This window comes from Streptomyces sp. NPDC020801 (assembly GCF_044334385.1).
Classification (GTDB): domain Bacteria; phylum Actinomycetota; class Actinomycetes; order Streptomycetales; family Streptomycetaceae; genus Streptomyces.
Window position 1 is genome coordinate 111,880 of sequence record NZ_JBIRST010000017.1, and the last position, 96,024, is coordinate 207,903.

The following is a 96,024-nucleotide window of genomic DNA, read 5'->3' on the forward strand; positions in this document are numbered from 1 at the left end:
CATCCCCCAAAACCACCGACGTCAGGGCGCGATAGCGCCCGTCGACGCCCAGCAGGCCGCGCTGAGCGCCGGTCGTGAGATCCCACACGCGGCAACTGCCGTCGTCCCCACCGGAGATCAGCACAGGGCGTCCGTCCAGCCGTGTGCTGCCGACGGCGTTCACCGCGCCCACGTGACCGGTGAGGTCGAACCGTTTCTCACCGGCCACGAGGTCCCATACGCTCAGCGACCCGTCGCTGCCCCCGGCCACGCCCAGGCAGAGATCCGTTCCCTCTTCCCGGCCGGTGAGCCGGACGCATTCGATGGCCAGGACGGAGTCCGTGCGGCAGTCGAACGACATGCGCTGCGACTGTGCCGCCAGGTCGAAGACCCGCACCACGCCGTCGCTCCCCCCGGTCAGCAGCCACGATCCCCCGCACGCCGGGGCCAGGTGAGCCACCGCCAGGACACCGCTTTCGTGGCGCGGGAGCTGCGCGCGCTCCGCTCCCCGAGCCAGGTCCCAGACCCGGACCGAGCCGTCGTATCCGCCGGTCGCGACGAGGGCGTCGGGTCCCGCGATTCCCGCTGCCGCCCAGGCGGGTCCCTGATGCCCCGGCAGCGAGGCCTTCTCGGTCGCCGTGGCGATGTCCCAGGCCCGCACCAGCCCCTCCCGGCCCGAGGCCACCGCCACCGGACGGCCGTCGACGCTCACGCAGGCAAGTGACGTCACCGCTCCCGCGTCGACGGTGAGGGTGGAGACGTGCTCGCCCGTGGCCAGGTCCCACAGACGCAGGCTCCGGTCGCTTCCCGCCGTCACCACTGCCGCCCTGCCGTCCACCTCGCAGCACGCTGCGGCATTCACCGGTCCCCGGTGGCCCACGAGCCGTGCCCGCTCCCGGCCCGTTGCCAGGTCCCGTACGAGGACCTCCTCCCTGGTCCCCGCCGACACCACGACGGGGCGTCCGTCGACGGTGCCGCAGGTCAGGGACCGCACCTGCTCCGTGCATCCCATGAGGGCCTCGCACGGCAGGAGCTCCCAGGGGGCTCCCGTCGCCCACCGCGGCTCCCAGGCCAGTGCCTGCTGCCGTGGCGGACGGCTGAACCGCCGCGCGAGCTGCGGCATCTGGTACCGGCAGGCGTCGATGGCGAGTACGGACCGCCGGGCCCGGGCGTCGAGATGCTGATGACAGCCGAGGGAGGCCCGGTACACCGCGGCGACGGACCGCCCTTCGGACGGTTCGCCCGCCAGGCGTGCGCCGAGCGTGGCCGGATCGGAGTGAACGAGGAACTCGGTGTCCTGGGCCAGGGTGTTCAGAAGTCCGCATGCGGAGGCGTGCTCGCTCATGTGCCGGAGCAGGTAGGGGGACGCCTCCTCCCAGTACAGACCGCCGTCGTCCGCCCTGCCCACCAGATCCAGCAGACGGTCGAAGACCAGGCGCTCCTTCTGCCGCGACACCTCTTCGCGACGGCCGGGGAGCGTGCTCGCCGACCGGAGGTGGTCGACGAGCGCCTGGTGGAACAGCCGGTACACGGTGCTGCCGTCGACGTCCATGTCACGCCGCAGATAGAACCGCGCCTCCTCCAGGGCGTCACGGACGTCACCCTCCGTGGGCGGGCCCAGCGACGGGTCCGCGAAAAGGGGCGCGACGGCCCGGATCGCGGTGCGCGGCATTCCCTGGCCCCGTGCGAAGGCCAGCGCACTGAGAACGGGGCGGACCCAGGGCGAAGTCTGCCGCCGGCGCAGGTCCAGGTCGAGCACCTCGGGCAGGGTGCCGGGCACCCGCACGGCGCCCGCCGCCGGCGTCCCTTCGTCCAGCGCTCCGGCCGTGATGCCGCCCTGCTGGGCGAGGCTGTTGGCGTAGAGGCCGGCGACCAGGAACTCTCCCCACTGCGGACGCTCCTCGGCATGCCTGGCGGCCAGTCGGCCGGCCACCGAACCGGCGATGGAGTCCCTGAGCCGCCGGTGCGGCAGCTGGCGGTACTCGGTGTTGCCGTTGAGCAGGTCGATCACATAGCTGCGCAGGGCGCTCTCGAGCTCGTCACGGTGTACGTCGTCCAGATCGATCAGACCGTCCGCGCGACGGGCACGGGAGAGCAGGGAGTCGAAACGGTCCCAGGGCCTGGTGGCGACCAGCAGCCGGCAGCAGGGCCTGCCGTCCGGCCTTGTCCGGCCCAGGAGCGGTTCCAGCAGGTCGGACACGACCCGGTCCGGATCCTCGGCCTCGTCGAGGGCGTCCACCACCACGGCCGCGGGCCCGGGAAAGCGCGTCAGCGCATCGGCGATGGCCTGCCCCGACCAGTCCTCGGCGGCGCCCGACAGACCCGCCTGCCGCGCCAGCGAGTCGAGAATCGCCCCGATGCCCTGGTCGCGGAGATGCAGGGCGGCCAGATGCGGATTGACGGAAGGGAGCTCGTCCCGCCGGTGAAACCAGACGTGCTGTGTCGCTTCGTGGAGTTCGGGGTGCGCGGAACACACGAGCATGCCGAGCAGTGCGGATTTCCCGCTGCCGGGACTTCCGGTGACCACGCGGAGCGCTCCGCAGGATTCGGGTTCACCGTCCAGCCACGCGGTGAGTGCGGCCAGTTCCCGCTGGCGTCCGCGGAAACATCCCACCGCAGCACGCCGGTCCGGGCCACGGCCCAGCGCGCGCTCATAGAAGTGCCAGGGATCGACGAGTTCGTCGACGGAACCACAGAAGTTCGCCAGTCCGGGATTCAACATGCCCAGTGTGTGGTGCTGTTTCGCCGCGTCATGTGAGTAGCCAGGGTTGGGGAAGAAGGGGAGGTCGACCTCGGCAGCGAGATCCACCGGCGTTCCGACCACGAGTTGCAGGTATCCGTCTCTGCACAGACGCTTGGTCTCCTTTCTTATGTTCTGGGCGATCAGCGGAAGCGGGATGAAACGCTGCGAGGGGTGAATGTCGAATTCTTGGGCGTGCGCCCGCTCCACAACGGTGGTCATGGCCTGGGTGAACCATCCGTTGAAAGCGGGCCGGTCGGGCTGGCAGCCGGCCAGGACCCAGGCCTGCCGCCGTTCGTCGTCCATGTCGCTCAGCCAGGCGAGTCGGGCGGCCCGGCCCGCCCCGCACACATCGATGAGGAACAACGTCACCGCGCGTCCGGACGTGCGGTCACTGTCGTCACCCGCCGCGTCACGGTCCATGGCGTCGGACAGCCAGCTGTTCACATCCGTGCGTGATCCGAAATTCCCGTCGGAACCCACGATTTGGACTGATCTGTTCCGGCTCACTCCGTGACTGAGCACATGGACGATCAGCGCGTCACCGGGAGAGGTCTCTGCAAGGGCGTCCTCCACCAGATCGCCGATTCGCCGGGCTGTCAGTGACGACGAGGAAGGGCAGGGCATGGGCGTGTAACCATGCGGGACGAGAGCGTCAACCAACTCTCTGCTCCTGCGTTCGGCGAAAAGCAAGGGCGGAAACTCGCCATCTGCGAACTTGCCGACCGCGATGCTGAGAACACGCCGCCTCACGCCCTGCCCCACCCCCCATGCCCAGGAGAAGCTTTTCCATCGGCATGCCGGGGCAAACGGGGCGGCACCACACCTTCAGGTGAGTTTGGGCAAGGCACCGGAATCCGAAATTCGGTCCCTGGCCACCGCGATGCCGCAGGGCGGTCAGGTATGCAGGACGTATGACACGCACAGATGACGACGTCGCCGGGCTGGTGCTGGCCGCCGGTGGCGGGCGGCGGCTCGGGGGGCGGCCCAAGGCGCTGCTGACGCACCGGGGGCGGCCACTGGTGGAGCACGCGGTGGGAGTCCTGCGCGCCGCCGGGTGCACGCGCGTGCACGTGGTGCTCGGCGCGCGGGCCGACGACGTCCGGCAGTGGGCACGCCTGAACGGCTGCGTGCTCGTGGACAACCCGGACTGGGAGCAGGGCATGGGGTCGTCACTGCGCGCCGGACTGGACTCGCTGGCCGCTACGGGCGCCCGGGCGGCCCTGGTCTGCCTGGTCGACCAGCCCGGCATCGGCGCCGAGGCGGTGGCCCGGGTGCGCGCCGCCTACCGGGACGAGACGTCGCTGGTCTCGGCGGCGTACGACGGCGTGCGCGGCCACCCGGTCCTGTTCGGTGCGGCCCACTGGGCGGGCATCTCGGAGAGCGCGACCGGCGACCGCGGGGCACGCGCCTATCTCCAGGCGCACCGGGCGGCGCTCACCCTCGTCGAGTGCGGGGACGTGGCACAGGCGTACGACATCGACACCGAGGCCGATCTGGGACACCTTGAGTGAACGGGGTGGCACCGAGCGCCACCTTGCCTCGACCCGGAGAATCTCGACATCAACAAACCATTGAACTTCCACCATGAGGAAACTAGTATCCACTGATCAGAAGCACCCGGCCGCCCCCTGGGCGCCATTTGCCCCATTCATGCCCCTTGGCATTCAGTGCCACGGCAGGGTGGCGATGAACGTGGTTCGCTGAAGAAGCTCCCGAAGGAAGTGACAGCTCATGTCCGCACCAGCGCCGTCCCCGCTGGCCATCGTCGACGCCGAGCCCCTGCCCCGGCAGGAGGAGGTCCTCTCCGACGCGGCGCTCGCCTTCGTGGCAGAGCTGCACCGGCGGTTCACGCCGCGCCGTGACGAGCTCCTCGCCCGCCGTGCGGAGCGCCGTGCCGAGATCGCCCGCACCTCCACCCTCGACTTCCTGACCGAGACGGCCGCGATCCGCGCGGACGACTCCTGGAAGGTGGCCCCGGCACCCGCGGCCCTCAACGACCGCCGGGTCGAGATCACCGGGCCCACCGACCGCAAGATGACCATCAACGCGCTCAACTCCGGGGCCAGGGTCTGGCTCGCCGACTTCGAGGACGCCTCCGCCCCCACCTGGGAGAACGTCGTCCTCGGCCAGCTCAACCTGATCGACGCCTACACCCGCCGCATCGACTTCACCGACGCCGCCTCCGGCAAGTCCTACGTCCTGCGCCCCAGCGAGGAACTGGCCACCGTGGTCATGCGCCCGCGCGGCTGGCATCTGAACGAGCGTCACCTCGTCGACGGCGACGCCACCCCGGTCCCCGGCGCGTTCGTCGACTTCGGCCTGTACTTCTTCCACAACGCCCGGCGCCTGCTCGACCTCGGCAAGGGCCCTTACTTCTACCTGCCGAAGACCGAGTCGCACCTGGAGGCCCGCCTCTGGAACGACGTGTTCGTCTTCGCGCAGGACTACGTCGGCATCCCGCAGGGCACCATCCGGGCGACCGTCCTGATCGAGACGATCACGGCCGCGTACGAGATGGAGGAGATCCTCTACGAACTGCGCGACCACGCCTCCGGGCTGAACGCCGGCCGCTGGGACTACCTGTTCTCCATCGTCAAGAACTTCCGTGACGGCGGGCCCAGGTTCGTCCTGCCGGACCGCAACGCGGTCACGATGACCGCGCCGTTCATGCGGGCGTACACCGAACTGCTCGTGCGCACCTGCCACAAGCGCGGCGCGCACGCGATCGGAGGCATGGCCGCCTTCATCCCCTCCCGGCGGGACGCCGAGGTCAACAAGGTGGCCTTCGAGAAGGTCCGCGCGGACAAGGACCGTGAGGCGGGCGACGGCTTCGACGGCTCCTGGGTGGCCCATCCCGACCTGGTGCCGATCGCCATGGAGTGCTTCGACAAGGTCCTGGGCGACCGGCCGAACCAGAAGGACCGGCTGCGCGAGGACGTCGACGTCAGGGCGGCCGACCTGATCGCGATCGACTCCCTGGACGCCAGGCCGACGTACGCGGGCCTGGTCAACGCCGTCCAGGTCGGCATCCGTTACATCGAGGCCTGGCTGCGCGGCCTCGGCGCGGTCGCCATCTTCAACCTCATGGAGGACGCTGCCACCGCGGAGATCTCCCGCTCGCAGATCTGGCAGTGGATCAACGCGGGCGTCGAGTTCGAGAACGGCGAGAAGGCCACACCGGAGCTCGCCCGCAAGGTCGCCGCCGGGGAACTGGCGAACATCCGCGAGGAGATCGGCGCCGGGGCCTTCGCGGCCGGCCACTGGCAGCAGGCCCACGACCTGCTCCTGCAGGTCGCCCTCGACGAGGACTACGCCGAATTCCTGACGCTGCCGGCGTACGAGCAGCTCGAGGGCTGAGGCCCGTCCGAGCACCCGCCCTTGTGGCCCCGGGACCTCCCGGGGCCACAAGGGCGCAGACGGTGGGTCAGATCCGGTGGGTCAGATCCGGTGGGTCAGATCCGGTGGGTCAGATCCGGCGGGTCAGATCCGGCGGGTCATTCCAGGTGCACCGACCAGTCCTGTTCGGCGGCCGGTTTGCCGTGCAGGTCGGGGACCCGCTTGAGCCAGTCCGGCCGGCCCCGCTGGGTCCGCGCCGCACGAGCCGCCTCCTCCGTCGCGAGTTGCGCACGGCTCGGGAAGTCGGTGGGCAGCCACTGCTTCGATGCCCGCACGCGCGCGGCGAGGTAGTCGACGTAGGCGCCGCGGGCCTCCTCGGGCGTCGCGAATCCCGGTTCCCCGGCGAGCCAGGCGTCGGGCACCTCCGCCAGGACCTCGCGCAGCAGCTGACGGGTCACCCTGGGCGCCAGTTCGGCGTCGGCGGCGCGGACGTCCGGGGCGTAGTGGCCGAGGGCGTGGTGGCGGAAGTCGTAGGCCTTCTGGGGGGCCGAGGTGTCCCAGCGGTGGTGGAAGACCAGGGCCGCGCCGTGGTCGATCAGCCACAGGTGCGGGGGCGCGGTGCCGAGGGTCGGCCAGACCATCAGGTTGGAGCTGTGGACGGTGCGGTCGACGTTCACCGTCAGCGCGTCCAGCCAGACGATCCGGCCCGCCTCCAGCGGATCGACCGGGAAGGTCCGGGCCACCTCCGGGGTGAAGTCCCGCGCGCCCGGCAGGTAGTCCATGCCGAGGTTCATACCGGGACTGGCGTTGAGCAGGTCCCGCACCTCCTGGTGGGGTTCGTGTGCGGCGAGCTCGGGGTCGAAGTGGACGAGGACCAGTTCGGGGAACCGCAGCCCGAGGGCGCGCGCCAGTTCGCCGACGATCACCTCGGCGACCAGCGCCTTGCGGCCCTGCGCGGAACCGGTGAACTTCACGACGTACGTGCCGAGGTCGTCGGCCTCGACGACTCCGGGGACGGAACCGCCGGAGCGCAGGGGTGCGATGTAGCGGGTTGCAGTGACTTCCCTCAACATCTTCCAAGGCCCCATAGCTCGATTGCCTTACATCCCACGGCCAGCTCCAGCGCGGTGCAAGCCAGGGGAACCTCCCCGGTCAACCCTGGGGAGAATCTGGGGAGTCTGGACCGGCATGCTCGTCTCCCTGTCTCCCCAGCAGTCCGTCAATGGCGGTGCGCGCCCCTTGCTTCCGGCCTCCGGCAGGAGATGAGCATAGTAACCCAGCGTGACAGCCGGAGAGGAGTGCCCGAGCCATCGTGCCGGCGCCACCACGGACTCCCCTGCTTCCAGCATGATCGAGGAAACGTAGGTGTGCCACAGCACGTGGAAGCCGTCCTTCGGCGCCGCCCCCCACTGCCAGTCTTCGCGCCCTTGGCCCGCGGCGGAATGACGTCATGTCCCGCCCACGGGCGCGGCGGCGCCGCATCCGGGAGAGCCCCCAGGTCTACGCGTGGGGCGCTGCCGACGCGGCGACGCCCCCTGCGGTCTCGGTGGCCCGCAGGGCGGTGGCTCGGCGTATGTCGGCGTGGATCCGGCGGGCGAGCGGGCCGGGATCGCTCTGGAAGTAGAAGTGGTCACCGTCGAAGCGGTGCAGGCCCAGGAAATGGCGGGTCAGTGCGCTCCATTCGGTGAGCGACTCGACGGGTATGACGGGATCGTCCGTCCCGGCGAAGGCGGAGATCGGCACCCCGAACGGGACCGGGACGGGAGGGCGCCACGACTCGGCCAGGTGCAGGTCCCCGCGGATGGTGGGCTCGAACCGGGCCCACAGGTCGGGGTCGTCCAGAATGCTCTGCGGGGTGCCGGCGATGGCGGCGACCCGACGCCGCAGGGTTTCGTCGGACGGGCCGTCGGGGAGCGGGATCTGCACTGCGCGCGGCTCCTCGCCGACGGTGGCGGGCAGGGGCGCGATGCGCGCCGACACACCCAGCCAGACCGGCGGGGTACGGCCTTCGTCGATCAGGCGACGGGTCAGCGCGTATCCCAGCGCGGCGCCCATGCTGTGGCCGAACAGCGCGAACCTGCCACTGAGTCCGGTACCCAGCTCGGTGAGGAAGTGGTCCACGAGGTCGTCCATGCGCTCGAGCGGGACCCGGCCGTCCATCAACCGGCCCGGGGCGTCGGGAACATGGATCTCCCAGTCCCCCGGGAAGTGAGCGGACCAGTCGCGGTACATGAGGTGCGAACCACCGGCGTGGTGGAACACGAACAGGCGCATGGTGACTCCATGGACGTCGGTGACGTGCGCGGCCGGACTTCGGCCTGGGGGGTGTGGGCGGTGCCCCGCGAACCACGCCTCGGGGGTGGGCGTGTTCGCGGGGCACCTGTGTGCCGCAGGGCGGTGACCGATCGGTTCACCGTCGCCCGGCCGCACGGTCCGGTGTCATCCTTGGGTGCCGGGGGCGCGCCGTCCCACGAATCCGGCGACCACCAGCGCGCCCACCAGCAGCAGCACCCCTGCGATGCCCATCGCCCGACCGTAGTGCTGCGGCCCGTCGCCCGAACCGATGACGACGCCGAGGATGGCGACGCCGAGGACGGCACCGCTCTGCCGGGCGGCGTTGAGCGCTCCGCCGCCGATTCCGGCGTGGTGCTTGGGAACCGAGCCGATGACGGCGCTGATGAGCGACGGCATCGCGAAGGAGATGCCGAATCCCAGCAGCAGAAGACCGGCCATGCTGCCGATCTTCGACGCGGAGGCGTGCATGAACGGCACCTGAAGCAGCGTGCCGGCGCCCATGAGGACGAACCCGAGTGTGGCGGGGATCCTCGGCCCGATCTTCGCGACCAGCTTGCCGGCGTAGCTGCCGTTGAACGCGGTCGGCAGGGTCAACGGCAGGAACAGCAGGCCGGTCTTCATCGCGCTGGCGTGGTCGATCGTCTGGAAGAACAGGGACAGCACGAACATGGCACCCGACAGGCCGAAGTTGACCAGCAACCCGGCGAGCAGGCCCGCCGAGAAGGTGGACGAGCCGAACAGGCTCATCGGGAGCATGACGTCGCTGCGCCGGTTGCGTTCGACGACGACAAAGGCGACACCCGTGACCACCGCGGCGGCCAGGGTCGACAGGACCACCGGGTCGCCGAACCCGCTCTCACCGCCGGCGATCAGCCCGTAAGTGAGCAGACCGAGGCAGGCGATACCGGTGAGCTGGCCTGGGAGGTCCAGGCCGCGGTCCCGCTTCGGTGCCGTGGCTGGTGCCTTCTTCACGGTGATCGCGATGCTGAGCGCGGCCACCGGGACGTTGACGGCGAAGATCGCGCGCCAGCCGAGGGTGTCGGTCAGCAGACCTCCGATCAGAGGCCCGGCCGCCAGCGCGACGCCGGTGATGGCGGCCCATACGCCCATCGCCTTGGCACGTTTGCCCGGGTCCGGGTAGGAGTTGACGAACAGTGCCATGGACGTGGGCAGCAGGCCGGCGCCGAACAGGCCCAGCAGTCCCCGCAGGATGACCAGGGACAGGGTGTTGGGTGCCGCGATCGAGACGGCGGACACCAGGGCGAAGGCGCCGGAGCTGTAGAGGAACAGTTGCTTGGCTCCCAGCCGGTCCGACAGCGCGCCCGCGGTGAGCAGGAGCGCGGCGAACGTGAGGGTGTAGCCGTTCGAGATCCACTGGAGGGAGTCGACGGAGGCGTGGAACTCCTCCGCGATGGCCGGGAGCGCGACTACGACGACGGTGGTGTCGAGCAGCACCATGAAGTAGCCCAGAGAGATGCCCAGCAGGAGCCAGTCGCGCGATTTCCTGGTCTCGGCCGGGGCGGCGATGTTGTCAAGGGGTTGCTCGGGTAACGTCGTCACTCGTACTCGGTTTCCTTGTTCGGGGACGCGGGGGGATGAGGGGCGCACTGGTCGGACAGTGGCGATGAAGCAGGTGAGTGAGCGGCCCGCGGCGGCTGTCGGATGGGGCCGTCCGCCTACGTCTCGGGGTGTGCGACGGGGCTGCGGGCCGGCCTATCACCCACCGATTACTAAACTATCACCCGGCGGGACTGTTGGGCAACAATGGGGGGCCGGTGCCGACGGGCTGTCAGCCGCCTTGGTGCCGTGGACGCGAGAAGCGGCGCGTCAGCGGCCTCTCCACGAGGGAGTACAGGGCCCACGAAGCCAGAAGGGTGGCCACCGCCTCGCCGGCGATGACGACAACACCGGTCGCAGTCCCGTACAACTCGGTGCCGAGCAGCTTCCGGACCCCGGCGAGCACGATGAAGTGCAGCAGGTAGAAGGCGAAGGACACATTGCCGAGCCAGGTCATCGCGCGGCTCCGGAACAGGGTGAACCGGCCTTCCTGGTCCGCCATGGCGGCGGCGGCGATGAGCGTGACCGCCGGGATGAGACACATCGCCCGCTGGGCGTACAGGTACGGCACGTTGTAGCAGGCGATGTATCCGGCGGCGAGCAGGACACCGGACCAGACCATGCCGATATTGCGCCAGCGGTTCAGCATCACGGCCCGGGCGACGAGGATTCCGAGCGCGAAGTCCAGGACGCGCGGCAGCGGCATGATGTAGGCGAACCAGTAGTGGACCGGGGACGTGCCGTCCGTGCCGGGCATCACGTGCGGGCCGGCCGGCACGAGGTGGTAGGTGACCAGCGGAGTGGCGAAGACCGCCGCCACCGTGCCGGCGATCCAGTACTTCAGCCGGTCGGCGCGGATCCGTTTGATCCCGGCCAGCAGCAACGGGAAGGCCAGATAGAAGACGGCCTCCACGGCGAGCGACCAGCTCGGCGGATTCACCGGGAGGTGCTCGGAGAAGTACGGCGTCCAGACCTGGAGCATGAACAGCGCGCCGAGCGCGGGCAGGAGGGGCGTCGCGGCCGCGTACAACACCATCGCGAGGACCCAGGCGACGACATAGTTGGGCAGGATCTTGACGAAGCGCCGGCGCCAGAAGGACGGTGCGGTGTCGTCGTCGGGAGCCGACCATGTCAGCACGAATCCGCTGAGCACGAAGAAGAACGTCACACCGAGTGCGCCGCTCGGGCCGACGGCCCAGGCGAAGCGGCGTTCCACCTTGTCGTCGGCGAGCAGGCGCACCACGGGAAGCGGCAGCGAGGCGTGGAAGACGAACACCATGAACGCCGCGGGGAAGCGCAGGCCGGTCAGTGAGGGAAGCCGGCTCGGGCGGGACCGCCGTGAGCCGTCCGGCGGCGCGGCTGTCTGTGCTTCCTTCGGTGCGGTCGTCACGGCGTGTATGCGGTCGGTGGACATGTGAACTCGCTCCTCCTTGAGCCGGTCCGATGGGCGCGATGGGACGGGGTGTCTGCGATGCGAACGCAGGGCCCTCGGGGGTGGCAGGGAGCGCGTCCGAGCGCGAGGCGGTCGGGGCAGCTGGAGTCGAACCAGCAACTGACTGCCGGGGAACGGCAGGAGGTACACCACCTACGTGCCCCGTGGTCCGGCAGCGGCCGGCGCGCATCTGCGACGCGCCGCGCCACCGGGGCGACCGGTTGTCAGGCGGGCCGGAGCCGCACCCTCACCAGGAGGTCAGGGAGAAGCGCTCACTCAAAGCGCGGGCCTCGACGGCGAAGTCCCTGATCTGCTCGGCCTTCTCGACCATCTTGTCGTCGCCACTCTGCTTCGAGATCTCGATCAGCCAGTCATAGGTCTCGCTGGGGTGCACGTCGTACTTGTAGTGCACCTTGGACAGCAGGAACAGGATGTCCCGGAAGTTCTCCCGCTCGATCACCTGGCCCAGGGTGAGGATCCGCCGGTGGTGCTCCGCCGTGAAGGGACGGCGCTCGGGCAGGTCGGGGGTGGAGCCGGGGGCGTAGACGGTCGCGTCGGCGAAGATCTCCTTCTCGTCGAAGTCCCCGTCGAAGGCGAAGTCGACGCACAGCGACTGCCGGCTGATCTCCGAGAAGTTGACCGCGGAGTGCACCGTCGCGGCGTCCAGGAACCAGATTTCACCCGGGCGCATGTGGATGACAGTGTCCTCGTTGGAGTGGAAGGCGAGCGGGCTGTCTTCCAGCACCATGAACGTGCGGAAGTAGCGGTCGACTTCGCGGTCCAGCTCCACGAAGTCGCGGTGCGGGATGACGATGGCGTTCTTCAGGTTCCGCATCCGCGCCATCTGCAGGTGCGCGCCGTCGAAGACCGTGGTCACGATCTCCTTGAGGTAGGGGACGTGCTCCACGTGCGCCGTCGGCCGGGCGGCGGTGTCCTTGAGGTCGCGGTAGAGCCGGTCCTCGCTGTCCCCGGAGGCGTTCCACAGGGGGACGTGCTTCCAGAACCCGTTGCTGAATTCGTCGTACTCCTCCTCCACGGTCGGGACCGCGGCGAGGTATGCGAGATCCGGCGCCAACCGGGTCTGATCGAGTTCGATCTTGCCAAGGATGTGCGAGCGCATCCGACCCTCCAGGTCGCGAGACAGGTGCGGGAGACGCGGAGGCATGAGCACAGGCCGTGCCGGGTGTGGGCCGTCCGCGGTGCGACCTACCGTAACAACACAACAGGTGATAGTCTAGGTTTCATGAACAAGGGCAGGCAGATTGACGGCGTGACCGGCGCGAGCGTGATCGTCACGGGCGCTGCCGGAGGAATCGGACGGGCGGTCGCCGAGGCGTTCGCGGACGCGGACGCACGGGTCGTGCTGTGGGACGCCGACGAGCGGATCCACGCTGCTGCCGCGGAGATCCGGGCGCACCGTGCCTCGAAGGTGTACGCGGTGCGCGCCGACATCACCGAACGCGCCGCCGTGCGTGAGGCGTTCGACTCCTCCGAATCCGCCGCCGGGGACGTATCCGTCGTGGTCCATGCCGCCGGCACGCTGTCGACCGGGCCGGCACTGGAGGCCGCCGAAGGGGCGTGGGAACGGTGTCTGTCGACGAACGCGACCGGCACCATGCTCGTCGCCTCCGAGGCGGCGCGGCGCATGGTCCCCCGTGGACACGGGGCGATCACCGTCATCACCTCCAACGCGGCGTCGACGCCCCGGGTGGGCATGAGTTCCTACGGCGCGTCCAAGGCGGCGGCCGCCGCGTTCGTGCGCAGCCTCGGGCTCGAGGTTGCCGGTCGGGGCGTGCGGTGCAACCTCGTCTCGCCCGGCTCGACCGATACCGCGATGCTGCGCCAGAGCTGGACCGGTACCGCAGACATGGACTCCACGATCAGCGGTGACCCCACGGCCTACCGGCTGGGGATCCCGCTCCGCCGTGTCGCCCAGCCGCAGGACATCGCCGACGCGGCGCTCTTCCTGTCCTCCTCCGCCGCACGCCACATCACGCTGCACGACCTGCGCGTCGACGGCGGTGCCACTTTGGACATGTGACGACCGACCTACCGGAAAGGACGCCCGATGGCGATTCCCCCCATTCCCGCGTACGACCTGCCCGCTCTTGGCGAGCTGGTCACCAACCGTGTGCCGTGGCAGCTGGACACGGCCCGGTGTGCGCTGCTCGTCCACGACATGCAGAAGTACTTCATCGACGCCTTCGGCTCCCAGGCCGAGCCGATATCCACGGCGATCAGGAACATGGCCGCCATCCGGCGGGCCTGCCGGGAGGCCGGCGTCCCGGTGGTGTACACCGCCCAGCCCGGGAACCAGCACCCGTCGCGGCGCGGCCTGCTCTCGGACTTCTGGGGCAGTGGGCTCAGGGCCGGCCGTGATGCGGAGATCATCGACGAGCTGACCCCCGGCGACGACGACATCTTCGTCACCAAGTGGCGCTACTCCGCGTTCCAGCGGACCGATCTGGCGCAACTGCTCAAGCATCACGGGCGGGACCAGCTGATCGTCGTCGGCGTGTACGCCCACATGGGCTGCATGCTCAGCGCCGCCGAGGCATTCATGAGTGACATCCAGCCGTTCATGGTGGCCGACGCCACGGCCGACTTCAGCCGGGACGAGCACCTCCTGGCGTTGAACTACACGGCCAAGAGGTGCGGTTCGGTGGTGACCGCCGACCAGGTGGTCGGCTCGCTGTCCCGGCGCGCCGCGGCGTGACGCCGTCTGCCGCGGCACGCCGCCGGTGTGCGGGCTCGCCGCGGCCCCCCGCAGGCCCGCTGCCGCTCGCCCTCGTGGGCGCGGCGACAGCGGGCCACGGTCTGCTATGCGGGGGCGTACTCCGTCGCCCCCAGCGCGGTCAGCATCGGGGTGAACTTGGCGGAGGTCTCGGCGAGTTCGGCCTCCGGTTCGGACTGTGCGACGATGCCGCCGCCCGCGAAGACCCGGATGCTGCGCCGGTCCGCCGCGACCTCTCCGCAGCGTATGGACACCATCCACTCGCCATCCCCTTGCGCGTCGCACCACCCCACCGCGCCGGCGTAGAAGCCGCGGTCCCCTTCGATCTGCACGATGGCGTCACGGGCGTCCTCGCGGGGATGGCCGCAGACCGCCGCGGTCGGATGGAGGGCCAGGGCCAGATCGAGCGCGGAGGTCCGTTCACTCCTGAGGGTGCCGGTCACGGGCGTTCCCAGGTGCCACAGGGCCGGCGCCGCCACCAGCGACGGTGAGCCCGGGGCCTGGACGTCCTCGCAGAGTACGTCGAGCGACTTGCGCAATCCCTCGACCACGATGGCGTGTTCGCCGAGGTCCTTGACGGATCGGGTGAGAGACTGTGCGATGGCGGCATCCTCGTCCGGGTCCGCCGCGCGTGCGGCCGTTCCGGCCAGCGGGAAACAGGAGACCTCCCGTCCCGAACGGCGTACCAGGAGCTCCGGGCTCGAGCCGACCAGGGTGCGGCCGGTGTAGGGCGCCCCCGCCGGAGTCAGGTCCACGCAAAAGCCGTTGCCCGCGGCGTCGTTGGCCACGAGCCTGTGCACCAGGGCCTTCGGCGGGATGGGCCGGTCGGCGACGAGGACGAGCGAGCGTGCCAGTACCACCTTGGTCAGCGGATCGTCGGACGCGCGCAGACGGCGCAGCGCCGACCCGACGGCCTGGAGGTGGCCGTCGGGGGAAGGGAGGCGGTCGAGGACGACACACTCGGGCACGGAGCCGGAAGGGGAGGCGGCGGACCACGGCCCCGGGAGACGGTGGAGCGCGGCGGGAACGGTGAGAGCGGCGGGAGACCTCAGGTCGAACGGAAGTGCACCAACGACGGCCGGGATGCGTCCTTCCCTCAGCCGTGCGGCGGCCTCGTGCGCGTCGTCGAACGCGTCGAGGGAGCCGGGTGCGTGGATCGACAGATGCCGCTTCGAGAGAACGAAGGGAGTGGCCTTCCTGCGTGCCGTGCCTTCCCCCGTCGTCCCAGTCACTGGGATCGTCATGAAACTAGACTATCACATCAAAGGCCGTCTGCGGTATGGTGAGGTCGTCGACGGACGCAGCCGTCGGCCCCCGACCCACCCACCCCCCGCGGAAGGGCAGGCATGTCGCACAGTGCGTGGACCAGCGGTGATTTCGTCCCGTGGCCGGCGGAAGAAGCCGCCTCGTACCGGAGTTCCGGCTACTGGGCGGGCCTGACCTTCGGTGAGCTGCTCGCGCGCCGGGCGGCCGAGTCGGGTGAGCGGTGCGCGGTCCGCGACCGGCACCGGTCACTGACCTACCGTCAGCTCAACGACTCCGCCGCTTCGTTCGCGACCGGCCTGCGGGACCTGGGCATCCGGCCCGGCGACCGGGTTGTGCTCCAGATGCCCAACCGGGCCGAGTTCCTCGAGGTGCTGTTCGCCCTGTTCCGGCTCGGCGCCGTACCCGTCATGTGCCTTCCCGCCCACCGGCACGCCGAACTGGCCGCGATCGCACGGGCGAGCTCCGCGGTGGCGATCATCGTCGCGCAGGACGGGGATGGCTTCTCCTACGTCGACCTGGCGCAGCAGATACGGCGAGAGGTGCCGTCGCTGCGCCACGTGATCGCGGCCGGACCCGCAACGGCGCGGGCCGTCTCGGCGGCCGGCGCGGACTACGGCGACCTCTACCCGCCCGCGGCCGGGCACCCCGCGCCGCCCGCCGGCGCGGTGGCCCTGCTCCAGCTGTCCGGAGGCAGCACCGGACTTCCCAAGCTCATCCCGCGCACGCACGACGACTACCTCTACAGCGTCCGGCGCAGCGTCGAGGTGTGCGGTCTGAGTGCGTCGTCGGTCTACCTGGCGGTGCTGCCGGCCTCCCACAACTTCACCCTCAGCTCAGCCGGCATCCTCGGCGCGCTGTGGGCGGGCGGCACGGTGGCGCTGACGGAGGACCCGAGCCCGTCCTCGGCCTTCGCGTTCATCAAGGAGACCGGCACCACCATCACCGCGCTCGTACCGCCGCTCGCCCGTGTGTGGGTCAACACGGCCGAGCAGTCGGGCGCTCCCGGCCTCGGCACGCTGGAGGTCGTGCAGATCGGAGGCGCGCGCTGCCCAGCCGAACTGGCCGCCCGGATCAGGCCCGCTCTCGGCGCGTCCGTGCAACAGGTGTTCGGGATGGCCGAGGGGCTGGTCTGCTACACCCGCCTGGACGATCCCGAGGACATCGCCGTCACCACACAGGGCAGACCGATGTCCGACCGGGACGAGTTGCTCGTGGTCGACGACCACGACCGTCCGGTCGGGGCCGGCGCATCCGGCCATCTGCTCACCCGGGGCCCGTACACGATCCGCGGCTACTTCCGCAATTCCGCCGCCAACCGCCGCTCCTTCACCGCCGACGGCTGGTACCGGACCGGCGACATCGTCAGCATCCGGCCCGACGGCAACCTCGTCGTCGTCGGGCGCTCGGGCGACTTCATCAACCGCAGCGGCGAGAAGCTCTCGCCGGAGGAGCTCGAACAGCATCTGCTGCAGCATCCACTGGTCGACGATGTGATCGCGGTCGGCATGGCCGACGAGATGCTCGGCGAACGCACCTGCGTCTTCGTCGTCCCGAGCGCGGCGGACACCGCACCCTCCCTGACGGACCTGCGAACCTTCGCACGGCAGAACGGCCTGGCCGACTGGAAGCTGCCCGACGAGGTCAGGGTCGTACGGGAATTTCCCAAGACGAAAGTCGGGAAGGCGAGCCGGGCGGACCTCCGCGCCATCCTGCGCGGCTGAACCTCGCCCTCCCCCACACCACCACCATGACCAGAGAGGAACCCACGCATGTCCACGATGAGCCGCGAGCAGATGAGGGCCGACATCGCCGAGGCGACCGGCCTCGAGCCCGAGCAGATCGGCGACGACACCAACCTGCGTGACGCGGGGCTCGACTCCATCCGGCTGATGTCCCTCGTCGAGAAGTGGAGGGCCGCCGGAGTCCAGGGGGCGGACTTCGTGGCCCTGGCCTCGTCGCCGACGCTCGGCGCATGGCTCGCCGAGTTCTCGCCCGCGGACCTGGCCGCCGACGCCCAGACCGCCCACTGACCCGACCCAGGATTGGAACCAGGCACATGGAAAACCGTAACGAGCAGGTCGATGTCGTCGTCGTCGGCGGAGGGCCCGGCGGATCGACCGTCGCGACGCTGCTGGCACGCCGGGGCCACTCGGTCGTCCTGCTGGAGAAGGAGAAGTTTCCCCGGTACCAGATCGGGGAGTCCCTGCTGCCCGCCACGGTGCACGGCGTCTGCAAACTGCTCGGTGTGACCGAGGAGATGGAGGCGGCCGGCTTCATGTACAAGCGCGGCGGCAGCTTCCGCTGGGGGACCAACCCGGTCCCGTGGAACTTCCTCTTCTCCATATCTCCCGAGTTCTCCGGCCCCACCTCCAACGCCTACCAGGTGGAGAGGGCCCGCTTCGACGAGATACTGCTGCGCAACGCGGCCCGCTGCGGCGTGGACGTGCGCGAGGAGTGCGACGTCACCGGTGCCCTGCAGGCCGACGGACGGGTGACCGGGGTGTCCTACCGTGACGCGGACGGCGGTGAGCACGAGATCTCGGCGGCCTATGTGGTGGACGCCTCCGGCAACCGGAGCAGCCTGTGGCGTGCGACCGGCGGCGAGCGCAAGTACTCCGAGCACTTCCAGAACGTCGCCGTCTTCGGCTACTTCAACGGCGGCGGCCGACTGCCCGCGCCCAACAGCGGCAACATCCTCTGCGAGGCGTTCGACGAGGGCTGGCTTTGGTACATCCCGCTCACCGACGACCTGACCAGCGTCGGCGCCGTCATCAGCCGTGAAAACGCGTCGCAGATCCAGGGGGACAAAGAAGCCGCGCTGATGAAGTTCATCGGCCGCAGCTCCTACGTCAACGACATGCTGGCCAACGCCAACCGGGTCGACGACGACAGCATGTACGGCACGGTACGCATCCGTAAGGACTACTCCTACGCCAACACCCGCTTCCACGCCCCCGGCATCGTGCTGATCGGGGACGCGGCATGCTTCATCGACCCGGTGTTCTCCACGGGGGTCCACCTCGCGACGTACGCCGGGGTGCTGGCGGCGCGCTCCCTGAACAGCGTGCTCGACAAGAGCGTCCCCGAGGAGCGGGCGTTCGCCGAATTCGAGGGCCGCTACCGGCGCGAGTACTCGGTCTTCTACGAGTTCCTCTCGTCCTTCTACCACATGGACCAGGCCGAGGACTCCTACTTCTGGCGGGCCAGGAAGGTCACCAACCTGTCCCAGTCGTCCTTCGAGGCGTTCGTCTCGCTGGTGGCCGGCGGGTACTCCCAGGAGCGCGTCCTGACCGACGGCGCGCAGGTGGCCGAGCGGTTCGCGCGCTCGGCCGAGGACATCGCCCAGGCCGCGGAGCGGACCGGCGGTATGGAGACGGACTCCGGTCAGCGCATGAACCACCTCTTCTCGACCCCGGTGGTGCGGGAAGTCATGGAGGAGATGAACGCCCTGCAGGCCAACAGCGGCGAGGCCGGGGAAGTGGTCGAACCGCCGCTGCTCGAGGGCGGGCTGGTGCCGACCAGCGACGGCCTCGGGTGGGCGGAGCCGGTCCCGGTGGCCGGCTGACCTGACCGGTGACGCGCGGCGCCGGCGGCCGGCCTCTTCGGCCGCCGCCCCGCCGGCCGCGGCCGAAGGGCACGCGGTCTGCCCGCTTGTGATGCCCGACCCGTTCCACTGGGGGGAACCGACCATGAACAACCCGTTCGACGACCCTGAAGGTACGTTCCACGTCCTCGTGAACGACGAGAACCAGTACTCCCTGTGGCCTGCGTTCGCGCCGGTCCCGGCGGGCTGGGCCGCCACGTTGACGGGCGCCACGCGCCAGGAGGCCCTGGCGCACATCCAGGAGAGCTGGACCGACATGCGGCCGAAGAGCCTCGTCGAGGCGTCCCGGACCGCATGACCTGGACAGCCCCCGCTGGGCCGTGAGTTGCGCGTGTCGTGCGACGGACAGGACGGCTCCTGTCCGGCCGCCGAGGCGTGCTGCCCGGGCGGCGGACAACGGTCCGCCGCCGGGGAACGGCCGGGTGCGCATGCGGGCACCATCGGCCGACGACCGGGCACGGTCGAATCCCGGACCCGCAAGGAAATGGCCACCGCCCACCGCACCTCGCCGGCCCGCTCGCAGGCGCTCTCGATGAGGGTGGGGATCTGGGCCTCGTCGTTGATCACCTTCGTCGAGAACCGCGTCGCACCATCGGCGTCGGGGGCCGCCGCCCAGTGGTGCCCCTTTCCGGCGTCTGTGCCGACCCACGCCCGCGCCCGCCGCGTGCTCAAGCCCGTCGCTCCGTTCCACCGTGACCGGCATCTTCGTGGCTCGCAGAACACTCCGCCGGCAGGTCCCTGACCAGCGATGACCGCAGTTCTCAAGCAGTGGCCGGAGTATCCCGGAGGGCCGGGCGGCCATTCCTTCCGAGCCCTCAACGGCAACCACCCATCAGCCACACCCGGTCCTCCCGGACCGCCTCACATCCCTAGGGACGGTACCCATGGGCGTCACCGACGGCGTCTCCTTCACCGCGCGGCTGGCGGCAACCCTGCTGGCCATCCTCCTGCTCGCCGTGCTCGGGCGCGCGGCGGCACGGCTGCTGCGTCAGCCGGAGGTCGTCGGCGAGATCATGGCCGGCCTGTTCGCCGGACCGCTCGTCGTGGCGTTCTTCGGAGGCGACGCGCTCCACAGCCTGTTGCCCGCCAGGATGCTCGACACGCTCAAACTCGTCTCCGAAGGGGGTCTCGCGCTGTTCCTGGTCGGGACCACCCACAAGCTCCGCCTGGGCGTGCAGCGGACGGTGCGCCATGCCGCCGGCCCGGTCGCCCTGGGCGCGTTCGTCCTTCCCCTGGTGACCGGAGCGCTGCTCGCCGGATGGCTGGTGTGGCGGGGAGACCCGGACGTGCGCGGGCACGCCCCCGCTTCGGCGTTCGTGCTCATGGTCGCCGTATCGCTGTCCATCACGGCCGTACCCGTGCTCGCCAGAATCCTCGAGGAACGGGGCATGCTGGGGTCGGTCACCGGACGGGTGGCCATGTTCGCGGCCATCCTCATCGACATCGCCGGGTGGATCCTGCTCTCCATCGCGGTGGGCCTGGCCTCCGGCAGCCCGGCGGGTTTCCTGCGCTCGATGGAGGTACTCGCCGCCGGGGTGCTGCTCGCCCTGGGAGCGCGGCGCGCACTCGGTTCCCGGCTGGGCACCAGCATGGTCACGCGGGCCCGCAGGCGCACCGCGCTGATGATCGGTGCCCTGGCGATCACACTGGCCTTCGCCTCCGAACGGCTGGGCCTGACGGCGGTCTTCGGCGCCGTACTGCTGGGGCTCGCCGTTCCGGCCACCGACTCCGCGCCCTGGGAGTCCGCAGTGGCCTCGGTGACGCGTGCGGGGCGCGGCCTCGTCCCGGTGTTCTTCGTGGTCACCGGCGTCACGGTGCTGACAGCCGGGTTCGGCGACACCCCATGGGGACTCATCGTCGTCACCGTGATCCTGGGCGCGGTCAGCAAGGTCGGCGGCACCTACCTCGGCGCGCGGCTGGGCCGGCAGGAGCGCCGGGAGTCCCTGAGGGCCGGGGTGCTCATGAACACCCGGGGGCTCACCGAACTGGTCGTCCTGAAGGTCGGATACAGCGCGGGAGTCCTTTCCCCGCCCCTCTTCCTCGCCATGGTCCTCATGGCGCTCGTCACCACGGCCATGACCGGTCCCTGCCTGTTGCTGCTCCGCGCGCGCGATGCCCAGGCCGACCGGGTCGCCGCCGGGGCGGTGACCTGAGCCGGGGTCACCCGACCTCTGACATTCCATACTGAGCACTGAAAGTGATAGTCTAGTTTAACGGGGACGAGCCTTCGCCGCCGGACCGCCGACGCGGCGACCAGGGCGGCCAGGTCCCTTCGACAACGGGGAGGACGCCGATGACCGGCGGCAAGATCGAGTCGCTCGCACTTCTGGGCGCGCAGCAGGGCATCCTGTACGCGCAGCAACTGGTGCCGGACAGTCCCATCTTCAACATCGGTCAGGCCGTTTGGTTCGCCCGGCGTGTCGACCCCGCACTGCTGGGCGAGGCCGTCCGGACGGCCGTCGCCGAATCGGACGTCCTGTGCAACCCGCTCCCGCGGCAGGACGACGGCGCGCACCCCGTCCCCGCCGGACCCGCCGAGCGGCTCACCACCGAGGTGCACGACCTAAGCGACCGTCCCGCACCGAAGACGGCAGCGCTGGACGCCATGCACGCCGACCTCGCCGTGCCGCGCGAGCTGACTGGGGACGACCTCGTCCACAGCGCCTTCTATCACCTCGGCGAGAACGAAGGCGTCTGGTATTTCCGGTCGCACCACATCCTCCTCGACGCCTACGGGCTGATGCTCGTCTCCCGCCGGGTCGCGGAGCTCTATACCGCCCTCGCCGACGGCCGCCCGCCCCGCCCCCGCTGGTTCGGTCGGATCGCGGACCTGCTGGACGAGGAGATCCAGACCGAGGCGGACCCCGCCTGCGAGGAGGACCGCGCGTTCTGGGCCCGGAAGGTCGACGGCCGCTCCGCCCAGCGGGTGCCCGGCGTGCTCACGTCCTCGGGCTTCGACGACTACGCCAAGCCGCCCCACCGTGTCACGGTGGACCTCGGCGACGCGGCTCAGCGGCGCCTGCGCGAGGTCGCCGACGCCCACGGGGTCACCTGGGGCGACATCGTCATCGCCGGCTGGGGAACCTACCTCTCCAAGATCATGGATGCCGAGCACATAGCGCCGGGCCTCCCCATGATGTGCCGCCCCTCACCCACCGCGCTCAGCACGCCCGCGGTCACCGTCAACATCCTGCCGCTGCACGTCGACATCGATCCCCGCGCGACCGTGGCCGAGACCATTCGGCACTTCGCCGACGAGGTCGGCCAGGTCCGCGCCCACCAGCGCTACCGCCGGGAGAGCATTGCCCGCGAAGCAGGCCTCGTCGGCTCCGACGGCCGGCTCTCGGGATCGCAGATCAACATCAAGGCGTTCGACTACCACCTGGACTTCGGCGGGATCACCGGCGTCCAGCAAGGACTCTCCACGGGGCCGGTCGACGACCTGTCGCTGTCCGCGTACCTCGACTCCAGCCACGGCCTGCGCTTCGACCTCGACGCCAACGCCTCGCTCTTCGACGTCCCCTCCGTGCAGCGCCACCTCCACCGCTTCGTCGCCTACCTCGACAACTTCATCGGCGCCGACGACGACCAGCGGATCGGCGCCCTGGCCGTCGCCGACGAGGCCGACCTCCGCCAGGTCGTCGCCGACTGGAACCTCGGCCCGCGCCCGGACGACGACGCGACGCTGCTGTCCCTCCTCGACGCCCAGTTCCGCCGTGCGGGCGCCGATCCCGCCGTCGTCTTCCGCGGCGAGAGCCGGACCTTCGCCGAGCTGGACGCGTCCGCGAACCGCCTGTGCCGCCACCTGCTCGCGGCGGGCCTCGGCACGGGCGACCGCGTCGCCGTCGCCCTGCCCCGCTCGTACGACCTCGTGGTCGCCCTCGTCGCCGTCCTGCGCTGCGGCGCGGCCTACGTCCCCGTCGACACGGCCTACCCGGACGACCGCATCGAGTACATGCTTCAGGACACCCAGGCACCGGTCGTGATCACCTCGACCGAGTTCCTGAAGAAGCTGGAACCCATCCTGACGGCCATGGCCGGGACCGCACTGCTGACCGTCGACGAGCTGCCGACCTCCACCGCGATCGCGGCCCGGCCGGCGGACCCGGTCACCGACGCGGACCGCGGCGGTCGCCTCCACCCCCAGGCGCCGGCCTACGTGATCTACACCTCCGGCACGACGGGACGGCCCAAGGGCGTCGTACTGTCCCACCGTTCGATCGTCAACCGGATCCGCTGGGGCCAGTCCCAGCTGTTCGCCCTGTCCCACCGCGACCGGGTGCTGCAGAAGGCCCCCATCAGCTTCGACGTGTCGGTCACCGAGATCTTCTGGACGCTCGCCTCGGGCGCCGTCGTCGTGCTGGCCGAGCCGGGACGGCACGGAGACCCGGTCCACCTGACCCAGCTGATGCGCGACGAGTCCATCACGCTGGCGAACTTCGTACCGTCGATGCTGCAGGCGTTCCTCGAGTCGGAGCCGGACCCAGCCGATCTGGCACTGCGGCACGTCGTCTGCTCGGGAGAGGCCCTTCCCCGGAGCCTGGCGCAGGAACTCGGCGACCGGCTCGGCATCACCGCATGGAACACCTACGGCCCCACCGAGACCGGAGAACTCACCTTCCACCGGGTCGACCTGCGCTCCGACTCCGCCGTCCACGGCGGCATCGAACCCCTCGGCCGGCCGGCCGCCAGCTGCGACGGCTACATCCTCGACCGGTTCCTCCAGCCCGTCCCGGCCGGTGTCCCGGGAGAGCTGTACCTGGCCGGCGCGCAGCTGGCCAACGGCTACCACAACCAGCCGGCCCTGACCGCCTCCCGGTTCGTCGCGAACCCCTACGGAGAGCCGGGGGAGCGCCTCTACCGCACCGGTGACCTCGCCATGTGGTCCGACTACGGCACCATCGTCTACCTCGGCCGCAACGACGACCAGATAAAGATCCGCGGCTTCCGGGTGGAACTCGCCGAGATCGCGGCAGCCGCCGGGAAGACCCCCGGCGTCGGCCTCTGCGCGGTCGTCCCGAAGACCGCGCCGAGCGGCGCTCTCGTCCTCGTGGCCTACGTCGTGCCGGACGTCGGCGCGGACTTGGACGGCCTCGCGGAAAGGGTTGTCCAGATGACCCGGGAGAACCTGCCCGACCACATGGTCCCCTCGTTCGTGGTCACCCTCGACCGCATCCCGATGACCCCGAACGGCAAGCTCGACCGGCGCGCCCTGCCCGAGCCCGACTACGAGGCCGTCGAGTCCAGCCGCCCGCCGGCCGGTGACGTCGAGACGAGGATCGCCCGCATCTTCGAAGACGTCCTCGGCCTGTCGCGCGTGGGCGCCGACGACCATTTCTTCCATCTCGGGGGCCACTCGCTGCTGGCGACCAGGATCGTCCTGCGCGTGAACCAGGAGTTCGGTACGGACATCTCGCTCCGGATGCTCTTCGAAAACCCCACAGTCGCCTCTCTCGCCGGCCGGCTGGACACACCCCGCACGGCCTCATGACCCGCACCGGCGCGGCCGCCGGCAACAAGGAGGACGTCGTGTATGACGTGATCGTGGTCGGCGCCCGGGTCGCCGGAGCCTCCACCGCGATGCTCTTGGCCCGGGCCGGTTACCGGGTCCTCATGGTCGACCGGGACAGGGTCGTCAGGGACGCCCTGTCCACCCTCTACATCCACCAGCCCGGCGTCGCCGCACTCCATCGCTGGAACGTGCTGCCCGAGGTCGTGGCCACCGGCTGTCCCCCCTTGGAACGGATCCGTCACACGGCCGGCCACACGGTGCTAGAAGGCACCCCGTGCCGCACCGACGGTGTCCGCGCCGCGTACGCGCCCCGCCGTCGGCTCCTCGACCCCATCCTCATACGCGCCGCTGTCGACGCGGGGGTCGAGTACCGCCCCAACACCTCCGTCAACGACCTGCTCTTCGAGGACGGCCGGGTCGTGGGCGTCAGGACCGGCTCCGTCCGGGGCGACGCGGAGCACATCGAACGCGCCCGTCTCGTCGTAGGCGCGGACGGCATGCACTCCACGGTGGCGGCCCGGGTACGGGCCCCTGTCCTGCTGCAGGACCCGCACCATACCTGCGTGTATTACACCTACTGGTCCGGCCTTCCCCCGCGCCTGCGCACCTTCGAGGCTCCGGGCCGCTGGGTCGCCACCATTCCCACGAACGACGGGGCGACCCTGGTCGCCGCGTACTTCCGGCAGGAGCTGTTCACCGCCGTACGGGGCGACGCCCCCAACGCGCTTCTCGGGCAGGTCGAGAAGACCGCGCCCGAGGTACGCGAGGAGATGGCGGCGGGCCACCGGCTGGAGCATGTGCATGGCACCGGGGACCAGCGCAACTTCTTCCGTGAGGCCCAGGGACCAGGCTGGGTCCTGGTCGGTGACGCAGGGCACCACAAGGACTCCATCACCGCTCAAGGCATCACCGACGCCTTCTGCCAGGCACAGCTTCTGGCCGACTGCGTGGGTGACGGCCTGCAGGATCCCGAGTCGCTGAGCACCGCTCTCAAACGGTTCGCCGAGCAGCGCCTGGACGCCCTCCTGCCCGCGTACCGCGGCACGTTGAAGGAAGCCCGCATGGAGAGCCGGGTGCCGAGGGCCGACGTGCCGCTGGGGATGGAAATTGACCAAGAACTGGCCATTCCTTGAGCGGAGACGATACAGTCGGGCAAGGTACCTAACTGCCATGGCACTTGTGGCAGGTCACCAAGCGTTGCGTCGGCTTCAGACACAGCTCACTCCACACCCAACTCCCGCTCACCACAGTGAACCCTCCTGCCTTCACCCCACACCGCGGTTCCGCCCGCGAGCGAAATGCCGCCGTCGACGTCGGGGGCAAGCTGGTTTCGGTCAGCTGTCCGTCCGGATCATCGACTGAGCGATGCCCGCTCATCGACTGAGAGATGATGGTGCCGGAGGAACATCTCCGAGCTGGGCTGGACCACGCTGTCGCGCGGGGTTCGTCGTAGGGGTGAGGGAAGTGACTGTGTCTGAGCCGATGCGCTGCTCCGGGGTGGCCGAGGCCCTGGATGACATCTTCCAGGCGCTGAGTCCCCGGGAACTCGTGCTATGCCGTGAACGGATCTTCTCCTTCCGGCCGGCCTCCCTGGCCCGCCTCGGACAGACGATCGGTATCTCACGGGAGCGCACGGGACAGATCGATCACCAGGTGCGCAAAAACCTCAAGATGGCCTTCTTCGCCTCCGAGGCCGTCGCCGAGACGGCCCGCTGGGTCGTCGACAGCGTTCCCTACGTCGCCGAAGTCAGCCGCCTGGCCGCACGGCGGCCGGAGGTGAACGCTCCGGTCGAGAGTCTCGGCGTCTCGGTCATCGAGGTTCTCGCCGCGGTAGGGACCAAGTTCGAGGTGCGGGAAGGATGGGTCCTCGCCCCCGACGCGGACGACGTCGTCGCATCCACCGCGGACGTCCTCGACGCCCATGCCTCACCCGAGGGCGTCGTACCGCTCGGCGTCGTCGCCCAAGAGCTCTCACTGTCGCGGGAAGAAGCGGCGCGCTGGCTCACCCGCTGTGGCTACACCACGCTCGCCGACCATGTCCTCATCCGTACCTTCACCCTCGAGGACCATGTCGCCGGGGTCCTGGGTGTCGCCGGCGAGCCGAGGACACTCGACGAGATCCATGCGCAACTGCATCCGAAGCGGACGAGCGCGGCCGTGCGCAACGCACTCGTGGCGGACCAGCGGTTCATGAAGTCGGACCGGACCAAATGGGCACTCACCCGCTGGGGGCTGCCCGAGTACATGCCGATCCGTCAGCAGATCGCCCACCTCATCACCGAGAACGGCGGCCAGATCCAGCTCGACAAGCTGATCGCCTCCATTCGCTCGCGGTACGACGTGAGCGAGGCCAGTATCCGGACCTACGCCTCCGCCGGAGAGTTCCGCCAGGCCAACAACGTCGTCTCCTTTCGGAGCACGGTGCGCAAACCGGGCAGGAGCCCCCAGGGAACGCCGCGGCTCTACCGCGAGGGTGACATCCTGCGCTTCCGCATGACGATCAACAATCAGCACAAGCGCGGATCGTCGTTCAGCCTTCCGTCCGGCCTGGCCGGCCTGCTCGGTGTGGGACCCAACTCGTCCAAGTCCTTCGCGAGCCGACTGGGCCCGCAGGAGATCGTCTGGTCCTCTGTCCAGGCCCGGACCGGGACGATCAAACGCTTCCTCGAGGACCTGCGGGCAGAGGTCGGGGACGTCGTCTTCCTGCAGTTCCGCCCTGGTGACGAGTTCGGCGTGGAGCCACTGCGCAAGTCGGGCTCCGGCCTGCGCGCCGCGCTGGCGATGACGGGTCATTCCCACGCCGACGATCCAGCGCTGACGGACACCGACCTTGTCGCCGCTCTCGCCCACGCCGTGTGGCTGGAGAAGGACGCCTCGCTCGATGACGTCCGCGCCACGCTGAACCGCCGTCGCGAACCGGAGATCGTGGACGCGCTGGCCTCTGTGGCCGAGTGACCTCCCCGCCTCTGGTCAGTCGGCATCCGATGCTGCCACGACGCTGTGTGCATGCAGGTGGAGGCCGGGGGCATACGTCTCGTCGAGTTCGTCGAACACGGCGCCCGTGTGGCGGTCGACCCCCACTCTGCCGAGCCTGAGGTCGATGGTGCGGAGCTGCGTCTTTGCCATCACCTCCTTGGTGCGCGCGCAGGGGTCGTGAAGGCCTGTCTCGATCCAGTGGCCGCAGTTGTCCGGGACGAGTTCGTCGCCGCCGACGATCGCGCGCAGCCGCGGCCGGGAGGACACGGCGAGGCTGGAGGTGTCGAGCGGGCGGACCAGCCGCCGACGTGCCGAGGCGAGCATGGCCACGGGACTCGAACCGGCCAGGTCCGTCTGCGATGCCTCGGCAAAGCGTGGCGTCCGGCCCAGGGAGAGACTGCCTCCGACGAGGAAGGCACTGAATCCCAGCGCGATCGATTCCTGCGTGGTCATCGACTCGGTTATCGCGACGATGTCCCGCGCCGACAGACCCAGGCCATCGGCGATTTCCTGCACGCTTTCCAGCATTACCACGTGCGACACGAAGACCGGCTTCCGGTTCCGGGGGGTGAAGAAAATGATCCCCGGGTCGTCGGGTTCACCGGCTGCGGCAGGCTCACGCGCGACCAGAGCGAAATCCGGTGCTCCAGGAACGGCGCCCGGCTCCTCGTCGTCGGAGAACACTTCCTCGGCGAGGGCGGCGTCCGCGCCATGTGTGATGATGTAGTGCAGTCCCGCTTCATCCGGAATTCGCCTCATGGACTCCGGATCGTCCAACACGTCGAGGAATGCGGGGATCGCACCGAGCCGAGAGAGGGCCAACACCGTGACCAGGAACTCGTATCCGGACCTGATGTACACGCCCACACGGTCGAGTGGCGAAACACCGACGGCTTCGATCGCCTCGGCGAGAAAATCTGCTCCATCGTCCAACGACGCATAGTCGACGAAAAATCCGTCACCGAGAACAGCGGCGGTTTCCGGACTTCTCTCTGCCGTCTCCCTGATGCTGTGATCTATTGATTCCCATTGCATGAGAAATCCCCCCCGTGGTGAGCTCACCGCTCAGCCTGCCGCCAGGGTACCAGACCCGTCCACCGCAGCCGGGCTTCAATCCAGGCCCTGATATCTGGCCTGAAGTGTGTGGCAGAAGTGGCCTGAAATATACGCAGGGAATGTCTACTTTCAGCCACCTTAAAGGTTGTCCCGTAAATAATCTGCGGAGTGCCGGCCGGCCTGCTGGTTGCTCCGTCAGCCGTCGAGGGTGAGGGGGGCATGAGTGCGCCGGTGGAGGACGAGCCGCAGGATTCCTGCGACCGTGAGCACTCCGGCCGCGTCCGTCCAGGACATCGGCACGAACCGGCCGACCAGGTGCCCCCTCCGAGCACGAACACGATGCCGCAGTGGAAGGCCGGCGAGGCGAGGTTCAGCCGGCCAGGGATCGCGCAGGACACCGGCCAGAGTACGGCAGGCGGCCGCCGCACCGGCCCGGGATCAGGCCGTGGCCAGCGGGTTCGGCAGCGGCCGGTACCGGGCGTCGGCGCCGTCGGCGCCCGTCCAGCGCAGCAGCAGGTTGGTCTTGCCGGGCAGGGTCGGCGAGGTGAGCAGGCCCGCGATCTCGGGTAGCTCGTGGCGCGCGAGTTCGCGGCGGACGGCGGGCCACGGGTCGAGGTCCGGGTGGCGTTGCACCAGGGCCGCGGCGATCTCGGCCAGGTGGTTGACGACCAGGCAGTACACGAGCCGCTCCCAGCCGGCGGCCCGGGTCACGTCCGGCAGCAGCTTGACGCCCTCGGCGTCCCGGAACAGCGCCTGTACGGGGATGCCGTCGGCGTCCACGGCGACCAGCGAGTTCTGCAGATGGGCCTCCAGGACCACGCCGTGCCGCGCGAAGACCCCCAGGGCCGGGGGCACCACCTGGCGCAGATACGCCTCCCACCAGACCACCGGATCCACCGGTCCGTCCAGCGGGCTGCCCTCGAAGCCCTCGGCCAGCGCCGCGGCGAGCAGGGGGGTCGCACCGGGCAGCACGTGACCGCGCAGCCCGTCGCGGACCACGACGGCCAGCTCCTCGAAGGCGAAGCCGGCGGTGCGGTATCCGCGGTCGCTCAGCCAGGCCGGCGCCGCCGCCGGCCCGCCCAGCCCGGCGAAGGCGCCCGCGACCGCCGTGTCCGTGCGGCGCAGCTTGAGCAGGTCGTGCCGCCACAGCCGCCGTACGTCGTTGGTGATGCGCACGTCCAGGCTGAACTTCAGGAAGAGGTCCCGGTCGGGGGCGTGGACGGTGCGGATCGCCGCCGTGGGCCACACCTCGGAGGCGGTCGTGCCCAGCCGCAGCAGACGGCCGTCCGCGAGGGCCGCGGCGAGGTCGCGGCCGACCAGGTCCAGCTGCCAGGGGTGGGCGGGCAGCAGCCGGTAGCCGGGCGGGGCCTGACCGAGCGCGTCCAGCGCCGAGGTGTCGCCCTCCTCGACGACCGTGTCCTCGCGCACCGCGAGCAGTGCCAGGGGGAAGCGGGCGTACGCCTCGGGCGCGTAGGGCAGCCAGGAGGCGACGGGGCCGCCGCCGCGCGCCTTGGGCGCGGGGTGGTACGGATGACCGGTGACGAGGGACTGCTCGGAGCGCGTGTACGGGTCCTCGGGGGCCGTCGCCCGGTCCCGCGCGGTGAGCAGCGCCGCCACCGCGTCCCGGCTGTCGATCATCTCGGCGGGCAGCTCGTCGTTGGACACCCCCGTGTGCCGGCGCAGTTCCTCGGCCACCAGCTTGACCAGCTCGGTGTGCCCGACGCGCCGCCAGGCGCCCGCCGCGTGCACCTCGGGCCCGGCGGGCCGCCGTCCCTCACGCACCCGCAGCAGCCGGCCGCTGCCCGGCAGCCGGTACACCCGCCGTCCCTCCCCGTCCCGCTGCGGCTGTGCGACCTCCCGGATCAGGCAGTTCAGCAGGGGCGCGGCCGCGTATGCGTCGGCGCGCCCGGCGATGCCGTCGCTGGGGGGCATGAGCTCCACGCGTTCGCGTTCCATTCGTTCCATACGTCCACACGGTGCGAAGGTGATCAGTATGTCCGGCCGCCGCCCGCTGCCGTGACGCCCGACCCGCACCCGAGGAGGCCGACCGTGCACCGTCCCCCCACCGCCGAGGCCGAGGTCGCCGAGGAGTTGGCCGCCGTGCGCCCCGCGCTCGTGCCACGGTACGCGCAAGAGCTGGGCGGCGCCCGGGCGGCCGTGCTGACCCGGTTGTGGCGCGCGCTGGCCCACGAGCCACTGCCGTGGATCACCGGCCGGGAGCGCACCGGGGACGGCCTGGCCCTGCGGCTCTTTGACGGTCGCCGGCTCTGCGGCCCGACGGCCGACCCGTACGCAACGGCCGCGTACGTCACGGTCGTCCGCCTCGGCAACCGGGAGTACGACGATCCGGCACGCCTGACGGCCGACCTCGGGGTGCCGCACGGCGGCACCCTGGCCGCCGAACTCGGCCACGGCGTCGCCTCGTTGGCGCTGTCACGGGCGAACCGGCCGCCGGGCGCCGAGGGTCACCCGAAAGAGTGGCCCGAGGAGGACTGGCAGTGGGAGCAGCGGGTGGTGGACGGCCATCCCTTCCACCCCAACTGCCGTTCCCGGCCGGGTTTCTCGGTGTCCGAGCAGCTCGCGTACGGGCCGGAGCACCGGCCCTCGGTCAAGCTGGGCCTGCTGTCGGTCACGGCGCGGGAGTGCCTGGTGACCGGGGCGTGGCCGGAGGGCCTGCGGGAGGGCGGGCGGCTGCTGATCCCGGTGCACCCCTGGCAGGCGGCACACGTGCTCGAGCGGTCCTGCCCGAACGGCACGATGGCCGCGCACCCGCTGATGTCCCTGCGCACCCTGGCCGTGCCCGGCGGTCCGCACGTCAAGACCGCGCTGACCGCGCGGTTGACCTCGTCGGTGCGGGACATCTCGGTCGCCTCCGTCGCGGCGTCGGCGGCCCTGTCGGCCTTCGCGGAGGACCTGGCCGCACGCACGGACGGGCTGCTGCACATCACCCGCACCCTGGGCGCGGCCACCGCCAACTCCCCGGATCTGGCGGCTCTGTGGCGCGAGTCGCCGCACGTCCACGCGGCGCCCGGCGAACACGTACTGCCGGTGGCCGCGCTCGCCACCACCGACCTGCCGGGGTCCCCCCGGTGGCTGAGGGACTTCGCCCGGCTCACCCTCACCGTCTGCCTCCGGCTGCTGGAGCTGGGCGTGGCCCTGGAGGCGCACGGCCAGAACCTGCTGGTGGTGCTGTCCGGCTCGGGCACGCCCCTGCGGCTGGTCTACCGCGACCTCGCCGACATCCGCGTCAGCCCGGCCCGGCTCGCCCGGCACGGCATCCCGGCACCGCGGCTGCCCGCCCGGAACCTCACCGACGACCCGACGGCCCTGCGCCGCAAGCTGTTCGGCTCCCTGGTCGCGGGCGCGCTGGCGGGAACGGCGGGTTCGGCAGCCGCGCTACGGGCGGCCCTGGAGCCGGCCGTACGCGCTCTGCCGCGCACCGCGGACCTCGCGGCACTGTGCGAAGAGCCGCTGCCCGCAAAGGCGCTGACGCTCATGCGGCTGTCCCCCGCAACGCCCGGCGACCAGTGGGCGCTGCTGCCCAACCCGCTCGTTTTGGAGCACGGCGCATCCGGTCAATAGGATCCGCCGATGATCACAAGAAAACGGCTGGCGGCAGGAGTCTGTGCTCTGCTCGCCGCCCTGACGGCCGGGATCGCCTTCCCCGCCGGCGCGGTCGCCGACGAGACGGACGGCCGGGCCGCGCCGAAGGTCGAACTCGTCCTGGACGTCAGCGGTTCCATGCGCGCCCGGGACATCGACGGCGGGTCGCGGATGGCCGCGGCGAAGCAGGCGTTCGACGAGGTGCTCGACGCCACCCCCGAGGAGGTCCGGCTCGGCATCCGCACCCTCGGCGCCAACTACCGCGGCAACGACCGTCAGACGGGCTGCAAGGACACCGCACAGCTCTACCCGGTCGGCCCGCTGAACCGCACCGAGGCCAAGACGGCCGTGGCGACGCTGGTACCGACCGGGTGGACCCCGATAGGGCCCGCGCTGCTGAAGGCGGCGGCGGACCTCGACGGGGGCAACGGCACCCGCCGTATCGTCCTGATCAGCGACGGCGAGGACACCTGCCAGCCGCTGGACCCGTGCGAAGTGGCCCGGGAGATCGCGGCCAAGGGCATCGGCCTGACCATCGACACCCTCGGCCTGGTCCCGGACGCCAAGACCCGCGACCAGCTCAGCTGCATCGCGGACGCCACCGGCGGCACCTACACCTCCGTGCAGCACAAGGGGGAACTCACCGCTCGTGTGGGCCAGTTGGTCGACCGGGCCGCCGACCCGGTGGTGACCCCGGTCGCCACCGAGGGCGCCGGTGACTGTGCCGGGGCACCGGCGCTCAAGTCCGGCCTGTACACCGACCGCGAGGAGTTCGGCCAGCAGCGCTGGTACCGGGTGGACGTCAGCCCCGGCCAGGAGCTGCGCGCCTCGGTGAGCGTCGCGGACGACCGGAGCGTGAACCCCGGCTACGGCGTGCTGCTGCGCGCCGTGACGGTGCACGGCCGGGAGGTCGTGCGCGGCGAGGCGGCGGGCAACGGCCGTACGGACGTGATCTCGACGGGTCTGCGCTACCCGAGGCCGGAGAGCGACGACGACAACGCCCCGGCCGAGACCGTGTGCCTGCAGGTCACCAACTCCTTCTCGGCGGCCCCCGGAGTGAAGACCAGGCCGGGTCTGCCGCTGGAGCTGACCGTCGACGTGGTGGACGGGCCGGGCAAGGCGAGTGACGTGGCGGCGTTCGGTCTGGGACGCGGCTGGTGGCTGCTCGGCGTGCTCGTGCTGATCGGCTTCCTCGCCGGACTGGTGTGGGGCTGGGTGTCGCGCTGGCGGGTCGCGGTCTGGAGGACGAACTGATGCTGATCACACGAGTGCTGAGCGCCGCCGTACTGGCGCTCGGACTGGCCGCGGGCCCCGCGGCGGCCGACTCCTCGCCGTCCGCGAGCCCTTCCGGCGACAGCAAGGCGCCGACCCGGGCGGGCACGTCGTTCCGTACGGCGACGGAGATCGAGCAGGGGCAGCAGGCCACCGCGAGCGGCTCAACGGGCGACTACCTCTACTGGTCGTTCCCCGCGGACGCCGGGCAGCGCCCCACCGTGCACGCGAAGGTGAAGCTGCCGGACACGCACACCGCGCAGACCTGGCAGATCGACGTCTACGACGGTCTGCGGCGCCGGCAGGCCTGCCAGTACGGCGCCCAGACGCGCACGGCCGCCCAGGGCACCTCCTCGGTGGAGCTGGCCTGTGTCCTGCGCACGGTGCGCGCCTGGTCGGAGGCCTGGGCCAACGACCCGCTGCCGGGTACGTACTACATCCGGCTCACGGTGGTCGGCCTTCAGGCGTCCGACCTGGGTCTGCCGGTGAGCGCCGAGGTGAAGGCCGACTCCAAGGACATCGGCGGCGCGGCGGCGGTCGACGGGTCGCTGGCGCAACCGCTGGTGCCGGGGATCGCGGTCGCCTCCCGGCAGGGCGGTGGCAGCGGTGACGGCGGAGACGGCGGCGGTACGAAGAAGTCGGCGGTGCTGTCCGGCATCGAGCCGGACGGCGGCTGGTCGTCCGGCTGGTGGTCCGACCGGTGGGTGTGGACCGCGATCGGCGGTGTGCTGGCCGCGCTGGCGGGCATCGGCGGATACGCGCTGACCCGCGGGTCCGGGCGGCCCTCGCGGGTGCCGCCGGGCGCGTGAGGGACGGCGTCCGACGCTCGTCCCGGAAGGCCCGCCGGATCCGGCGGGCCTTCTTTCATGCCTCCCGCAGGGCTCGCAGGGCCTTGGCCGGTGTTCCCTCGCCGGTCACCTCGATGCGCCCGGCGCGCATTGCGTCCGCCACGCTCAACTCCCCGCGGGCGACGGCCGTACAGGTGAGGGAGTCCAGGAGCAGCCGGGCGTCCGGCTCGCCCGGCGCGGGCCCGTCCCCGTACACGGGCCCGTCCTGGGCTCCGACGTACAGATGGAAGTCCCCTTCCTCCAGCCGGACTTCCACGATTCCCTCGCCGTCCAGGGCACGCAGCAGCGGCAGCGCGAACCAGTGCGCGCGCACCGCGTCGGTGGGCCGCCGCTCCCCCAGTTCGCCCTGCCCCCACTCCCCCAGCGCCTGCACCACGGGCAGCAACGCGCGTCCGCGTGCGGTGAGTTCGTACACGTAGGCGGCGCCGGGGGGCGGCAGCCGGCGCCGGCCGGTCAGTCCGTCGCGCTCCATGTCCTTCAGTCGTGAGGCGAGCACGTCCGTGCTCACGCCCGGCAGATCGGCGTGCAGGTCGGTGTAGCGGCGCGGGCCGGCCAGCAGCTCCCGGACGATCAGCAGGGTCCAGCGGTCGCCGACGACGTCGAGCGCGCGGGCGGCGGAGCAGTACTGGTCGTAGCTTCGGCGAGGTGACATGCGACGCAGTCTAGACAGGTTGTTGGACTTTCCAAGCTCCCACTTGGTAAAACCAAGCAACACAGGATGGCGGAGGGGAAGCGGCGCATGGAATTCCGGCAGTCGAGCAAGCTCAGCGAGGTCTGTTACGAGATCCGCGGCCCGGTGATCGAGCACGCCAACGCGCTGGAGGAGGCCGGCCACAGCGTGCTGCGCCTGAACACCGGCAACCCCGCGCTCTTCGGCTTCGAGGCGCCGGAGGAGATCCTCCAGGACATGATCCGGATGCTGCCGCAGGCGCACGGCTACACCGACTCGCGGGGCGTCCTCTCCGCCCGCCGGGCCGTGGCCCAGCGCTACCAGGAGCGGGGCCTCGAGGTCGGCGTCGACGACGTCTTCCTCGGCAACGGCGTATCCGAGCTGGTGTCGATGGCCGTGCAGGCGCTGGTGGAGGACGGCGACGAAATCCTCATCCCCGCACCGGACTTCCCCCTCTGGACGGCCGTCACGACCCTGGCCGGCGGCAAGGCGGTCCACTACCTGTGCGACGAACAGGCCGACTGGTACCCGGACCTGGACGACATGGCCTCGAAGATCACCGACCGCACCAGGGCCGTCGTCATCATCAACCCCAACAATCCCACCGGCGCGGTCTACCCCAAGGAGATCCTCGAGGGCATCCTCGACCTCGCCCGCCGGCACGGTCTGATGGTCTTCGCCGACGAGATCTACGACCAGATCCTCTACGACGACGCCGTGCACCACTCGGCCGCCGCCCTCGCCCCCGACCTGGTGGTCCTCACCTTCTGCGGCCTGTCCAAGACGCACCGCGTGGCGGGCTTCCGCTCCGGCTGGCTGGTGGTGACCGGGCCGAGGCAGCACGCCAAGGACTACCTGGAGGGCCTGACCATGCTGGCCTCCATGCGCCTGTGCGCCAACGCGCCCGCCCAGTACGCCGTCCAGGCCGCGCTGGGCGGCCGCCAGTCCATCCACGAACTGACCGCGCCGGGCGGCCGGCTCCACGAACAGCGGGACGTGGCCTGGGAGAAGCTGAACGAGATCCCCGGGGTGACGTGTGTGAAGCCCAGGGGCGCGCTCTACGCCTTCCCCCGCATCGATCCGAAGGTGCACCGGATCCACGACGACGAGAGGTTCGTGCTGGACCTCCTGCTGCGCGAGAAGATCCAGGTCGTCCAGGGCACCGGATTCAACTGGCCGGCCCCGGACCACTTCCGCATCCTCACCCTCCCGCACGCGGACGTGCTGGACACGGCGATCAGCAGGATCGGCCGGTTCCTGAGCGGATACCGCCAGGAGTAGGAATCCCCGTGGGTCCGCGTCCGGCCGGCGTGGACCCACGGGCAACTCGCGCCTGTCGCAGGCGCGAAGAGAACCAGCGCACACAGGGCACGTTACCTACCCCACTTTTCAGCCGCCGGCTGAGCACGCCTTCGATCCGCCCCGTTGACCCCAGTAACCGGTGACCCACCTGCAGACCGGTGAGTGAGGTTCGCACATGGCAAAGATCGCTCCGGAACAAGTCAAGCGGCGTCTCCCGGCCGCCGGCCGATGCCCGGCCCGGGCGCACCTCCCCTCGTGTCGGCTCGAAGGCTGAGCGGTCGCGTCATGGACTACTGCATCCCGTGCAGCCGCACGCTCAACGGCGCCGTGACATGCCCTGAGTGCGGGGCATACGACTCCGACATGGCAGAGCCGGGTGCCCCGGCCGCCGACTCCACGGCCCCGATGCCGAAGGTCCGGTTCGAGGAGGAACCGGGCCCCGCCGTCTCCCCCGGCACTCCCTGGCCCCCGGCTCCCGCACGGGACCTGTCGGCGGCCCGGCACAACCGTCCGCCGCGGCTGAAGAAGTATGCCGTCAGGTCTCTTGCCGCAGCCGCCTTCACCGTCCTCGGCGGCGTGGCCACCGCATCGGTGCTTCCCCGGTCGACGGCCCCACGAGCAGCATCGGTCCCGGACCAGCCGCTCCCCGAGGAGTCCCAGCTCCCCGTCACCGACTCACCGAGCCCGCCGCCGAAGCGTGAGACCACGCACCCCGCCCGGGACGACGTCCTGGGCCGGAACAGCGGCGGGATCCGGCGTCCTGCGCCGACGCCGACCCGCAGCGCGTCACCGGCCTCCAGCCCTCCCGCCACCACCAGCGCGCCGCCACCAGCGAAGACCGGGCCGGCCCCGGCTCCCCGCCCCTCCAGCCCCCGCACCAGCCCGCCCTCGCGGACGCCACGCCCCTCGGCGCGGCCCTCCGTCAGCCCTTCCGGCACCACCAGCGCCTCTCCCAGCGGCAGCCGCTCACCGAGCAGTGCAGGAGGCGGCGGCTGAGGCACCGACCGGGCTCCCGCACGGGAACCACACGCCGGGACGACTACGGGCGGGGACCCCGCCGGCCCCCACACAACCGATTGCGCGCAAGGCTCATCCGGCCAGGGGAGCAGTCGCGGGCGAGGCGGTCCGTCCGGCTGGGCACGCCGTCTCCCGCCCCGTCCGCGCCGTCTTCCGCCCTCCCGTCCGCGCCGTCTTCCGCCCTCCCGTCCGCGCCGTCTTCCGCCCTCCCGTCCGCGCCGTCTTCCGCCCCGTCCGTCCAGCCGGTGTGCCCCCTGTCCGCGCCGTCTCCCGCTCCCTGTCCTCGGCGCCTCCCCGGACAACGGCCGTCCGGCCGAGTCCGTGCTGCGGGCCGGGGCGCAGGTGTGACACGGTGCTGACGAGCACGGCAGGAAAGGCACGACGTGGGTGATCTGTTTCTCGTCCGGCACGGGGAGACCGAGTGGTCGCGGTCCGGGCGGCACACCGGCTGGACGGACGTGCCGCTCACCGAGCACGGCCGGGAGGAGGCACGGCGGCTGGTACCGCTGATCCGCTCGCACCGGATCGGCGCGGCGTTCGTCAGCCCGCTGCAGCGGGCGCGTGAGACGGCGCAGCTGATAGGCATCCATGACGCCCGGGTCGACGCGGACCTGCGGGAGTGGGACTACGGCGGCTACGAGGGCGTCACGACCGTCGAGATCCAGCGCACCCGGCCCGGCTGGTTCCTGTTCACCGACGGGGTCACCCCGGGTCCCCCGGCCCACCCCGGGGAGACCCCGGAGCAGGTCGGGGAGCGCGCCGACCGGATGCTGGCCAAGGTGGACGCCGCTCTGGCCAACACCGAGGGAATCGTGGTCCTGGTGGCGCACGGCCACTTCCTGCGGGTGCTCACCGCCCGGCGGCTCGGGCTGCCGCCGTCGGCGGGCGCGCACTTCCAGCTGGCCACGGGCACGCTGTGCCGGCTGGGCACCGAGCACGGACGGCCGGTGATCGCGGGGTGGAACATCCGGCCCGGCCTGCCGCAGTGAGACGGCCGGTGGTGCGCGCAGCCCCGGGTGTCGGACCCGGGTCGTAGTCTTCGAACGGGCCGGGAAGCAGCGCCCGGCAGCCCCTGTGTTCAGGCTGTTGACCGGCTCGGGGAGGAGTACGCCGTGACACGACCGCCGACCGCCGCGCAGCGCCGGGTCATCGACGCCGCCGACCCCGTGACGGGGCGGCTGCGGGGCACGGAGGCGCAGCTCGCGGCCCTGGTGAAGCGGGGGCTCGCCTTCCGGCACCCGCGCCCGCCGCACGAGCACTTCCTGACCCCGGCGGGGCACCGGATACGCGAGGCGGAGCCGCAGACCCCCGCCCAGGCTGCCGCTTCACCGCCCGTACTGGCTTCCGGGGCAGCCGCCGGCGGTGCGTTCTCCGCCCGGGTCGGCGGTGAGGAGGAGGCGGCGGCCGGCGGGCCCGCCCGGCTGCGGGAGGTGCACAGCGCCTGGCAAGGGCTCCTGGAGCTGCGCCGGATGACCAACCCGGACCGCGCCACCGGCCGGCCCTGCGGCTGGGAGCGCGCGCATCTGGTGCAGGCCGCCGCGCTCGCCCTGGAGGCGGACGGACACCGTCCGGCCGGGCCGGACACCGACGGCTACCGGGTGCGGGCGACCCCGCAACCGGAGGCGGTCGCCGTGCACGCTGCGGACCCGGGGTCGCTGGCAGCCCTGGCGGCCACGCTGGAGCGCGCGGGGTGGCAGGCCGGGGAGCACTCGGAGCCACGGACGAGAGTCCGGTATCTGCTGGCATCCCCGCGCAGGGCGTGAGGGACATGCCAAGATCGGGAGAGGCGAAGGACCCGAGCCTCGACCGTTGCGAGAAGGGGATGCAGTGAGCGAGCCGTTTTCCGTCCGGGTGACCGTCCGCGGTTACGAGACCGATGTGCAGGGGCACCTGAACCAGGCCGTGTACCTCAACTACGCGGAGCACGCCCGCTGGTCGCTGCTGCAGGCGGCCGGGATCACCCAGGCGGGCCTCATCGCCAGGGGCGTGGGCCCGGTGGCCCTGGAGACGACCATCCGCTACCGGCGGGAGCTCCTGGCCGGTGAAGAGGTCGACGTGACATGCGCCTTCGCGTGGGGCGGCGGCAAGACCTTCCGGGTCGAGCAGACGATCCGCAAGGCCGACGGCACGGTGGCGGCCGAGATCACGGGAACCGGCGGACTGCTGGATCTGAAGGCACGCAAGCTGGTTGCCCGGCCGCAGGAGTACTTCAAGGAGCTGACGAGCGATCCGGCCCTGTTCGGGCTGTGAGGGCCCGGCGGCGGCCGGGCACCGTCCCGGCGCCCGCACGGGGATGCGCGGCGCCTCGGCGCCACCTGCCCTCACCCCGCCGCCACACTCTCCGCCGCCGTACTCTCCGCCGCCGCCCTGGACGACGCGATCGAGCAGGCGGGGCTTTCGCCGGCCTCATCAGGCGGCCGGGTCCCGGGTCGGGACCGGGAGTTGGTTGAAGCCGTAGTAGAGGGCGATCAGCCCGTGGGCGGCCAGGGTGAGCGGGGCCGAGACGAAGGCGAGGCCCACCGTGATCGGGTAGGCCAGGGAGCCCAGCGCGAAGCGGGCCCGGGTCGCGCGGGCCGCCGGTACGTCGACCCGGTCGTCGAAGAGGTGACCCGTGCGGGTGAGGTGCCACCACAGGGCCTGGAACGTGTATGCCATCGCCACCATGACCAGGCTGTAGACCGCGGCCGCCACGTGCGAGGCATGGCCCTCGCGCAGGTACGCGGCGAGCATCGCCGTCGGCCAGGGCACCGCGGCCACCACCATCAGCACCAGCAGGTTCAGGAACATCAGGGTGCGGTCGACCCGGGCGACGTAGCTGAACAGCTGATGGTGGTTGATCCACATGATGCCGATGACCAGGAAGCTGACCACATACGCGGCGTAGGACGGCCACTGCGCGCCCAGCGCCCGCCACAGGTCGCCCTGTTCACCGACCTCGGGGACCTTGATCTCCAGGATGAGCAGCGTGATGGCGATGGCGAACACACCGTCGCTGAAGGCCTCCACACGGCCGGACTCGTTCATGGCACACAGCCTGCACCATCGGCCCCGCGGGGTACGGCACAACGGCCTTACCCCGCGGACGCGTTCAGTGCACGGCCGCGATCTCCTCGCCCGCCTCCATGGGATGCGTGACGCCCTGCGCCCGGCTGTCCCCGCTCCTGCCGAGGTGGTTGAGGACCAGGTTGAGCAGGACGGCCGTGACGCAGCCGGGGAAGATGCCGGAGTCGAGGACGTGCGCGCGGTCCCGGGGAACGCGTGGTAGAAGCCGGGCGCCGTGATCGGGATGATGCCCACGGCCAGCGGGACGGCGACGATCAGGACGTTGCCGTCCTTGTCGAGACCGGCCCGGACCAGCGTCTGGATGCCGCTCGCGGCCACCGGTCGGTTGGCACGTCGGCTCCGACGTGGGTGTCAAGGAGGTGGTGCGTGTGGGCAGGGAGGTACCTCCCTGCCGGCGCGAAGCCGAGAGCTCGGGGAGGGACCGGGGACGGGACCGTTCCGGGGCGCACGCGTCCGCGCGCGCCCCGGAGCCGGCCGCCGCGGACCCTGCTCGGGTCCACGGCTGCCGGCCGGGAGCCGTCCCTCCCGGCCGGAGTTCAACTGCCGTACTTCGACGGCCGTACGTCTACGGCCAACGTCGGCGGCCGTACGTCGGCGGGCGAGTACGGTGCTCAGCCCTGCGCCGTGATCCGGGCCAGCCGCTGTGCCTCGGCCCGGGTGGAGCGGGCGATGGCGTCCTCGTCGGCGTGCAGCAGGCGGCCGTCCGCGACGATCCGGCGGCCGTTCACGAAGGAGGCCGTGACCGGTGCCGCCGCGCCGAAGACCAGCGCGGTCACCGGGTCGGCGATCGAGGAGTGGGCCAGCGTGTCGAGCTTCCACAGCACGAGGTCGGCCAGTTTGCCCGGTTCCAGCGAACCGGTCTGCGCGGCCCGGCCGAGGACCTGCGCGCCGCCGTAGGTGCCCAGGCGCAGCGCCTGCCGGGCGTTCAGGGCACCCTCGCGGTGGGCGCCGAGACGGTTGATCAGCAGGGCGTTGCGCAGTTCGGTGTGGAGTTCGCCGGACTCGTTGGAGGCGGTGCCGTCGACGCCGAGGCCGACCGGGACACCGGCGGCGAGCATGTCGGGGACGCGGGCGATGCCGGCCGCCAGGCGGGCGTTGGACGAGGGGCAGTGGGCCACACCGGTCTTCGTCCGGCCGAAGGCGGCGATGTCGGAGTCGTTCATGTGGACGCAGTGCGCCATCCACACGTCCTCGCCGAGCCAGCCCGTCGACTCGAAGTAGTCGGTGGGGCCCATGCCGAACAGCTCGTGGCAGAACTTCTCCTCCTCCACCGTCTCCGACCCGTGGGTGTGCAGCCGGACGCCCTTGCGGCGGGCCAGTTCGGCGCCCTGCTTGAGCAGGTCGGTGGTCACGGAGAACGGCGAGCAGGGCGCGACGGCCACCTGGGTCATGGCGTCGAAGGAGGCGTCGTGGTGCTCGTCGATGGTCGCCTCGGTCGCGGCCAGCGCGCCCTCGAGGCTCTCCACCGCGAAGTCCGGCGGCAGTCCGCCGTCCGACTCGCCGCGGTCCATCGATCCGCGGGCCAGGGTGAAGCGGACGCCCATCTCGCGGGCGGCGCGGATGATCGCGCCGGACAGGTCGCCGGAGCCCTGCGGGAAGACGTAGTGGTGGTCCATGGCGGTGGTCACGCCGCCGCGGGCCATCATCGCCAGCGATCCCTGGGCCGCCGCGTAGACCATCTGCTCGTCGATGCGCGCCCAGGTCGGGTACAGCGCGACGAGCCAGTCGAAGAGGTTGTGGTCGGTGGCCAGGCCCCGGGTGATCCACTGGTAGAAGTGGTGGTGGGTGTTGATCAGGCCCGGGGTCACGAGGTGGCCGGAGGCGTCGATACGGCGTACGACGTTCTCCAGGCCCTCGGGGGCCCGGCCCGCGCCGAGCGCCTCGATGCGGTTGCCGGCGAGGACCACGTGCCCGGAGGCGTACTCGGTGTCGTTCGCGTCGACGGTCGCGATGGCACAGTTCTCGATGACGGTGCGCTGGGCTGCTGCCATGGTTCGTCCTTTTCGCCGAGGTGGAGAGGGCACGGCAGGACCCTGGGGAGTTTTGAGTGCCGTGACCGGGGAGGGCGGTTCCCCGGTCACGGGTGCCGATGGTGGGGTGCGTCAGAGGTTGGTGAGGTCCACCGGGATCCTCGGCTCGCAGCCGTCCCGCAGGACGGTCGCCTCGATCAGGCCGTAGGGCCGGTCGGCGGCGAAGTACACGGCTCCGTCGGCCGTGTCGTTCTTCAGCCCGAACGGCTCCAGGTCCACCAGGAAGTGGTGCTTGTTCGGGAGGGAGAAGCGGACCTCGTCGACCTCGCTGCGGTTGTTGATGATGCGCGCGCCCATCTGGTAGAGCGTCTGCTGCAGCGACAGCGAGTACGTCTCGGCGAAGGCCTGGAGCAGGTGCTTCCTGACCTGCTCGTAGGACTTGTCCCAGTTGGGCATCTTCTGCCCGTCGTCGGTCCAGTTGAACCGCCAGCGGCCGGTGACGTCGGTGGCCAGGATGCGGTCGTAGGCCTCCTGGAGGGTGGTGTACTTGTCCTTGACGTAACCCCAGAACTCGGAGTTGGTCGAGTTCAGCACCGTCAGCCCCTTGAGGCCGGAGATCACCTCCCACTTCCCGCCGTCGTAGGTGACCTCGGTCAGCCGGGTCTCCTGGCCCTTGCGGACGAAGGAGTGCCTGACCTCGTCGGCGCCGATGAACCTGGAGTTGGCGTCGGAGGTCTCGATCCGCTCCCAGGCGTACTCCTCGATGCGGATGCGGGCCCGGTGGATCGGTTCCTGCGAGGTGACGAAGTGGCGGGCGAGGTGGATGCCGAACTGCTCGGCCGACTCGATGCCGTGTTCCTTGGCGAAGGCGAACACCGTGTTCTTGGTGGTGTCGGTCGGCAGGACGTTGGTGTTGGAGCCGGAGTAGTGGACCTCCTCCATGTCGCCGGAGAGGGCCACCGAGACGTTCAGGTCCTTGATGTGGTGGGTGGCGCCGTTCCGCGTGATCTTGACGACTCTGTTCTCGGCCTTGCCGTACTGGTTCTGTCCCAGAACCACAGGGCGGGCGGGGCGGGAATTGACTGCCATGTGTCTGCTAGCTCCCTCGGTAAACGGAGTAGCCGAACGGGTTGAGCAGCAGCGGTACGTGGTAGTGCTCCCCGGGGTTCACGGCGAAGGTGATCGCCACCTCGGGGAAGAACACGGCACCGCTGTCCCGATTCGCGGGGGCGTCCTGCTGCGCATCGGCTTGCTTCTTCGCGGACTTCTCGAAGTACGGCTCCACCGCGAAGTCGAGCCGTACGTGGGTCGTCCCCTCCGGCAGGTCCGGAAGGTCCTTGCACCGGCCGTCGGCGTCGGTCGCGGAGCCGCCGAGCGCCTGCCAGTCCGCTTCCCGGCCCGCGCGGGCGGCGAGCCGGACGGCGACGCCCCCGGCGGGGCGGCCGGCGGAGGTGTCCAGGATGTGCGTGGACACGGAGGCGGTGGTGCTGGTGCTGGTGCTGGTGCTGGTGCTCATGGTCTCAGGCGTCCTCTTCGACGAGCCGGGCGAGCCGGATACGGTTGATTTTCCCCAGCTCGGCGCGGACGATCTCCCGCTCCTGCCCGGGCGGGTTGCCGATCCGCTCCCTGACCGCGTCCCGCATCTGCTCTCCGGTCCTGCCGGTGGCGCAGATCAGAAAGACGTGGCCGAACCTCTCCTGGTAGGCCAGGTTGAGCTCCAGCATCTCCGCCCTGAGCTCCTCGGAGGCGCCGGCCATACCGCGCTGTTCGCGGGCCGAGGCCGGGTCGCCGGGCTTGGGGCGGCCGATCGGCGGGTGGCCGGACATCGCCTCCTGAAGGTCCGCGCCGGTCAGCTCGGCCATGGCGGCGTCACTGGCGGCGTAGAGGCCCTCGGGGGTGGCGTAGGGCCGGCCGGCCAGCAGCCGCTCCGCCCACGCCGTGGCGGCACACGCCTCCAGGAGCGCGGCGCGGGCCGCGTCCCCGTCCAGCGCGTTGAATCGGGCGAGGCCCGGTGGCGTGGAAGTCGTAGTCACGGGAGCCTCCGTGGCCGCGAACGGCCTTCGTGCTGTACGGGCTGCCGACAGCTAACGCCCTCCGAAGCAGCGCGTCAACACTTTGTTGAAAATTCCGCGTAAACCCCGGCGGCAGCCGTGCCTTCCCGCTGTTCAGCCTTCCTTCTCCCGGTTGAGGTAGTTGTAGACGGTGAAGCGGCTGACGCCGAGGGCGCTCGCGACGGTTTCGACACCGTGCCGCACGGAGAAGGCGCCGCGCGCCTCCAGTATCCGTACGACCTCCTGCTTGGCCCTGCGGTCCAGATCGGCCAGCGGGCTGCCCTGCTTGCGCTCCATGGCGGCCAGGATGTGGTCGAGGGAGTCGGCGAGCTGGGGCAGGCGCACGGCGACGGCGTCGGCCCCCTCCCAGGCGAGCACCACGTCGTCGGGGCCGGCCTCGTCCGGCGGCAGCAGCTCCCCGCCGATGGCGTCGACCAGCGGCTTCACAGCCGTGATGAAGGACTCGTACCCGGTGCCCATCACGCACCCTCCTCCACCACGTTGACCTGCAGCGAGACCCGGGTGGCGCCCGCCCGCAGGGCTTGGCGCAGCAGGGCGTCCACGGCGGTGAGGACGGCGTCGGCGCTGCCCTCGGCGGTGTTCCCGAACGGGCCGACGTCCACCCGGTCCAGATCGGCCGTCTCGATGACCTCCCGCGCGACCAGCGCGTGCGCGGGTGCCTCGTCGAGATCGAAGGGCTCGGTCGTGAACTCCACTTTCAGTCGCACTGTGCCCCCAGGCATCCGCTCCGACCCGAGCGCGTTCCGCCAGGTCCGCGCCCGGGGTTCCGGACCGCCCCGGCCGCTTGCTGAGACCTTAACGGACGCGCCCGGCGGCACGGCCCCGCCGAAGGTCCCCATCCGGGCGGCGCACCGCCCGCCCACAGCTCTCGATCGCCCCGGCTCCGCGGACGTCGATGAGCGGGCGCGGCGGCAGTCGGACGGGAGCCGGCATCGGCGTCCGTGTCGACGCGACCCGATCCTCTCCCTTCCATACCCGATCCCCCTCTTCCGTACTGGCGTTCAAACGGATGGCGCATGCCGGGTCCACTGCACGGGCCACCCCTTGACAAGGCATGACCCCCGACGGCAGTCTTCCATTAAGCAGAAATGAACTTCCGCAATACGGAAACTCGACCACACGGAAGGGAGCGCGGCCCCGATGGGATTCGCAGACCAGCGCTTCAACGTCAACCTGTCGATCCTCTTCACCGAACTCCCGCTCCTGGAGCGTCCGGCGGCCGCCGCCGCGGCCGGCTTCACCGCGGTCGAGCTGTGGTGGCCCTGGGTCGACACCGCCACCCCGGAGCAGTCCGAGCTCAACACCCTGAAGGAGGCGATCGAGGACGCGGGCGTCCGGCTCACGGGGCTGAACTTCTACGCCGGCCGGCTCCCGGGCCCCGACCGCGGCGCCCTGTCCGTCCCCGGTGAGGAGTCCCAGCGGTTCCGCGCCAACATCGACGTGGCCGCCGCGTTCGCGCAGTCCCTCGGCTGCAGGGCGCTCAACGCCCTGTACGGCAACCGTGCCGAAGGCGTGGACCCGGCCGAGCAGGACGCGCTCGCACTTGAGAACCTGGCCCTCGCGGCCCGCGCGGCCGACCGGATCGGAGCGGTCCTGCTGATCGAGGCGCTGAACCGGCCGGAGTCGCCGCGGTACCCGCTGGTGAGCGCGCCCGCCGCCGTCGAGGTGGCCGACAAGGTGAACGAGGCGACCGGGCTCGGCAACGCGCGTTTCCTCATGGACCTCTACCACCTGTCCATGAACGGCGAGGACCTGCCGTCGGTGATCGAGCGGTACGCGGCGAAGACGGGCCACGTGCAGATCGCCGACAACCCCGGCCGCGGCGCCCCGGGCACGGGCTCGCTCCCGCTGGAGGACCTCCTCGACCAGCTCAGGAAGGCCGGTTACGACGGGTGGGTCGGCCTGGAGTACAAGCCGGGCGACCGGCCGAGCGCCGAGTCCTTCGCGTGGCTGCCGACCGGGGCCCGCGCGGCCCGCTGAGCGCGCCAATCCCCTTACGCAGCAAAGCCTTCAGAGAGGTACCCCGATGAGCAACGCCCGCACCGACGCTTCCCGCCCGACCCTCGCGGCCGTCTCCCGCCCGACGGTTGCCTGGATCGGCCTGGGCATCATGGGCTCCCCCATGTCCGAGAACCTGATCAAGGCGGGTTTCCAGGTCACCGGCTTCACCCTGGAGCAGGAGAAGCTGGACCGGCTGGCCGCCGCCGGCGGCACCGCGGCCGGCTCGATCGCCGAGGCCGTCCGGGGCGCCGACGTCGTCATCACGATGGTGCCCGCCTCTGCGCAGGTCGAGGCGATCGCCTACGGACCGGACGGCATCCTGGAGAACGCCCGTTCCGGCGCCCTGCTGATCGACATGTCCTCGATCACCCCGCAGACTTCCGTCGACCTGGCCGCCGCCGCCAGGGACAAGGGCATCCGCGTGCTGGACGCCCCGGTCTCCGGCGGTGAGGCCGGCGCCGTCGAGGCAGTACTGTCGATCATGGTCGGCGGCGAGCAGGCCGACTTCGACGAGGCCGGGCCGATCTTCGAGGCGCTCGGCAGGACCATCGTGCTGTGCGGCCCGCACGGCTCGGGGCAGACCGTGAAGGCCGCCAACCAGCTGATCGTCGCCGTGAACATCCAGGCCTGCGCCGAGGCCGTGGTCTTCCTGGAGAAGTCCGGCGTCGACCTGAAGGCCGCCCTGGACGTCCTGGGCGGCGGCCTGGCGGGCTCGACCGTGCTGACCCGCAAGAGGGACAACCTCCTCGGCCGCGACTTCAGGCCGGGCTTCCGCATCGACCTGCACCACAAGGACATGGGCATCGTCACGGACGCCGCCCGCACCGTCGGCGCGGCCCTGCCGGTCGGCGCCGTGGTCGCCCAGCTGATCGCCTCCCTGCGGGCGCAGGGCGACGGCGGCCTGGACCACTCCGCCCTGCTGCGGGCCGTGGAGCGCCTGTCCGGCGCCCGGGTCTGACGGGGATTGGCCGGCCCGGAGACCTCCGGGTGGCGCCACCGCCGACACCTGTCCTGTCGCGCCCAGGCGGTGGCGCCGCCCGGAACCACCCCACGAGGTTCAACAAACTATTGACGCCTCGACGTGTCCCGAACCTGGGCTCCACGAAGCGGAAACAAATTTCCACTGCCCCTTGCACGGAAGGTCCACGATGTCGAAGCGCGTGCCCACGACGCGAACCCTCACCACGGAGTCCGGCGCCCCGGTCGCCGACAACCAGAATTCCGACTCCGCCGGCGTCGGCGGCCCGCTCCTCCTCCAGGACCAGCACCTCCTGGAGAAGCTGGCGCGCTTCAACCGCGAGCGCATCCCGGTGGGGGCACCTCCCACGCCGTCAAGGCAGTGGGGGAGCGTGGTGCACGCCCGCGGTTCCGGCGCCTACGGCCACTTCGAGGTGACCGACGACGTCACGGACGTCATGTACGCCGACTTCCTGAACGCGGTGGGCCGGCGCACCGAGGTGTTCGTGCGCTTCTCCACCGTGGCGGACTCCCTCGGCGGCGCGGACGCGGTGCGCGACCCGCGCGGTTTCGCGGTCAAGTTCCACACCGAAGAGGGCAACTACGACCTCGTCGGGAACAACACGCCGGTCTTCTTCATGAAGGACCCGATCAAGTTCCCCGATTTCATCAACTCGCACAAGCGCGACCCGTTCACCGGCCGACAGGAGCCGGACAACGTCTGGGACTTCTGGGCGCACTCCCCCGAGGCCACCCACCAGGTGACCTGGCTGATGGGCGACCGGGGCATCCCTGCGTCCTACCGCTACATGAACGGCTACGGCTCGCACACCTACCAGTGGACGAACGACCGGGGCGAGACCTTCTTCGTCAAGTACCACTTCAGGACGAACCAGGGAATCCGCTGCCTGTCCGCCGAACAGACCCAGGAGATCGCCGGCGCGGACCCCGCCTCCCACCAGACCGGCCTGCTCCAGCCGATCGAGCGCGGGGGGCACCCCTCCTGGACGCTGTAACCTCGCACACTTCCACGCCGCCGACCCGGAGTACGGCAGGCACGTGGAGGAGGCGGTCCGCGACCTGCGCGAGGACTGAACCCACAAGCGGCGTCCGGGCACTGACGAGAGGTCATGTCCCGGACGCGTACGGCCCGCCCTGGGCGTCGGCGACCCGGATGAGGGGTGGGCGCCCGCCCTCCGCGCGGGCAGGGCGAGGACCGCGGCGGCGTGCGAGCCAGTGCGGTGGTGAAGGTCCCGGGACCGCCCTCTCGACCAGAGGGAGGGCCTCCCGGCACCGTCGCGGCCGCCGCGGTCCCAGCCCCACGCCTCGCTCACGCGAGGCCGGAAGGCCCGTCCGGCGGCGCGAACGACTTCTCGCGCCCGGCCTCGCGCCGCCGGACGGCCACCATCGAATGCCTCACCGCGCATTCGCCCCGGAGCGCCGGAAGCGGACGGCACGCCCGTCTCCGGCGCTTCTCGGCGTCCCCGGCCACCGCCGGCGTCTCCCGGGTGCGGATCGGCCGCCCGCGCAGGAGCCTGAAGGCATGGACAACCTCGCGAAGCATCCGCACATCGTGGTGCACGCGCCGGCCCTGGACGGCTCCCGGCGGGTCACCGAGGGCGACGTGACCCTCGGTCTCGCGACCCATCTGGACGACGTCGTCGAGATCCTCCGGCTGGCCGACCTGGACCGGATCGAGGTGGAGGAGAGCGACCTCATCGAGTGGCAGGGCGGCGGTCCGGAGGACTGGCCGGGTCTGTCGGAGCACGAAGACGGCTGAAGCGCGTACGTCAGGACGGCCGGGCACAGGCCGGCGGACCGGCCCGCCCGGGCAGGGCGCTCACCTCCCCAGGAACGCGAGCGTGTGCCGCAGGAACAGGTCCGGGCGCTCGTTGTACGGCTCGTGGGCCGTCGGAAGCAGCACGCTCACCGTCCGGGCGGGCAGGGCGCGCCGGGCCCTGCGGCCGTCCAGGAACGCGGGGACCACCGGATCGCGCCGGCCCCACAGCAGCAGGACGGGGACGCCGATGCCGCCGGGGTCCGCGGGGCGGGACCCCGGCTCGGCCAGGCCGCGCCAGATCGCGCAGTGGACCGCGAGCCGCTCCTCGTCCCGCGGCAGACGGCGCGCCCGCGCGAAGGTGGCCCGGGCGCTCGCGGTCCGCAGGGGGCCGAGGTAGGCGCGGGCCAGGGGGACGACGAGCCGGCGGGCGCGGTCCGGGCGGCCCATGACCTCGCGGCAGAACCAGCGGGTGAGCGCGTTGTGCGCCGTGAAGCCCGCCGGGTCGATCAGCACCAGGGACGTGATCGTGCGGGCGTGCCGCCCCTGAGCCAGCCGGCAGGCGACATAACCGCCCACACTGTTGCCGAGCACCGCGAGCCGCCGTACGCCGTGCTCGGCAACAAGGGCGTCGAGGACCTGTTCCGCGGCCGCCACCAGGCCCTCCGGGGTGACCTTCCCGGGGTCCGGCGCCGTGGAGTCGCCGTAGCCGGGCCAGTCGGCCACGAAGGTGCGGTGGCGGCCGGCGAGGGCGGGCAGTACGGCGTCGAAGTCCCGGCCGTCGCCGGGATTGGCGTGCAGGAGCAGCAGCGCGGGCGCCTCGGGCGGCCCTTGGCCCCGTACGGCGATGTCGCCGAGTGCGGTGGGAACGGTCATACGCATGCGCCGAGCATGCCGCATGCGCCGCGCAGCGTCTGCCGGGTTCTGGCCGTTGCGGGACGCGGGTCGCGGGCCGCGGGTACTTGGTCGCGCCCGCGCGACGGAGCCGCACATCGATACGGGCCAGCGCCTCTTTGGTTCCTGGCGCTCCGCGGTTCCTGGCGCTCCGCGCCCAACAAAGGGGCGGCCCATCCTCAGGATGAGCCGCCCCCGCCCCTGAGCCGGCGCGTCAGACCTTCAGTGACCTCATCGACGTCGGCGCGTGGCCGGGCTCGGTCGCGAGTTCCTCGAACTCGACGACGTTGCCGATGTCGTTGGTGGTCGACATCGAGATGTTGGTGACGCGCTCCAGGATCGCCTCGACGACGACCGGCACCTGGAACTCGGCGGCGAGCTTCTTGGCCTGCTCGAAGGCCGCGCCGAGTTCGCTCGGGTCGGTCACCCGGATCGCCTTGCAGCCCAGGCCCTCGGCGACCTTGACGTGGTCGACGCCGTAGACGCCCAGCTCGGGCGAGTTGATGTTCTCGAACTCCAGCTTGACCTGGAAGTCGATGTCGAAGGCCCGCTGCGCCTGGCGGATCAGGCCCAGGTAGGAGTTGTTGACGAGGACGTGGACGTAAGGGATCTTGTGCTGCGCGCCGACGGCCAGCTCCTCCATCATGAACTGGAAGTCGTAGTCGCCGGAGAGGGCCACGACCTGGGCCTCCGGGTCGGCCCTGGCCACGCCCAGGGCGGCCGGGACGGTCCAGCCGAGGGGGCCCGCCTGGCCGCAGTTGATCCAGTGCCGCGGCCTGAAGACGTGCAGCATCTGGGCACCGGCGATCTGCGAGAGGCCGATGGTGGAGACATACCGGGTTCTGGGGCCGAAGGCCTTGTTCATCTCCTCGTAGACGCGCTGCGGCTTGATCGGGATGTCGTCGAAGTGCGTACGGCGCTGGAGCGTGGCCCTCCTCTCCTGCGCGGCGGCGGCCCAGGCGGAGCGGTCGGGGAGCCGACCCGCCGCCTTCAGCTCCCCGGCGACCTCGACGAAGAGTTCCAGCGCGGCCTTCGCGTCGGAGGTGATGCCGTAGTCGGGGGCGAAGATCCTGCCGATCTGGGTGGGCTCGATGTCGACGTGGACAAAGGTGCGGCCCTCGGTGTAGACGTCGATGCGGCCGGTGTGGCGGTTGGCCCAGCGGTTGCCGACACCGAGCACGAAGTCGGACTCCAGGAAGGTCGCGTTGCCGTAGCGGTGCGAGGTCTGCAGGCCGACCATGCCGGCGTTCAGCTCGTGGTCGTCCGGCATTACGCCCCAGCCCATCAGGGTCGGCACCACCGGGGTGCCGGTCAACTCGGCGAACTCGGCGAGGAGTTCGGCGGCGTCGGCGTTGATGACACCGCCGCCGGCGACGATCAGCGGCCGCTCGGCGGCGTTCAGCATCCCGATCGCCTTCTCGATCTGGGCGCGGGTCGCGGACGGCTTGTACACCGGCAGCGGCTCGTAGGTCTGCGGGTCGAACTCGATCTCGGTCTGCTGGACGTCGATCGGCAGGTCGATCAGGACCGGGCCGGGGCGGCCGGAGCGCATCAGGTGGAAGGCCTGCTGGAATGCGCCGGGGACCTGCGCGGCCTCCAGAACGGTGACGGCCATCTTGGTCACCGGCCTGGCGATGGAGGCGATGTCGACGGCCTGGAAGTCCTCCTTGTGGATCACGGCGGTCGGGGCCTGGCCGGTGATGCACAGGATCGGGATGGAGTCGCCGGTGGCCGAGTACAGCCCGGTGATCATGTCGGTGCCGGCCGGGCCGGAAGTGCCGATGCAGACGCCGATGTTGCCGGGATGCGTACGGGTGTAGCCCTCGGCCATGTGCGAGGCGCCCTCGACGTGGCGGGCCAGGGTGTGGTGGATGCCACCGGAGGCCCTGAGCGCCGCGTAGAAGGGGTTGATCGCCGCGCCCGGCACCCCGAACGCGTCGGTGACGCCCTCGCACTTGAGGATCTCAACTGCCGCTCGGGCAGCGGTCATACGAGCCATCGAGTACTCCTGCTTCGGCTGACTTCAGCTGTCTTCGGCTGCCGGATTCGCACGCCCGTCGCACCCCGCGGCTGAGCTCTTCCGTATAGCGGAAAATACTTTCTACTATCTGGAAGCAATGTAAGTGGGTGCACGAAAGGCGTCAAGAGAGGGCAACGAGCGACCCGCCGGTGTCCGAAGCGCCGGACAGGAGGGGGCTCCCCGGAGCACCATGGGACGGCTGCCTCGACCGCCGTCTCGATGCGACGCCTTGGAGTGGGCCATGCCCAAGAGCGTGCCGGTGCGCTGCCCGGCCTGCCGGCGCGAACACGTCTACACCGCGCCGTCCTATCCGTGCGCCTGTGGCGCGCCCGTCGCTCCGCCGCTGGACCGGGGGACCGCGCCCGAGCCCGTCACCCACCGCGGGTGGGACGAGGACTGGATCACCGTCCGCTGCGGCGCCTGCGGCCGCCGCGACCAGTGGCCGCGCCCCGAACTGGGCTGCCCGTGCGGGACGGTGCTGCGGATCACGGTGGCGGGTACGGCCTCGCAGGGGCCGGCGGCGGGCACGCGCTCCCCGGCCCCCGACGGGCCGGCGACGGACGCGTACACCAGAGCCCCAGCGGACGGCGCCTCCCCGGGCACCGGTGCGCACTCGGACAGTGCCTCCCCGGGCGGTGACCCCGCGGACGGCGCACACACCATGGGCACGGCAGACACCGCCGGCGTCACTGCCACCGCCGCTGCGGCCGGGGCCCCGGCCGCACGGCCCGCCTTCCGCCCCGTCGCCATCCGCACCGCGCGCGACGCGGTCACCACCGCCGCGCTGTATCTGCGCTGGCTCGGCTACGAGGGCATCCGCCGGGCCGACCAGCGGCCCCCGTCCGGGATCGGTCTGGCCGCCCGGGGCCTGGTGGCCCACGTGGACCCCGCGATGCAGCCCGCTTCGCTGCGGGACGTGGAGTGCCTGTGGCTGACGGCGATGACGGAGTCCGCGGGCTGTGTGTACTTCTCGCTGGCCGGATACAGCGACGCGGCCCGCAGCCGCGCCGACGCCCTGGGCGTCCCGCTGTTCGTCCTCGACCTCACGGGCACCCCGCAGCCGGTGAACGCCCCGGCCGACGCGCTGAACGCGACGGGCACGTGAGCGGCCGCCGGAACCGGAAGGACCCCGGCCCGCCCCCGTGCGCCGCCGACCGCGCACCGGGAACCGCCCGGGGTCCCCCGTCGAGCTCCTACCGGATGCTCGCTTTCCGGCGTTTCATGCCACCCGCGCCGTACACAGGCGCCGCGTGCCTGTTCACACGCCGTACTTCGCGCGCAGTTCGACCTTGCGCACCTTGCCGGACACCGTCATCGGGAAGGACTCCAGGAGGTGCAGCCGGCTCGGCACCTTGTAGTGCGCCAACCGCCCCTCGCAGAAGGCCCGCAGCTCCTCCAGGGTGAGCGGGTCGGCCGGGTCGAGCGGGATGACGCAGGCGAGGACCTCCTCGCCGTACCTCTCGTGCGGGACCCCGACGACCTGGACGTCGCGGATCTTCGGGTGGCCGTGGAGGAACTCCTCGATCTCGCGCGGGTAGATGTTCTCGCCGCCCCGGATGATCATGTCCTTGATCCGGCCGACGATCTCGACGTACCCGTCCTCGCGCATCACCGCGAGGTCCCCGGTGTGCATCCAGCGGCCCGCGTCGACGGCCTCGGCGGTCTTCTCCGGCTCGTTCCAGTAGCCGAGCATCACGCTGTAGCCGCGGGTGCACAACTCGCCCGCCGTGCCCCGGGGCCGGGTGACGCCGGTGGCGGGGTCGACCACCTTCACCTCGATGTGCGGCAGCACCCGGCCGACCGTGCCGGTGCGGTGTTCCAGGTCGTCGTCCATCCGGGTCTGCAGGGAGACCGGGGAGGTCTCGGTCATGCCGTAGCAGATGGAGACCTCCTCCATGTGCATCTCCGTGACCACACGTTTCATCACCTCCACCGGGCAGGGCGAGCCCGCCATGATGCCGGTGCGCAGGGAGGAGAGGTCGCAGGCCGCGAAGTCGGGGAGGTTCAGCTCCGCGATGAACATGGTCGGCACGCCGTACAGCGAGGTGCAGTGCTCCTGCTGCACGGCCCGGAGTGTCTGCGCCGGATCGAAGGACGGCGCCGGGATGACCATGCACGCGCCGTGCGAGGTCGCCGCGAGATTGCCCATCACCATGCCGAAGCAATGGTAGAAGGGCACCGGGATGCAGATCCGGTCCTGTTCGGTGTAGGCGATCAGCTCGCCGACGAAGTAGCCGTTGTTGAGGATGTTGTGGTGGGAGAGGGTGGCCCCCTTGGGGAAGCCCGTGGTGCCCGACGTGTACTGGATGTTGATCGGGTCGTCGCAGGACAGCTCGCCCTCGCGGAGCCGGAGCTCCTCGGCGCGGTCGGGTGTGCCGCGGGCGATCAGCGCGTCCCAGCCCGGGTCTCCGAAGTAGAACGTCTCCCGCAACTGGGGGCACTTTCCCCGCAGTTGGTCCACCATCACCCGGTAGTCGCTGGTCCTGTGCCGGACGGAGGCGAAGAGCAGGGAGATGCCGGCCTGGTTCAGGACGTACTCGGCCTCGTGCGTGCGGTAGGCCGGGTTGATGTTCACCATGATCGCGCCGACGCGGGCGGTGGCGTACTGGACCAGCACCCACTCGGCGCAGTTGACGGCCCAGATGCCGACCCGGTCGCCCTTGGCCACCCCGCTCGCCAGCAGCGCGTACGCCAGCCGGTCGACGTCGGCGGCGAACCCGGCGTAGGTCCAGCGCCGTCCGGACGGGACGTCGACCAGCGCCTCGCGGTCCGGCCAGGCGGCGACGGCCCGGGCCAGGTTGGCGCCGATGGTGTCGCCGAGCAGGACCGTCCCGCTCGTCCCGTGCGTGTACGACGACTCCTGCGACGGCCCGTTCGACAGCTCGCTCACCGGAAGTCCTCCTCGCGGTACTCCTGCTCGGAGCCCTCGGCCGTGGCCTCGCGCAGTTCGATCCGGCGGATCTTGCCGGACACGGTCTTGGGCAGCTCGCCGAACTCCAGCCGGCGGATGCGCTTGTAGGGGGCGAGGACCTGGCGGGAGTGCTCGAAGAGCACCTTCGCCGTGCCGGGTCCGGGGTCCCAGCCCTCGGCGAGGACGACGTACGCCTTGGGCACGGCCAGCCGCACCGGGTCCGGCGCGGGAACGACGGCCGCCTCGGCCACGGCCTCGTGCTCCAGCAGGGCGCTCTCCAGCTCGAACGGGCTGATCTTGTAGTCGGAGGCCTTGAAGACGTCGTCGGACCGGCCGATGTACGTCAGGTACCCGTCCTCGTCCCGCGAGGCGACGTCCCCGGTGCGGTAGTAGCCGCCGGCCATCGCCTCCGCGGTGCGGTCGGCGTCGCCGTGGTAGCCGGTCATCAGCCCGACCGGGTGCCCGGACAGGTCGAGCGCGATCTCGCCCTCGGCGGCGCCAGGCGCGCCGGACACCGGGTCCAGCAGCTCGACGCGGTAGCCGGGGCTGGGCCGGCCCATGGAGCCGGTCTTCAGGCGCTGGCCGGGGCTGTTGGAGACCTGCACGGCCGTCTCGGTCTGCCCGAAGCCGTCCCTGATGGTCACCCCCCAGGCCCGCCGGACCTGCTCGATGACCTCCGGGTTCAGCGGCTCGCCGGCTGCCACGGCCTCCCGGGGCGGGGTGCGCAGCTGGGTGAGGTCGGCCTGGATGAGCATGCGCCACACGGTGGGCGGGGCGCAGAAGGTGGTGACGCCGGCGCGGTCCATCTCGGCCATCAGCCGGGCCGCGTCGAAGCGGCTGTAGTTGTGGATGAAGACGGTCGCCTCCGCGTTCCACGGGGCGAACAGGTTGGACCAGGCGTGCTTGGCCCAGCCGGGCGAGGAGATGTTCAGGTGCACGTCACCCGGTTTCAGGCCGATCCAGTACATGGTGGCCAGGTGCCCGACCGGGTACGAGGTGTGGGTGTGCTCGACCAGCTTGGGGCGCGCGGTGGTGCCCGAGGTGAAGTAGAGCATCAGCGGGTCGTCGGCGAGGGTGGGGCCGTCCGGGAGGAACTCCGCGGGGGCCGCGTACACGTCCTCGTACGGCTCCCAGCCCTCCTCCGGCAGGCCGCCGACGCAGATGCGGGTGTAGGCGCCGGGGACGTCGGCGAACTTGGCGGTGTCCCCGGCGCGCACGATCACATGCTTCACCCGGCCCCGCTCGACGCGGTCGCGCAGGTCGGCGGGTCCGAGCAGCGGGGTGGCGGGGATGACCACCGCGCGCAGCTTCATCGCGGCGAGCGCGGTCTCCCACAGTTCGGCCTGGTTGCCGAGCATGACGAGGATGCGGTCCTCGGCGGCGACACCGCGGTCGCGCAGCCAGTTCGCGGCCCGGTTGGAACGCCCGGCCAGCTCGGCGAAGGAGAGGCGGGTCTCGGTGCCGTCCTCCTCGACGATGTGCAGGGCCGTGCGGTCGTTCCCCTCGGCGACCACGTCGAACCAGTCCAGCGCCCAGTTGAAGTGCTCGGGGCGGGGCCACTCGAAGCCGGCGTAGGCCGTGGCGTAGTCCTCACGGTGTTCCAGCAGGAAGTCCCGGGCCCTGCGGAAGCTCTCCGTCGCCGTCGTCATCTGTCCTCCATCTGCGGTCCTGGGTGCCGGACCATTGCCGGGCGGCTCTGTTACATCGTGTAATCCGTGATGCGGGTCTCACTACCCCCGAACGGGGGTGTGGTGGGCACAGTGGCCGCGGCGAAGGGGCAAGCAGGTGACGGCGGACGCGTTCGGGGCGGTGGAGATCCGGGGTGCGCTGGTACGGCTGCGGCGCGCGACGGGCCTCCCCGTCGCCTTCGGCGGACTGGTCGAGCCGGGCCGGCCGCGGGTGCGGATCAGTGAGCTGACCGGCACGGCGACGCTCGCGCTCAGCGCCCTGGCGGTGACCTCCGGCAACGGCCTGGGTGGCAAGGCGGTGGCGCTGGCCCGCCCCTGCGCGGTGACGGACTACTCGCTGTCCCGGCAGATCAGCCACGAGTACGACGGCCCGGTGGCCGCGGAGGGGCTGCGCTCGGTGCTGGCGGTGCCCGTGGTCGTACGGCGCCGGGTGCGCGGCGTGCTGTACGGGGCCCTGCGTACGGCCCAGCCGCTGGGCGACCGCACGCTGACGGCGGCGGTGGAGGCGGCCCGGGACGTGGAGCAGTCGCTGGTGGTGCGGGAGGAGGTGCGGGCCCTGCTGACGGCGGCCTGGCCGCTGCCCGCTGTGGAGGGACCGGATGGCGGGAGGTTCGGCGCGGCGTGGGAGGAGGTGCGCGGGGCCCACTGGGAGCTGCGCTCGCTGGCCCCGCGCGTGACGGATCCGGCGCTGCGGGCCGAACTGCTCCAGGTGTGCGGCCGGCTCGCGGGGGCGGTGCCCGCGGACGGCTTCCGTGACGCCGCCGAGGTTCCCGGGGGCGCGGTTGCGCCGGGTGATACGGCGCGGGACGGCACCGTGCGCGGGCCGGGGCTGTCGCCCCGGGAGGTGGACGTGCTGGCGTGCGTGGCGACGGGGGCGACCAACGCGGGGGTGGCCGAACGGCTGGGAGTGCGGCCGGAGACGGTGAAGGGCTATCTGCGGTCGGCCATGCGCAAGCTCGGCGCCCACACGCGGGGCGAGGCGGTGGTGGCGGCGCGCCGGGCGGGGCTGCTTCCGTAGCCCACGGCAGGCTCCCGACACCGCGGGAGCACCCCCGTGTCGCGGCCGGAGCGCGCTCCCCGGCTCGGGCCCCGAGGCACTACGGCCACGTCCGGGCCCCCTCCTCAGCCCCGCGGCGTCCGGGCCCCCTCCTCAGCCCCGCGGCGTCCGGGCCACCCCCTGGTCGGCCTCTTGGTTCTCCGCGGCCCCTCGGCTCCCCTTCGGTTTCTCCGTCGTGCCGCCCGTCGCCTCGGCGATCCGGGCGATCAGCCCGTCGAGCACCTTCTCCGCCTGCTCGGGGTCGAAGTCCTCCCCCAGCCGCTTGCGCACCCCGTCGTCGCTCAGCAGGTGGTGCACCGCCGGCGTGACGTCGTGGCGGGCGAGGCAGTTGCGGGCGCACTGCAGAACGCAGCCGTCGACGGCGATGACGGGGCGGTCGCTGCGGGCCTTGCGGACCAGGCTCGGCACGTCACCGCCGACGCCGGCGATGCACGACATCTCGGCGATGCCGCGCCGGTCGAGCTGGACGGCTATCCAGTTCGTCATCTGGGCCGCGCTCGAACAGCCGGAGCAGGAGTAGACGAGGGGAAGGTCACGGCGACGGTTCACCAAGGGGGGCCTCGCTCACCACGGTAGGAGTTGCGTACGCGATGCGCCTCGCGGCGCACCGGTGCGCGCCGCTGGGCAGGCGGCATGCGCATCGCGAGCCTAGGCACGGCGGCCGGCGAAATCCTGGGCCCATCGGGGCAGGAAAAGGTCCGTTCGGCGCCTGCTCGGAGGCCGGACATCCGCTCCGGGAGCGGAATCCGGCCGGCTGGATTCCGCCCTCGGGGGTGACACACGCCACTCCGGCACCGGCCCCGGCTGGCGCGCCCGGCGGGAGCCGGCAACCGGGGTGCGCCGCTCCGGCGTTCCGGCGACGGGGCGCCTTGCGCCCCTCCCCTTCCCCACCTTGTTATTTCCCTCACCGTCCCGACCGTCCGCAAGGCAGGGCGCGCTAACTAAGATTGGCCTGGACGCGACATACGAGGGGAGCGGCGGCCCGTGCGACAAGACTTCATGGAGCCGGGCAGACCCCGTACCGACGTCGTGATCGGCCGGGAAGAGCTGCTCACGGCGGCGCGCGAGCACCTGTCCCGCGGCGGCAGCGTACTCGTCCAGGGGCCCGCCGGAATCGGCAAGTCCACCGTGCTGCGCACCTTGGCCGCGGAGCGCGCCAGGGCCGCCCGGACCGTGCTGCGCTGCACCGCGACGGAGTCCGAGTCCCATCTCCCCTTCCTCGCCCTGACCGACCTGCTCGGTCTGGTCGTCGACGAGGTGTCCGGCACGCTGCCCGCCGCCCAGCGCACCGCGCTGGAGTCGGCGCTCACCGGCCGCGGCGAGTCCACCCTCCAGCGCGACGGCCTGGCCCTGCGGCTGGCCGTGCTGTCCGCGCTGCGTGCGCTCGCCGCGAAGGGCCCGGTCCTGGTCGTCGCCGACGACCTGCAGTGGCTGGACTCGGCCAGTTCGGAGCTGCTCGGCTTCGCCGCCCGGCGCCTGGGCGAGACCCCCGTACAGATGCTGTGCGCGGTGCGCACCGAGGACGAGGACTACGCCCGCCACCTGCGCGCCTGCCCGCCCGACACGCTCGCCGTCCGGCTCGGTCCGCTCTCGCGCACCCAGGTCTCCACCCTGCTCGACCACCGCGGGTACACCGGCCTGCCCCGCTCCACGGTCCGCGACATCCACCGCACCAGCGGCGGCAACCCCCTGTTCGCCCTGGAACTGGGCCGCGCCCTGGCCGAGAACCCGACCCCGCCCCGCCCGGGCGAGCCCCTGCCGGTGCCCACCTCGCTGCGCGCCCTGGTGCTGAGCCGGCTGGAGATGCTCTCGGACGAGGCGCGCCGCACGCTGCTGGTGGCCAGCGCCGGCGCCCGGCCCACACCGGCCCTGCTGCACGCGGCCGGCCGGGAGAACGCCGAGGCCGAGTGCGCCCAGGCCGCCCGCCTCGGGCTGCTGGCGACCGAACCCGAGGGGCCGGGCGTACGGTTCGCGCACCCGCTGATCTCGGCCGCGCTGTACGCGGAGGCGCCCGCCCAGGAGCGTCGCGCCGCGCACGCCGCGCTGTCCACGGCGGCCTCCGACCCCATCGAGCGGGCCCGTCATCTGGCGCTGGCCACCACCGGCACCGACCCGGACGTGGCCGCCCGGCTCGCCGAGGCCGCCGCGCTGGCCCGGGACCGCGGGGCGCCGTCGGTGGCCGCCTCGCTCGGGCTGCTCGCCGCCCGGCACGCCCCGGCCGACGGCGAGCCGGGGCCGGACGAGCGGCGGCTGCTGGCCGCCGAGGATGCCATCACGGCCGGCGAGGTGGACCTCGCCCGGGACATCGCCCGCGAGGTGCTGACCCGGGCCACCGTGCCGGCCGAGCGGGTGCGGGCCTGGATGGTGGTGATCGAGGCGGCCGGGCAGTCCCTCGCCGACGTCGACGCCGTCCACCCGCAGGCGCTGGCCGACGCCGGCGACGACCCGCGGCTGCTCGCCCTGGTCCACTACCAGCTGGCCTGGCGCGGTCTGGTCGTCGAGGGCGACTTCGACGAGGCCCGGCAGGAGGCCGCGCACGCGGCGGACCTGGCCGCGCGCGGCCGGGACCGGCGCACCGAGCTGATGTCGCTGGCCTTCCAGGCCTCGACGGAGACCCTGATGGGCCATCCGGACGCCCCCGCCACCATCAGGCGCGCGCTGAAGGAGCCTCAGGACCCGTACGTGGCCTGCCACCACAACGGCGTCGGCTCGGCCCGCTACCGCTGGCTGCTGATGAGCGACCGGCTGACCGAGGCCCGGGCCACCATCACCGCGCTGCTGCGCGAGGTGCGGCGGCGCGGCATGGTCGAGAGCGAGGTGCACTTCCTGCGCTGCCTCGCCGAGACCGAACTGCGCTCCGGGCACTGCGGCCGGGCCCTGGACCTGGCCCGGGAGAGCCTGCGGCTCGCCCGGGACACCGAGATCGGCGAGGGCGCCTCCGCGATGCTGACCTCGCTCGCCGAGGCGTCCGGCGGCGACCCCGGACGGGCCCTCGCGCTGGCCCGCGAGGCGGTCGTGCACGCCGAGGAGGACGGCGACCAGATGTACCTCTCCCGCGCCCTGGCCGCCCTGGGCTACGCCCAGTTGGTGGCCGGCGACGCCCAGGCCGCCGTGGCGGCGCTGCGCCGGGTGCGGGACCTGGAGCTGGGGCTGGGCATCACCGATCCGGCGCGCGGCCGCTGGCACGGCGACCTGGCGGAGGCGCTGGTGCGTATCGGGGAGCCGGCCGAGGCACAGCAGGTCATCGACGTGGCCCGTGAGCACGCGCTGCGGCTCGGCCGGGAGAGCGTGCTCGCGGTCCTGGACCGCTCCGAGGCACTCGTCCGGGCGGCCCGCGGTGACCAGGACGCCGCGGTCGCCCAGTTGACGTCCGCCCAGGACCGCCTGGCCAAGCTGGGGCACGCCCTGGAGGAGGCGCGGGCCGCCTTCGCGCTGGCCCAGCTGCGCACCCTCCCCCAGGCTCTCGGCTTCGCCCGGGCAGGGGGGACCCCCACGCCGGGACCGACGTCGTACGAAGAGGCGGCGCGCCTGTTCCGGCGGTGCCGTGCGCTGCCGTGGCTGCGCCGGGTGGAGGAGGCCGCCGCCGCCCGTGCGGCCGAGTCCGAAGCCGTCCCGGCCGCGCTGGACGGGCTGGCCACGATGGAGCGTCAGGTGGCCTCGCTGGTCATGGAGGGGGCCACCAACAGGGAGATCGCCGCGCGGTTGTTCGTCAGCGTCAAGACGGTCGAGGCGACCCTCACCCGGGTCTACCGCAAGCTGGGGATCCGATCGCGGGTGGACATCGTCCGATTGGCGGCAGGCCGGCGCGCGAAGTGAGCGCGGCGCGGGTTGACTGACCGGGTGGATTCAGTGAGGGCCGCCGGCGGGGCGCGCCACGGGACGACCGGGGGACACCGGGCAGGACCCGGCCACCGGGGTCCGACCGAGGGTTTTCCCTGTCCAACTCCCCTAGGGGGTTCCCTCATTGGAGGAGGCAGGGCCCGGTCCTAGCGTAAGGGGCGTGCCGCTCGCCCGGGCACACGGGGTTCTGTGCACAGATCCCAGGACTCCCGTGCTCCACCCCCACCCGCGCGACCCCCACCGGCCAGCCCCTCGAGGAGACGAATGTTCCGCCTCACCCGAGCCAGACGGACCGCCGCCGCGGTCGCGGCCGCCGCGGCCGCCGCCGCGACCGGGCTGCTGACCGCCCCCTCCGCGGCCGCCGTCCCCCAGCCCATCGTCGGCGGCACGACGACCACGGCGACCGCGTACCCGTTCGTCATGCAGATCACCGACGCGTCCGGCAACCAGTTCTGCGGGGGCACCCTGGTCGCGGCCAGGAAGGTGGTCACCGCCGCGCACTGCATGGTCGGCGAGGCCACGAGCGGTGTGCGTGTGGTCGGCGGCCGCACCTACCTCAACGGCACCAACGGCACGGTCAGCAAGGTCAGCAAGATCTGGGTGAACCCGGACTACACGGACGCCACCAGCGGCGACGACGTGGCCGTACTGACCCTGTCGACCTCGATGCCGTACACCGCGGCGAAGTACGTCTCCTCCGCCGACACGGGTGTGTACGCGGCCGGCAGCACCGCCCGCATCCTCGGCTGGGGCACCACCTCCGAGACCGGCAGCTCCTCCAACCAGCTGCGGACGGCGACCGTGCCGATCGTGTCCGACTCCAGCTGCCGCGGCTCCTACGGCTCCGACTTCGTCGCGAGCGACATGGTTTGCGCCGGATACTCCTCCGGCGGCGTAGACACCTGCCAGGGCGACAGCGGCGGTCCCCTGCTCATCGGGGGCGTCCTGGCAGGGATCACTTCCTGGGGCAACGGCTGCGCCGAGGCGGGTTATCCGGGTGTCTACACCCGGCTGACCACCTTCTCCAGCCTCGTGACCGCGCAGGTCGACTCCTGACCCGTGCCCCGGGGACGAACTCCTGAGGAGACCCCCCTCAGGTGAGTGCCAGGGGGCGTTGCGGGCCACCACGAGCGGCCCGCAACGCCCCCTTTCCATGCGTCCTGCGTGCGTTCGTCCTCCAGACGGTCCCAGGCGTCCGGGCGTCTGCCGTTTCCAGGTGGCCAGGCGTCTGCCATGCGGCGTCACCGCGCCGCGACCGTCCCGAACCGGACGTCGTACGGCACCCCCGGGTGCATGACCGCGAGCATGCGCTCCCCCTCCGCGGCCACGTCCTGCCGCCGGCTCCGGGACAGCTCGCCGAACGGCTCGACGACGAGCGCGTCCTCCTCCAGCTTCCACAAGCCCGCCAGGAAGCCGTCGACGAGGAGGGTCCGGTACGCCTGGTTCCCCTGCCAGCTGCGGCCCCGGTACCGGAGTGGGACGACGCGGGTGCGGTCGGCGTGGGAGAGGAGCAGGTTGTCGAACTCGGGCAGGAAGCGGGGCGGGGCTGGGGTGTCCGGGTCCGGGCGGGGCGCGTCGGGCAGGTCGAAGAGCTCGACGCCGTGCTCGTCGCGGAAGGTGAGCAGACGGGGGCGGAGGCGTTCGAAGGCGTCACGCAACCGGGTGAGCCCGGCCCAGGTCTGCATGTCCTTGACGGAGGCGGGACCGAAGGCGGCGAGATAGCGCAGGACGGTCGCGTCGGGGGCCGGCGCGGGTTCGGCCGGGCGGCCCAGCCAGTGCTCGGCGGTGGTAAGGGCGACCTGGCCGCTTCTGCCCCACAGGCCGCGCGGGGTGACCTGGACGAGCGGCAGCCGGCAGCGGGCGGCGAGGGCGAGGGCCTGCGGGTCCGCGTGCGGCCACCGCTCGGCGAGGGCCTCGCGCAACTGCCCCATGGTGCGCGGCTCGGCCTCGACGAGATCGCGGGCCAGCACGGCGAGCCGGTCGAGGTCGACGCCGGCGAGTCCCGCACGGAACTGGGCGAGTTCACGGTCGCGGGCGGGCTGGACGAGCGGGCGCAGGGTCAGGCAGTCCTCGGCGGTGTGGGTGTGGATGGTGGAGCGCAGGGTGACGATGCGGACGACCTCGCGCCCGGCCATCCCCCGGGACAGCTCCCCGGGAGCGAAGCCGTCGAGGCGGGCGGCGAGGGCGTAGTACGGCGGCTTGACGTTCTGCGCCTGGAGGCCGAGGAGATGCCCGACGGCGGCCTTCGCGGAAAGCTCCGAGCGGCGCAGCAGCAACTGCCGTGCGAGGGTGGCCCGGTTGAGCGCGCGCACGCCGAGCACGGGGGCCGTGGCGGTGGTCGTCGTCTTCGTCATGCCGGGCACGCTACCGCCGTACTAGGACACTCCCTGTCCGCTTGCCCGCGGCTGTCGCCGCAATCCGCGACCTGGCCAAGGCGCGCTCTCAGCGGTTCGGGTCGGCCTTGCTGATGTCCGCCAGGGCCGAGTGCGGGTCCTCCGCGGTGGCGAGGTCGCCGAGACTGACCATGCCGACCGGGCAGCCGCCGTGTTCGACGACCGGCAGCCGGCGTACGGCGTACCGGCGCATCAGCTCGACCGCGTGGTCGGTGGTGTCGTCGGGGGTCAGGGTCACCACCGGAGGGCGGGTGCAGACCGAGCCCGCGGTGGTGTCGTGCAGGTCGCGGCCCTCGGCCACGGCCCGGACCACGATGTCGCGGTCGGTGAGGACACCGAACAGATCACAGTCGTAGGCCACGAGGACGTCGCCGACGTTCTGCTCGCGCATCACGCGGGCGGCGATCTCCAGTGAGGCCATCGGCTCGACGGCCACCGCGCCGGGTGACATCACGTCGCGTACTCGCCGCGTCATGGGGCACCTCCCGGGTCCGGTCCGCAAAACCTCGGCTGCCCGCCGCGTAGCCACGAGCGGGCCGTCTCAAACGGCACGCCAGCCGGTCCAGTGGTGGACGGTGACCGCGATCACCGGGCCGTGCGGCGGGGCGTCGCGGTACTGCGGGTACTTGCGCCGCAGCTCGGCGAGGGCGGCCTCGTACTCCTCGCCCGTCCCGGCGTCCCGTGCGCCGGGCGGCACGACGGTGGCGCCGCCGTCGGCCCGGACCCACCACAGCCGGTCCCAGTCCTCGTCGTAGGCGTCCGCGAGGAGGCACACGGGCGGGGTGACCTCGATGTTGTGCAGGCGTTTGAGGCGGGTCGTGCTCTTCGGCTTGCGGTCGACCGCTGTCACGATCCCGTCGGCACCGTGGGTGGCGAACACCACCGGGACCAGGTGCGGGCGTCCCGCCTCGTCCACCGTGGCCAGCCCGGCCACCCGGGCGGCGGCGAACCGCCGGCGCGCCTCGTCGGGGTCCATTCGTGGCACGGCCCGCCTCCTCTCCGTCCCGCACCGGGTACCCCTGCGGCCCCGGTCGACCACACGATGGCGGCCGGGCGACCCGGCCCGGTCCCGGCCACGGCCGTACGGGTCCGGCGGCATGACCGGCCCGCGATCGGCCGCGGCACCCGGGGGCCACCGCGCAGGAGAACGGCGAACGTCACGGACGGGTTCACGGCGCGATCTCCCGCCAGGCGGGGGCGGCCCGGTGGCGCCACCGTCCCCTCAGCCAGTACCAGGTGGCGGCGGGCGGGATGAGGACGCTGGTGACGGCCATGGTGGTCACCTCCTGCCGGGTACGCGGCCCGGGGGCGATCCGTGCCCGGGCGAACTCAGCGGTGCCGGCCGCCCAGCCGAGCGCGGCGAGGGCGGCGGCCCGGGGCCGGCCGGCCGCGGCGAGCACGCAGGCGGCCGTGCCGGCGGCGGTGATGACGAGGTGGGAGCGGGTACGGCCGCGGGGGGCGACCGCCTTCTGCCGCCAGTCCGGGCCGTGCAGGTGCGCCATGAGCGCGTCGTCGGCGTTGATGCGCTGGGCACGCAGGGACACCCAGCGGTCGGCGGGACGCACCGGGTGCCGGGTGGTGCGGCGGCCCTGACGGATGCGCCAGCCGGCGCCGAGGACGCGCAGTGCGAGGTCGGCGTCCTCGCGGAAGGCCCGCTCGAAGCGTTCGTCGAAGCCGGCGACCTGATCGAGCGCGTCGGTGCGGTAGGCCATGTCGGCGGTGATCCAGCGGGCCCGGGCGAGACCGGCGGCGTTGCGCTCCCAGTCGGTGGGACGGCGCTCGCCCGGCAGCGGTACGGCGATCACGCCCTGGACGGCTCCGGTGTCGGGGCTCGCCTCCGCCAGGTCCTGCGCCAGCTGGTCGCACCAGTGCGGGCCGACCTGGGCGTCGTCGTCGAGGAAGGCGACCCAGGGCTCGTGGACCACGCGCAGCCCGGTGTTGCGGGCCGCGGCGGGTCCGCGGCCGCCGCCGGCCAGCACGGTGGTGCGGGTCCGCAGATCGCCCAGGACGCTCAACGGGTGCTCCAGCGCGCCCGGTTCGGGGTCCGGACGGTCGTCGACGAGGACGATCTCGTCCGGCCGCGGTCCGGTCGCGGCGGCGAGCGCGGCCAGGCAGTCGGCCAGCGTGTCCCCTGCCAGGGTGGGGATCACCACGGCGTAGGCGGGCCGGGCCGCCCGGCCCTCGGACCGGCCGTCGGACCGGCTCATGGGTACGCCCTTCCCCCGCGCACCGCGTACGGACCGGTCGCCTGCGGGCGCGGCCGGGGCGGGAAACGGGGCTTTCCACAGGAGGCGAGCGCCATGACCTCGTACCCGTCGCCGCAGCGCGGGAAGCCCGGGTGCGCGGTGAGTTCCTCGTCGGCCGGGCCGAGGGAGTGGGCGTCGATACCAGGGATGCGCATGGGGGGTGGCTCCGTCCCGTGCGGCGGGAAGTTCTGTGAGGGGGACTGCCGGGGCTCCGGGGTCCGGCTCGGGCCCAGGCTCCGGCTCGGCTCCGGGCTCTCGGCTCCGGGCTTCTGGGTGCCGCGCCTCAGCCGGCTCAAACACGAGAAGCCGACCGGCCCTCGGCGAGCAGAACAGGCCGCCACCGCCAGGCAGCCACCGCGCGGCCGCATCCAGCGCATCCAGGGCCGTAGGCGTCCGGAGGACGCGCATCTGACACTTTGGCCGATTTCATTCGGTCGGATTTCCGTCGAGCAAAAGTACGACCTCGCTATGCACTGCGTCTATACCCGCTGTATATAGTCCCGGCAATGCCTTGTGCGACCAAGAAGACGACGAAAACGGGGACGGGGTTCCGGGCGATGACGGGGACGGGGTTTGGGGCCATGGCGGGAACGGGATTCCGGGCGGCGGCGGCGCTGTTGGCGGCCGCCTGTCTGACGCCGGCACTCACCGGGTGCGGGCGCGAGCACGACACGGCGCCGAGCACCGCCCGGGCCCGGGCCGCCGCGGGCGCGCCGGCCCGGTTCGGCACGGTCGACTGCCGCGAGGCCAAGTGCATCGCGCTGACCTTCGACGCCGGGCCCAGCGAGAACTCCGCGCGGCTGCTCGACATCCTCAAGGAGAAGAAGGTCCCGGCGACCTTCTTCCTGCTCGGCGCGCGGCACATCGAGAAGTACCCGGCGCTGGTCGAGCGGATGGCGGCCGAGGGTCACGAGGTGGCGAGCCACACCTGGGACCACAAGATCCTCACCCGGATATCCCCGGCGCAGATACGCGAGGAACTCCAGCGCCCGAACGAGGCGATAGAGCGCCTGACCGGACGCAGGCCGACGCTGATGCGCCCGCCCCAGGGGCGCACCAACGCCACCGTGCACGAGATCTGCAAGGAGCTCGGCATGTCCGAGGTCCTGTGGAGCGTGACCGCCAAGGACTACACCACGAACGACTCCGCACTGATCACCAGGCGCGTGCTCGCGCAGGCCTCCCGGGACGGGATCGTCCTGCTGCACGACATCTACCCGGGCACGGTGCCCGCCGTGCCGGGCATCATCGACGCTCTGAAGGAACGCGGATACGTGTTCGTGACGGTGCCTCAGCTGCTGGCGCCCGGTAAGGCGGAGCCGGGGAAGGTGTACCGGCCGTAGGACGAGCGTGTCACGACGCGGGGCGTCGCGCTCAGGGTGCCGTACGGCCGGGGCGGGGCGGTACACCGTTCCGGGGCGGCCCCGGTTGCGCAGACTCCGGCCCGCTCCTCGGCACACACTTCTTCCACCGCCGTGAATCCGTTGCCCGCGGTACGGTCCTTGGGGCCGGGTTGCCGAGGGAGCATACGGCCAGGCGGGTGACCTGGGAGCGAACGTACGGATGGCGGGCCGTGGTTGCCTACGATCATCACGTGGTCGACTTCTTCCTCGAACGTACGGCGCCGCTCCCCCTCGACGAGGCCTGGCGGCGGCTCACCCAGTGGCATCACCACGCCGACGTGGTCCCGCTGACCCGCATCACCGTGGTCACACCCGGGCCGACCCGCAAGGGCACGCGGCTCGTGGCCCGTTCGGGAATCGGCCCGCTCGGCTTCGACGACCGCATGGAGGTCACGGTCTGGCACCCCCCGGCCGACGGCGAGCCCGGCCTGTGCCGTCTGGAGAAGCGGGGGCGCGTGGTGCTGGGCTGGGCGGAGATCGAGGTCCGTCCGGGGCCCGGCGGCCGTACGCGGGTGCTGTGGCGGGAGGAACTGCGGGTGCGTCTCCTCCCGTCCGTCTTCGACCCCCTCCTGCAGCGCACGGCGCGCGTGGTGTTCGGGCGGGCGGTGAACAAGCTGCTGCGGCGGGCGTGACGCCGGGATCGGGCGACGGTCAGCGGCGGCTGCCCGGGCCGCCGGCCGGCGGGAGCAGGCGGGACCAGGGCGTGCGTCCGGCGGCAGCCAGGAGCAGCCGCTCGTGGGGCGGCCGGGGGCCGACCGGGCGCCAGGCGAGGTCCGTGTCCGCGGCGGCGGACCGCGTGCGCAGGGCCACCACGTCGTCGTGGCCCGCGAGCGCATGGCGGAAGAGCGTGTGGCCGCCGGTGTCCTCGACGAGTGTGGCGGGGCTCCAGCCGTGTTCCGCGAGACGTGCGAGGACCGTGGCCGCGTAGCCGTTGTACGTCATCGTGTTCAGGTACCGGGCCCCGCTGGAAACCGTCGACGCCCTCAAGGACGCCCACTACAGCAACCCCGAGGGGGCGTTCGCCCAGTGCCTGGCCCGGCTCGCGGGGCCGCTGGAGCCCCGAACGGGCGGACTCGTCCTCGCCGAGGGCCCCCGCCCGGCGATCGAGGCCGCCGTCGCCTGCGACCCCTTCGTCACCAGTGGCGCCGCCACGGCGGGGATCCTCGCGTTCCGGCCGACGTGGGGGTCGGCGGAGGACTCCGCCACGCACTGACGACTGGCATCCGGCCACGAGGAACAAGCCGCGGTGGGCCGCCTCAGGCCACCGACCCGATCCGCCTCCCCGGCGCCGGTGCCGACGCCGCGTCGTGGTGAATCGGGGTGTGGGCGCCGGTCAGGGAGACGCCGCTGCCGCCGCGTCGGCCCGCGACGATCTCCGCGGCGATGGACAGGGCCGTCTCCTCGGGGGTGCGGGCACCGAGGTCCAGGCCGATGGGCGACCTGAGCCGGGCCAACTCCATCTCCGTCACGCCGACTTCGCGCAGCCGCCGGTTGCGGTCGAGATGGGTGCGGCGGGAGCCCATCGCGCCGACGTACGCCACCGGAAGCCGCAGCGCCAGCCTCAGCAGGGGAACGTCGAATTTCGCGTCATGGGTGAGTACGCACAGCACCGTGCGGCTGTCCACGTCCGTGCGCTCCAGGTACCGGTGCGGCCACTCGACGACGATCTCGTCGGCCTCCGGGAAGCGGGCCCGGGTGGCGAAGACGGGGCGCGCGTCGCACACCGTCACGTGGTGGCCCAGGAACTTGCCGATGCGCACCAGCGCCGAGGCGAAGTCGATGGCACCGAAGACGATCATCCGGGGCGGCGGTACCGAGGACTCCACCAGGACCGTGAGCGGCGCGCCGCAGCGCGCGCCCCGCTCGCCGAGCTCCAGGGTGCCGGTGCGGCCGGCGTCCAGGAAGGCGGCCGCCTCGCCCGCCACCGTGCGGTCCAGTTCCGGGTGCGCCCCGAGACCGCCCTCGTGGGAGCCGTCGGAGCGGACCAGCAGCGCCCGGCCCAGCAGCCGGGCCGGGCCCGACACGACCCGCGCCACCGCCGCCGCCTCACCCGAGGCGGCGGCGGCCAGCGCGGCCGCGAGCACCGGACGGGCCGGACCGTCGGCCCGTACCGGTGTGACCAGGATGTCGATGACGCCGCCGCAGGTCAGGCCGACCGCGAAGGCGTCCTCGTCGCTGTAGCCGAAGCGCTCCAGGACGGTCTCCCCGTCCGCCAGCGCCTGCCGGCACAGCTCGTACACCGCGCCCTCCACACAGCCGCCGGAGACCGAGCCGATCGCCGTGCCGTCGGCGTCCACCGCCAGGGCGGCGCCCGGCAGGCGGGGTGCGCTGCCGCCGACCGCCACCACGGTGGCGACGGCGAAGTCACGGCCCTGCCCGACCCACCGGTTGAGCTCATCGGCGATGTCCAGCATCTGTCGGTCTCCTTCGGCAGCGGTTGTGCGGAGGGCGTTCGGGTCTCACCGAGCCGCTAGTGCACGCCCATCCAGCTCTCGATCGGGTGCAGCGCGAAGTACACGAGGAAGATCACCGTCAGGCCCCACATGAAGACGCCGATCTCCCGCGCCTTGCCCTGGGCGGCCTTGATGGCCGTGTACGCGACGACGCCCGCCGCCACACCGGTGGTGATGGTGTACGTGAACGGCATCAGGACCACGGTCAGGAAGACCGGGATCGCGGTGGCGCGGTCGGCCCAGTCCACGTGCCGGGCGTTCATCAGCATCATCGCGCCGATGACCACCAGGGCGGCGGAGGCGACCTCCTGGGGGACGAGCGCGGTGAGCGGGGTGAAGAACAGGCAGGCCGCGAAGAACAGGCCGGTGACGACCGAGGCGAGACCGGTCCGTGCTCCCTCGCCGACGCCGGTCGCCGACTCGATGAAGACGGTCTGGCCGGAGCCGCCCGCCACTCCGCCGATCGCGCCACCCGCGCCGTCGATGAACAGTGCCTTGGACAGGCCCGGCATCCGGCCCTGGTCGTCGGCGAGCTTCGCCTCGGTGCCGACGCCGATGATGGTGGCCATCGCGTCGAAGAAGCCGGCCAGGACCAGCGTGAAGACGATCATGCCGACCGTCATCGCGCCGACCTTGCCCCAGCCGCCGAACTCGACGTGCCCGAAGAGCGAGAAGTCGGGCATCGACACCGCGCTGCCGTGCAGTTCGGGGGCGCCGCCCGCCCAGGCGTCGGCCTTGACGACCCCGGCGGTGTTCAGTACGGCCGCGACGACCGTGCCGCTGACGATGCCGATGAGGATGGCGCCGGGCACGCCCCGGGCCTGGAGCATGAAGATCAGGAGCAGGGTGCCGGCGAAGAGCAGCACCGGCCAGCCCGCCAGTTCGCCCGCCGGGCCGAGGGTGACCGGGGTGGCCTTGCCCTGGTGTACGAAGCCGGACTTGTAGAAGCCGATGAGGGCGATGAACAGGCCGATGCCCATGGTGATTGCGTGCTTGAGCGCCAGCGGGATCGCGTTCATGATCATCTCGCGCAGGCCGGTGACCACCAGCAGCATGATGACCACGCCGTACATCACGCACATGCCCATGGCCTGCGGCCAGGTCATCTGGGGGGCGACCTGCGAGGACAGCACGCCGGAGACGGAGAGGCCGGCGGCGAGGGCGAGCGGCACCTTGCCGGCGAAACCCATCAGCAGCGTGGTGAAGGCCGCCGCGAACGCGGTGGCGGTGATCAGGGCCTTCTGGCCGAGTGTGTCCCCGGCCGCGTCCTTGCCGGACAGGATCAGGGGGTTGAGCAGCAGGATGTACGCCATCGCCATGAAGGTGGTGACGCCGCCGCGCACCTCACGCGCGACGGAGGATCCCCGCTGGGAGATGTGGAAGTACCGGTCGAGCCACGATCTGCCGGCCGGGATGCGGGTTCCCGCACCCGCGTCCTCGGCGGTGGTCGTCGGCTCCAGGGACTGCTGGGTCATGTGGGCCTACTCCCAAGGTTCATAGGGGCACCCGCGGTCCGCCTTGACGGCTGCGGGATTTGGGAAGGTGCTTCGGCCGCACGACCCGGGGGACGGCCCGAGACGAACGATCTGAATCACTCCGGGCGGCGCGCAGTTGTGACGTTCCGTGCGCCGCCCGGAGGGTCTGTCACGCGGTACCGGTCAGGTGTTCCGGACGTACCGGTGTGCGGTTGAGCTCCAGACCCGTCGCGTTCCGGATCGCCGCGAGGACGGCCGGGGTGGACGACAGGGTCGGGGCCTCGCCGATGCCGCGCAGCCCGTACGGCGCGTGGTCGTCGGCGAGTTCGAGCACGTCGACGGGGATGGTCGGCGTGTCGAGAATCGTGGGGATGAGGTAGTCCGTGAAGGAGGGGTTCTTCACCTTCGCGGTCCTGGGGTCGACGACGATCTCCTCCATGACCGCCACGCCCAGACCCTGGGTCGTACCGCCCTGGATCTGGCCGACGACGGACAGCGGGTTGAGCGCCTTGCCGACGTCCTGGGCGCAGGCCAGCTCGATCACCTTCACCAGGCCGAGCTCGGTGTCGACCTCGACCACGGCGCGGTGCGCGGCGAAGGAGTACTGCACATGGCCGTTGCCCTGGCCGGTGCGCAGGTCGAAGGGCTCGGTCGGCCGGTGCCGCCATTCCGCCTCGACCTCGACGGCCTCGCCCTCCAGCACGTCCACCAGGTCCGCGAGCACCTCGCCGCCGTCGGTGACGACCTTGCCGCTCTCCAGCAGGAGTTCGGCGGTGGCCCAGGCGGGGTGGTAGGAGCCGAACTTGCGGCGGCCGATCTCCAGCACCTTCTCGCGGACGAGCTCGCAGGCGTTCTTCACGGCGCCTCCGGTGACGTACGTCTGGCGGGAGGCCGAGGTCGAACCGGCGCTGCCCACCTGCGTGTCGGCCGGGTGGATGGTCACCCGGGCGACGCCCAGCTCGGTGCGGGCGATCTGCGCGTGGACGGTGACACCGCCCTGGCCGACCTCCGCCATCGCCGTGTGCACGGTGGCGACCGGCTCGCCGGCCACGACCTCCATGCGGACCTTGGCGGTGGAGTAGTCGTCGAAACCCTCGGAGAAGCCGACGTTCTTGATGCCGACCGCATAGCCGACCCCGCGTACGACGCCCTCGCCGTGCGTGGTGTTGGACAGACCGCCGGGCAGCTGCCGTACGTCGGCACCCTCGGAGCTCTCCCACTGGCGCTCCGGCGGCAGGGGCATCGCCTTGACGCGGCGCAGGAGTTCGGCGACCGGGGCCGGGGAGTCGACCGGCTGCCCGGTCGGCATGATCGTGCCCTGGGACATGGCGTTGAGCTGCCGGAACTCCACCCGGTCCATGCCGACGGCGTCGGCGAGCCGGTCCATCTGCGCCTCGTAGGCGAAGCACGCCTGGACCGCGCCGAAGCCGCGCATGGCACCGCACGGCGGGTTGTTGGTGTAGAGGGCGATGGCCTCGATGTCGACGTCGTCGACCTCGTACGGGCCGATGCCGAGCGAGGAGGCGTTGCCGACCACCGCCGGGGAGGTGGAGGCGTACGCGCCGCCGTCCAGGACGATCCGGCACCTGACGTGGGTCAGCTTGCCGTCCTTCGTGGCGCCGTGCTCGTAGTACAGCTTGGCGGGGTGGCGGTGGACGTGTCCGAAGAAGGACTCGAAGCGGTTGTAGACGATTTTGACGGGCTTGCCGGTGCGCAGCGCCAGCAGGCAGGCGTGGATCTGCATCGACAGGTCCTCACGGCCGCCGAACGCGCCTCCCACGCCGGCCAGCGTCATCCGCACCTTCTCCGGCGGCAGGCCGAGGACCGGGGCGATCTGCCGCAGGTCGCTGTGCAGCCACTGGGTGGCGATGTAGAGGTGGACGCCGCCGTCCTCCTCCGGCACGGCCAGGCCCGACTCGGGGCCGAGGAACGCCTGGTCCTGCATGCCGAAGTGGTACTCGCCGCTGACCACGAAGTCGGCCCGCCTCGCGGCCGCCTCGGCGTCTCCGCGCACGATCGGCTGGCGGTGGACGACGTTCGGGTGCGGGACGTGGCCGATGGTGGGGGTCCCCCCTGGCCCGGAGCCTGTCGGAGGTCCTTGGGGGAGGTCGGTGCGGTTCTCGTGGACGAGGATCGCGTCCGGGGCGGTCGCGGAGGCCTCGTCGGTGATGACGGGCAGTTCCTTGTACTCCACCTTGATCTTGGCGGCGGCGCGGCGCGCGGTCTCGGGGTGGTCGGCGGCGACGATCGCGACCGGCTCACCGTGGTGGCGGACCTTGCCGTGGGCGAGGACCGGGGTGTCCTGGATCTCCAGGCCGTAGTTCCTCACGTCGGTCGGCAGGTCGTCGTACGTCATCACGGCGTAGACGCCCGGCGTGGCGAGGGCCTCGCCCGTGTCGATGGAGACGATCTCGGCGTGCGCGACCGTGGAGCGCAGGATCTGGCCCCAGAGCATGTCCTCGTGCCACATGTCGGAGGAGTACGCGAACTCGCCGGTGACCTTGAGGGTGCCGTCCGGGCGGAGCGTGGACTCGCCGATGCCGCCCTTGGTCTGCGAGCCCTGCGTGATCTTGGTGGGTGCACCGTTCGCGGGCATGGTCAGACCCCCTCGGACTGACGGGCGGCCGCCAGGCGGACCGCGTCCATGATCTTCTCGTAACCGGTGCAGCGGCACAGGTTGCCCGACAGGGCCTCGCGGATGTCCGCGTCGCTCGGGTTCGGGTTGCGCTCCAGCATCTCGTCGGCGGCGACCAGCAGGCCCGGGGTGCAGAAGCCGCACTGGACGGCGCCGGCGTCGATGAACGCCTGCTGGATCGGGGACAGTTCGGTGCCCTCGCCGGTGTGCGAGTCGGAGGGCCCGGCCTGCCACTGCCGGGCGTCCTGCAGGGTGGTCCCGCACGCACCCGTCCCGCAGGACCGCTGCTGGGCGAAGTCCGCCAGCCCCTCGACGGTCACGACCTCTCGGCCCTCGACCTGGCCGGCCGCGACCAGGCAGGAGCACACCGGCACGCCGTCCAGGCGGACCGTGCAGGATCCGCACTCGCCCTGCTCGCAGGCGTTCTTGGAGCCGGGCAGGCCCAGGCGCTCGCGCAGGACGTACAGCAGGGACTCGCCCTCCCAGACGTCGTCGGCTTCCTGCGGACGTCCGTTGACGGTGAAGTTGACGCGCATTACGCAGCTCCCTTTGCGGCGGTGCGGGTGCCGCGGTACGACTCCCAGGTCCAGGTGAGCGTCCGGCGGGCCATCACGCCGACCGCGTGGCGGCGGTAGCTCGCGGTGCCCCGGACGTCGTCGATCGGGTTGCAGGCGGCGGAGCACAGCTCGGCGAACTGCTTGGCGACCGACGGCGTGATGATCTTCCCGTTGTCCCAGAAGCCGCCCTCCTCCAGCGCCGCGTTCAGGAACTCCTCGGCGGCCCCGGCCCGGACGGGAGTCGGGGCGGCCGAGCCGATGCCGGTGCGGACCGTGCGGGTCTCGGGGTGCAGGGCGAGGCCGAAGGCGCACACCGCGATGACCATGGCGTTGCGGGTGCCGACCTTGGAGTACTGCTGCGGGCCGTCGGCCTTCTTGATGTGCACGGCCCGGATCAGCTCGTCGGGGGCGAGCGCGTTGCGCTTGACGCCGGTGTAGAACTCGTCGATCGGGATGCGCCGGGAACCACGTACCGACTCCACCTCGACCTCGGCGCCCGCGGCGAGCAGGGCGGGGTGGGCGTCGCCGGCGGGAGAGGCCGTGCCGAGGTTGCCGCCGACGCCGCCGCGGTTGCGGATCTGCGGGGAGGCGACCGTGTGCGAGGCGAGCGCGAGGCCCGGCAGCTCGGCACGGAGACTTTCCATGATCTTCGTGTAGGGGACCGAGGCGCCCAGCCGCACGCTCTCCCCGCCGGCCTCCCACTCGTAGAGGTCGCCGACGCGGTTCAGGTCGAGGAGGTACTCGGGCCGGCGGTGGTCGAAGTTGATCTCGACCATCACATCGGTGCCACCCGCAATCGGCACAGCGGTGGGGTGCTCGGCCTTCGCGGCGAGCGCCTCCTCCCAGCTGGCGGGGCGAAGGAAGTCCATGACCGGCTCTCTTCTTCGTCTCGTGGGTCGTCCAGATTGAGCCAATCCGTGTGCGGCGGGCGAGGCTCGTTCATGTGCTGTTTCACGCGGAGTGGCCTCAGTACACAGCTCTGTGCTCCGGCGGGGTCAGTCACCGAAACCATGAAGGGTTTGGCTGGCCAGGGCAGCCATCTTGTAGATTCGTATGAAAGGAGGCCATCAGAAACCTCTTCGCTTCCCCCTGGAAACAGAGGACACGGCCCCGCGCCCCCGGCGGAGTTGCCGGCCCGGCCGCGTGGCCGGGCCCTCGCCACAAGATCCATCGTAGTTTTCGAGACAAAAGAACGGCGGCGACGAGAGATGCGGCTGCGCGCACTGCTGGACACCGATGCGCTGGGCCTGAAGCTGCTCGGCGGTGAGGACGAGCTGGACCGCACCGTCCGGGGCGTCATGACCACCGACCTGCGCGACCCCAGCCGTTACCTCTCCGGCGGTGAGCTGGTGCTGACGGGGCTGGCCTGGCGCCGTGACGCCGCCGACTCCGAGCCCTTCGTGCGGATCCTGGTGCAGGCCGGCGTGACCGCGCTGGCCGCCGGCGAGGCCGAGCTGGGCGATGTGCCGGACGACCTGGTGGTGGCCTGCGCCCGGCACCGGCTGCCGCTGTTCGCGGTCAACGAGTCGGTGGCGTTCGCGACGATCACCGAGCACGTCGTACGGCAGGTGTCCGGCGAGCGCGCCGGCGACCTCGCGGCCGTGGTGGACCGCCACCGGCGGATGATGACCGCCGGTCCGGCGGGCGGCGGCCCGGACGTGGTGCTGGACCTGCTGGGCTCCGACCTGGACCTGCGGGCCTGGCTGCTCTCTCCCGCCGGACGGCTGATCGCCGGGCCCCGGGCGGCGGGCCCCGCGCTGCCCGCCGAGACGTGTGCCGAGCTCGCCACCGCGCACCTGGCGGCCGGCCGCACGGGCCGGCGCGGCCCGCACCGGGTGACGCTGGGCACGACGACGTACTCCCTCTTCCCGATCCGCGGCTCCGGGCACCGCCCGGCGGTGGCCGGGCCGGGGGGCGCCCCGCAGGGTGCACGGGACGTGCGCGAGACGGTGCTGTCCGACTGGCTGCTGGCCGTCGAGGCGGACGCCGGCGACTGGCCCGAGGAGCGGCTCGACCTGCTCGAGGGCGTCACCCAGCTGATCGCGGTCGAGCGGGACCGGCGGGACGCGGCGCGCACGGTGCGCAGGCGGCTCGCCCAGGAGGTGCTGGAGCTGGTGCAGACGGGGGCGGCGCCCGCCGAGATCGCCGCGCGCCTCAGGGTCGCGGCACCCGTGCTGCTGCCCGGCCTCGGAACCGCCCCGCACTGGCAGGTGGTCGTGGCCCGCGTGGAGTGGGAGGACGGGCGGATCGAGGGCGGCCCGGTCGCCCAGTCGCTGCTGGAGGAGATCCTCGTGGACCCGCACAGCACCGGTCCCGAGCCGTCCGACCGCATAGCGGTCGCGCACACCGGTGACGAGGCCGTCGCACTGGTGCCGCTCCCCGCCGTCCCCGCCGAGCCCGACGGCGCGGAGCCCGGGATCCTCGCCGACGCGCTCCTGCGGGCCGTACGGGACCCGCTGTCGGCCGGTCTCGACGACGACGGCCGCCTCACCCTCGGCGTCAGCGCGGCCGTGCACTCGGCGGAGGGGCTGCGCGGGGCGCTGGAGGAGGCTCGGCACGCCCGGCGGGTGGCCGCGGCGCGCCCGGGCCGGGTGTGCGCGGCGGGACACCAGGAACTGGCCTCGCACGTGCTGCTGCTCCCGTTCGTACCGGACGACGTGCGACGCGCCTTCACCGCCCGGCTGCTGGACCCGCTGCGGGACTACGACCGCCGGCACCGCGCCGAGCTGATCCCGACGCTGGAGGCGTTCCTCGACTGCGACGGCTCCTGGACCCGGTGCGCGACCCGGCTCCACCTGCACGTCAACACGCTGCGCTACCGGGTCGGGCGGATCGAGCAGTTGACGGGACGTGACCTGTCGAGGCTGGAGGACAAGCTCGACTTCTTCCTCGCGCTGCGCATGAGCTGAGGTCAGGACGGGGGACGGCTTTTGCGTCCGGTATCGGCCACCGTCCCACGACTTTGTGAAATCCTTCACCCACCCCCTTGGCCGGGCCGCGGAATTCGTGCTGAGATGCCGCCACCACTCAAGGCTCGAAGGCGTGCTCGGGGAGGGCAACGTGGCGCATCCCGCCATGTCTGGTAACGGAACGACCGCAGGTGACGATCCACTCCAGACCGCGGTATGGCGGCTGCGCTCACGCGCGTGCTGGGCCGACGCGGCAGCGCTGCTGCAGCCGGCCACCGCGGCCGCCGCGCTGCAGAGAACGGCGCTGCTGGTCGAACGGTGCCTGTACACCGAGGCCGGCTGGGAGGACGCGGAGGACGCGCTGCGGACCGCGGAGGCGCTGGCCCACACCGACGAGGAGCGCGGCGCGGCCGCTTGTGAACGCGGGCAACTTGCGTACACGGCCACCGTGCACGGCGTGCGGGACCGCGCGGACGAGGCCCGGGCCGCGCTGGGCCGGGCGGCGGCGCTGATCCCGCCGGGGGCGCCCGGGCGGGGCCTGCTGGACTTCCGGCGCGGACTGATCGCCGAGAACCTGACCCGCTCCCCGCAGGCCGCGCGCGCCGCCTACCGCCGCGCCCACGCGGGCGCCACCGCCCACGCCGACCCGCTGCTGCTGTCCTTCACCTGGCGGCACCTGGCCGGACTGGCGCTGCGGGACGGGGAGTTGGCGGAGGCGCGGCACGGGTTCGCCGAGAGCCTGCGGATCCGCGAGGAGCTGGGCTACCTCGTCGGTACGGCGCCGGCGCTGGCGTCGCTGGCCGACACCGAGGCGGAGCCGGAGGCGTCCCGGCTGCGGGAGGAGGCGCGGCGGCTGTTCCGGCTGCTGGGGGGCGTGCCCACCTGGCTGGCCCGGCAGCTGGCGCCGGCGCCGCCCGCGGCGGGGTCGGCAACGGCCTGACCCGGGCTGCGCCGGGGGCGGCCACGGGCTGACCCGGGCTGCGCCGGGGCGGCCACGGGCTGCGCCGGGGGTTGCTCAGTGCTGCTCAGAGGAACCTGAGAGGTTCCTGTGCCAGGCTGGCGCACCCGAACACGCGGACGGACCGAATCCTGTCGTGGCCCGCCCGGCGGGAGACCGGCGACAGGGCCCCTGGCCCCCCGAAGGCACGAGCCGGGTCCGCACACACGAGCCGGGTCCGCGTGCACCCCCACGGCCGCCCCTGGAGGAGCGCCTGATGAGTTTGATCAACGGCCTGCCCGCGCACGTGCTGCTGGTCCATGTCGTCGTCGTCCTGGTACCACTCAGCGCGTTGGCCCTCGTGGTCTGCGCGCTGTGGCCACAGGCCGCCCGGCGGCTGGGCCTGGCGCTGCCGCTGCTCGCCCTGGTCACGCTGGTGAGCGTGCCGCTGGCCACCCAGGCCGGGGAGTGGCTGGAGCGGCACGTGGACAGCGACCCGCTGGTGCGGCGGCACGCCGAGCTGGGCGACGGAATGCTGCCCTGGGCCCTGGGCCTGTTCGTGCTCGCGGCCGGCGTCTGGTGGATCTCCCGCCGTACGCCCGCGTCGTGGTCGGAGGAGCACACCGGGGCACGGCCGGGACCGCGGCCGGGATCGGTGCTCCGCATCGCCGCGGTCGTCCTGTCCGTGGCGGTGGGCGCGGGCGCGGTCGTCGACGTCTACCGGATCGGCGACTCGGGCGCGAAGGCGGCCTGGCACGACGCCTACTCCAAGACCGCCACGAAGGCGGGCGACGGGGACTGACCGGCGAGACCGGCCGGCACGACCCGGCCGACCGAGTGCGGCCCGCCCGGGGACACCCCGGGCGGGCCGCACTCATCCCCGCGCCGGTGGACCGCCCGGCACCCCTGCGGCCGGAGCCGCCGCGCACCACGGAGGAAGCCGGGTACCAGGGAGGAGCCGCCGCGCACCACGGACAGGCACCGGCGCCCCGGGCGAGCCGTCGGCCACCGGCCGCAGCGCGCCGAGCTGCCGAGCCACCTGTCAGCACCAGGAACCTCCGGGCCCCACGGACGGGAGGGAGCCCGGCACCCCGGGCGAGCCGTCGGCCACCGGCCGCAGCGCGCCCGGCGGGACCGCCCTCGCGCAGGCCGGTCCGGCGGGACCGCCGCCGCTCAGGCCCCGGCCGCGAAGTGCTCCCGTACGAGCCGGTGCACGGCGTCCATGTCCCGTGCGATGAGCGCGTCCAGCAGGGCCGTGTGCTCGGCCGCGTCCGTCACCAGTTCCGCGCGGGCCGGGCGGGCGGAGCCGCCCACCAGGGGCCACTGGGCGCGGCGGTGCAGGTCCTCGGCGGTCCGGGCGAGCTGTTCGTTGCCTGCCAGCGAGAGCACCGCGCGGTGGAAGGCGCGGTCGGACTCGGCGTAGGCCGCCCGGCACCCGGAGGACGCGGCCCGCGCGCTGGCCTCGGCCAGCGGGCGCAGCTCGGCCCAGCGCTCGACGGGCACGGTACGGGCCAGCCGGAGCAGCACCGGAACCTCGATCAGGGCCCTCACCTCGGCCAGCTCGGCGAGCTCGCGGGCGCCGCGCTCGACCACCCGGAAGCCGCGGTTGGGCACGACCTCGACGGCGCCCTCCAGGGCGAGCTGCTGCATCGCCTCGCGCACCGGCGTCGCCGACACCCCGAACCGCTCGCCGAGCACGGGCGCAGAGTAGACCTCTCCGGGCCTCAGCTCCCCCGCGACCAGCGCGGTGCGCAGGGCGTCGAGGATCTGGCCGCGCACGGAGGAGCGCTGCACCAGGGGGCGGGGGTGCGGGATGGGCCGCTCGGCATGGGTGTGCTCGCCCCGGGCGGCGCCGGCCGCCGCGGCGTCCCGGTCCCGCCGGATGTCCGCGGCCTGCGGCTGCCGGGGCACCCGTGCCACGCCGCCACCCGGCCGGACCTCGGGTATGCCGGTCCCGGCGGAGTCCTGCGCGCCCTGCTTCACGGTCCTCCTCCGGGCTTGTGGGTGCTTGGGTCATTACGACTGGTTGTTACTCGTGCGTCAAGCACCTTAGGCGCAATGGGCCAAAGGTTCACATTCCGTCGAGGTGAAGCAAGGCAGGGCTTACCTGCAATCAAGCGGGGACAGCGGTCCGGCAGGCATGTGCGCCCTTCGGCCGTGGCGGCCGCCTACGCCCATCCGCCACGGCTTCCCGCACCGCCGGGCGCCCCGCCCGCCCGTGACGCTCTCGCCCGTGACGCACCTCTCGCCCGTGACGCACCTCTCGCCCGTGACGCACATCTCGTACGACCGCACCGCCGGAGTTGCGGCCGTACGCCCCGCCTCCTTCGCCCGTCCGCCGGGCGGCCCGGCGGCGGCACCGCCCGGCCCCCGGGTGGTACGCGCCGAGGAGGTGCTGCGGGCCGAGGCGCGTACGACGGTCACCGAGCACCTGGAACCGGCGCTCGGCGGCTGCGGCCCGCGCATGTGGCTGCGGCTGCGGCTGCGGCTGCGGCTGCGGCTGCATGGGACGGATCACCGAACCGCCCGCTGCGTTCCACGGCCTGAGTCCCTCTCAAGTTTCCTACCGGTCAGGCCAGGTCACCCATTCGAGCGACGACACCTCACCTCTCATCCCCTAGGATCATCCGCGAGTGGGACGCCCTCACGGTTACAGGTGATTCACAACTTCCTCACCCGCCCCGGGAACTTTCCGTGGCACCACCCGTACGGGTAGTCTTATTCGAACTCAACTCCCGCCCCTCAAGCGGCAGTTCGAGCAGAACGCCGCCCTGGGCATCCCCTTGCACTTCCTTGGCGGCCTCTTGCCCCGAAACCCCCTGAGGGCCGTTGGGATTGGGCCACTATGGCGGGCGTTACGCCCTATCCCAATGCAAGGGACCCCAGATGAGACTGACCGACATATCGCTGAACTGGCTGCTTCCGGGCGCCGTACTGCTCCTGGGCATGCTGGCGGCGGTGGCGGTGCTCGCGCGCGGAAGGCGCTCCTCCGGGGAGAACGCGAGCGCGGACGACTCGTGGGAGCGCAGCGAGGAGCGCCGCAGGCGCAAGGAGGCCATTTACGGAACGGCCTCCTACGTACTTCTGTTCTGCTGCGCGGCGGTGGCCGCGGCGCTCTCCTTCCACGGCCTGGTCGGCTTCGGCCAGCAGAACCTCGGCCTGACCGACGGCTGGGAGTACCTGGTGCCGTTCGGCCTGGACGGCGCGGCGATGTTCTGCTCCGTGCTCGCGGTGCGCGAGGCCAGCCACGGTGACGCGGCACTCGGCTCCCGGATACTCGTGTGGACTTTCGCGGGCGCGGCGGCCTGGTTCAACTGGGTGCACGCGCCCAGGGGCATGGGCCACGCGGGCGCCCCGCAGTTCTTCTCCGGCATGTCCCTGTCGGCGGCGGTGCTCTTCGACCGCGCGCTGAAGCAGACCCGCCGGGCCGCCCTGCGCGAGCAGGGGCTCGTGCCGCGTCCGCTGCCGCAGATCCGCGTCGTCCGCTGGATGCGTGCGCCGAGGGAGACGTACAGGGCCTGGTCGCTGATGCTCCTGGAGGGCGTGCGCAGCCTGGACGAGGCGGTCGAGGAGGTGCGCGAGGACAAGCGCCAGAAGGAGGAGAACCGGCGGCTGCGGCGCGAGCAGGAGCGCGTGGAGCGCGCCCAGCTCAAGGCGATCAGCCGCGGTCACCGCGGCTTCGTCGGCCGGGGCGGCCGCCAGGTCGAGGCACAGGCGGCCCTGGAGCGCGGCTCCTCCCAGGTCACCGCGGAGCCTGCCATATCCGCGGAGCCGCTGCCCGTGCGCGCGCGTCCCTCCCTGCAGCCCGTCCGCAAAGGATCTGACCCGATCACCGTAGACCTCACCGCGGAGGACGACACCATGGCCCTGCCGCGCCTGGACTCCCTGGAGCGCAAGCTCAAGGACCTGGAGCAGCAGTTCGGCTAGGACCGGGGCCAGGACGAGGACCGGATTGTGTCGCGGGAAGGGGGGCACGGCCGTGCGGGCCGGGCCCCCTTCCCGTTCACGCGGCGCCCGCGCCGAGTTCGAACCAGACCGACTTGCCGACGCCGTGCGCGCACACGCCCCAGTCGTCCGCGAGGGACTGCACCAGGACCAGGCCCCGGCCACCCGTGTCGTCGTTGCTCGTCGTCCGCGGCCTCGGCCGGCGGGCCACGAAGTCCCTTACCTCCACGCGCAGTCCGCGCGCCGACACGGTGGCCGTCAGGACCGCGTCGTCGTCGGTGTGGACGAGCGCGTTGGTGACCAGTTCGCTGGTGAGCAGCTCGGCGACGTCAGAGGTGCCGGGCCGCCCCCAGTGACGCAGCAGTTCGCGCAGCGCCCGGCGCACCTCGGGCACCGCCCTGAGGTCCGCCCGCCCCAGCCTGCGCCTGAGCTGGGGCGCGGGGCGCCTTTCTATGACGTCGTCGGCCTCTTCCTCCACCGTCTTCGCCGAGGAGGCCCCGACCGTCATGGGACCGCCCCCTCGTGCCTGACTCTTCATGACCCCCGCCCGCGTGCCGACGTCGGTTCCCCTCCATCTCGAACACGTTCACGGGGATCCATGCCCCATCGAGCGAGGGCCAGTCATGCCGGGTCGGCGACGCCCGGGTGTTCGGCCACGTACGCACCGCCCCCTCACGGGCCGCAGCGCTGCCGGAGTACGCCGCCCCGCCCGTACGACTGCGCCGCCGGGCCGCCTCCGAGCGCCTCGGCTGGGCCGGGCGGCCCACTGCGGCATGCCGATCCGGACGTATTCGGCATCGCTCCGGCGCGCCGGTTGGCCCGCGGCGGCGCACCGGACACCGCGCACCCGCCCGCGGCGCCCGCGCCGGCCGAAGGCGAAGTTGGCCGGATACGGCGCCTCCGGCGGGCCGCATCGGACCGCACCGGGCCTGCCGGGGTCACGGCCGGGGCACGTTGCGCAGATTGGACCGGGCCATCTGCACCATCCGGCCCACCCCACCGTCCAGCACGATCTTCGAGGCGGACAGGGCGAACCCGGTGACCATCTCGGCGCTGATCCTCGGCGGGATGGACAGGGCGTTGGGGTCGGTCACGACGTCCACGAGCGCCGGGCCCTTGTGCCGGAAGGCGTCCTTCAGCGCACCGGCGAGGTCCCTGGGCCTCTCGACCCGGACGCCGTGGGCGCCGCACGCACGGGCGACGGCGGCGAAGTCGGGGTTCTTGTTTTCCGTGCCGTACGAGGGCAGTCCCGCGACCAGCATCTCCAACTCCACCATGCCGAGCGAGGAGTTGTTGAACAGCACGACCTTCACCGGCAGGTCGTGCTGCACCAGGGTCAGGAAGTCACCCATCAGCATGGAGAATCCGCCGTCCCCGGACATGGAGATAACCTGCCGGCGGCGGTCGGTGAACTGCGCGCCGATCGCCATCGGCAGCGCGTTCGCCATCGAACCGTGCGAGAAGGAACCGATGATGCGGCGGCGCCCGTTGGGCGAGATGTAGCGGGCGCCCCAGACGTTGCACATCCCGGTGTCGATGGTGAACACGGCGTCCTCGCCGGCCACTTCGTCGAGCACCGCGGCCACGTACTCGGGGTGGATCGGGACGTGCTTGTCCACCTTCCGTGTGTACGCCTTGACGACGCCCTCCAGCGCGTCCGCGTGCTTTCTGAGCATCTTGTCCAGGAAGCGCCGGTCCTTCTTGGCCCGGACGCGCGGGACGAGGCAGCGCAGGGTCTCGCGCACATCGCCCCACACCGCGAGGTCGAGCCGCGAGCGGCGGCCGAGGTGCTCCGGCCGGACGTCGACCTGGGCGATCTTGACGTCGTTGGGCAGGAAGGCGTTGTACGGGAAGTCGGTGCCGAGCAGGATCAGCAGGTCGCACTCGTGGGTGGCCTCGTAGGCGGCGCCGTAGCCGAGCAGGCCGCTCATCCCCACGTCGTACGGGTTGTCGTACTGGATGAACTCCTTGCCGCGCAGCGCGTGTCCGACCGGTGACTTGATCTTTCCGGCGAACTCCATCACCTCGGCGTGCGCGCCCGCCGTCCCGCTGCCGCAGAACAGGGTGACCTTGTCCGCCTCGTCGATCATCCCGGCCAGCCGGTCGATCTCGGCGTCGCCGGGCCGGACGGTGGGCCGGGAGGTGACGATGGCGGTCTCGGCGGCCTTCTCGGGGGCGGGCTCGGCGGCGATGTCGCCGGGCAGGGACACCACGCTGACTCCGCTGCGGCCGACCGCGTTCTGGATGGCGGTCTGCAGCAGCCGGGGCATCTGCTTCGGGCTGGAGATCAGCTCGCTGTAGTGGCTGCACTCGGCGAACAGCCGGTCGGGGTGGGTCTCCTGGAAGTAGCCCAGACCGATCTCGCTGGAGGGGATCTGCGAGGCGAGGGCGAGGACGGGGGCCATGGAGCGGTGGGCGTCGTACAGGCCGTTGATGAGATGGAGGTTGCCGGGGCCGCAGGAACCGGCACAGGCCGCCAGCTTCCCGGTGATCTGCGCCTCCGCGCCGGCCGCGAAGGCGGCCGTCTCCTCGTGGCGGACGTGGATCCAGTCGATTGCGGCGTTGCGGCGGACCGCGTCGACGACCGGGTTGAGGCTGTCGCCGACCACGCCGTACAGGCGTTTGACTCCGGCACGGACGAGGATGTCGACGAACTGCTCTGCGACGTTCGGCTTGGCCATGGCTTACGGACGCCCCTTCGGTCTCCCGCGGTCCTCTGGTTCGGCTGGGCACCTTTGCTCCGGTCCCTCTGCGTCCATGAATTCACAGCCTGCGCGCTCACGCCTCCCACACGGCCGCGGCCGTACGGTCATCCGCATACCCCTTCACCCGCACCTGGGAGTCCGCCAGGAACGCGGCGAGCCCGGGCGGGGTCGGGCCGGACCACCGCCGGCCGAGGTATGCGCACAGCTCCGGCTCACCACGCAGCGGGTCGGCCAGGCCTGCGGTGCACATCAGCAGCGTGTCACCCGGCTGGGCCACGGAGGCACGGAAGCGGAAGGGTTCGGTGGGCGGCCCGGGAGTGGTCCGGTCGGACGGGTCGGGGGATGTGGTGATGCCGAGGTCCATGGTGAGCCGGTCGCCGTCGGGGGTCTCGGCGGGGCCGGCCGGTCCGGTCGGGCCGGGCGCCGGTGAGCCGAAGCCGAGGACCGGGTCGCCGGGCTCCTCGGAGACCCGGGGCTCGATGTCCTGCCACTCGCCGTCGCGCAGCCGGAACAGCCCGCCCGCGCCGGCCCCGAAGAAGACGCGTGCACGGCACTCGGGATCGGCGGGCAGGAGCAGGCAGCGCAGGGTGGCCGCGTACTCCTCGGGTTCGATGCCCTGTTCGGCTGCGCTGGCACGGAGCCTGCCGAGGCTGCGGTCGGTGAGGCGGTGCAGCCCGGACTTCAGATCGCCGCGCCGGGCCGCCCGCAGGTCCTCGACCAGCCGGTCGTGGCTGCGGCCCACCGCCCGCGCGATCCACTGGCACACCTCGGCGGCCGCGCGGTGCGCCCCCGGGGTGGCCCGGGCGCCGGTGGCCATCGCCACGAGGACCAGCGCCTGTTCGCCCGCGCCGAACCGCGCGGTCAGCAACGCGTCCCGGCGGGGCTCGCCCCGGTAGCGCGCGGAGTCGCCCCGGATGGACACCGCGCGCAGGGTGCAGGCCCCGTATCGGGCCCCGTCCAGCACCGTGTCCGGCACCAGGTCGTCGAGCGCGTCCGGGTCGCCGGGCGGGAGCGCCGTGGGCTCGGCATCGTAGGTGGGCGGCCCGGAGCCCACGTAGTCGAAGGTGGGGGGCGGGAGTTCCGGGGGTGGGGGCGCGTCAGCCGGTGACGGGGGCGCGGAGAGCTGTGGGGGCGCGGAGGGGAGCGGGGGCGCGGAGGGCAGTGGGGGTGCGGAAAGCGGGGGTGGAGGAGAGGCCGGGGCCGGGGCGTCTGTGGGCGTCGTGGCGTCTGTGGGCGTCGTGGCGTCTGTGGGCGTCGTGGCGTCTGTGGGCGTCGTGGCGTCTGTGGGCGTACGCTCGCCGGTTTCCGGTGCCATGCGGCCCGGGTCGGCGGGCTCCGGCGGGCGAGGGGCGGGCGGGTGGCTCTCCGGTCCCGGGGAGCCGGCGGTCGGAGACTCCCAGGGGGGACGTTGCCACCAGTCCGGGCCGGCGTCCATCGGCCACCCGTCGGCGTCCCCGTCCGCATGGCGGGCAGGCTCGGCGGGCGGGCCTGCGGTGCGCGGTGAGGGCACTGTCGCCGGTGGGGGTGGTGCTGTCGCCGCGGGCGAGGGCGGGCGGTCCTCGGGCGAGGGCGGGCGCTCGGGCGGGGCCGGGTCCTCAGGGGCCGATCCCCCGGTGCCCGCCGTCCGCCGCGTCCGCTCGGTTTCCTCCGGCCCTCCCGTGCGCGCGGACCCCGGTCCCCTCCCCAACGTCCCGGCCGCCGAGGCGAAGCGGTCGTCCAGGGAATCGGCCGCGGCCGTGGGACCGGTGTCCTCGATGGAGCCGGAGTCGTCGTACAACTGCCGCCACCAGTCGTCCTCGTGACCGGTGGGCCTTCCCCCCTGCTGACTCATGCCCCCGATTGTCCACCGCACGAGCGGTGGGGAAACGGGGCATCCGGAAAATCCGGCGGGCACCCGCATCTCGAACCCCCCTCGGGTGAACCTTCGAATGCCGGTACGAAACAAAGCCGCCGGGCGGTTCCACCCCCCACGGGAGACCCACCCGGCGACACCGGGTGACCCGGGCCCCGGATCCCCTGGTGCCGCGGTCCGGTGGTGGTGTCCGGGACGGAGAACGACGCCGAGGAGCAGGCCGCCGGACGCGGGGTGCGCCACCGGGTGGTGGTGGAGCGGGCGGTGCTGGACCTGGCGGACGGCATCACGGAGCTGACCGCCGCGCTCGGCCGCGACGAACTGGTGTGAAGCGGCTGATGGCGCCGGCCGGTGTGACCACCCGCCTCGAACTGGGCCGGCACGCCCACGAACGCGGCTGGGTCTCCCGCGACCGCCACGTCCGACCCTGCGTCCGACCCGACGGCTGATCCGGCGTCTGACCAGGCGGGTGACCAGGCCACCCGGTGGCCGGCCCAGCGTCTGACCAGGCGGCCGGCCCAGCGTCCGACCCGCTTCTGCCTCCCGGCCTTCACCCGGCCCCGAGCGCGGCCGGGTCGATCGTGTCGGCGACGGCGCGCATGCCCGTGTCGTTGAGGTGGAGGTGGTCGCCGGGGTCGTACGCCGGGCGGAGCCGCTGCGGGCGTGACGGGTCACGGACGGCGGCGTCGAAGTCGGCGACCGCGTCGAACAGAGCGCCGCCGCGGATCAGGGCGTTGACCGCCTGCCGTACGGCCTCGCGGGCCGGCGTGTACGCGCTGTGACCGCCGTAGGGCGTGAGGGTCGCGCCGACGACGCGGATGCCGTGGGCGTGGGCGCGGGCCACGATCCGGGAGTACGCCGCCGCGAAGGCGGCGGGGCCGGTCGCAGCCGGGGTGCCGTTGACGTCGTTGATGCCCTCCCACACGACCAGCACCCGCACCCCGGACCGGCACAGCGCGTCGGCGTCAAGCCGGGACAGTGCACTCGGTCCCACCCCGTCGCGCAGCAGGCGGTTGCCGGAGATGCCCGCGTTGAGGACGCCCAGGCGGCGGGGCGGGGGCAGCGCGCGCAGGCGCTCGGCGAGCCGGTCCGGCCAGCGGTGGTCGGCGTCGCGACTCGAACCGGTGCCGTCGGTGAGGGAGTCGCCGAGCGCGACCGCGCTCCCGGCGGCCGGGGCGCCCAGGACGTCGACGCCGGTGACGTAGTACCAGTGGGTGGTGGTCGCGGTGAACGCGGCGCCGTCCTCGTCCGCGGTCCGGTCGCCGCCCGGGGCGAGGTAGCTGGTCCGCAGCGCCGTGCGATGGTAGGTCGCGGGGCCGGGGTCACCCGGTGTGTACACCGTGACCAGGAGTTCCGCGGCAGCCGGCAGGGCCAGCCGCACCGGATCGGTGACCGCGTCCCGGCCGGGCGGGACGGTGATCGTCCGGGCGCCCCGGAAGGCGGCGGTGCGCAGCGAACCGGGCAGGGCGCCCGGACCGCCGGGGCGGCGCAGTGCCACGGTGACGGCGCCGAGCCGCAGGGGCGCGGTGCCGAGCCGGTTGCTGAGCCGGACCCGGAGGGCGCGGCCGCCGACGCTGGTGTGCACGACGTTGCGGATCGTGGTGCCGGCAAGCCCGGGCGCGGTTCCCGAGGGGGCGGCCTCCCAGGTGCCGGTCCACACCGGCGGCGGGGCGCCTCCCGCGCGGGCCGGTGCCTTCGCCGCCGCTGCCGTCGGTGTCGCTGCCGTTGCCGCCGCTGCCGCCGCCGGTGTCGCTGCCGTCGCCGGCGTACCGCCGCCCAGAAGGAGCAGCAGCGTCGCCAGGACCTGCCCGGACCTGGCCTTGGCCCGCCGGGCCATGGGCACCCCTCCCACCGCACCCACCGCACCCACCGCGTCCGCCACCCGCATCCGCCCTCCCGTCGGCCTTCGCCAGGCGACCGTGCCATACGGGACGCGCCGCTGACGGAGGCTCACCGCCCGAACCACCCGCCCGGCCCAGCCGTGGCCGGCTGCTGGGCGGGCGTGGTCGGGTGTGGTTGGCCGCGGGGCGGGCGTGGTCGGGTGGCCGGGTCTCGTCGGCCGTGCCGTGGGTCCGGGGTGACTGGACCTGCGCCGAGGATCCGATGCGCGGGCGGCACCGGAGTGCTTGGCTGGCGGCATGACCGAATTCACCGAGGCCGAGCGCGCCTACCTGAGGACGCAGCGCCTGGGACGGCTGGCCACCGTCGACCCGCACGGTCAGCCGCAGGCCAACCCCGTCGGCTTCTTCCCGCAGGACGACGGCACCATCCTGATCGGCGGCCTCGCGATGGGCCGCACGAAGAAGTGGCGCAACCTGCGGCAGAACCCGAAGGTCGCCCTGGTGGTCGACGACATCGTCAGCCTCGACCCCTGGCGGGTCCGTGGTGTCGACATCCGCGGCGAGGCCGAACTCCTCACCGGACCGCACGAGTTGGGCCCGCACTTCAGCGAGGAGGTGATCCGCATCCATCCGCGGCGGATCCACAGCTGGGGGCTGGAGGACGACTAGGGCCTGAGCGCGCCCTCCAGGGTGAGCAGCCGTACCTTCCGCTCCAGGCCGCCCGCGTAACCGGTCAGGGAGCCGTCCGCGCCGATCACGCGGTGGCAGGGGCGCAGAACCAGCAGAGGGTTGGCGCCGATGGCGCCGCCGACGGCACGCACTGCCGCCCGGGAGGCGCCGACGCGGGCGGCGATCTCGCCGTACGTCGTGGTCGCCCCGTACGGAACGGTGTCCAGGGCCGCCCAGACCCGCTCGCGGAAGGCGGTGCCGTGCGCGCGCAACGGCAGTGCGAACTCCTTGAGTTCACCGGCGAAGTAGGCCCGCAGCTGCTCCTCGGCCGCGCGGAAGGGGCCCGCGTCGTACCGCCAGTCGTCCTGGACCGTGCGGCCGCCCTTCTGGCCGGGCACGGACAGGGAGGTCAGGGCGCCGGTCCGGTCGGCGGTGAGGAGCAGGGGCCCGAGGGGGCTGTCGAGGCGCGTGAAGTAGGTCATCTCGGTGGTCGTCCCGTGTGTCGGCATGGTCATCGGTTCTCCAGCTCTCCTGCGGCGCGCAGGTGGTGCAGGGCGTACGAGCGCCAGGGGCGCCAGTTGTCGGGGATGTTCAGGTCGGGCGGGGCCGTGTCGGGGTCGCCGAGGGCCCGGGTGCGGATGGCGGTGGCCGTGGTGGTGTCAAGGCCGGGCAGGGCGAGCAGTGCCCGGTGCGCTTCGTCGCGGTCGGCGCCCGCGTCCAGTCGTACGGTGCCGTCGGCGAGGGCGGCGGCCAGGGCACCCAGGGTGCCGCCCGGCTCGGCCGCGGCGAGGGCGGCCGGCTCGGGGAACAGATGGGTCAGGGTGCCGCAGGGGGCGTCCAGCGCCTTGCCGTGTTGCCGTACCAGATCCCCGGCCGCCGCCGGTCCCACCAGTTCGCGTATCGCCGTCTCCTCGGGGTCCGCGGCGCCCGGGGAGCGCAGCCCGGGCCGGGCCGCGACCAGCGGCGCAAGTCGCGGATCGGCGGCGAGCCGCTCGTCGACGGCGTAGGGGTCGGCGTCGAGGTCGAACAGCCGCCGCAGCCGCTGCACGGCCGTAGTCAGGTCGCGCGGGTCGGTCAGGTGCAGCCGGGCCTCCAGCCAGCCGCCGGGATGGGCGCCGGACGCGGTCCGCGGAGCGCCCGACCGTTCGTCGACGGCGACGATCCCGGTGCCGTGGGGCAGGCGCAGGGTGCGCCGGTAGGTCCGGGCGCCCGGCGTGCCGCGGACCTCCTCGACGCCGGGCACGGCCTCGCGCCGGAGCAGGTCGAAGACCGGTCCCGCCTGGTACGGGCCCCGATGGGCGAGCCGCAGCGCGATTTCGGCGGTGGGCGCGGCGGCCCCGCGGCCGCGCATTCTCGGAGCGGCGGCGCGCAGCTCGCTCGGGGTGGCCGCGTAGACGGCCCGGACCGTGTCGTTGAACTGCCGCACGCTGGCGAATCCGGCCGCGAACGCGACCTGCGTGACCGCCAGTTCGGTGGTCTGCAGCAGGACGCGTGCGGTGTGCGCCCGCTGCACCCGGGCCAGCGCGAGAGGCCCGGCGCCGAGCTCGGCGGTGAGCTGGCGCTGCACCTGCCGCGCGCTGTAGCCGAGCCGGGCGGCCAGCCCGGCGACGCCCTCCCGGTCGATCACACCGTCGCCGATCAGCCGCATCGCCCGTCCGACGACGTCGGCCCGCACGTTCCAGCCGGCGGAGCCGGGCACGGTGTCCGGACGGCACCGCCGGCAGGCGCGGAAGCCCGCGCCCTGGGCGGCGGCGGCCGTGGCGTAGAACCGTACGTTGTGCCGCTTCGGGGTCACGGCCGGGCAGCTGGGACGGCAGTAGATCCCGGTCGTCCCGACGGCGAAGAAGAACTCTCCGTCGAACCGGCCGTCCCGGCTGCGTACCGCCTCGTACCTGGTGTCCTCGTCCATCACGCTGTCCAGTGTCCGCCCGCCGTGGTGCGGGCGCTGGCGGGAATCGGACACGGCACTGACGGCGGCCCCGGGGCTCGGGCCCCGGGCCCCGGGGAGGCGCCTGGGGTCGCCTCAGCGCCGCCGTCCCCGCTTGGCCTCCATCGCCGCGCGGCCCTCCGCGCCCTTGCGCTTCCAGTCGCGCCTGATCTCCGCACGCACCCGCGCGTCGGTCTTGGCGACGATCCACTGGTTCTCGCGCATGAGCTTGCGGTAGCTCTCCAGCCGCCGCTCGGGCAGCTCACCGGCGTCGATCGCGGCCAGCACGGCGCAGCCGGGCTCGCTGCCGTGCGCGCAGTCGTGGAACCGGCACCGCGCGGCGAGTTCCTCGATCTCGGAGAACACCTGTCCGACGCCGCTTCCGGCGTCCCACAGGCCCACGCCGCGCAGCCCCGGTGTGTCGATCAGGACGCCGCCGCCGGGCAGTGCGAGCAGGTTGCGGGTGGTGGTGGTGTGCCGGCCCTTGCCGTCGACGTCCCGCGCGGCCTTGACGTCCATCACGTCCTCGCCGAGCAGGGCGTTGGCGAGGGTCGACTTGCCGGCCCCGGACTGCCCGAGCAGCACGGACGTGCCCGCGGAGACGACGGCGGCCAGCACGTCGAGCCCGTCCCCGGTCGTGGCGCTGACCGGCAGCACCGGCACCCCGGGCGCGGTCGTCTCCACGTCCTGGACGAGATACGCCAGTCCCGTCGCGTCCGGCACGAGGTCGGCCTTGGCCAGCACCACCAGCGGCTGCGCCCCGGACTCCCAGGCCAGGGCCAGGAAGCGCTCGACGCGGCCGAGGTCGAGTTCGACGGCCAGCGACACGGCGACGATCGCGTGGTCGACGTTGGCGGCGAGGATCTGCCCCTCGGACCGCTTGGAGGAGGTGGAGCGCACGAACGCGGTGCGCCTCGGCAGCAGCGTCCGTACGAACCGCGGATCACCGCCCGGGTCGACCGCGGCCCAGTCCCCCGTGCACACGACCTTCATCGGGTCGCGGGGGACGACGAACTCGGTGTCGGCGCGCACGGTGCCGTCCGGTGTGACGACGTCGCACAGACCGCGGTCGACCCGGATCACCCGGCCGGGCACGAGACCCTGCCCGGCGTACGGGGCGAACTCCGACTCCCAGCCCGGGTCCCAGCCGTACGGGGCGAGCGGGTGGGACGGAGCCGACGGAGCCGACGGAGAAGAGAGATTCAAGGGGAAACCCTTCACAAGGGTGGCCCCGGCAGCGCGCCCGGCGCGCAGTGGAAGTGGAGGTCAGCCGGAGACCACAGGGGTGGGATCGATGAACTTCCGGATCTGGGCAACGCCCAGCGCAACGACAGTCATCACGGTCCTCACCTCCTGTTCTCGCGAACGTGCACGTAAGTCGACGGCTTGCGAAGCAGAGCGTACGGGACACAGATGCCGCGGAGCCAACCCCTTTTTTTGCGGCTTTCTGCGGCACCGACCCGTTCAGCGGCTGGTCAGTCCGCGTACAACCTCGCTGCGGAACTCACCGGACACCTCCAGCAGGGGGCGGTGGCCGCCCCGGTCGACAGCCTGGCGGGCCGGGTGCGGCAGAGGCTCGCACGCGGCTTCACTCCGTGCCGAGCAGAGACCGCGCCTCGAACTCGCGGTACGCGGCGGCGTCGGTGGTCGTGGGGCTTGTGACGGTGCCGAGCCAGCCCAGGAGGAAGCCGACCGGGATGGAGACGATGCCCGGGTTCTGCAGGGGGAACCAGGCGAAGTGCGACGTGGGCAGCAGTGAGGTGGGAGTGGAGGAGATGACGGGGCCGAAGGCGACGAGCAGGAGGGCGCAGCCGAGGCCGCCGTAGAGGGCGAACAGCGCACCGCGGGCGGTGAAGCGGGCCCAGAACAGTGTGTAGACGAGGGTCGGCACGATGGAGGAGGCCGCGATGGCGAAGGCCAGGAAGGCGAGTGAGGAGGCGTTCCAGTCGCGGGACAGCAGGGCGAGCAGGATGCCCAGCGCACCGGCCACGGCCGCCGAGGCGCGTGCGGCGGCCAGTTCCTGACGGTCGTTCACCCGGCCCTTGCGGATCACGTGGACGTACACGTCGTGGGCCAGCGACGAGGCCGCCGCCAGCGTGACCCCCGCGGCCACGGAGAGGACCGTGGCGAAGACGAGACAGGAGAAGGCCGCCGTCAGGATGTTCCCGCCCACCGACTGCGCGAGCAGGAGCACCCCGGCGTTTCCGCTGGGATCCGTGGCCTTGACGGTGCCGGTGCCGACGATCGCGGCCGCTCCGAGTCCCAGTACCCCGACCGCCAGGCACACGGCGCCCACCAGACCGATCGTCCACAGCACCGCACCGCGCAACCGCCGTGTGCTGTCCGGGGACAGCAGACGCATGACGATGTGCGGGAGTCCCGCGACACCGAGGGCCATGGACAGCTCGAGGCTCAAGAAGTCGATCCTGCTGGTGGTGCTCGCACCGAAGCGCAGGCCGGGCCGCAGGAACGCCTCCCCGTGGCCGCTGTTCGCGGCCGCCGTGCCGAGCAGGCGGTCGCCGCTCCACCCGAAGTGCGACAGCACCAGGACGGCGGCCACCGCCACCACGGCCACCAGCAGCACGGTCTTGGCGACCTGGATGAACGTCGTCCCGGGCATACCACCGACCGCGACGTAGAAGACCACGAAGATGCCGACGATGATCGTGCAGAAGGCCCGCGCCGTGCCCCCGGGCACCCCGGTGAACTGGGCCAGGAGCGCGACACTCCCCGTCAGCTGGGCCACCAGGTAGACGAGGGACACGATGAGGGCGCAGAGCCCCACGGCGAGACGGACCGGCCGCTGTCGGGCCCCGACCCGCTGGGCGAAGGTGTCGCCGAGCGTGAACCGACCCGCGTTGCGCAGCGGTTCGGCGACCAGCAGCAGGACCACGATCCAGCCGACCGCGGTTCCCACCAGATACAGCAGGCCGTCGTAGCCGGTCAGACAGACCAGACCGGTACTGCCCAGGAGGGTCGCGGCCGAGATGTAGTCACCGCACATCGCCATCCCGTACCGCAACGGCGAGAGCCTGCGGTCGCCGATGTAGAACTCGCTGATCATGTCGCTGTACGGCCCGGCGACGACCGCGGTGAACATGGTGACGACCAGGAAGACGAGGAACAGCACGAGCGGCAGGGCGAGGCCGCTGAGGGCGATGACACCCGAGGCGAGGGTCACTGTTGCCCCTTTCCGTCGCGACGCAGGTGGGCGTGGCGGGTACGGATCTCGTCGGCGTGCGGGTCGACCCGGGCGCGCATGTGCCGCTCGTAGCGCCACGCAGTGATGAAGATGGCGCCGAAAACCGCCAGGCCCAGCGCGAGTCCGAGGGTGAGATGTCCGGCCGGCGCGAAGTCCACGGCCCCGGGCGTGAAGCCGGACAGCAGGATGAACAGCAGATGTCCGCCGACGACGAGGACAGCGGCCGGCACCGCGAAGCCGAGGCGGGAGCGGCGCAGTTCACCGAGGTCCGGCTCGCCGGTCGTCTCCTCGGGCGGCGGGGCGGCGTACGGTCCGTTCATCTCGTGACCGCCGCCAGGGCCGCGCTCATCCGCTCGGAGACCTCCGGCACGGTTCCGGATCCGTCGACGTGGACCAGGAGTCGCCGGTCGGCGTACCACCGCAGCAGCGGGACGGTCTGCGCGGAGTGGACGGCGAGGCGCCGCAGGACGGTCTCCTCGCTGTCGTCGGCGCGCCGGACGAGGCCGCCGCCGCACCCGTCGCACCGGCCTGCGACGCGGGGCGGGGAGAAGACCAGGTGCACGGTCGTCCCGCACGCCGGGCACATGCGCCGGCCCGTCAGCCGCCGCACGATCTCGTCGTCCGGCAGGCCGAGGGCGATCACGGCGTCGAGCGCGGCCCCGTGGTCGTCCAGGGACTCCTCCAGGAGTTCGGCCTGCCGTACGGTCCTCGGGAAGCCGTCGAGCAGGAAGCCGTCGGCCGCGTCCGGCTCACCCAGGCGCCGGGTGACGACGGTCGTGGTCAGCTCGTCGGGCACCAGCTCCCCGGCCTCCGTGTGCCGTCGCACCAGCCGGCCTAGTTCCTTACCCTGGCGGACCTCGGCGCGGAACAGGTCCCCGCTGGAGATCGCCGGTACGGACAGCAGGCCGGCCAGGACGCGGGCCTGGGTGCCCTTGCCCGCGCCCGGAGGGCCGATCAGAACGATACGCATGCTCAATTCCTCTGATTCCGGTGATCCCTGGTCCCTGGTCCTCCCCTTCGGCGGTCAGTCCTCGGCCGGGGCGGCGGGGAGCTTGGTCTGGATGAGGTCCATGACGGTGGAGTCGGTCAGGGTGGTGACGTCTCCGAGTTGCCGGTTCTCCGCCACGTCGCGCAGCAGTCGGCGCATGATCTTGCCGGAGCGGGTCTTGGGCAGCTCGGCGACCGGCAGGATCCGTTTCGGCTTGGCGATCGGGCCGAGGGTGGTGCCGACGTGGTTGCGCAGCTCGGCGACCAGGGTTTCGGTCTCCGCCGCCGTGCCGCGCAGGATGACGAAGGCGACGATGGCCTGGCCGGTGGTCTCGTCCGTCGCGCCCACCACGGCCGCCTCGGCGACCGAGGGGTGGGAGACCAGGGCGGACTCGACCTCGGTGGTGGAGATGTTGTGTCCCGACACGAGCATCAC

General features: G+C 72.2%; 79 protein-coding genes, 1 tRNA gene and 5 pseudogenes. 36 read left to right on the forward strand and 49 right to left on the reverse strand.

The genetic code is table 11. The features are described 5' to 3' along the window. The coding region (locus tag ACH4UM_RS29825) for an NACHT and WD repeat domain-containing protein (RefSeq protein WP_398185857.1) at window positions 1–3,166 on the reverse strand (3,166 nt) is incomplete at its 3' end. 467 nt (window positions 3,167–3,633) lie between these two features. On the opposite strand from ACH4UM_RS29825, the gene ACH4UM_RS29830 reads away from it, so the two are divergent. Both ACH4UM_RS29830 and aceB read left to right on the forward strand, forming a co-directional pair. Then, entirely contained in the window at window positions 3,634–4,233 is a 600-nt protein-coding gene (locus ACH4UM_RS29830) for an NTP transferase domain-containing protein (RefSeq protein ID WP_398185860.1), read from the forward strand. Window positions 4,234–4,453: 220 nt separating this feature from the next. Beyond that, window positions 4,454–6,079: a malate synthase A gene (gene aceB, locus ACH4UM_RS29835; protein WP_398185862.1), complete on the forward strand. Its 1,626-nt coding sequence runs from the start codon at window positions 4,454–4,456 to the stop codon at window positions 6,077–6,079. A 137-nt stretch (window positions 6,080–6,216) separates the two neighbouring features. Here aceB and ACH4UM_RS29840 read toward each other — a convergent pair whose 3' ends face one another. The 6 genes from ACH4UM_RS29840 to ACH4UM_RS29865 all read right to left on the reverse strand — a co-directional run bounded on the left by ACH4UM_RS29840 (window position 6,217) and on the right by ACH4UM_RS29865 (window position 12,462). Further along, entirely contained in the window at window positions 6,217–7,131 is a 915-nt protein-coding gene (locus ACH4UM_RS29840; RefSeq protein ID WP_398185865.1) for a HipA family kinase, read from the reverse strand. Between the two features lie 427 nt (window positions 7,132–7,558). Beyond that, on the reverse strand, window positions 7,559–8,332 hold the full coding sequence (locus tag ACH4UM_RS29845; protein WP_398185867.1) for a thioesterase II family protein: 774 nt from the start codon (window positions 8,330–8,332) through the stop codon (window positions 7,559–7,561). A gap of 165 nt (window positions 8,333–8,497) precedes the next feature. Then, complete coding sequence (locus ACH4UM_RS29850; RefSeq protein WP_398185870.1) at window positions 8,498–9,913, reverse strand: MFS transporter; 1,416 nt, start codon at window positions 9,911–9,913, stop codon at window positions 8,498–8,500. A gap of 229 nt (window positions 9,914–10,142) precedes the next feature. Continuing rightward, window positions 10,143–11,324: an acyltransferase family protein gene (locus ACH4UM_RS29855; protein WP_398185872.1), complete on the reverse strand. Its 1,182-nt coding sequence runs from the start codon at window positions 11,322–11,324 to the stop codon at window positions 10,143–10,145. 111 nt (window positions 11,325–11,435) lie between these two features. Beyond that, window positions 11,436–11,507 (reverse strand) — tRNA-OTHER (locus ACH4UM_RS29860). Window positions 11,508–11,589: 82 nt separating this feature from the next. Then, window positions 11,590–12,462: an aspartyl/asparaginyl beta-hydroxylase domain-containing protein gene (locus ACH4UM_RS29865; RefSeq protein WP_398185875.1), complete on the reverse strand. Its 873-nt coding sequence runs from the start codon at window positions 12,460–12,462 to the stop codon at window positions 11,590–11,592. Window positions 12,463–12,585: 123 nt separating this feature from the next. Between ACH4UM_RS29865 and ACH4UM_RS29870 the strand changes: the two genes are divergently transcribed. Together ACH4UM_RS29870 and ACH4UM_RS29875 are read left to right on the forward strand one after the other, a co-directional pair. Further along, window positions 12,586–13,383 (forward strand): SDR family oxidoreductase, encoded by a 798-nt coding sequence (locus ACH4UM_RS29870; protein WP_398185877.1) that lies wholly within the window; start codon window positions 12,586–12,588, stop codon window positions 13,381–13,383. Window positions 13,384–13,410: 27 nt separating this feature from the next. Continuing rightward, on the forward strand, window positions 13,411–14,058 hold the full coding sequence (locus ACH4UM_RS29875) for an isochorismatase family protein (protein ID WP_398185878.1): 648 nt from the start codon (window positions 13,411–13,413) through the stop codon (window positions 14,056–14,058). 104 nt (window positions 14,059–14,162) lie between these two features. Here the strand turns inward: ACH4UM_RS29875 and ACH4UM_RS29880 are convergent, their stop codons facing one another. Next, a complete protein-coding gene (locus ACH4UM_RS29880; RefSeq protein ID WP_398185880.1) occupies window positions 14,163–15,320 on the reverse strand; it encodes an isochorismate synthase MenF in 1,158 nt (385 codons plus the stop codon). 102 nt (window positions 15,321–15,422) lie between these two features. Here ACH4UM_RS29880 and ACH4UM_RS29885 point away from each other — a divergent pair, with 102 nt between their 5' ends. The 4 genes from ACH4UM_RS29885 to ACH4UM_RS29900 all read left to right on the forward strand — a co-directional run bounded on the left by ACH4UM_RS29885 (window position 15,423) and on the right by ACH4UM_RS29900 (window position 19,244). Further along, the gene (locus ACH4UM_RS29885; RefSeq protein WP_398185882.1) at window positions 15,423–17,063 is read left to right on the forward strand and encodes a (2,3-dihydroxybenzoyl)adenylate synthase; all 1,641 of its coding nucleotides are present in this window, start codon (window positions 15,423–15,425) and stop codon (window positions 17,061–17,063) included. A 48-nt stretch (window positions 17,064–17,111) separates the two neighbouring features. Beyond that, a complete protein-coding gene (locus ACH4UM_RS29890; RefSeq protein ID WP_398185883.1) occupies window positions 17,112–17,372 on the forward strand; it encodes a phosphopantetheine-binding protein in 261 nt (86 codons plus the stop codon). Window positions 17,373–17,398: 26 nt separating this feature from the next. Next, window positions 17,399–18,907 carry a tryptophan 7-halogenase gene (locus ACH4UM_RS29895; RefSeq protein WP_398185885.1) on the forward strand — a complete coding sequence of 503 codons (1,509 nt, stop codon included), beginning with the start codon at window positions 17,399–17,401 and terminating at the stop codon, window positions 18,905–18,907. Window positions 18,908–19,031: 124 nt separating this feature from the next. Then, window positions 19,032–19,244 carry an MbtH family protein gene (locus tag ACH4UM_RS29900; RefSeq protein WP_398185887.1) on the forward strand — a complete coding sequence of 71 codons (213 nt, stop codon included), beginning with the start codon at window positions 19,032–19,034 and terminating at the stop codon, window positions 19,242–19,244. Between the two features lie 176 nt (window positions 19,245–19,420). Here the strand turns inward: ACH4UM_RS29900 and ACH4UM_RS29905 are convergent. Further along, window positions 19,421–19,618, reverse strand: a pseudogene (locus ACH4UM_RS29905) (transposase); the annotation flags it as partial. 212 nt (window positions 19,619–19,830) lie between these two features. Here ACH4UM_RS29905 and ACH4UM_RS29910 point away from each other — a divergent pair. The 4 genes from ACH4UM_RS29910 to ACH4UM_RS29925 all read left to right on the forward strand — a co-directional run bounded on the left by ACH4UM_RS29910 (window position 19,831) and on the right by ACH4UM_RS29925 (window position 27,413). After that, window positions 19,831–21,099: a cation:proton antiporter gene (locus ACH4UM_RS29910; protein WP_398185890.1), complete on the forward strand. Its 1,269-nt coding sequence runs from the start codon at window positions 19,831–19,833 to the stop codon at window positions 21,097–21,099. A gap of 140 nt (window positions 21,100–21,239) precedes the next feature. Next, a complete protein-coding gene (locus tag ACH4UM_RS29915; protein WP_398185893.1) occupies window positions 21,240–24,437 on the forward strand; it encodes an amino acid adenylation domain-containing protein in 3,198 nt (1,065 codons plus the stop codon). Continuing rightward, window positions 24,434–25,591, forward strand: a complete 1,158-nt coding sequence (locus ACH4UM_RS29920; protein ID WP_398185896.1) for an NAD(P)/FAD-dependent oxidoreductase — start codon at window positions 24,434–24,436, stop codon at window positions 25,589–25,591. The genes ACH4UM_RS29915 and ACH4UM_RS29920 overlap by 4 nt, the downstream gene beginning before the upstream one ends. Window positions 25,592–25,928: 337 nt before the next feature. Further along, the gene (locus ACH4UM_RS29925) at window positions 25,929–27,413 is read left to right on the forward strand and encodes a hypothetical protein (protein WP_398185899.1); all 1,485 of its coding nucleotides are present in this window, start codon (window positions 25,929–25,931) and stop codon (window positions 27,411–27,413) included. 15 nt (window positions 27,414–27,428) lie between these two features. On the opposite strand, the gene ACH4UM_RS29930 is transcribed toward ACH4UM_RS29925, so the two are convergent. Together ACH4UM_RS29930 and ACH4UM_RS29935 are read right to left on the reverse strand one after the other, a co-directional pair. Further along, window positions 27,429–28,469 carry an AMP-binding protein gene (locus ACH4UM_RS29930; RefSeq protein WP_398185902.1) on the reverse strand — a complete coding sequence of 347 codons (1,041 nt, stop codon included), beginning with the start codon at window positions 28,467–28,469 and terminating at the stop codon, window positions 27,429–27,431. A gap of 459 nt (window positions 28,470–28,928) precedes the next feature. After that, window positions 28,929–30,455, reverse strand: a complete 1,527-nt coding sequence (locus tag ACH4UM_RS29935; protein ID WP_398185905.1) for an IucA/IucC family protein — start codon at window positions 30,453–30,455, stop codon at window positions 28,929–28,931. Window positions 30,456–30,539: 84 nt separating this feature from the next. On the opposite strand from ACH4UM_RS29935, the gene ACH4UM_RS29940 reads away from it, so the two are divergent. From ACH4UM_RS29940 to ACH4UM_RS29950, 3 genes are read left to right on the forward strand one after another with little or no spacing between them, the layout of a single operon-like run. Beyond that, the gene (locus ACH4UM_RS29940) at window positions 30,540–32,072 is read left to right on the forward strand and encodes an IucA/IucC family protein (RefSeq protein WP_398185908.1); all 1,533 of its coding nucleotides are present in this window, start codon (window positions 30,540–30,542) and stop codon (window positions 32,070–32,072) included. A 9-nt stretch (window positions 32,073–32,081) separates the two neighbouring features. Then, window positions 32,082–33,347, forward strand: coding sequence for a VWA domain-containing protein (locus ACH4UM_RS29945; RefSeq protein WP_398185911.1), 1,266 nt, complete (start codon window positions 32,082–32,084; stop codon window positions 33,345–33,347). Further along, window positions 33,347–34,174 carry a hypothetical protein gene (locus tag ACH4UM_RS29950; protein WP_398185914.1) on the forward strand — a complete coding sequence of 276 codons (828 nt, stop codon included), beginning with the start codon at window positions 33,347–33,349 and terminating at the stop codon, window positions 34,172–34,174. The genes ACH4UM_RS29945 and ACH4UM_RS29950 overlap by 1 nt, the downstream gene beginning before the upstream one ends. Before the next feature lie 55 nt (window positions 34,175–34,229). Here the strand turns inward: ACH4UM_RS29950 and ACH4UM_RS29955 are convergent, their stop codons facing one another. Beyond that, window positions 34,230–34,865: a winged helix-turn-helix transcriptional regulator gene (locus ACH4UM_RS29955; protein WP_398185917.1), complete on the reverse strand. Its 636-nt coding sequence runs from the start codon at window positions 34,863–34,865 to the stop codon at window positions 34,230–34,232. 87 nt (window positions 34,866–34,952) lie between these two features. Here ACH4UM_RS29955 and ACH4UM_RS29960 point away from each other — a divergent pair, with 87 nt between their 5' ends. Continuing rightward, window positions 34,953–36,164 (forward strand): pyridoxal phosphate-dependent aminotransferase, encoded by a 1,212-nt coding sequence (locus ACH4UM_RS29960; RefSeq protein ID WP_398185919.1) that lies wholly within the window; start codon window positions 34,953–34,955, stop codon window positions 36,162–36,164. 311 nt (window positions 36,165–36,475) lie between these two features. Here ACH4UM_RS29960 and ACH4UM_RS29965 read toward each other — a convergent pair whose 3' ends face one another. After that, window positions 36,476–37,186 carry a hypothetical protein gene (locus ACH4UM_RS29965; protein WP_398185922.1) on the reverse strand — a complete coding sequence of 237 codons (711 nt, stop codon included), beginning with the start codon at window positions 37,184–37,186 and terminating at the stop codon, window positions 36,476–36,478. 399 nt (window positions 37,187–37,585) lie between these two features. On the opposite strand from ACH4UM_RS29965, the gene ACH4UM_RS29970 reads away from it, so the two are divergent. The 3 genes from ACH4UM_RS29970 to ACH4UM_RS29980 all read left to right on the forward strand — a co-directional run bounded on the left by ACH4UM_RS29970 (window position 37,586) and on the right by ACH4UM_RS29980 (window position 39,452). Beyond that, window positions 37,586–38,191 (forward strand): histidine phosphatase family protein, encoded by a 606-nt coding sequence (locus tag ACH4UM_RS29970; protein WP_398185925.1) that lies wholly within the window; start codon window positions 37,586–37,588, stop codon window positions 38,189–38,191. 123 nt (window positions 38,192–38,314) lie between these two features. Continuing rightward, entirely contained in the window at window positions 38,315–38,965 is a 651-nt protein-coding gene (locus ACH4UM_RS29975; protein ID WP_398185928.1) for a hypothetical protein, read from the forward strand. A gap of 64 nt (window positions 38,966–39,029) precedes the next feature. Then, window positions 39,030–39,452: an acyl-CoA thioesterase gene (locus ACH4UM_RS29980; RefSeq protein WP_398185931.1), complete on the forward strand. Its 423-nt coding sequence runs from the start codon at window positions 39,030–39,032 to the stop codon at window positions 39,450–39,452. Between the two features lie 159 nt (window positions 39,453–39,611). Here ACH4UM_RS29980 and ACH4UM_RS29985 read toward each other — a convergent pair whose 3' ends face one another. The 8 genes and pseudogenes from ACH4UM_RS29985 to ACH4UM_RS30020 form a co-directional block, all read right to left on the reverse strand. Then, window positions 39,612–40,226, reverse strand: a complete 615-nt coding sequence (locus tag ACH4UM_RS29985) for a TMEM175 family protein (RefSeq protein WP_398185934.1) — start codon at window positions 40,224–40,226, stop codon at window positions 39,612–39,614. Window positions 40,227–40,290: 64 nt separating this feature from the next. Further along, window positions 40,291–40,583, reverse strand: a pseudogene (locus ACH4UM_RS29990) (purine permease); the annotation flags it as partial. 293 nt (window positions 40,584–40,876) lie between these two features. Further along, window positions 40,877–42,256, reverse strand: a complete 1,380-nt coding sequence (locus ACH4UM_RS29995; RefSeq protein ID WP_398185937.1) for an 8-oxoguanine deaminase — start codon at window positions 42,254–42,256, stop codon at window positions 40,877–40,879. 111 nt (window positions 42,257–42,367) lie between these two features. Continuing rightward, window positions 42,368–43,324 (reverse strand): factor-independent urate hydroxylase, encoded by a 957-nt coding sequence (pucL, locus tag ACH4UM_RS30000; RefSeq protein ID WP_398185940.1) that lies wholly within the window; start codon window positions 43,322–43,324, stop codon window positions 42,368–42,370. A 7-nt stretch (window positions 43,325–43,331) separates the two neighbouring features. Further along, window positions 43,332–43,751 (reverse strand): hydroxyisourate hydrolase, encoded by a 420-nt coding sequence (gene uraH / locus ACH4UM_RS30005; RefSeq protein ID WP_398185943.1) that lies wholly within the window; start codon window positions 43,749–43,751, stop codon window positions 43,332–43,334. Between the two features lie 4 nt (window positions 43,752–43,755). Further along, complete coding sequence (uraD, locus tag ACH4UM_RS30010) at window positions 43,756–44,268, reverse strand: 2-oxo-4-hydroxy-4-carboxy-5-ureidoimidazoline decarboxylase (protein WP_398185946.1); 513 nt, start codon at window positions 44,266–44,268, stop codon at window positions 43,756–43,758. Window positions 44,269–44,400: 132 nt separating this feature from the next. After that, window positions 44,401–44,766 (reverse strand): helix-turn-helix domain-containing protein, encoded by a 366-nt coding sequence (locus ACH4UM_RS30015; protein WP_398185949.1) that lies wholly within the window; start codon window positions 44,764–44,766, stop codon window positions 44,401–44,403. Further along, the gene (locus ACH4UM_RS30020; RefSeq protein ID WP_398185952.1) at window positions 44,766–45,014 is read right to left on the reverse strand and encodes a hypothetical protein; all 249 of its coding nucleotides are present in this window, start codon (window positions 45,012–45,014) and stop codon (window positions 44,766–44,768) included. Before ACH4UM_RS30020 ends, ACH4UM_RS30015 begins: the two co-directional genes overlap by 1 nt. A gap of 433 nt (window positions 45,015–45,447) precedes the next feature. Here ACH4UM_RS30020 and ACH4UM_RS30025 point away from each other — a divergent pair, with 433 nt between their 5' ends. The 4 genes and pseudogenes from ACH4UM_RS30025 (at window position 45,448) to ACH4UM_RS30040 (ending at window position 49,045) form a co-directional block, all read left to right on the forward strand. Continuing rightward, window positions 45,448–46,287 (forward strand): TIM barrel protein, encoded by an 840-nt coding sequence (locus ACH4UM_RS30025; RefSeq protein WP_398185954.1) that lies wholly within the window; start codon window positions 45,448–45,450, stop codon window positions 46,285–46,287. Between the two features lie 46 nt (window positions 46,288–46,333). Next, a complete protein-coding gene (locus ACH4UM_RS30030; RefSeq protein ID WP_398185956.1) occupies window positions 46,334–47,266 on the forward strand; it encodes a 2-hydroxy-3-oxopropionate reductase in 933 nt (310 codons plus the stop codon). A 190-nt stretch (window positions 47,267–47,456) separates the two neighbouring features. Continuing rightward, a pseudogene (locus ACH4UM_RS30035) lies at window positions 47,457–48,278 on the forward strand (catalase); the annotation flags it as partial. 530 nt (window positions 48,279–48,808) lie between these two features. Next, on the forward strand, window positions 48,809–49,045 hold the full coding sequence (locus ACH4UM_RS30040) for a hypothetical protein (protein ID WP_398185959.1): 237 nt from the start codon (window positions 48,809–48,811) through the stop codon (window positions 49,043–49,045). Window positions 49,046–49,105: 60 nt separating this feature from the next. Here ACH4UM_RS30040 and ACH4UM_RS30045 read toward each other — a convergent pair whose 3' ends face one another. Both ACH4UM_RS30045 and gcl read right to left on the reverse strand, forming a co-directional pair. Continuing rightward, complete coding sequence (locus ACH4UM_RS30045; RefSeq protein WP_398185962.1) at window positions 49,106–49,924, reverse strand: alpha/beta fold hydrolase; 819 nt, start codon at window positions 49,922–49,924, stop codon at window positions 49,106–49,108. A gap of 226 nt (window positions 49,925–50,150) precedes the next feature. Further along, window positions 50,151–51,935 carry a glyoxylate carboligase gene (gene gcl / locus ACH4UM_RS30050; RefSeq protein WP_398185965.1) on the reverse strand — a complete coding sequence of 595 codons (1,785 nt, stop codon included), beginning with the start codon at window positions 51,933–51,935 and terminating at the stop codon, window positions 50,151–50,153. 262 nt (window positions 51,936–52,197) lie between these two features. On the opposite strand from gcl, the gene ACH4UM_RS30055 reads away from it, so the two are divergent. Then, window positions 52,198–53,061, forward strand: a complete 864-nt coding sequence (locus tag ACH4UM_RS30055) for a hypothetical protein (RefSeq protein ID WP_398185968.1) — start codon at window positions 52,198–52,200, stop codon at window positions 53,059–53,061. Between the two features lie 153 nt (window positions 53,062–53,214). Here the strand turns inward: ACH4UM_RS30055 and ACH4UM_RS30060 are convergent, their stop codons facing one another. Further along, window positions 53,215–54,846, reverse strand: coding sequence for an AMP-binding protein (locus ACH4UM_RS30060; protein ID WP_398185971.1), 1,632 nt, complete (start codon window positions 54,844–54,846; stop codon window positions 53,215–53,217). Next, window positions 54,843–56,516, reverse strand: coding sequence for an AMP-binding protein (locus ACH4UM_RS30065; protein WP_398185973.1), 1,674 nt, complete (start codon window positions 56,514–56,516; stop codon window positions 54,843–54,845). Before ACH4UM_RS30065 ends, ACH4UM_RS30060 begins: the two co-directional genes overlap by 4 nt. Window positions 56,517–56,652: 136 nt before the next feature. Here ACH4UM_RS30065 and ACH4UM_RS30070 point away from each other — a divergent pair, with 136 nt between their 5' ends. Beyond that, a complete protein-coding gene (locus tag ACH4UM_RS30070; RefSeq protein WP_398185976.1) occupies window positions 56,653–57,573 on the forward strand; it encodes a response regulator transcription factor in 921 nt (306 codons plus the stop codon). Window positions 57,574–57,705: 132 nt separating this feature from the next. Here the strand turns inward: ACH4UM_RS30070 and ACH4UM_RS30075 are convergent, their stop codons facing one another. Then, window positions 57,706–58,161: a putative zinc-binding protein gene (locus tag ACH4UM_RS30075; protein WP_398185979.1), complete on the reverse strand. Its 456-nt coding sequence runs from the start codon at window positions 58,159–58,161 to the stop codon at window positions 57,706–57,708. A 450-nt stretch (window positions 58,162–58,611) separates the two neighbouring features. Between ACH4UM_RS30075 and ACH4UM_RS30080 the strand changes: the two genes are divergently transcribed. Together ACH4UM_RS30080 and ACH4UM_RS30085 are read left to right on the forward strand one after the other, a co-directional pair. Continuing rightward, window positions 58,612–61,428: an AAA family ATPase gene (locus tag ACH4UM_RS30080; protein ID WP_398186069.1), complete on the forward strand. Its 2,817-nt coding sequence runs from the start codon at window positions 58,612–58,614 to the stop codon at window positions 61,426–61,428. Between the two features lie 288 nt (window positions 61,429–61,716). Beyond that, window positions 61,717–62,508 (forward strand): S1 family peptidase, encoded by a 792-nt coding sequence (locus ACH4UM_RS30085; protein ID WP_398185982.1) that lies wholly within the window; start codon window positions 61,717–61,719, stop codon window positions 62,506–62,508. A gap of 185 nt (window positions 62,509–62,693) precedes the next feature. Here ACH4UM_RS30085 and ACH4UM_RS30090 read toward each other — a convergent pair whose 3' ends face one another. The 5 genes from ACH4UM_RS30090 to ACH4UM_RS30110 form a co-directional block, all read right to left on the reverse strand. Further along, the gene (locus ACH4UM_RS30090) at window positions 62,694–63,806 is read right to left on the reverse strand and encodes a winged helix DNA-binding domain-containing protein (RefSeq protein ID WP_398185985.1); all 1,113 of its coding nucleotides are present in this window, start codon (window positions 63,804–63,806) and stop codon (window positions 62,694–62,696) included. A gap of 88 nt (window positions 63,807–63,894) precedes the next feature. Further along, the gene (locus tag ACH4UM_RS30095; RefSeq protein WP_398185987.1) at window positions 63,895–64,320 is read right to left on the reverse strand and encodes a CBS domain-containing protein; all 426 of its coding nucleotides are present in this window, start codon (window positions 64,318–64,320) and stop codon (window positions 63,895–63,897) included. Between the two features lie 66 nt (window positions 64,321–64,386). Then, entirely contained in the window at window positions 64,387–64,830 is a 444-nt protein-coding gene (locus tag ACH4UM_RS30100) for a TIGR03668 family PPOX class F420-dependent oxidoreductase (RefSeq protein WP_398185990.1), read from the reverse strand. Window positions 64,831–65,014: 184 nt separating this feature from the next. Continuing rightward, entirely contained in the window at window positions 65,015–66,052 is a 1,038-nt protein-coding gene (locus ACH4UM_RS30105) for a glycosyltransferase family 2 protein (protein WP_398185993.1), read from the reverse strand. Continuing rightward, entirely contained in the window at window positions 66,049–66,246 is a 198-nt protein-coding gene (locus ACH4UM_RS30110; protein WP_398185996.1) for a hypothetical protein, read from the reverse strand. Before ACH4UM_RS30110 ends, ACH4UM_RS30105 begins: the two co-directional genes overlap by 4 nt. 426 nt (window positions 66,247–66,672) lie before the next feature. Here ACH4UM_RS30110 and ACH4UM_RS30115 point away from each other — a divergent pair, with 426 nt between their 5' ends. Together ACH4UM_RS30115 and ACH4UM_RS30120 are read left to right on the forward strand one after the other, a co-directional pair. Further along, a complete protein-coding gene (locus ACH4UM_RS30115) occupies window positions 66,673–67,434 on the forward strand; it encodes a polysaccharide deacetylase family protein (RefSeq protein ID WP_398185998.1) in 762 nt (253 codons plus the stop codon). Between the two features lie 251 nt (window positions 67,435–67,685). Further along, on the forward strand, window positions 67,686–68,126 hold the full coding sequence (locus tag ACH4UM_RS30120) for an SRPBCC family protein (RefSeq protein WP_398186001.1): 441 nt from the start codon (window positions 67,686–67,688) through the stop codon (window positions 68,124–68,126). 19 nt (window positions 68,127–68,145) lie between these two features. On the opposite strand, the gene ACH4UM_RS30125 is transcribed toward ACH4UM_RS30120, so the two are convergent. Next, a complete protein-coding gene (locus tag ACH4UM_RS30125; protein ID WP_398186004.1) occupies window positions 68,146–68,436 on the reverse strand; it encodes a hypothetical protein in 291 nt (96 codons plus the stop codon). Window position 68,437: 1 nt separating this feature from the next. On the opposite strand from ACH4UM_RS30125, the gene ACH4UM_RS30130 reads away from it, so the two are divergent. Next, window positions 68,438–68,707 carry a hypothetical protein gene (locus ACH4UM_RS30130; protein WP_398186006.1) on the forward strand — a complete coding sequence of 90 codons (270 nt, stop codon included), beginning with the start codon at window positions 68,438–68,440 and terminating at the stop codon, window positions 68,705–68,707. Between the two features lie 43 nt (window positions 68,708–68,750). Here ACH4UM_RS30130 and ACH4UM_RS30135 read toward each other — a convergent pair whose 3' ends face one another. The 5 genes from ACH4UM_RS30135 to ACH4UM_RS30155 form a co-directional block, all read right to left on the reverse strand. Then, window positions 68,751–69,908 carry an XdhC family protein gene (locus ACH4UM_RS30135; protein ID WP_398186007.1) on the reverse strand — a complete coding sequence of 386 codons (1,158 nt, stop codon included), beginning with the start codon at window positions 69,906–69,908 and terminating at the stop codon, window positions 68,751–68,753. Between the two features lie 56 nt (window positions 69,909–69,964). After that, window positions 69,965–71,422 carry an NCS2 family permease gene (locus ACH4UM_RS30140; protein ID WP_398186010.1) on the reverse strand — a complete coding sequence of 486 codons (1,458 nt, stop codon included), beginning with the start codon at window positions 71,420–71,422 and terminating at the stop codon, window positions 69,965–69,967. A gap of 169 nt (window positions 71,423–71,591) precedes the next feature. Then, entirely contained in the window at window positions 71,592–74,018 is a 2,427-nt protein-coding gene (locus tag ACH4UM_RS30145) for a xanthine dehydrogenase family protein molybdopterin-binding subunit (protein WP_398186012.1), read from the reverse strand. Window positions 74,019–74,020: 2 nt separating this feature from the next. Next, a complete protein-coding gene (locus ACH4UM_RS30150) occupies window positions 74,021–74,593 on the reverse strand; it encodes a (2Fe-2S)-binding protein (protein ID WP_398186015.1) in 573 nt (190 codons plus the stop codon). Further along, window positions 74,593–75,483 (reverse strand): FAD binding domain-containing protein, encoded by an 891-nt coding sequence (locus ACH4UM_RS30155; protein ID WP_398186017.1) that lies wholly within the window; start codon window positions 75,481–75,483, stop codon window positions 74,593–74,595. The genes ACH4UM_RS30150 and ACH4UM_RS30155 overlap by 1 nt, the downstream gene beginning before the upstream one ends. 339 nt (window positions 75,484–75,822) lie before the next feature. Here ACH4UM_RS30155 and ACH4UM_RS30160 point away from each other — a divergent pair, with 339 nt between their 5' ends. The 3 genes from ACH4UM_RS30160 to ACH4UM_RS30170 all read left to right on the forward strand — a co-directional run bounded on the left by ACH4UM_RS30160 (window position 75,823) and on the right by ACH4UM_RS30170 (window position 79,262). Continuing rightward, window positions 75,823–77,523, forward strand: coding sequence for a PucR family transcriptional regulator (locus ACH4UM_RS30160; protein ID WP_398186020.1), 1,701 nt, complete (start codon window positions 75,823–75,825; stop codon window positions 77,521–77,523). Window positions 77,524–77,689: 166 nt separating this feature from the next. Continuing rightward, on the forward strand, window positions 77,690–78,463 hold the full coding sequence (locus ACH4UM_RS30165; RefSeq protein ID WP_398186023.1) for a hypothetical protein: 774 nt from the start codon (window positions 77,690–77,692) through the stop codon (window positions 78,461–78,463). Between the two features lie 274 nt (window positions 78,464–78,737). Continuing rightward, window positions 78,738–79,262, forward strand: a complete 525-nt coding sequence (locus tag ACH4UM_RS30170; protein ID WP_398186026.1) for a DUF2231 domain-containing protein — start codon at window positions 78,738–78,740, stop codon at window positions 79,260–79,262. Between the two features lie 371 nt (window positions 79,263–79,633). Here ACH4UM_RS30170 and ACH4UM_RS30175 read toward each other — a convergent pair whose 3' ends face one another. Beyond that, complete coding sequence (locus ACH4UM_RS30175) at window positions 79,634–80,443, reverse strand: GntR family transcriptional regulator (RefSeq protein ID WP_398186029.1); 810 nt, start codon at window positions 80,441–80,443, stop codon at window positions 79,634–79,636. Window positions 80,444–81,346: 903 nt separating this feature from the next. Between ACH4UM_RS30175 and ACH4UM_RS30180 the strand changes: the two genes are divergently transcribed. Then, window positions 81,347–82,387, forward strand: coding sequence for a DUF2637 domain-containing protein (locus ACH4UM_RS30180; RefSeq protein ID WP_398186032.1), 1,041 nt, complete (start codon window positions 81,347–81,349; stop codon window positions 82,385–82,387). Between the two features lie 76 nt (window positions 82,388–82,463). On the opposite strand, the gene ACH4UM_RS30185 is transcribed toward ACH4UM_RS30180, so the two are convergent. The 3 genes from ACH4UM_RS30185 to ACH4UM_RS30195 form a co-directional block, all read right to left on the reverse strand. Beyond that, the gene (locus ACH4UM_RS30185) at window positions 82,464–82,913 is read right to left on the reverse strand and encodes an ATP-binding protein (RefSeq protein WP_398186035.1); all 450 of its coding nucleotides are present in this window, start codon (window positions 82,911–82,913) and stop codon (window positions 82,464–82,466) included. 430 nt (window positions 82,914–83,343) lie between these two features. After that, a complete protein-coding gene (locus ACH4UM_RS30190; protein WP_398186038.1) occupies window positions 83,344–85,086 on the reverse strand; it encodes a pyruvate dehydrogenase in 1,743 nt (580 codons plus the stop codon). Between the two features lie 97 nt (window positions 85,087–85,183). Then, complete coding sequence (locus tag ACH4UM_RS30195; protein WP_398186040.1) at window positions 85,184–86,941, reverse strand: protein phosphatase 2C domain-containing protein; 1,758 nt, start codon at window positions 86,939–86,941, stop codon at window positions 85,184–85,186. A gap of 198 nt (window positions 86,942–87,139) precedes the next feature. On the opposite strand from ACH4UM_RS30195, the pseudogene ACH4UM_RS30200 reads away from it, so the two are divergent. Further along, a pseudogene (locus tag ACH4UM_RS30200) lies at window positions 87,140–87,289 on the forward strand (helix-turn-helix transcriptional regulator); the annotation flags it as partial. A 223-nt stretch (window positions 87,290–87,512) separates the two neighbouring features. Here the strand turns inward: ACH4UM_RS30200 and ACH4UM_RS30205 are convergent. Beyond that, on the reverse strand, window positions 87,513–88,799 hold the full coding sequence (locus ACH4UM_RS30205; protein WP_398186072.1) for an SGNH/GDSL hydrolase family protein: 1,287 nt from the start codon (window positions 88,797–88,799) through the stop codon (window positions 87,513–87,515). A 301-nt stretch (window positions 88,800–89,100) separates the two neighbouring features. Here ACH4UM_RS30205 and ACH4UM_RS30210 point away from each other — a divergent pair, with 301 nt between their 5' ends. Next, window positions 89,101–89,472, forward strand: coding sequence for a PPOX class F420-dependent oxidoreductase (locus ACH4UM_RS30210; protein ID WP_398186042.1), 372 nt, complete (start codon window positions 89,101–89,103; stop codon window positions 89,470–89,472). Here ACH4UM_RS30210 and ACH4UM_RS30215 read toward each other — a convergent pair. The 7 genes and pseudogenes from ACH4UM_RS30215 to ACH4UM_RS30245 all read right to left on the reverse strand — a co-directional run. Next, the gene (locus ACH4UM_RS30215; protein ID WP_398186045.1) at window positions 89,469–89,987 is read right to left on the reverse strand and encodes a methylated-DNA--[protein]-cysteine S-methyltransferase; all 519 of its coding nucleotides are present in this window, start codon (window positions 89,985–89,987) and stop codon (window positions 89,469–89,471) included. The two genes, ACH4UM_RS30210 and ACH4UM_RS30215, sit on opposite strands and share 4 nt — an antisense overlap. Next, the gene (locus ACH4UM_RS30220; protein ID WP_398186075.1) at window positions 89,984–91,381 is read right to left on the reverse strand and encodes a bifunctional transcriptional activator/DNA repair enzyme AdaA; all 1,398 of its coding nucleotides are present in this window, start codon (window positions 91,379–91,381) and stop codon (window positions 89,984–89,986) included. Before ACH4UM_RS30220 ends, ACH4UM_RS30215 begins: the two co-directional genes overlap by 4 nt. A gap of 114 nt (window positions 91,382–91,495) precedes the next feature. After that, window positions 91,496–92,605, reverse strand: coding sequence for a ribosome small subunit-dependent GTPase A (rsgA, locus tag ACH4UM_RS30225; RefSeq protein WP_398186048.1), 1,110 nt, complete (start codon window positions 92,603–92,605; stop codon window positions 91,496–91,498). Window positions 92,606–92,987: 382 nt separating this feature from the next. Beyond that, complete coding sequence (locus ACH4UM_RS30230; RefSeq protein WP_398186051.1) at window positions 92,988–94,580, reverse strand: cation acetate symporter; 1,593 nt, start codon at window positions 94,578–94,580, stop codon at window positions 92,988–92,990. Next, window positions 94,577–94,921: a DUF485 domain-containing protein gene (locus ACH4UM_RS30235; protein WP_398186054.1), complete on the reverse strand. Its 345-nt coding sequence runs from the start codon at window positions 94,919–94,921 to the stop codon at window positions 94,577–94,579. Before ACH4UM_RS30235 ends, ACH4UM_RS30230 begins: the two co-directional genes overlap by 4 nt. Beyond that, the gene (locus tag ACH4UM_RS30240; protein WP_398186056.1) at window positions 94,918–95,571 is read right to left on the reverse strand and encodes an adenylate kinase; all 654 of its coding nucleotides are present in this window, start codon (window positions 95,569–95,571) and stop codon (window positions 94,918–94,920) included. The genes ACH4UM_RS30235 and ACH4UM_RS30240 overlap by 4 nt, the downstream gene beginning before the upstream one ends. Before the next feature lie 54 nt (window positions 95,572–95,625). Continuing rightward, window positions 95,626–96,024: pseudogene (locus ACH4UM_RS30245) on the reverse strand (acetyl-coenzyme A synthetase); the annotation flags it as partial.

Bases quoted from the DNA above. Each gene is read 5' to 3' on its own strand.
- ACH4UM_RS29830 (WP_398185860.1), top strand. From the start codon at position 3,634: ATGACACGCACAGATGACGACGTCGCCGGGCTGGTGCTGGCCGCCGGT.
- aceB (WP_398185862.1), top strand. From the start codon at position 4,454: ATGTCCGCACCAGCGCCGTCCCCGCTGGCCATCGTCGACGCCGAGCCC.
- ACH4UM_RS29840 (WP_398185865.1), bottom strand. From the start codon at position 7,131: ATGTTGAGGGAAGTCACTGCAACCCGCTACATCGCACCCCTGCGCTCC.
- ACH4UM_RS29845 (WP_398185867.1), bottom strand. From the start codon at position 8,332: ATGCGCCTGTTCGTGTTCCACCACGCCGGTGGTTCGCACCTCATGTAC.
- ACH4UM_RS29855 (WP_398185872.1), bottom strand. From the start codon at position 11,324: ATGTCCACCGACCGCATACACGCCGTGACGACCGCACCGAAGGAAGCA.
- ACH4UM_RS29865 (WP_398185875.1), bottom strand. From the start codon at position 12,462: ATGCGCTCGCACATCCTTGGCAAGATCGAACTCGATCAGACCCGGTTG.
- ACH4UM_RS29870 (WP_398185877.1), top strand. From the start codon at position 12,586: ATGAACAAGGGCAGGCAGATTGACGGCGTGACCGGCGCGAGCGTGATC.
- ACH4UM_RS29875 (WP_398185878.1), top strand. From the start codon at position 13,411: ATGGCGATTCCCCCCATTCCCGCGTACGACCTGCCCGCTCTTGGCGAG.
- ACH4UM_RS29880 (WP_398185880.1), bottom strand. From the start codon at position 15,320: ATGACGATCCCAGTGACTGGGACGACGGGGGAAGGCACGGCACGCAGG.
- ACH4UM_RS29885 (WP_398185882.1), top strand. From the start codon at position 15,423: ATGTCGCACAGTGCGTGGACCAGCGGTGATTTCGTCCCGTGGCCGGCG.
- ACH4UM_RS29890 (WP_398185883.1), top strand. From the start codon at position 17,112: ATGTCCACGATGAGCCGCGAGCAGATGAGGGCCGACATCGCCGAGGCG.
- ACH4UM_RS29895 (WP_398185885.1), top strand. From the start codon at position 17,399: ATGGAAAACCGTAACGAGCAGGTCGATGTCGTCGTCGTCGGCGGAGGG.
- ACH4UM_RS29900 (WP_398185887.1), top strand. From the start codon at position 19,032: ATGAACAACCCGTTCGACGACCCTGAAGGTACGTTCCACGTCCTCGTG.
- ACH4UM_RS29910 (WP_398185890.1), top strand. From the start codon at position 19,831: ATGGGCGTCACCGACGGCGTCTCCTTCACCGCGCGGCTGGCGGCAACC.
- ACH4UM_RS29915 (WP_398185893.1), top strand. From the start codon at position 21,240: ATGACCGGCGGCAAGATCGAGTCGCTCGCACTTCTGGGCGCGCAGCAG.
- ACH4UM_RS29920 (WP_398185896.1), top strand. From the start codon at position 24,434: ATGACCCGCACCGGCGCGGCCGCCGGCAACAAGGAGGACGTCGTGTAT.
- ACH4UM_RS29930 (WP_398185902.1), bottom strand. From the start codon at position 28,469: ATGCAATGGGAATCAATAGATCACAGCATCAGGGAGACGGCAGAGAGA.
- ACH4UM_RS29935 (WP_398185905.1), bottom strand. From the start codon at position 30,455: ATGGAACGAATGGAACGCGAACGCGTGGAGCTCATGCCCCCCAGCGAC.
- ACH4UM_RS29945 (WP_398185911.1), top strand. From the start codon at position 32,082: ATGATCACAAGAAAACGGCTGGCGGCAGGAGTCTGTGCTCTGCTCGCC.
- ACH4UM_RS29950 (WP_398185914.1), top strand. From the start codon at position 33,347: ATGCTGATCACACGAGTGCTGAGCGCCGCCGTACTGGCGCTCGGACTG.
- ACH4UM_RS29955 (WP_398185917.1), bottom strand. From the start codon at position 34,865: ATGTCACCTCGCCGAAGCTACGACCAGTACTGCTCCGCCGCCCGCGCG.
- ACH4UM_RS29960 (WP_398185919.1), top strand. From the start codon at position 34,953: ATGGAATTCCGGCAGTCGAGCAAGCTCAGCGAGGTCTGTTACGAGATC.
- ACH4UM_RS29985 (WP_398185934.1), bottom strand. From the start codon at position 40,226: ATGAACGAGTCCGGCCGTGTGGAGGCCTTCAGCGACGGTGTGTTCGCC.
- ACH4UM_RS29995 (WP_398185937.1), bottom strand. From the start codon at position 42,256: ATGGCAGCAGCCCAGCGCACCGTCATCGAGAACTGTGCCATCGCGACC.
- pucL (WP_398185940.1), bottom strand. From the start codon at position 43,324: ATGGCAGTCAATTCCCGCCCCGCCCGCCCTGTGGTTCTGGGACAGAAC.
- uraH (WP_398185943.1), bottom strand. From the start codon at position 43,751: ATGAGCACCAGCACCAGCACCAGCACCAGCACCACCGCCTCCGTGTCC.
- ACH4UM_RS30015 (WP_398185949.1), bottom strand. From the start codon at position 44,766: ATGGGCACCGGGTACGAGTCCTTCATCACGGCTGTGAAGCCGCTGGTC.
- ACH4UM_RS30025 (WP_398185954.1), top strand. From the start codon at position 45,448: ATGGGATTCGCAGACCAGCGCTTCAACGTCAACCTGTCGATCCTCTTC.
- ACH4UM_RS30030 (WP_398185956.1), top strand. From the start codon at position 46,334: ATGAGCAACGCCCGCACCGACGCTTCCCGCCCGACCCTCGCGGCCGTC.
- ACH4UM_RS30040 (WP_398185959.1), top strand. From the start codon at position 48,809: ATGGACAACCTCGCGAAGCATCCGCACATCGTGGTGCACGCGCCGGCC.
- ACH4UM_RS30045 (WP_398185962.1), bottom strand. From the start codon at position 49,924: ATGCGTATGACCGTTCCCACCGCACTCGGCGACATCGCCGTACGGGGC.
- gcl (WP_398185965.1), bottom strand. From the start codon at position 51,935: ATGGCTCGTATGACCGCTGCCCGAGCGGCAGTTGAGATCCTCAAGTGC.
- ACH4UM_RS30055 (WP_398185968.1), top strand. From the start codon at position 52,198: ATGCCCAAGAGCGTGCCGGTGCGCTGCCCGGCCTGCCGGCGCGAACAC.
- ACH4UM_RS30065 (WP_398185973.1), bottom strand. From the start codon at position 56,516: ATGACGACGGCGACGGAGAGCTTCCGCAGGGCCCGGGACTTCCTGCTG.
- ACH4UM_RS30080 (WP_398186069.1), top strand. From the start codon at position 58,612: ATGGAGCCGGGCAGACCCCGTACCGACGTCGTGATCGGCCGGGAAGAG.
- ACH4UM_RS30085 (WP_398185982.1), top strand. From the start codon at position 61,717: ATGTTCCGCCTCACCCGAGCCAGACGGACCGCCGCCGCGGTCGCGGCC.
- ACH4UM_RS30090 (WP_398185985.1), bottom strand. From the start codon at position 63,806: ATGACGAAGACGACGACCACCGCCACGGCCCCCGTGCTCGGCGTGCGC.
- ACH4UM_RS30095 (WP_398185987.1), bottom strand. From the start codon at position 64,320: ATGACGCGGCGAGTACGCGACGTGATGTCACCCGGCGCGGTGGCCGTC.
- ACH4UM_RS30105 (WP_398185993.1), bottom strand. From the start codon at position 66,052: ATGAGCCGGTCCGACGGCCGGTCCGAGGGCCGGGCGGCCCGGCCCGCC.
- ACH4UM_RS30110 (WP_398185996.1), bottom strand. From the start codon at position 66,246: ATGCGCATCCCTGGTATCGACGCCCACTCCCTCGGCCCGGCCGACGAG.
- ACH4UM_RS30115 (WP_398185998.1), top strand. From the start codon at position 66,673: ATGGCGGGAACGGGATTCCGGGCGGCGGCGGCGCTGTTGGCGGCCGCC.
- ACH4UM_RS30125 (WP_398186004.1), bottom strand. From the start codon at position 68,436: ATGACGTACAACGGCTACGCGGCCACGGTCCTCGCACGTCTCGCGGAA.
- ACH4UM_RS30135 (WP_398186007.1), bottom strand. From the start codon at position 69,908: ATGCTGGACATCGCCGATGAGCTCAACCGGTGGGTCGGGCAGGGCCGT.
- ACH4UM_RS30140 (WP_398186010.1), bottom strand. From the start codon at position 71,422: ATGACCCAGCAGTCCCTGGAGCCGACGACCACCGCCGAGGACGCGGGT.
- ACH4UM_RS30145 (WP_398186012.1), bottom strand. From the start codon at position 74,018: ATGCCCGCGAACGGTGCACCCACCAAGATCACGCAGGGCTCGCAGACC.
- ACH4UM_RS30150 (WP_398186015.1), bottom strand. From the start codon at position 74,593: ATGCGCGTCAACTTCACCGTCAACGGACGTCCGCAGGAAGCCGACGAC.
- ACH4UM_RS30155 (WP_398186017.1), bottom strand. From the start codon at position 75,483: ATGGACTTCCTTCGCCCCGCCAGCTGGGAGGAGGCGCTCGCCGCGAAG.
- ACH4UM_RS30160 (WP_398186020.1), top strand. From the start codon at position 75,823: ATGCGGCTGCGCGCACTGCTGGACACCGATGCGCTGGGCCTGAAGCTG.
- ACH4UM_RS30165 (WP_398186023.1), top strand. From the start codon at position 77,690: ATGTCTGGTAACGGAACGACCGCAGGTGACGATCCACTCCAGACCGCG.
- ACH4UM_RS30170 (WP_398186026.1), top strand. From the start codon at position 78,738: ATGAGTTTGATCAACGGCCTGCCCGCGCACGTGCTGCTGGTCCATGTC.
- ACH4UM_RS30180 (WP_398186032.1), top strand. From the start codon at position 81,347: ATGAGACTGACCGACATATCGCTGAACTGGCTGCTTCCGGGCGCCGTA.
- ACH4UM_RS30185 (WP_398186035.1), bottom strand. From the start codon at position 82,913: ATGACGGTCGGGGCCTCCTCGGCGAAGACGGTGGAGGAAGAGGCCGAC.
- ACH4UM_RS30190 (WP_398186038.1), bottom strand. From the start codon at position 85,086: ATGGCCAAGCCGAACGTCGCAGAGCAGTTCGTCGACATCCTCGTCCGT.
- ACH4UM_RS30195 (WP_398186040.1), bottom strand. From the start codon at position 86,941: ATGAGTCAGCAGGGGGGAAGGCCCACCGGTCACGAGGACGACTGGTGG.
- ACH4UM_RS30205 (WP_398186072.1), bottom strand. From the start codon at position 88,799: ATGGCCCGGCGGGCCAAGGCCAGGTCCGGGCAGGTCCTGGCGACGCTG.
- ACH4UM_RS30210 (WP_398186042.1), top strand. From the start codon at position 89,101: ATGACCGAATTCACCGAGGCCGAGCGCGCCTACCTGAGGACGCAGCGC.
- ACH4UM_RS30215 (WP_398186045.1), bottom strand. From the start codon at position 89,987: ATGACCATGCCGACACACGGGACGACCACCGAGATGACCTACTTCACG.
- ACH4UM_RS30220 (WP_398186075.1), bottom strand. From the start codon at position 91,381: ATGGACGAGGACACCAGGTACGAGGCGGTACGCAGCCGGGACGGCCGG.
- ACH4UM_RS30235 (WP_398186054.1), bottom strand. From the start codon at position 94,921: ATGAACGGACCGTACGCCGCCCCGCCGCCCGAGGAGACGACCGGCGAG.
- ACH4UM_RS30240 (WP_398186056.1), bottom strand. From the start codon at position 95,571: ATGCGTATCGTTCTGATCGGCCCTCCGGGCGCGGGCAAGGGCACCCAG.